The sequence below is a fragment of the Caulobacter sp. DMC95 genome (assembly GCF_056313785.1).
Genome location: NZ_JBQUZP010000001.1, coordinates 708,979 through 824,321, shown reverse-complemented (window position 1 = coordinate 824,321; position 115,343 = coordinate 708,979). Strand labels below are relative to the sequence as shown.

90 protein-coding genes, 2 tRNA genes and 2 pseudogenes (2 of these 94 only partly in view) are annotated in these 115,343 nt (G+C 65.1%); 41 read left to right on the top strand and 53 right to left on the bottom strand.

What is annotated here, in order from left to right; genetic code table 11:
- A protein-coding gene (locus tag ACT53N_RS03895) for an RcnB family protein (RefSeq protein ID WP_476062641.1) crosses the window boundary here: on the bottom strand, positions 1–447 show its 5' portion. 57 nt of this gene lie to the left of the window's left edge; the window shows 447 of its 504 coding nt (coding positions 1–447); the start codon lies at positions 445–447; its stop codon lies off the left edge, out of view.
- A gap of 196 nt (positions 448–643) precedes the next feature.
- Here ACT53N_RS03895 and ACT53N_RS03890 point away from each other — a divergent pair, with 196 nt between their 5' ends.
- Both ACT53N_RS03890 and ACT53N_RS03885 read left to right on the top strand, forming a co-directional pair.
- On the top strand, positions 644–1,369 hold the full coding sequence (locus ACT53N_RS03890; RefSeq protein ID WP_476062640.1) for a glutathione S-transferase N-terminal domain-containing protein: 726 nt from the start codon (positions 644–646) through the stop codon (positions 1,367–1,369).
- Positions 1,370–1,541: 172 nt separating this feature from the next.
- Positions 1,542–1,820, top strand: a complete 279-nt coding sequence (locus ACT53N_RS03885) for an SEL1-like repeat protein (protein WP_310216596.1) — start codon at positions 1,542–1,544, stop codon at positions 1,818–1,820.
- 42 nt (positions 1,821–1,862) lie between these two features.
- Here ACT53N_RS03885 and ACT53N_RS03880 read toward each other — a convergent pair whose 3' ends face one another.
- Positions 1,863–2,603 carry a polysaccharide biosynthesis/export family protein gene (locus tag ACT53N_RS03880; RefSeq protein ID WP_476062639.1) on the bottom strand — a complete coding sequence of 247 codons (741 nt, stop codon included), beginning with the start codon at positions 2,601–2,603 and terminating at the stop codon, positions 1,863–1,865.
- Between the two features lie 84 nt (positions 2,604–2,687).
- On the opposite strand from ACT53N_RS03880, the pseudogene ACT53N_RS03875 reads away from it, so the two are divergent.
- The 3 genes and pseudogenes from ACT53N_RS03875 to ACT53N_RS03865 all read left to right on the top strand — a co-directional run bounded on the left by ACT53N_RS03875 (position 2,688) and on the right by ACT53N_RS03865 (position 6,234).
- Positions 2,688–4,219, top strand: a pseudogene (locus ACT53N_RS03875) (Wzz/FepE/Etk N-terminal domain-containing protein).
- A gap of 48 nt (positions 4,220–4,267) precedes the next feature.
- The gene (locus tag ACT53N_RS03870; protein WP_476062638.1) at positions 4,268–4,969 is read left to right on the top strand and encodes a P-loop NTPase family protein; all 702 of its coding nucleotides are present in this window, start codon (positions 4,268–4,270) and stop codon (positions 4,967–4,969) included.
- Positions 4,966–6,234 (top strand): O-antigen ligase family protein, encoded by a 1,269-nt coding sequence (locus ACT53N_RS03865; RefSeq protein ID WP_476062637.1) that lies wholly within the window; start codon positions 4,966–4,968, stop codon positions 6,232–6,234. The genes ACT53N_RS03870 and ACT53N_RS03865 overlap by 4 nt, the downstream gene beginning before the upstream one ends.
- Here ACT53N_RS03865 and hfsH read toward each other — a convergent pair.
- The 4 genes from hfsH to hfsE are packed head-to-tail and all read right to left on the bottom strand — an operon-like array spanning position 6,231 to position 10,882.
- On the bottom strand, positions 6,231–7,004 hold the full coding sequence (gene hfsH, locus ACT53N_RS03860; protein WP_476062636.1) for an oligosaccharide deacetylase HfsH: 774 nt from the start codon (positions 7,002–7,004) through the stop codon (positions 6,231–6,233). The genes ACT53N_RS03865 and hfsH overlap by 4 nt on opposite strands.
- On the bottom strand, positions 7,004–7,933 hold the full coding sequence (gene hfsG / locus ACT53N_RS03855) for a polysaccharide biosynthesis protein HfsG (RefSeq protein ID WP_476062635.1): 930 nt from the start codon (positions 7,931–7,933) through the stop codon (positions 7,004–7,006). Before hfsG ends, hfsH begins: the two co-directional genes overlap by 1 nt.
- A complete protein-coding gene (hfsF, locus tag ACT53N_RS03850; RefSeq protein WP_476062634.1) occupies positions 7,930–9,372 on the bottom strand; it encodes a polysaccharide biosynthesis protein HfsF in 1,443 nt (480 codons plus the stop codon). The genes hfsG and hfsF overlap by 4 nt, the downstream gene beginning before the upstream one ends.
- Positions 9,373–9,379: 7 nt before the next feature.
- On the bottom strand, positions 9,380–10,882 hold the full coding sequence (gene hfsE / locus ACT53N_RS03845; RefSeq protein ID WP_476062633.1) for a polysaccharide biosynthesis protein HfsE: 1,503 nt from the start codon (positions 10,880–10,882) through the stop codon (positions 9,380–9,382).
- 140 nt (positions 10,883–11,022) lie between these two features.
- Here hfsE and ACT53N_RS03840 point away from each other — a divergent pair.
- Positions 11,023–11,113: transfer RNA gene (locus ACT53N_RS03840), tRNA-Ser, on the top strand.
- 409 nt (positions 11,114–11,522) lie between these two features.
- Here the strand turns inward: ACT53N_RS03840 and ACT53N_RS03835 are convergent.
- Complete coding sequence (locus ACT53N_RS03835) at positions 11,523–13,196, bottom strand: recombinase family protein (protein WP_476062632.1); 1,674 nt, start codon at positions 13,194–13,196, stop codon at positions 11,523–11,525.
- 463 nt (positions 13,197–13,659) lie between these two features.
- Between ACT53N_RS03835 and ACT53N_RS03830 the strand changes: the two genes are divergently transcribed.
- The gene (locus tag ACT53N_RS03830; RefSeq protein ID WP_476062631.1) at positions 13,660–14,988 is read left to right on the top strand and encodes a site-specific DNA-methyltransferase; all 1,329 of its coding nucleotides are present in this window, start codon (positions 13,660–13,662) and stop codon (positions 14,986–14,988) included.
- Complete coding sequence (locus ACT53N_RS03825; RefSeq protein ID WP_476062630.1) at positions 14,985–15,785, top strand: DUF5681 domain-containing protein; 801 nt, start codon at positions 14,985–14,987, stop codon at positions 15,783–15,785. Before ACT53N_RS03830 ends, ACT53N_RS03825 begins: the two co-directional genes overlap by 4 nt.
- A gap of 43 nt (positions 15,786–15,828) precedes the next feature.
- Here ACT53N_RS03825 and ACT53N_RS03820 read toward each other — a convergent pair whose 3' ends face one another.
- Together ACT53N_RS03820 and ACT53N_RS03815 are read right to left on the bottom strand one after the other, a co-directional pair.
- A complete protein-coding gene (locus ACT53N_RS03820) occupies positions 15,829–16,263 on the bottom strand; it encodes a DUF2924 domain-containing protein (RefSeq protein WP_476062629.1) in 435 nt (144 codons plus the stop codon).
- Positions 16,260–16,730 (bottom strand): DUF3489 domain-containing protein, encoded by a 471-nt coding sequence (locus ACT53N_RS03815; RefSeq protein ID WP_476062628.1) that lies wholly within the window; start codon positions 16,728–16,730, stop codon positions 16,260–16,262. Before ACT53N_RS03815 ends, ACT53N_RS03820 begins: the two co-directional genes overlap by 4 nt.
- A gap of 263 nt (positions 16,731–16,993) precedes the next feature.
- Here ACT53N_RS03815 and ACT53N_RS03810 point away from each other — a divergent pair, with 263 nt between their 5' ends.
- The 6 genes from ACT53N_RS03810 (at position 16,994) to ACT53N_RS03785 (ending at position 23,098) form a co-directional block, all read left to right on the top strand.
- Positions 16,994–17,947 carry a tyrosine-type recombinase/integrase gene (locus ACT53N_RS03810; RefSeq protein ID WP_476062627.1) on the top strand — a complete coding sequence of 318 codons (954 nt, stop codon included), beginning with the start codon at positions 16,994–16,996 and terminating at the stop codon, positions 17,945–17,947.
- 196 nt (positions 17,948–18,143) lie between these two features.
- Entirely contained in the window at positions 18,144–18,797 is a 654-nt protein-coding gene (locus tag ACT53N_RS03805) for an exopolysaccharide biosynthesis polyprenyl glycosylphosphotransferase (protein WP_476062626.1), read from the top strand.
- A 40-nt stretch (positions 18,798–18,837) separates the two neighbouring features.
- The gene (gene galE, locus ACT53N_RS03800; RefSeq protein WP_476062625.1) at positions 18,838–19,821 is read left to right on the top strand and encodes a UDP-glucose 4-epimerase GalE; all 984 of its coding nucleotides are present in this window, start codon (positions 18,838–18,840) and stop codon (positions 19,819–19,821) included.
- An 84-nt stretch (positions 19,822–19,905) separates the two neighbouring features.
- Complete coding sequence (locus ACT53N_RS03795) at positions 19,906–21,213, top strand: UDP-glucose dehydrogenase family protein (protein WP_476062624.1); 1,308 nt, start codon at positions 19,906–19,908, stop codon at positions 21,211–21,213.
- A 2-nt stretch (positions 21,214–21,215) separates the two neighbouring features.
- The gene (locus ACT53N_RS03790; RefSeq protein ID WP_476062623.1) at positions 21,216–22,532 is read left to right on the top strand and encodes a WcaI family glycosyltransferase; all 1,317 of its coding nucleotides are present in this window, start codon (positions 21,216–21,218) and stop codon (positions 22,530–22,532) included.
- Positions 22,529–23,098 (top strand): WcaF family extracellular polysaccharide biosynthesis acetyltransferase, encoded by a 570-nt coding sequence (locus ACT53N_RS03785; protein ID WP_476062622.1) that lies wholly within the window; start codon positions 22,529–22,531, stop codon positions 23,096–23,098. Before ACT53N_RS03790 ends, ACT53N_RS03785 begins: the two co-directional genes overlap by 4 nt.
- Here ACT53N_RS03785 and ACT53N_RS03780 read toward each other — a convergent pair.
- Together ACT53N_RS03780 and ACT53N_RS03775 are read right to left on the bottom strand one after the other, a co-directional pair.
- On the bottom strand, positions 23,095–24,180 hold the full coding sequence (locus ACT53N_RS03780) for a glycosyltransferase family 4 protein (protein WP_476062621.1): 1,086 nt from the start codon (positions 24,178–24,180) through the stop codon (positions 23,095–23,097). The two genes, ACT53N_RS03785 and ACT53N_RS03780, sit on opposite strands and share 4 nt — an antisense overlap.
- Before the next feature lie 4 nt (positions 24,181–24,184).
- Entirely contained in the window at positions 24,185–25,120 is a 936-nt protein-coding gene (locus ACT53N_RS03775; RefSeq protein ID WP_476062620.1) for a glycosyltransferase family protein, read from the bottom strand.
- A 412-nt stretch (positions 25,121–25,532) separates the two neighbouring features.
- On the opposite strand from ACT53N_RS03775, the gene ACT53N_RS03770 reads away from it, so the two are divergent.
- The 4 genes from ACT53N_RS03770 to ACT53N_RS03755 all read left to right on the top strand — a co-directional run bounded on the left by ACT53N_RS03770 (position 25,533) and on the right by ACT53N_RS03755 (position 30,493).
- Positions 25,533–26,543 (top strand): hypothetical protein, encoded by a 1,011-nt coding sequence (locus ACT53N_RS03770; RefSeq protein WP_476062619.1) that lies wholly within the window; start codon positions 25,533–25,535, stop codon positions 26,541–26,543.
- Positions 26,540–27,904: a lipopolysaccharide biosynthesis protein gene (locus tag ACT53N_RS03765; protein WP_476062618.1), complete on the top strand. Its 1,365-nt coding sequence runs from the start codon at positions 26,540–26,542 to the stop codon at positions 27,902–27,904. Before ACT53N_RS03770 ends, ACT53N_RS03765 begins: the two co-directional genes overlap by 4 nt.
- A 5-nt stretch (positions 27,905–27,909) precedes the next feature.
- The gene (locus ACT53N_RS03760; protein ID WP_476062677.1) at positions 27,910–29,007 is read left to right on the top strand and encodes a glycosyltransferase family 4 protein; all 1,098 of its coding nucleotides are present in this window, start codon (positions 27,910–27,912) and stop codon (positions 29,005–29,007) included.
- 118 nt (positions 29,008–29,125) lie between these two features.
- Positions 29,126–30,493 carry a hypothetical protein gene (locus tag ACT53N_RS03755; protein WP_476062617.1) on the top strand — a complete coding sequence of 456 codons (1,368 nt, stop codon included), beginning with the start codon at positions 29,126–29,128 and terminating at the stop codon, positions 30,491–30,493.
- A gap of 192 nt (positions 30,494–30,685) precedes the next feature.
- Here ACT53N_RS03755 and ACT53N_RS03750 read toward each other — a convergent pair.
- From ACT53N_RS03750 to ACT53N_RS03735, 4 genes and pseudogenes are all read right to left on the bottom strand, one after another.
- Positions 30,686–30,811: pseudogene (locus tag ACT53N_RS03750) on the bottom strand (integrase core domain-containing protein); the annotation flags it as partial.
- 115 nt (positions 30,812–30,926) lie between these two features.
- Positions 30,927–31,901 carry a GDP-L-fucose synthase gene (fcl, locus tag ACT53N_RS03745; RefSeq protein ID WP_476062616.1) on the bottom strand — a complete coding sequence of 325 codons (975 nt, stop codon included), beginning with the start codon at positions 31,899–31,901 and terminating at the stop codon, positions 30,927–30,929.
- The gene (gmd, locus tag ACT53N_RS03740; RefSeq protein WP_476062615.1) at positions 31,867–32,943 is read right to left on the bottom strand and encodes a GDP-mannose 4,6-dehydratase; all 1,077 of its coding nucleotides are present in this window, start codon (positions 32,941–32,943) and stop codon (positions 31,867–31,869) included. The genes fcl and gmd overlap by 35 nt, the downstream gene beginning before the upstream one ends.
- Positions 32,944–33,236: 293 nt before the next feature.
- The gene (locus ACT53N_RS03735) at positions 33,237–34,352 is read right to left on the bottom strand and encodes a glycosyltransferase (protein ID WP_476062614.1); all 1,116 of its coding nucleotides are present in this window, start codon (positions 34,350–34,352) and stop codon (positions 33,237–33,239) included.
- 311 nt (positions 34,353–34,663) lie between these two features.
- Between ACT53N_RS03735 and ACT53N_RS03730 the strand changes: the two genes are divergently transcribed.
- Complete coding sequence (locus ACT53N_RS03730; protein WP_476062613.1) at positions 34,664–35,761, top strand: helix-turn-helix transcriptional regulator; 1,098 nt, start codon at positions 34,664–34,666, stop codon at positions 35,759–35,761.
- Positions 35,762–35,980: 219 nt separating this feature from the next.
- Here ACT53N_RS03730 and ACT53N_RS03725 read toward each other — a convergent pair whose 3' ends face one another.
- From ACT53N_RS03725 to ACT53N_RS03700, 6 genes are all read right to left on the bottom strand, one after another.
- Positions 35,981–36,685: a response regulator gene (locus ACT53N_RS03725; RefSeq protein ID WP_476062612.1), complete on the bottom strand. Its 705-nt coding sequence runs from the start codon at positions 36,683–36,685 to the stop codon at positions 35,981–35,983.
- 7 nt (positions 36,686–36,692) lie between these two features.
- The gene (locus tag ACT53N_RS03720) at positions 36,693–39,371 is read right to left on the bottom strand and encodes a DUF4118 domain-containing protein (protein WP_476062611.1); all 2,679 of its coding nucleotides are present in this window, start codon (positions 39,369–39,371) and stop codon (positions 36,693–36,695) included.
- Positions 39,371–39,964: a potassium-transporting ATPase subunit KdpC gene (gene kdpC / locus ACT53N_RS03715; RefSeq protein WP_476062610.1), complete on the bottom strand. Its 594-nt coding sequence runs from the start codon at positions 39,962–39,964 to the stop codon at positions 39,371–39,373. Before kdpC ends, ACT53N_RS03720 begins: the two co-directional genes overlap by 1 nt.
- 27 nt (positions 39,965–39,991) lie before the next feature.
- On the bottom strand, positions 39,992–42,052 hold the full coding sequence (gene kdpB / locus ACT53N_RS03710) for a potassium-transporting ATPase subunit KdpB (protein ID WP_476062609.1): 2,061 nt from the start codon (positions 42,050–42,052) through the stop codon (positions 39,992–39,994).
- An 11-nt stretch (positions 42,053–42,063) separates the two neighbouring features.
- Positions 42,064–43,776 (bottom strand): potassium-transporting ATPase subunit KdpA, encoded by a 1,713-nt coding sequence (gene kdpA / locus ACT53N_RS03705; RefSeq protein ID WP_476062608.1) that lies wholly within the window; start codon positions 43,774–43,776, stop codon positions 42,064–42,066.
- A gap of 414 nt (positions 43,777–44,190) precedes the next feature.
- Entirely contained in the window at positions 44,191–45,885 is a 1,695-nt protein-coding gene (locus ACT53N_RS03700) for a bifunctional helix-turn-helix transcriptional regulator/alpha/beta hydrolase (protein ID WP_476062607.1), read from the bottom strand.
- Between the two features lie 211 nt (positions 45,886–46,096).
- On the opposite strand from ACT53N_RS03700, the gene ACT53N_RS03695 reads away from it, so the two are divergent.
- A complete protein-coding gene (locus tag ACT53N_RS03695) occupies positions 46,097–48,409 on the top strand; it encodes an FG-GAP-like repeat-containing protein (RefSeq protein WP_476062606.1) in 2,313 nt (770 codons plus the stop codon).
- Positions 48,410–48,508: 99 nt separating this feature from the next.
- On the opposite strand, the gene ACT53N_RS03690 is transcribed toward ACT53N_RS03695, so the two are convergent.
- The 3 genes from ACT53N_RS03690 to ACT53N_RS03680 all read right to left on the bottom strand — a co-directional run bounded on the left by ACT53N_RS03690 (position 48,509) and on the right by ACT53N_RS03680 (position 52,387).
- Positions 48,509–49,102 carry a hypothetical protein gene (locus tag ACT53N_RS03690; protein ID WP_476062605.1) on the bottom strand — a complete coding sequence of 198 codons (594 nt, stop codon included), beginning with the start codon at positions 49,100–49,102 and terminating at the stop codon, positions 48,509–48,511.
- A 418-nt stretch (positions 49,103–49,520) separates the two neighbouring features.
- Positions 49,521–50,429: a hypothetical protein gene (locus tag ACT53N_RS03685; protein WP_476062604.1), complete on the bottom strand. Its 909-nt coding sequence runs from the start codon at positions 50,427–50,429 to the stop codon at positions 49,521–49,523.
- Complete coding sequence (locus tag ACT53N_RS03680; protein ID WP_476062603.1) at positions 50,426–52,387, bottom strand: hypothetical protein; 1,962 nt, start codon at positions 52,385–52,387, stop codon at positions 50,426–50,428. Before ACT53N_RS03680 ends, ACT53N_RS03685 begins: the two co-directional genes overlap by 4 nt.
- Positions 52,388–52,458: 71 nt before the next feature.
- On the opposite strand from ACT53N_RS03680, the gene ACT53N_RS03675 reads away from it, so the two are divergent.
- The 3 genes from ACT53N_RS03675 to ACT53N_RS03665 are packed head-to-tail and all read left to right on the top strand — an operon-like array spanning position 52,459 to position 54,432.
- Positions 52,459–53,118, top strand: coding sequence for a hypothetical protein (locus ACT53N_RS03675; protein WP_476062602.1), 660 nt, complete (start codon positions 52,459–52,461; stop codon positions 53,116–53,118).
- Positions 53,119–53,141: 23 nt separating this feature from the next.
- Positions 53,142–53,633 (top strand): putative periplasmic lipoprotein, encoded by a 492-nt coding sequence (locus tag ACT53N_RS03670; RefSeq protein ID WP_476062601.1) that lies wholly within the window; start codon positions 53,142–53,144, stop codon positions 53,631–53,633.
- Complete coding sequence (locus ACT53N_RS03665; RefSeq protein WP_476062600.1) at positions 53,623–54,432, top strand: hypothetical protein; 810 nt, start codon at positions 53,623–53,625, stop codon at positions 54,430–54,432. Before ACT53N_RS03670 ends, ACT53N_RS03665 begins: the two co-directional genes overlap by 11 nt.
- 171 nt (positions 54,433–54,603) lie before the next feature.
- Here the strand turns inward: ACT53N_RS03665 and ACT53N_RS03660 are convergent, their stop codons facing one another.
- Complete coding sequence (locus tag ACT53N_RS03660) at positions 54,604–56,442, bottom strand: alpha/beta fold hydrolase (protein ID WP_476062599.1); 1,839 nt, start codon at positions 56,440–56,442, stop codon at positions 54,604–54,606.
- Between the two features lie 185 nt (positions 56,443–56,627).
- Between ACT53N_RS03660 and ACT53N_RS03655 the strand changes: the two genes are divergently transcribed.
- Together ACT53N_RS03655 and ACT53N_RS03650 are read left to right on the top strand one after the other, a co-directional pair.
- Positions 56,628–58,874 (top strand): FG-GAP-like repeat-containing protein, encoded by a 2,247-nt coding sequence (locus tag ACT53N_RS03655; protein WP_476062598.1) that lies wholly within the window; start codon positions 56,628–56,630, stop codon positions 58,872–58,874.
- 142 nt (positions 58,875–59,016) lie between these two features.
- Positions 59,017–61,155: an FG-GAP-like repeat-containing protein gene (locus ACT53N_RS03650; protein WP_476062676.1), complete on the top strand. Its 2,139-nt coding sequence runs from the start codon at positions 59,017–59,019 to the stop codon at positions 61,153–61,155.
- 332 nt (positions 61,156–61,487) lie between these two features.
- Here ACT53N_RS03650 and ACT53N_RS03645 read toward each other — a convergent pair whose 3' ends face one another.
- The 7 genes from ACT53N_RS03645 to ACT53N_RS03615 all read right to left on the bottom strand — a co-directional run bounded on the left by ACT53N_RS03645 (position 61,488) and on the right by ACT53N_RS03615 (position 75,023).
- On the bottom strand, positions 61,488–65,777 hold the full coding sequence (locus ACT53N_RS03645) for a beta strand repeat-containing protein (protein WP_476062597.1): 4,290 nt from the start codon (positions 65,775–65,777) through the stop codon (positions 61,488–61,490).
- Between the two features lie 962 nt (positions 65,778–66,739).
- Positions 66,740–66,813 (bottom strand) — tRNA-Cys (locus tag ACT53N_RS03640).
- Positions 66,814–67,328: 515 nt separating this feature from the next.
- A complete protein-coding gene (locus tag ACT53N_RS03635; protein WP_476062596.1) occupies positions 67,329–68,564 on the bottom strand; it encodes an MFS transporter in 1,236 nt (411 codons plus the stop codon).
- On the bottom strand, positions 68,561–69,484 hold the full coding sequence (locus ACT53N_RS03630) for an ROK family protein (protein ID WP_476062675.1): 924 nt from the start codon (positions 69,482–69,484) through the stop codon (positions 68,561–68,563). Before ACT53N_RS03630 ends, ACT53N_RS03635 begins: the two co-directional genes overlap by 4 nt.
- Complete coding sequence (locus ACT53N_RS03625; protein ID WP_476062595.1) at positions 69,466–71,295, bottom strand: alpha-amylase family glycosyl hydrolase; 1,830 nt, start codon at positions 71,293–71,295, stop codon at positions 69,466–69,468. Before ACT53N_RS03625 ends, ACT53N_RS03630 begins: the two co-directional genes overlap by 19 nt.
- Positions 71,296–71,393: 98 nt before the next feature.
- On the bottom strand, positions 71,394–73,847 hold the full coding sequence (locus tag ACT53N_RS03620) for a TonB-dependent siderophore receptor (protein ID WP_476062594.1): 2,454 nt from the start codon (positions 73,845–73,847) through the stop codon (positions 71,394–71,396).
- A gap of 135 nt (positions 73,848–73,982) precedes the next feature.
- Positions 73,983–75,023 carry a LacI family DNA-binding transcriptional regulator gene (locus ACT53N_RS03615; RefSeq protein ID WP_476062593.1) on the bottom strand — a complete coding sequence of 347 codons (1,041 nt, stop codon included), beginning with the start codon at positions 75,021–75,023 and terminating at the stop codon, positions 73,983–73,985.
- A gap of 130 nt (positions 75,024–75,153) precedes the next feature.
- On the opposite strand from ACT53N_RS03615, the gene ACT53N_RS03610 reads away from it, so the two are divergent.
- The 3 genes from ACT53N_RS03610 (at position 75,154) to ACT53N_RS03600 (ending at position 78,538) form a co-directional block, all read left to right on the top strand.
- The gene (locus ACT53N_RS03610; protein WP_476062592.1) at positions 75,154–77,133 is read left to right on the top strand and encodes a TonB-dependent receptor; all 1,980 of its coding nucleotides are present in this window, start codon (positions 75,154–75,156) and stop codon (positions 77,131–77,133) included.
- A gap of 110 nt (positions 77,134–77,243) precedes the next feature.
- Positions 77,244–77,537 carry a hypothetical protein gene (locus tag ACT53N_RS03605; RefSeq protein ID WP_476062591.1) on the top strand — a complete coding sequence of 98 codons (294 nt, stop codon included), beginning with the start codon at positions 77,244–77,246 and terminating at the stop codon, positions 77,535–77,537.
- Between the two features lie 227 nt (positions 77,538–77,764).
- On the top strand, positions 77,765–78,538 hold the full coding sequence (locus ACT53N_RS03600) for an iron-containing redox enzyme family protein (protein WP_476062590.1): 774 nt from the start codon (positions 77,765–77,767) through the stop codon (positions 78,536–78,538).
- A gap of 12 nt (positions 78,539–78,550) precedes the next feature.
- Here ACT53N_RS03600 and ACT53N_RS03595 read toward each other — a convergent pair whose 3' ends face one another.
- Positions 78,551–78,718 carry a DUF2256 domain-containing protein gene (locus ACT53N_RS03595; RefSeq protein WP_476062589.1) on the bottom strand — a complete coding sequence of 56 codons (168 nt, stop codon included), beginning with the start codon at positions 78,716–78,718 and terminating at the stop codon, positions 78,551–78,553.
- 142 nt (positions 78,719–78,860) lie between these two features.
- On the opposite strand from ACT53N_RS03595, the gene ACT53N_RS03590 reads away from it, so the two are divergent.
- Positions 78,861–79,913, top strand: coding sequence for a DNA topoisomerase IB (locus ACT53N_RS03590; RefSeq protein WP_476062588.1), 1,053 nt, complete (start codon positions 78,861–78,863; stop codon positions 79,911–79,913).
- A gap of 25 nt (positions 79,914–79,938) precedes the next feature.
- Complete coding sequence (ku, locus tag ACT53N_RS03585) at positions 79,939–80,778, top strand: non-homologous end joining protein Ku (RefSeq protein WP_476062587.1); 840 nt, start codon at positions 79,939–79,941, stop codon at positions 80,776–80,778.
- Here the strand turns inward: ku and ligD are convergent.
- Complete coding sequence (gene ligD, locus ACT53N_RS03580) at positions 80,775–83,384, bottom strand: DNA ligase D (RefSeq protein WP_476062586.1); 2,610 nt, start codon at positions 83,382–83,384, stop codon at positions 80,775–80,777. The genes ku and ligD overlap by 4 nt on opposite strands.
- A 5-nt stretch (positions 83,385–83,389) precedes the next feature.
- Positions 83,390–83,659: a hypothetical protein gene (locus ACT53N_RS03575; protein ID WP_476062585.1), complete on the bottom strand. Its 270-nt coding sequence runs from the start codon at positions 83,657–83,659 to the stop codon at positions 83,390–83,392.
- 117 nt (positions 83,660–83,776) lie between these two features.
- Between ACT53N_RS03575 and rfbD the strand changes: the two genes are divergently transcribed.
- Both rfbD and rfbA read left to right on the top strand, forming a co-directional pair.
- Positions 83,777–84,679, top strand: coding sequence for a dTDP-4-dehydrorhamnose reductase (gene rfbD, locus ACT53N_RS03570; RefSeq protein WP_476062584.1), 903 nt, complete (start codon positions 83,777–83,779; stop codon positions 84,677–84,679).
- Positions 84,676–85,545 carry a glucose-1-phosphate thymidylyltransferase RfbA gene (gene rfbA / locus ACT53N_RS03565; protein ID WP_476062583.1) on the top strand — a complete coding sequence of 290 codons (870 nt, stop codon included), beginning with the start codon at positions 84,676–84,678 and terminating at the stop codon, positions 85,543–85,545. The genes rfbD and rfbA overlap by 4 nt, the downstream gene beginning before the upstream one ends.
- A gap of 42 nt (positions 85,546–85,587) precedes the next feature.
- On the opposite strand, the gene ACT53N_RS03560 is transcribed toward rfbA, so the two are convergent.
- From ACT53N_RS03560 to ACT53N_RS03540, 5 genes are all read right to left on the bottom strand, one after another.
- Positions 85,588–87,852 (bottom strand): TonB-dependent receptor domain-containing protein, encoded by a 2,265-nt coding sequence (locus ACT53N_RS03560; protein WP_476062582.1) that lies wholly within the window; start codon positions 87,850–87,852, stop codon positions 85,588–85,590.
- Between the two features lie 67 nt (positions 87,853–87,919).
- A complete protein-coding gene (locus ACT53N_RS03555) occupies positions 87,920–88,444 on the bottom strand; it encodes a DUF6702 family protein (protein WP_476062581.1) in 525 nt (174 codons plus the stop codon).
- Positions 88,441–90,864 (bottom strand): M1 family metallopeptidase, encoded by a 2,424-nt coding sequence (locus ACT53N_RS03550; RefSeq protein WP_476062580.1) that lies wholly within the window; start codon positions 90,862–90,864, stop codon positions 88,441–88,443. Before ACT53N_RS03550 ends, ACT53N_RS03555 begins: the two co-directional genes overlap by 4 nt.
- Before the next feature lie 87 nt (positions 90,865–90,951).
- A complete protein-coding gene (locus ACT53N_RS03545) occupies positions 90,952–92,931 on the bottom strand; it encodes a TonB-dependent receptor (RefSeq protein WP_476062579.1) in 1,980 nt (659 codons plus the stop codon).
- 84 nt (positions 92,932–93,015) lie between these two features.
- Positions 93,016–93,963 carry a UDP-glucuronic acid decarboxylase family protein gene (locus ACT53N_RS03540; protein ID WP_476062578.1) on the bottom strand — a complete coding sequence of 316 codons (948 nt, stop codon included), beginning with the start codon at positions 93,961–93,963 and terminating at the stop codon, positions 93,016–93,018.
- 136 nt (positions 93,964–94,099) lie between these two features.
- Here ACT53N_RS03540 and ACT53N_RS03535 point away from each other — a divergent pair, with 136 nt between their 5' ends.
- From ACT53N_RS03535 to ACT53N_RS03510, 6 genes are all read left to right on the top strand, one after another.
- Entirely contained in the window at positions 94,100–95,086 is a 987-nt protein-coding gene (locus tag ACT53N_RS03535) for an ABC transporter ATP-binding protein (protein WP_476062577.1), read from the top strand.
- A gap of 1 nt (position 95,087) precedes the next feature.
- The gene (locus ACT53N_RS03530; protein WP_476062576.1) at positions 95,088–95,825 is read left to right on the top strand and encodes an ABC transporter permease; all 738 of its coding nucleotides are present in this window, start codon (positions 95,088–95,090) and stop codon (positions 95,823–95,825) included.
- A 32-nt stretch (positions 95,826–95,857) separates the two neighbouring features.
- Positions 95,858–97,006: a sensor histidine kinase gene (locus ACT53N_RS03525; RefSeq protein WP_476062575.1), complete on the top strand. Its 1,149-nt coding sequence runs from the start codon at positions 95,858–95,860 to the stop codon at positions 97,004–97,006.
- Positions 97,003–97,608, top strand: a complete 606-nt coding sequence (locus tag ACT53N_RS03520) for a response regulator transcription factor (protein WP_476062574.1) — start codon at positions 97,003–97,005, stop codon at positions 97,606–97,608. Before ACT53N_RS03525 ends, ACT53N_RS03520 begins: the two co-directional genes overlap by 4 nt.
- Before the next feature lie 9 nt (positions 97,609–97,617).
- A complete protein-coding gene (gene lldD / locus ACT53N_RS03515) occupies positions 97,618–98,769 on the top strand; it encodes an FMN-dependent L-lactate dehydrogenase LldD (protein WP_476062573.1) in 1,152 nt (383 codons plus the stop codon).
- Between the two features lie 225 nt (positions 98,770–98,994).
- A complete protein-coding gene (locus tag ACT53N_RS03510) occupies positions 98,995–99,756 on the top strand; it encodes a phosphocholine cytidylyltransferase family protein (protein ID WP_476062572.1) in 762 nt (253 codons plus the stop codon).
- On the opposite strand, the gene ACT53N_RS03505 is transcribed toward ACT53N_RS03510, so the two are convergent.
- From ACT53N_RS03505 to ACT53N_RS03480, 6 genes are all read right to left on the bottom strand, one after another.
- On the bottom strand, positions 99,753–100,604 hold the full coding sequence (locus tag ACT53N_RS03505; RefSeq protein WP_476062571.1) for an NTP transferase domain-containing protein: 852 nt from the start codon (positions 100,602–100,604) through the stop codon (positions 99,753–99,755). The genes ACT53N_RS03510 and ACT53N_RS03505 overlap by 4 nt on opposite strands.
- Complete coding sequence (gene bcerS / locus ACT53N_RS03500) at positions 100,508–101,662, bottom strand: ceramide synthase (RefSeq protein ID WP_476062570.1); 1,155 nt, start codon at positions 101,660–101,662, stop codon at positions 100,508–100,510. The genes ACT53N_RS03505 and bcerS overlap by 97 nt, the downstream gene beginning before the upstream one ends.
- Positions 101,662–102,723: an LptF/LptG family permease gene (locus ACT53N_RS03495; RefSeq protein WP_476062569.1), complete on the bottom strand. Its 1,062-nt coding sequence runs from the start codon at positions 102,721–102,723 to the stop codon at positions 101,662–101,664. Before ACT53N_RS03495 ends, bcerS begins: the two co-directional genes overlap by 1 nt.
- The gene (locus ACT53N_RS03490; RefSeq protein ID WP_476062568.1) at positions 102,720–103,940 is read right to left on the bottom strand and encodes an LptF/LptG family permease; all 1,221 of its coding nucleotides are present in this window, start codon (positions 103,938–103,940) and stop codon (positions 102,720–102,722) included. Before ACT53N_RS03490 ends, ACT53N_RS03495 begins: the two co-directional genes overlap by 4 nt.
- Positions 103,937–104,374: an HIT family protein gene (locus ACT53N_RS03485; RefSeq protein WP_476062567.1), complete on the bottom strand. Its 438-nt coding sequence runs from the start codon at positions 104,372–104,374 to the stop codon at positions 103,937–103,939. The genes ACT53N_RS03490 and ACT53N_RS03485 overlap by 4 nt, the downstream gene beginning before the upstream one ends.
- 105 nt (positions 104,375–104,479) lie before the next feature.
- The gene (locus tag ACT53N_RS03480; RefSeq protein ID WP_476062566.1) at positions 104,480–105,397 is read right to left on the bottom strand and encodes a metallophosphoesterase family protein; all 918 of its coding nucleotides are present in this window, start codon (positions 105,395–105,397) and stop codon (positions 104,480–104,482) included.
- Between the two features lie 76 nt (positions 105,398–105,473).
- Between ACT53N_RS03480 and ACT53N_RS03475 the strand changes: the two genes are divergently transcribed.
- The 3 genes from ACT53N_RS03475 to ACT53N_RS03465 are packed head-to-tail and all read left to right on the top strand — an operon-like array spanning position 105,474 to position 108,390.
- The gene (locus tag ACT53N_RS03475; protein ID WP_476062565.1) at positions 105,474–106,601 is read left to right on the top strand and encodes a CDP-alcohol phosphatidyltransferase family protein; all 1,128 of its coding nucleotides are present in this window, start codon (positions 105,474–105,476) and stop codon (positions 106,599–106,601) included.
- Complete coding sequence (locus ACT53N_RS03470) at positions 106,520–107,512, top strand: diacylglycerol/lipid kinase family protein (RefSeq protein ID WP_476062564.1); 993 nt, start codon at positions 106,520–106,522, stop codon at positions 107,510–107,512. Before ACT53N_RS03475 ends, ACT53N_RS03470 begins: the two co-directional genes overlap by 82 nt.
- Positions 107,509–108,390 (top strand): hypothetical protein, encoded by an 882-nt coding sequence (locus ACT53N_RS03465; protein WP_476062563.1) that lies wholly within the window; start codon positions 107,509–107,511, stop codon positions 108,388–108,390. Before ACT53N_RS03470 ends, ACT53N_RS03465 begins: the two co-directional genes overlap by 4 nt.
- 65 nt (positions 108,391–108,455) lie before the next feature.
- On the opposite strand, the gene spt is transcribed toward ACT53N_RS03465, so the two are convergent.
- The 7 genes from spt to lptC form a co-directional block, all read right to left on the bottom strand.
- Positions 108,456–109,670, bottom strand: coding sequence for a serine palmitoyltransferase (spt, locus tag ACT53N_RS03460; protein ID WP_476062562.1), 1,215 nt, complete (start codon positions 109,668–109,670; stop codon positions 108,456–108,458).
- A 3-nt stretch (positions 109,671–109,673) separates the two neighbouring features.
- Entirely contained in the window at positions 109,674–109,925 is a 252-nt protein-coding gene (locus ACT53N_RS03455) for an acyl carrier protein (RefSeq protein WP_096051738.1), read from the bottom strand.
- Positions 109,926–110,002: 77 nt separating this feature from the next.
- On the bottom strand, positions 110,003–110,956 hold the full coding sequence (cerR, locus tag ACT53N_RS03450) for a ceramide reductase (RefSeq protein ID WP_476062561.1): 954 nt from the start codon (positions 110,954–110,956) through the stop codon (positions 110,003–110,005).
- Entirely contained in the window at positions 110,946–112,664 is a 1,719-nt protein-coding gene (locus ACT53N_RS03445; RefSeq protein WP_476062560.1) for a fatty acyl-AMP ligase, read from the bottom strand. Before ACT53N_RS03445 ends, cerR begins: the two co-directional genes overlap by 11 nt.
- 4 nt (positions 112,665–112,668) lie before the next feature.
- Entirely contained in the window at positions 112,669–114,000 is a 1,332-nt protein-coding gene (locus ACT53N_RS03440) for a lipopolysaccharide biosynthesis protein (RefSeq protein ID WP_476062559.1), read from the bottom strand.
- Positions 113,997–115,124: a glycerophosphotransferase gene (locus ACT53N_RS03435; RefSeq protein WP_476062558.1), complete on the bottom strand. Its 1,128-nt coding sequence runs from the start codon at positions 115,122–115,124 to the stop codon at positions 113,997–113,999. Before ACT53N_RS03435 ends, ACT53N_RS03440 begins: the two co-directional genes overlap by 4 nt.
- A 1-nt stretch (position 115,125) precedes the next feature.
- Positions 115,126–115,343, bottom strand: partial view of an LPS export ABC transporter periplasmic protein LptC gene (gene lptC, locus ACT53N_RS03430; protein ID WP_476062557.1) — the final stretch only. It continues 415 nt past the right edge of the window; 218 of the gene's 633 nt are visible here — the last part of the coding sequence; its start codon lies off the right edge, out of view; its stop codon occupies positions 115,126–115,128.

Here is a 115,343-nt window from a genome sequence, read left to right as displayed (position 1 = left end):
GTCATTGCCGGTGCGGTACCAATAGTAGCCGCGCGGCGGCGAACGCAGGTTGTAGCGGTAGTAGTCGTTCACGACATAGCCGTGGCCGCGATAGTAGCTCGGCAGATAGGCCCCGCGACGCCAGGCGCTGTAGCCCGGTCGGTAGCCGGGATGGCCGTAGTAGGCGGAGGGCGGCGGGCCATAGTACCAGCGGCTGTTGTAATAGTAGCCGTTATGACGGCCGCGATCCCAGCGATCGCTACGATCCCAGCGATCACCGCGGTTCCAACGGTCGCCGCGATCACGATCCCAACCGCCTCGATCATGATCGCGGCCGCGATCCCAATCACGGTCCCGGTCGCTGTGCTCCCAGCGGCCGCGGTCCTGGGCGGCGGCGTCGGTGGCGGTCAACGCCATCGGGCCGGCCACCGAAGCTGCGGCGGCGATCGTCAGCAGCAGACGCTTCATCTCGTCTTCTCCTCGTGGTCGGGCGAACACCCGGAGGCGCCGCCAAAATCTTCCCTCGACCTTGAACGCACGATGAGCGGCCCTGGCTGAACCCAGCCTGAATGGCGTTGTCAGCGATTTACCGTATCGGCCTCTTGGCGCGCGGCGCTGCGGCGACCATGTTCAGCAGCAACGACGACGAGGGGAGGGAAGGCCGATGAGCCGTCCGATCGAACTGCACTATTGGCCCACGCCCAACGGCTGGAAGATCTCCATCGCGCTGGAGGAGATGGGCCTGCCCTACGAGATGGTTCCGGTGAACATCGGGGTGGGCGAGCAGTTCAAGCCGGAGTTCCTGGCCATCAGCCCCAACAACCGCATGCCAGCGATCGTCGACCATGACGGCCCGGACGGCCAGCCGATCTCGATCTTCGAGTCCGGCGCGATCCTGCAGTATCTGGCGCGCAAGTCCGGCCAGTTCTACGGCGCTAATGAGCGCGAGCGGGTCGATATCGACCAGTGGGTGATGTGGCAGATGGGCGGGCTGGGGCCGATGGCTGGCCAGACGCACCACTTCCGCCAGTACGCTCCCGCGATCATTTCTGACCAGCGCCAGATCGCCTATGGCGTCATCCGGTACACCAATGAGACCCATCGCCTGTACGGCGTGCTCAACAAGCGTCTCGATGGCCGTGATTTCGTCTGCGGCCAATTGTCCATCGCCGACTTCATGATCTGGCCGTGGGTTGTTCCCTGGAAAAATCAGGGCATCATTCTCGAGGAGTTTCCGCATCTGAAGGCGTGGTTCGAGCGCGTTGGCGCCCGCGAGGCTGTCCAGAAGGGCTTCAAGCTGGGTGCGGAACTTCGCTCCGGCGGCCTGCAAGCCTCTGGAAAAGCTGCGGAAGACGCTCGCAGAGTCCTGTTCGGCCAGCGCGCCCGTTAACGCGCTGTATACTGGCCTTTACGCGCAGTAATCACCTCTAATAACTAGTATATTCGACATTATTTTCATGATGTTTGGCCGCTTAACTATATGTTCAGTGGCTGTGGACTTTTCTTCTCTCAGGCTCTGATCCGCCAGAAGGGCGAGGCGAGCTTGAGAGAGGAGATGTGCCATGATGTTGATGAATGAACCGCCGGCCGTCGTTTCCACGCTGCCGCTGCCGACCGCCGCGTCCACCGGCGACGAGCTGTTCCGGATGGGCCTGTTGTACTCGACCGGTCAGGGCGGCGCGCCGCTCGACTACGTGTCGGCCCACATGCTGTTCAATCTCGCCGCCATGCGCGGGTCGATCGAGGCGAAGGTCTATCGCAAGGAACTCTCGCAAGAGATGGCCAGCGAAGAGGTCGCCGAAGCCCAGCGCCAAGCGCGCGAGTGGCTGGCCCACGGCTGAGCCCGGGTCTCCGGGCTCGCTGCGCCTTCGCTCATCCGCCGCCTAGCGGATGTTGCCGTTGATCGCGTAGCTGAAGCTGACCGGCAGCAGGTCGCGGAAGTACTGCTGCATGAACAGGCCCGTCTCTGCTGCGCCGCTGCGCGGCACATAGACGATGTCGAAGCGGCGCAAGGGCACAAGGTCCGCGCCGCCGGGGCTGGTCAGACCCTTCAGCAGGTCGGCCGTCCGCATCATCGCCCGCCCGTCGGGGCCGCGACGAATGATCACGACCTGGTTGCGCTTGGCGCTGGTCTTGAAGCCGCCTGCCTGGATGATGGCGCGCAGGGCGTCGCCATCACCCGCCATGTCGTACACGCCGGGGTTTCCGACTTCGCCGCCGACGAACACCTTCAGCGGCGCCGTCGCCTTCACGGAAATCTGCACCTGCGGTCGCAGTAGGGTGCCGGCATAGGCCTGGCTCAACGAGGCCTGCAGTTCGCTAATCGTGCGGTCGGCGGCCATCACCGGCTGAACAAGGGGCACGGTGATCCGGCCATCCGGCTGTACGGTGGCGCTCTTGTTGAGCTCGGGCGCCGAGGGCACCGTCATTTCGATCTCATCGCCGGGGTAGAAGCGGTAGTCTGGCTCCTGATCGCTCCAGTCCGCATAGCCGATGTTCGAGAACGTCGCCGTCGGGCGGGGCGCTGGCGTGATCGGCTCGGCGTCCAGGTGCCCACAGGCGGTCGTTCCGCCGGCCATCAGGACCACGGCCAAGGCCGTCATGAGGTGCGTGCGGCTCTGCATGCGACAAGTCTTAACAGGAATGGGTAACGAACCCTTAAGACCGCCAGCCCCAGGGTGGAGCCAAGTTAGATCGCCCGGATTCGCATGTCGACGAGCGCCTGGATCAGCGTGCCGCACGACTCCCCGCCGCCCATGGCGGGGGGAGGCGGTGGTGCGCGAGCGCGCTACGCTCCAAGCGACTTTGTCACCCTGCTGTGGCGCGAGCGATTTCTTATGCTCGTGGTGTTCCTGCTGATCGCCGCCATCGGCGTGGGTTTCGCCATGACTCTGAAGAAGAGCTACGAGGCCCAGTCCAGCCTCTTCGTGCGGCTTGGTCAGGAGTATGTCTACGAGCCTCGCGCCGGCGATGCAGGTCGAGGCGCTGTGCCCAATACCGACGAGGTCATCCAGTCAGAAGCCGAGATCCTGGGCAGCGGCGAGCTGCGCGAGCGGGTGATCCGCAAGATCGGCTTTGGGAACATCTTTCCCAAGGTGGCGACCAAGTACGCCGTGGCGACGCCGGAGGAGAAGCGCAAGCTGATCGCTGAGGGCCGCGACTCGATCGCCAAGAGCCTCAAGATCGAGACCGCGCCGGATAACTCGATCATTCGCCTTGCCTACCAGCACCAGGACCCCGAGATGGCGGAAAAGGTGCTCAACACGCTTCTGGAAGAGTATCTGATCTATCGTCGTACGCTGTTGATCGGCGGCGACAGCAACGTGCTGCAACGCCAGCGCGATATCTTCTCTCAGAAGCTGTCTGACGCCGACGCGGCTTATCAATCGTTCCTGATGACGAACGATATCGGCGATTTCACAGCCCAGAAGACCGCGCTGACCCAGCTCCAGGCGCAGGTCGAGCAGCAGAAGTACTCGGTGGACGCCCAGCTCCAGGACCGCATGGGCCGTCTTGCGACGGTCGAAGCCGAACTGGCGCGGACGCCGGCGGAGACGATCCTCTATCGTGACATCGACATGTCGGCCTCGACCAAGCTGGCCCAGCTCAAGTTGGATCGCGAGGGCTTGCTGTCGCGCTACACGCCCAACGCCCAGCCGGTGATCGACATCAACGCCCAGATCGCGCAACTGGAGGCCGGACTGGCCGCTGGTCGCACCGCCGGCGAGGGGGCGCGCCGCAGCGGACCTAATCCGATCTGGCAGACCTTGGCGACCACCCGCAACGATCTGCGGGCCGAGGTGGCGGCCCTGCAGCAGTCTCAAGCGGCTTACGCCCAGCAGGTGACCGATGTGAATTCGCGCCTGCTGCGCCTGGCGCAACTGGAACCGCAGTTCAACGAACTGTCGCGCGACCGCGACGTGCTCTCCTCGAATGTCCGCGACTTCACCGTCAAGGAGCAGCAGGACGAGGCCCAGCGGCAGATGTCGGCTGAAAGCAGCGACAATATCCGCATCGTTCAACGCGCCGTGGCCCCGTCGACGGGTAAGAGCCTTAAGAAGCCGGTACTGGCCTTGGCGATCATGTTTGCCGGCTTCACCGCCCTGTGCGCCGGTCTGGTGCGGATGTTCCTGCGTCCGGGCCTGCAGACCCCGGCTTCGGCCTCGCGCACGCTGGGCATGCCCGTGTTGGCGACGGCGGCCGTCAAGCGGTGAGCGCTTTCGTCGCCTTTCGCTCCTAGGGTTAATGTCGCACCTTGCGAAGTCCTGGCCGCGTAGCGATTCGGTAGATGGTGGATTTGAACGTCGAGATGACGGAGTTGTGGAGCGCGCTGGGCGCGCCCCCTGCTGGCCGTCCGCACGTCGTTCAGTTCGTAGCGGCGCGGCGCGGGGAGGGGACCTCCACCGTCGCTCGTGAGTTCGCCCGCTTCGCCGCCCGTCGCGCTGGGCGCAAGACCTGGCTGGTCGATCTGGATCTCAACGACCCGACCCAGTTTCACGCCCTGGCGGCGGATCCTCAACGCTATGGACCGCTGGGCCCGCCGGTTGCGGCCTCGCCGGACGGATCGGTCTTCTTCACCGTCCAGCCGCCGGCGCCGCGCCCGGAGGGCGGAGTGTGGCCGGACGCCAAGTACTTGATAGGTCATAGCGTGGGCGGTCCACGGCTTTGGGTGGCCCGTTTCAACCGTGAGGCCCTGCGAGGGCGACAGCAGGCGCATGTGATCCCGGCGGCGGACTACTGGCGCGCCCTCCGCCAGCACGCCGAGGTGATCGTCGTGGATTGTCCGTCCGTGGATCGCTCACAGTCGGGCCCGGCGATCGCGCGGCACATGGATCAGACCATTCTCGTCGTCTCCGCAGATCAGCCCGATGTCCGCCAGCCCGCGTTGCTGCGTGACGCGATCACGGCGGCGGGCGGACGGTGTGCGGGCCTGTTCTTCAACAAGGTGTCGCTGCAGCCCCCGGCTTTCCTGAAGGCGATTCTGCCGTGACCTACGCGCCGACGTCGATGGGCTGGAGCGCAGATCGGCCTCACGCGGCGACGCCATCGCTCCTGACCCTGGCGGCGGCGATCGTCATGCTGCTGATCTTCAGCGCCGGCTGGCAGTTGCCGCTGTTTGGCGAGAAGGCCGATGAGTCCGCTTCGGGCCTCCTGCGCGTGGCTTTCCTGCCCGCCTATGGCCTGGCGTTCCTGCTGATCATGGGCCGACCCTGGAACATGGTTCGGGTGAGCGTCCGTCAACCCTTCCTGATCATCCTGATGGGCGTGGTCGCCGCCTCCATCTACTGGTCAATCCAGCCTGACGTCTCGATCCGGCGCGGCTTTGCGGTCGGCTGCACCACCCTGTCGGGCCTGGCCCTGGCCTCCAGGTTCCGCTGGGCAGAGCTAGCGCGCTTGTACGGGATCGTCTTCTGCCTCCTGATTGTGGCGAGCTACGCCGTGAGCCTCGCCATGCCATCGATCGGCGTGATGACCGAGCTCTTTCCCGGCGCTTGGCGCGGCCTTTGGATGGAAAAGAACTCGCTTGGCGGCCTGATGGCGTTCGGCGCGTGTCTGCTTGGCGCGGCGGCCTTGCTCAATCCCGATCGCGCCAAGCTGTTCGTGGTGTTCGTGGGGTTGGCCATCGGGCTGGTGCTGCTCTCGCAATCCAAGACCGCGCTGGCTTCGCTGCTGCTGGGCATGACGGCGCTGGGGTTCGTGTGGATCGTCCAGCGTGGACCCGCCTTCGGCGCCGCCGCGACCTGGGCTGGCGTCACCGGAGCATTGTTGCTGGTCATGTTCGTGCTGCTGGCCTCGGATGTGTTGTTCGAGATCCTTGGCAAGGACGCCACACTGACGGGCCGTACGGAAATCTGGACCGCCGCCATGCGCCAGATCGAGCAACGGCCCTGGCAAGGCTACGGCTACGCCGCCGTCTGGGGGGACAAGTCCGGCTGGGGCCCGCTGGCCTGGATCGTCAATGACGCCAAGTTTGTCCCCCAACACGCGCATAACTCCTGGCTGGAGCAGTGGATCGGCATAGGACTTTTCGGGCTGATCGCCTGGGGGCTGTTCTATCTGCAGACGATGTCGCTGGCGTTGGTCGCGGTCTATCGCGAGCGCGGCGCGATGCTGGCGTTCCCGTTCCTGGTGGTGTTCACCCTGGTCAGCCTCACCGAGAGCATTGCGGTGGTCTACAACGACTTCCGATGGGTGCTGTTTGTCTCGCTGGCCGCCAAGCTGGCCTTCTCGGATAGTGCTCAGGACGAGTTCTAGAGCCCGATCCGTCTAGCGCCCTCGGCCACCGTCACGACGTCGAAACCGTCAGCGCGGGCGCGGTCGATCAGCCGCTCCAAGGCGTCTGTCGTGCATCCCCACTGCGACGGCTGTTCTGCGACGTCATGAGTATAGAGGATCAGCCACGCCTTGCGGTCCTTGGCCTTGTCCAGCCAGGCGTTCGCGACCGCCTCGCCATCCTCGCCCTCGATGCCGACAGCGGGCGTCTGGTTGAGGTCGGCCCCGTTCGTGATCAGGCCATGATGCAGCGCGCGAAGCGTCTTGAACCGACCGCTCAGCGCGGTCTTGGCCGCAGCCGCCACATCACCATAGGGATAGGCGAAGCTGACCGGCTCGCCTGCGCCCCAGGCCGCCAGGCTCTCGGCGTTGCGATCGACATCCTCCAGGGTCGCCGTACGGCTGGACTGGCCGCAGTCGAGGTGGGAGTAGGTGTGGCAGGCGATTTCGTGTCCAGCCTCATGCAGGCGGCGCGCATCCTCGCCGTTCGCGAACCGGCCCATGGGCCCATCCCGACCCGCCAGGCCGGCGGCGAAGTAGTAGGTGCCCCGCAAGCCCCGCGCCTCCAGAACCCTGGCGCCGGCCTCGCAGGCGGTCGCGGGGGCGTCGTCGAAGCTGAACGACACCATCGGCCGCTCCAGAGACACCTTTGCCGGACGGCGGTGAGCCAGTCGGATCAGGCGTCGACGCAGCTTGCCCTTCAGCGTGCGGTCCGGCTCGTAGGCGTCGACCTTCTCGAATTCCACCGGCATCAGACGGCCTCGCTGTAGAGCGCCGCGCGGTAGAGCCGCATGGCCAAGGCGCGGAGAGCGACGGGCGCGGCTTCGGCCAGCGCCAGCTGTTTTAGCAGCGGCCGCCATACGGTGCTGAGCGGAACCGCCTTCAACAGCTTGGCGACCTTGTAGCTGGGATAAGCGCTGACGACATCGCGATGGCTGACCACGACTCGCGCGAAATTGGCGGCGGACTGCTCGTACTTGGCGGCCATCACCGGAGCGGCATCCAGGCCCAGGTGGGTGGCGGTGTTGTCGATGTGCAGGATCGGATGCTGGCGTGCGACGCGCATCGCCCACTCGACATCTTCCCAGCCCCAACCGGAGAACCCTTCGTCGAAGCCGACGCTCTCGAAGACGTCTCTGCGGACCAGCAGGTTGGAGGTGAAGACGTGCTTCTCCGGCGCCTTGGCGCGTTCGGGCGCGGGTGTGCAGTCGCTCTTCAGCGCCATGGCTCGGTGCAGCGCGTGCTCGGGACGTAGGGGCGTCTGATCCAGCGTGAAGCCGCCGAACGCCACGGCTGCACCGGTCTCGGCGACAGCCGACCATCGATCCAGGAAGTCAGGTGTGTCGGGCAGCATGTCGCTGTCGAGGAAAAGAAGATGGTCGCCGCGCGCGTGAGAGGCCAGCCGATTGCGGCCCTTAGCGCGGCCCTCGTTGCGCGATAGGCGCACGAAGCGGGCCGGGGTGCGCATCTTGTCGATCCGGCGAGCGATCCGCTCGGCCAGAGCGTCATCGCCGCCGCCGTCATCCAGAACCACGATCTCGGCCGCAGCAGTGGTCTGGTCGAGGGCCTTGAGGAGTGCGCTGGGGTCGTCGCGGAAGGTCGGGATCAGGACCGACAGGCGCGGCTTGGCCGCCGCCCAGGCGGCGTTCTCGAGCCGCAGCTCGTTGACGGGCGCGTTCATGTGGCTTGCGCCTTTCGACGAAGGAGGACGGTGAGCTTGCCGCGAAGGCCGGCGACGTCGAGGCCAAACACAAGGGCGCCGTACACAGCCGCGCCGACGCTGGCCTTCAGGATGAGCTCAAGCAGGCCGCCCGGGGCGGGGAGAATGGCGACGCACGCCGCCATCGCGAGGCTGGCGCCAGCGGCCTTGGCCAGCACGTCCCACGGGATCGGCAGGGGACAAGCGCGGCGACCCAGCGCCCAGGCCGCTATCGCGCCGACGCCGTAGCTGACCGTCGTGGCGATCAGCGCGCCGTTCAGTCCCAGGCGCGGGATCAGGACGAGGTTCAGGACGACGTTAGCTAGGGCCGGCGCGCTCATGCTGACGATCAGCAACGATGTCCGTCGCGCCAGGGTGAAGGCCTGGAGCAGGTAGTAGGTGGTCACGCCCGACAGCCAGCCGCTGGCGGCGATCCACGGCGTCACATGGCTGGCCTGAGCGCGCATGGCCTCGCCAACCATCATGTCCGCCAGCGGCCTAGCGACCAGCGCAAGGCCCACGGCGGCGGGCAGGGTGAGCAGCACAATGACACCAGCCTGCTCGCGTGCCGCATCTTCCAGGGCCGGCTGCCCGCCGCGCTCCAGCGCCTGGATCAGGGCCGGACCGCCGGCCATGCCCAGCCAGATGAACAACACGTCCAGGGTGCGGCTGCCGAGTGAATAGCCGGCGTGGTAGACGCCTACCGTCGCTTCGTCGAGGAAGGCCGCCAGCAACAGGCGGTCGGTGCTGGCCAGCACGAGGGCCAGGATCAACGACAGCGCCACCGGCGTTCCATAGGCGAAGTAGGTTTGCGCCAGCGCCTTGTCGAAGCGGCCGCCGGTCATGAACTGCAGCTCGCGGGGAAGAACTGCAGCGACGCAAAGCAGCGACACCACGCTGATCCCAAGCAAGGGCGCTGCGCCGCCCAGGCCCGCCAGCGCCAGTCCCAGGCCCAGCGCGAAGCCGCCAGCCGTCTGAACGATCGAGAGCAGCGCTGCGCCCGCGACCTCGCCCGCCGCGCGGCGACGCTCTTGGGCCAGTTTAACCAGGCTGTTGACCAGCACGGCGGCGAAGCCGGCCGCAAGCGCGATCCGCAGGGGCGCGTTCAGCGGCGCGAAGGCCAGCACTGCGCCGCCGATCAAGGGGACGATCAGCGCCGCCCCCAGCCAAAGCCGGTAGAGAGTGGCGAAGTGATCCGCCGTCCGCCCGTCCTCGGCGCGAGTGGCCAGGAACCGCGCCATCGCCGCCTCGGTCCAGGTCAGCAGACCGGTCTGCACCAGGCTGAAGGCCGAGAACGCCAGGGCGTAGACGCCATACTGGGCCGGATCCAACAGACGCGTGAAAAGGACGATGGTGAGCAGGCCCACCACGCCTTGAACGATATTGACCGGCAGATAGCCGAGGACGCCGCGCCAGAACATGCGCGGCCTAGCGCACGGCGGACCGATCCCCCAGCAGGCAGGGGATGGTCATGACAATGATGTAGAGGTCCAGCCAGAACGACTGGCGCTCGATGTATTCGACGTCCAGCGCCACGCGCAGGCGCACGCTCTCGGGCGTGTCGACCGGACCGCGCGAGCCCTTGATGGCAGCCCAGCCGGTGACGCCGGGCTTCATACGATGGCGGTGGGCGTACTGGGCGACCAGCTTGGCCGACTCCACGCCCGCAGTCTTCATGCCGATGGCGTGGGGGCGGGGACCAACGATCGACATCTCGCCGGTCAGCACGTTGAACAGTTGCGGAAGCTCATCAAGGCTAGTCTTGCGGATGAACTTGCCCACGCGAGTGACGCGGTCGTCATCGGCGCTGACCTGGCGAGCCGCGCTGGCGTCGGCCATCTCGTGGCGCATCGAGCGGAACTTCCAGACCAGGATCGCCTCATTGTTGAAGCCGTGGCGGCGCTGGCGGAAGAAGACCGGGCCCGGGCTGTCCAGCTTCACCGCCAGGGCGACCAGCAGCATGATCGGGCCCGCGATCAGCAGCCCTAGGCTGGCGACCACCAGATCCTGAGCGCGTTTGAGCAGGGCACGGCGGGTCGAGGCGGGCGAGCCCGACAGGGGCGCTTCGCTTCCAGCCGCGATACGGGCGAGCGCCGCGTCGTCCTCGGTCGCGCCGCCGACGTCGATGAAGAGATGCAGCGGGTTGGGCAGGACGTCCAGCTTCTCGACCAGTTGGCGCACCCGCGCCTGAGCCGTCGAAGCCACCGCAATCACGACGCGGTCGACATAGGGCATGATGCGATGATCGAGCAGGGCCCCCGTGTCGCCCAGCACGGGCACGCCCATGATGTTCTCGGGCGCGCGGTCCAGGCGGTCGTCGAACACGCCCAACACGTTGACCTCGCCCGTGCGCAGGGCTGCCTCGATCAGACGTTCGGCGTTCTGGGTCGCCCCGACGACGACCACATTCGGGGTCAGTCGCCCTTGAGCGCGACCGCGGGCGATGACCGTCCACCAGCCAACATGCGCGCCGGCGAGGACGGCGGTGGAGGTCAGCAGGGTCCAGACAACCGTCGTTCCCGAGGGCGCGGAGGCCAGGCTCGCGCCCGTGGCGATCAGGAAGCTGACGCCCAGCGCCAACCCAACGCGCGCCATATGGGCGCTCAGGGCCTGCTTGCGCGCAAAGGCGTAGGCGTCGACGAGGCGCAGGCCGATTAGCGCGGTGATGGCCCAGACCCCCGCCACGATCGGCGAGCCCAGACCTGTGACCAAGACCGCGACGCCAGCGGCGACCAGAATGTCGACGCCACGAAAGGCGCGGGCCAGCAGCCGCGTCTCCAGACGCGCGCGTGAGGGTACGAGTTGTCCAGGCCGGAACGGACCTCGCTTGGCCGTGGCCGAGGGATCCCCGCCGCCGCCGGACCGCGTTGTCTGCGTGTCCGTCGCCGGGGCGAAGGCCAGGGTTTCGGCTTTGGAAATCGGTGAAGGCACGGGACGCACGACGCTCGTCGTTGAGAAAACCGCGTTCAGCCTAGCGATCCCGTCTGAGCGTCACGTTAACACCGGAATTTTCCGATATCCGCCGTTGTCATCGCGAAGCGAACAGGCTATCGAACCGCTCCCTCTCAGGAGGAGACGTGGCCGAGAGGCTGAAGGCACCGCTTTGCTAAAGCGGCATACCTCAAAAGGGTATCGAGGGTTCGAATCCCTCCGTCTCCGCCACCCCAATCCACTAAACCGTCTCTAAGCGCTGGATATTCCGCCAAGTGGCCGATTTCGCGCGTCTATTTCCGGCCAAAGAGAACGCGCGGCGTTGCTGGTCGCCGCGCCATTGCGCGATTTTGCGCAACGATCTGGCGCAAGTCTCCGCCCCAGGGCGGCGGGGCGCTGATATTCCCTGATCACGCTGCCAAACAGCGATTTTCGCTAAAGGCAGTGATTGGATTTCCGGAGGAACAGCCATCAAGTAGCTGTTTTCATGAGCATTTCGTGCCGCTGCACGCCCTTTTTCCCTGCGCCAAGAACAGGGTATGTTCTGCGGGGGAACAGGCTAGCTTGCCCGTGGAACAGTTAACCGATCTGCGGCGAACAGGAACGAAGCGAGTTCGCGACATAGAAGCCGCAGTTTTTGCTAAGGTCGCGCTGACGAAGCGTGCTTTTCGACCGAGGCGGCAGGTAGACGATAGATCGCCTCCTGTTCGGCCCAATTGAGTGGTAGGTAGCCTCGCTTGAGGTGTTCAACGGTAAGGTTGGGCGGTACGCGCCCATCCAGAATTGCGCGCTTGAGCGCTGGCGACAGAAACGCGATGCGGATAATGCGTCGCGCGTAGGTCGGCGCGGCCCCTTCCGATTTGAGCAAGCGCTCAAGGCTGCCAGCGCCTTCGGTCAAAAGACAACGTTTCCAGGCTTCGGCGCGGATCAGGGCCTGCAGCAGGGGCGGATCCTGAGCCGGGCGCGCGACGGCGGGCATCCCGTCTGGCCCAAGGGCCAATTTTACCCCGCCGCGTGCCTGGATGGTCGCCGCCAGCACCAGGCGCAGTCTGCCAGCATTGATTTGCAAGGTGTCCGCTGTTGGCAGCGCCAGCCTCGCCCTGCGGATCAGCGCAGATGAGCCGTTGATAGCGAGATCGACAGTAACCTGCTGTTGGGAAACCTCTATTTGCTCGACAAGATCCTTTAGGTCCCGGCCTATCATCAACGTCTGTGTCAGTCGCGCTAGGCGATGGGCGATCAGGTTCTCCAGCGCAGGTGCAGGGACACGGCTTACGGAGCCCGCCTCATTCTTGCGCCCGACCAGGAGCGCCGTTGAGACGAAGTATCGGTAGCCACGACCCCGTCTCCATGTCGTGACCGGTGACATCAGATTGCCGCGGTCATCAATGATGCGACCGACAAACGGTGACGACTGATCCTCAGTCGTCTTCGGCTTTGGAGCGTGAGCCGTTTTGCGCAGCTCGGCCTGAACGGCTTCGAAAAGCGCGCGTTCGACGATCGCCTCATGCTGCGCAGGATAGATCTGACCCTTATAGGCGATCTCGCCCACATAGAGTCGGTTCGATAGCAGGCTAAAAAGCGCGCTGCGCCCGAACGGCTTGCCGCCGAGCTTCAGACCCTTGCGTGTCGTGTGGACCTTGGATCGCATGCCTTCTCGCGCCAAGGCGTCACGCAGCGCGGGGACCGATTGGAGTTCCAGGTAACGGCGGAAGATGCCACGCACCTGCTCTGCCTCCGCCAGATTGATCACCAAGGTCCTGTCCTTGGAGTCGTAGCCGAGGGGGATTGGACCGCCCATCCACATACCCTTGGCTTTCGAGGCGGCGATCTTGTCGCGGATGCGCTCGCCCGTGACCTCGCGTTCGAATTGGGCGAACGACAGCAGCACATTGAGGGTCAGGCGGCCCATGCTGCTCGTCGTATTGAACGCCTGGGTGACCGAGACGAACGAGACGCCTTGCGCATCAAATCGATCGACAATCTTGGCGAAGTCCGACAACGACCGGGTCAGGCGATCGACCTTGTAGACCACAACGGTGTCGATCTTGCCGGCATCGACATCGGCGAGCAGGCGGGCAAGGGCAGGGCGATACGTATTCCCGCCGGAATAGCCGCCGTCGTCATAGACACTTGGCAGGGCGCTCCAGCCTTCGCCAGCTTGACTTAGTACGTAGGCCTCGCAGGCCTCGCGCTGGGCGTGGAGGCTGTTGAAGTTCTGCTCCAGCCCTTCCTCGGAGGACTTCCGCGTGTAGATCGCGCAGCGGACGAGCGGCGTGATGGCGGGGTGGCGCAGGCGTTGGGCTTTCCTCATTCGGTGTAGCGGGCTCGTAGGCCAAGCAGGCGCTGACCGTTCAGGCGAATGCCGTTGAAGCAGCGCGCGTCGGGCGGTTGCTGGTGACTGAGCCTGGCATCCGTCCTCCTTAGGCGCGGCCGCGTTGACATGGGCATCGAAGCTTCCGCCGAGGCAGAGTTCGGCGGAGTAGGGCGTTCGTCACGATCAAGGCCTTGCGGGTATGCTGCTGTAGCGCATGCGAGAGGCGCTAGCAGTCCAGCGACGAAGCATGACCGCGGGCGCGCAGCTGGCGTTCGAAATGTGGCCATAGGCGTTCCAGTCTAGCGGGGCGACATAGCCCCCACCGACCCAAGCCCGGCCTGACCGAGCTTCGATACAGTGGCGCTCGGTTCTGGGCTGAAGTCCAGTCGGTGTGGATTGGAACAAAGTGATAACCTGAACAGAGCTGGAACGCTCTCCGAGAATCCGCTATGGTTGAGTCGTGACAGATCGCGCCCTTCCTCGCTCCCTCGAGGCCCGCCCGCCGTCAAAGCTCCGGCCCTACAGCCGGAACGCTCGGACCCATTCCCGCAAGCAGATCCGCCAGATCGCCGACAGCATTCAGCGGTTCGGGTTCACCAACCCGGTGCTGGTCAGCGATGACGATGAGATCATCGCCGGTCACGGCCGGGTCGAAGCCGCCAAGCTTCTTGGCCTGTCGACCGTGCCGATCCTGCGGCTTTCTCATCTCAGTCCCGAGGAGCGCAGGGCCTATGTCCTCGCTGACAACAAGATCGCTCTGAGCGCGGGCTGGGATCAGGACATCCTCGCGATCGAACTTCAGGCGCTGATCGACCTGGACTTTGACGTCACCCTGACGGGTTTCTCCCTCGCCGAAGTGGATTTTACGCTTGAAGCGGCCCGAGAGCGCGATCCGGAGATGCCCGTCGGGAAGGAAGATAAGATACCGCCCATGGCGGAGGAGGTGGTCACCCGCAAAGGCGATGTCTGGATTCTGGGACGGCACCGGCTGGTTTGCGGGGATGCTCGTGATCCGGAAGACTACGCGCGACTGCTCGGCGATGATCAGGTGGACCTGATCTTCACCGACCCGCCCTACAACGTGCCCATCGACGGCCATGTCTGCGGCTCTGGCCGCATACGACACCGCGAGTTCGCCATGGGTGTCGGCGAGATGAGCCAAGACGCCTTCACCAGCTTCTTGATCGATGCGCTCACCCCCATGGCGGCCCGGTGCCGAGACGGGGCGATCGCCTTCGTGTGCATGGACTGGCGTCACATGACCGAGCTTCTCAACGCGGGAGGTAAAGCCTTCTCAGAGCTGAAAAATCTCTGCGTTTGGAACAAGACCAATGGTGGTATGGGCACATTCTACCGATCAAAGCATGAGCTGGTTTTCGTCTACAAGGTCGGTACGGTGCCCCACACCAACACCTTCGGCCTCGGCGACAGTGGGCGATACCGGACCAATGTCTGGGACTATCCCGGCATCAGCTCGATCAGCCCGAACCGGACTGAAGAACTGGCGATGCACCCCACCGTCAAGCCAACCGCCATGGTGGCCGATGCGATCAAGGACTGCTCCCGACGCGGCGACATCGTTCTGGATGGTTTCGGTGGGTCTGGGACAACTCTGATCGCAGCCGAGGTCTGCGGCAGAGCCGCACGCCTGATCGAGTTCGACCCCCACTACTGCGATGTGATCATCCGCCGGTTCGAGCTGCTGACCGGCAAGCGAGCCGTCCTTGAAGAGGGAAATTGCTTGTTCGATGACGTCCGCGCCGAGCGCCTTGGCGGGTTAGCTGCGTGAGTGAGCCAGGTAAGCCTGAAAGCAAAAGCTCGGCCGTCGTCGGATACAAGCGGCCGCCGTCGGAGCATCAGTTCCGGAAAGGACGTTCCGGGAATCCTAAGGGGCGGCCCAAGAAGAAGCCAGCGTCGAACCGGCCTGCAGATCTTGTGCTCAGCCACTATCTTGGCGACTTGGTTCTGCTGGAGGCCGTGAGGCCCATACAGGTGCGGGAAAACGACCAGGTTGTTGAACTGCCGCTCATCCAGGCCGTCATCCGCAGTCTCGGCGTAGCCGCCGTGAAGGGAAGCCACCGCGCCCAGATTGCGCTCGCCGGTATGGTTAAGGCTGTTCAGGACAAGACACTTGAGGATCGGTTGGCGTTGTTCAAGTCTGCCGTCGCCTACAAGGACTCCTGGGAGGAAGCGTTCCTTGCCTGCGATGCTCGGGGTGAGCCTCGACCTGAACCGGTACCCCATCCGCACGAGGTCCGGGTAAACACCAAGACCCTGGAGGTCACCTACAACGGCCCAGATACACCGGATGAGAAGGCCAAGTGGGACAAATTCCTGGCTCGTCGACAGGAGGCGCTCGATGAGATCGCCGAACTGCGCAAGCTCAAGAAGCGAAAAGCGTGGGCGAACCTTCACGACGCCCTCGACTCCGACATTGCCCATGAGCAGCGGCTCGCGGACATGATCGCAGATATCATCCCGGATGAGAAAACGCGGCGCGAGCCTGACTTTGATTTGCGCGAATGGCGGGAGCGCCGGAAGGAAATCAGAAAAATCCAGGCGAGTTACAAGCGAGGGGGCGACTGAGCACCGAATGCGGTTTCGCGTGTCTTGTCGCCTCGGTGCTTGTTCATCCTGGGCTCAAATCCCGCAAACCGAAGAACCGGGGCCCATTCCAGCGCGTGCCGGTAATTTCGCGAGCAATCTGAGAAAGATTGGCCCAGACCTGCCCGTTGTATCGAAAACCTTGGTCCAGCGCCTCCACCACATAGCGCTGGCCGTCGTAGTCCCGTTGCAGGATCGTGCCGGGCCTGAAGGTCGCCTTTCCGCTTTTGATCCTTTCGCCGCGGAGGTAGCCCTGCACTAGGACGGCCAGTTGCTGTTGCAGCTCGAGGTCACAGCCCAGAGCCTGCTCTTGGAGCTTCTCGGCCAGCAGGCGCCGCAAAAGGTCCGCCGCCCGCAGTTTGGGTGGTTCGCTGGCAAGGTATCGACGCCACGCCTCGCGTAGTGCGTCGATTCTCATGTCGTCGAGCGCCGAGACGGCATCTTGCAATGAGCCGTTCATCGATCGGACGTGGTGACAAGGTGAACATGCATTTTGGCGCGCTGAATCTTGGCGCTGAGCTCTGCTCGCCGGTTCAAGGCGCGCGAGCCGATCATGCCGAGCTCAAGCCGGGTCTGCGGCACCTTGACCCTTAACAGGCGCGTCCGGCCCTCACGCTTAAGGCGCCAGATGTAGCGCCCGCCACGCTTTACCGAAGGCGGCGTGAGCGCCTTGGGTCGGTCACCCTTCAAAGTGACGAGGTACCGGTGAGCACCGTCGACTGTTTCGCGTCGTATCGGGAGGCGAAGCTGTTTTGCGATGACGCCGGCGAGCTTCCCCCGAACAGAATGGGGCCGCCAGCCTGTAATCTCGATGAGTTCTGCGAGCGTGGTGCCGTGAGGCTCCAGGAGGCGGCGAACAATGAGGCCCAGCTTCCCCTTTGGAAACGCGAACTCAAGCTGCGCTGCGTCGTCGAGTTGGATGCCCATTGCCGTCCCTTGTGCCGAGCGGGACGCCAATCGCCGCCGCCACTGCGGCGAGCCCGGGTTTACCGGGCTTGTGAGCATTAACGCTCTGGTCGAACTAGAAGTCGAGCATGCAATTCCGGTGGCGTTTGGTGAGGGACGAGCATGCCGGCATTTACCGGCATCGCCGCAAGGTGATCAGGCAATCTTTCGTCTAAAACAGAATGACTAGCTCGACTTCTGGAGCGACCAGAGCGTTCGTCGCGACACCCTGAGGAGGCATCACGATGATCGCACCACCAGTATCCCAGCCGCTCACACCCCATGAATGCTCACCATCTGGTGCAGCCTTTAACTCGCTGCTCGATGTCAACTTTGAGGTGGTGGAGAACTTCGGCCAGGTCATCGACCTATATCTCGCGTCGATGGAGTACGCCGCGCTTCGACACAGGACACAGCAAGATTACGCAAAAAAGCTCATCGCTATTCGGGCGCGTTTCGGGGCTTGCTCCCTGGCCGAGCTTGATGATCGCCGTTTCACCCGCGCTGTTTTTGCCTGGAGAGACGCCGCGCGCGCCAAGCCCCGGTCTGCAGACTATCGGCTTCAGGTGCTCAAGCTTGTCCTGTCTTGGGCCCGCCGGCGCGGGATGATCGATTTCAATCGCGCCGCAGCGCTGGGCTGCCTTTACCGTTCGCGGCGCCGACACTGCTCATGGTCTGACGAACAGATCGAGGCCTTCAAGGCCATCGCGCCGCCCCACATGAAACTCGCCCTTGTTCTCGCGCTGGAGACAGGGCAGCGTCAGGCAGATCTGCTTTCTCTGGACTGGGCTTCGATCGATAATGGCCTGATCCATATCCTGCAGCGAAAGAGCGGCGTTGAAGTCGCGGTCCCGATCACGGACGATCTCCGCAGCGCGCTAGATGCTTGGGCGTTCAGCCGGGAGGGCACCCTGCTACGCCGATCGGATGGCGCCCCTTGGATCGCGGAGGCGAACGGCTTTCGCAATTCATGGAGAACGGCCTGTCAAAAGGCAGGCGTTGAGGGGGTGACCTTTCATGACCTACGCGGCACGTTCATCACACGTCGCCTGGCGGACGGCTGGTCTGCACTGGAAGTCGCACTTTGTACCGGGCACTCATTTCGTAACCTGGCGATGCTAGATGCTTATGCCGATCGCCAGTCGCTGTCCCTGCGCACAGCTGAACAATTGAGGGCGCGGGTGGCGGGATTTCGGTAGAGGCGGCCGCTATGGTCGACGCAGCAGGGTGCCGTGCAAACCGGCAGGCAATGTTCTCCCTCGACGCAAGTGTCTCCGCGATACCCAAAAAAGCTTGGTAAACGCTCGTGAAGCCGATTGTTCGTCGCCTCGTGATTTAGTAAAGCCTTTCTAAACTATCCGGCGAAGATCCGGGCTATTCACTGGTGGGGACCACGTGCTGATCGCAACGAATCCGTCTGCGGACCAGCGAGCCTGTGTCGTGAAAACGTCACCGGTCGCTAGAGATCCGCTTAAACGAGCCATGGATGTTCTGGCCGCGGGTGGCGCTTTGCTGTTCTTCGCGCCCCTCCTTCTGCTCGTTGCGGTCCTGATCAAGCTGGAGTCGCCGGGCCCGGTGCTGTTCCGTCAGTCGCGGGGTGGGCTGAACGGCAAACCCTTCACGATCTTCAAATTCCGCTCAATGCGGTGCCAGGAGAACGGCTCGAAGGTCGTTCAGGCCAAGCGCGATGACGACCGCATCACGACGGTCGGACGCTTCATTCGCAAGACCAGCATCGACGAGCTTCCTCAGCTGCTGAACGTCATGCGCGGCGACATGTCTATCGTGGGCCCCCGCCCGCACGCCCTGGCGCATGACGAGCAATACGGTGCCCTGATCGCCAACTACCATCTGCGCTTCCGCACCCGCCCTGGCCTGACAGGTCTCGCCCAAATCAAGGGCCTCCGGGGCGGCACCAGCCAGGTCGAGGCGATGGCCGCTCGTATCGACGCGGACAACGAATACATCGAGCGCTGGACCTTGGGTGGCGACGTCAAGATCCTGCTGATGACCGTGCCGCATCTGCTACTGGCCGAGAACGCTTACTAGCGATTGATGGCGGCGGCGCCGCCGTCAGCGGGGGATACTTATGCAGACCGTTCTGGTAGCCGGCGGCGCTGGCTATGTTGGCTCGCACTGTTGCCTAGCCTTGGCACAGGCCGGCTTTCGCCCAGTAGTCTACGACGACCTATCCAACGGTCATCGCGAACATGTGCAGTGGGGACCGCTCGAAGTGGGCGACATCCGTGATGCCTCACGTCTGGACGCGGTGTTCGCCGCCCATGCGCCGGTGGCGGTCCTGCACTTCGCCGCCCGTATCGAGGTGGGCGAGTCCGTCAAGAACCCCGGCGCCTTCTTCGACAACAATGTTGGCGGCACGATCACGCTGATCGAGGCCGCCCGCCGTGCGGGCGTGAACGCCATGGTGTTCTCGTCCACCTGCGCGACCTTCGGCGACCCGGTGACCCTGCCGATGCCCGAGGATCATCCCCAGGCGCCGCTCAATCCTTATGGCCGCAGCAAGCTGATGGTCGAGCAGGCCTTGGCCGACTACGACCGCTATGTCGGCTTCAAGAGCGCCGTGATGCGCTATTTCAATGCCGCCGGCGCCGATCCCGAAGGCCGTATCGGCGAATGGCACGAGCCTGAGACCCATGCCATCCCGCTGGCGCTTCAGGTCGCGTTGGGTCAGCGCTCGCACTTTACGATCTTCGGCGACGACTACGACACGCGGGATGGAACTGCGGTCCGCGACTATATCCACGTCCTAGATCTCGCTGACGCTCACGTCTCGGCCTTGCGTCGCCTTCTCGCGGGCGGATCATCGGAGTCCTACAATCTTGGGACGGGGACCGGCACCACGGTTCGCGAGCTGGTCGATGGCGTTGGTCGCGCGGTTGGTAAAGCGCTGCCGGTCCAGGTGGCGGAGCGACGCGCAGGCGATGCGCCCGTTCTGGTCGGTGACAACGGTAAGGCCCGAGATCAGCTCGGCTGGCGGCCTAGTCGTGATCTTGGCGCTATTCTTTCGAGCGCTTGGCGCTGGCACCAAGCACAGGCCGAGCGAGGCCGCTGATGAGGTGGCGTCGGGAAAATCTGATCAATCTAATTGTTACATTTGCGGCTTAGCCGCAGTGCAGGCGAAAGTCAGGACAGATCGATGCGCGTAGCGATGATTGGAACGGGCTATGTGGGCCTGGTGTCTGGGACGTGCTTCGCCGACTTCGGGCACGTGGTGACGTGCATCGACAAGGATCCGAGCAAGATTGAGCGCCTGGAGAAGGGCGAGATCCCGATCTTCGAGCCGGGCCTGGATGATCTGGTGGCGCGCAATGTCCGCGAAGGCCGCCTGTTCTTCACCCTGGACGGCGCGCAAGCGATCAAGGACGCCGATGCGGTGTTCATCGCCGTGGGCACGCCGACCCGTCGCGGCGATGGCCATGCCGACCTGTCGTATGTCTATGCCGCCGCTGAAGAGATCGCCGGCCTGATCGACGGCTTCACCGTTGTGGTCACCAAGTCGACCGTGCCCGTCGGCACCGGCGACGAGGTTGAGGCGATCATCAAGAAGGTGCGCCCCGACGCCCATTTCGCTGTGGTGTCCAACCCCGAGTTCCTGCGCGAAGGCGCTGCCATCGAGGACTTCAAGCGTCCCGACCGCGTGGTGGTCGGCACCGACGATGAGCGGGCTCAGGCGGTGATGCGCGACCTCTACCGGCCGCTGAGCCTCAACGAGACGCCGATCGTCTTCACCGGCCGCCGGACCAGCGAGCTGATCAAGTACGCCGCCAACGCCTTCCTGGCGATGAAGATCACCTTCATCAACGAGATGGCCGACCTTTGCGAGAAGGTCGGCGCCGACGTGCAATCGGTGGCCAAGGGCATCGGCCTCGACAAGCGGATCGGATCGAAGTTCCTCAACGCCGGCCCCGGCTATGGCGGCAGCTGCTTCCCGAAGGACACCATCGCGCTGGTCAAGACCGCCCAGCAGTACGGCGCGCCGACGCGGCTGATCGAGACCACGGTTGAGGTCAACACGGCTCGCAAGAAGGCCATGGCCACGAAGGTCGCCGACGCCATCGGCTCGACGGACCTCACCGGCAAGACCATCGGCGTGCTGGGCGTAACCTTCAAGCCCAACACCGACGACATGCGCGACGCGCCCAGCCTCGACATCCTGCCGGCCCTGCAGGCCATGGGCGCCAAGGTGCAGGCCTTCGACCCTGAAGGCGCCAAGGAAGCCGCCCACATGCTGGAAGGCGTCGAGTTCAAGGCCGGCGCCTATGAAGCCGCTGAGGGCGCCGACGCCCTGGTCATCCTGACCGAGTGGGACCAGTTCCGGGCTCTGGATCTGGATCGGCTGAAGCTGCTGATGAACGCTCCGGTCGTCGTAGACCTGCGCAACGTCTACAAGCCCGCCGAAATGGTCCGTCACGGGTTCACCTACGCCTCCATCGGGCGCGGCTGAGTATGGGCAAGGCTCCGATCATCACGGAATACGAAACAGCCGCTGAAGGCGCCTTAGTGCGCGGTGAGTCCGCGCAGCGACTTCGAGTTCTGATCGTTGCATTAAACTATGCACCCGAGCTTGTCGGCTGTGCCAAGTACACGACTGAGCTCGCCGAAGAGCTGCTGGGGCGTGGCCACTCTGTTGAGGTTGTGACCGGTCCGCCCTACTATCCTGCATGGGAGATTGGACCAGGATACTCTGGAACGAGATGGTCACATGAGATCATCAATGGGGTAGCTGTTCACCGCACCCCGCTCTATGTTCCGCGCCGACCCAATGGTTTGCGTCGCATAGCCCATTTGGCCTCGTTCGGTCTGAGCGCCGCGCCAGCGGCAATTCTGGCTGCGCGACGTTCTCGTCCAGATCTCGTGTTCGCTGTCGCCCCTACCCTCACGGCTGCGGGTGCCGCCCTAGCCGCTGCGCGGGTGTGTGGAGCGGCAACGTGGTTGCATATCCAGGATTTCGAGGTCGACGCCGCTTTCGATCTGGGCCTACTTAGCAACCGCACCGTCCGAAGTGCTGCTCTCAAGCTGGAGCGCGCTTTGCTGAGCCGCTTTGATCGGATTTCCAGTATTTCACCAGCGATGGTTGATCGGCTGATCGCCAAGGGTGTCCCTAAGAACCGCGCGATCGAGTTCCGAAATTGGGTAGATGTTGACGCTGTTCGCATGCTTCCAAGCTCCAACACCAGCTATCGGCAAGAACTCGGGTTGCCTGCCGATCGGATCGTAGCCCTCTATTCGGGCAATATGGCGGGTAAACAGGGGCTGGAGGCGCTCGCCGATGTCGCCGCGCGGCTGAAGGCCGAAGATGCCCCTGTGTCGATGCTTCTCTGCGGTGACGGGCCTGCACGGAGCGCACTGGAAGTGGCCTGTCGAGGGATGGAGGCAGTCCACTTCCTGCCCTTGCAACCGCTGGAGCGGTTGGAAGAGTTGCTTGCAACCGCCGACATTCATCTTTTGCCGCAAAGGCCAGAGGCGGCGGATCTGGTATTGCCATCGAAGCTGACAGGCATGCTGGCGTCAGGGCGGCCGGTCGTCGCTATGGCCGAACCTGGCTCGGGCCTAGCCCGGGAGGTCGAGGGGTGCGGGTTGGCGGTGTCAGCGACAGGTTCAGCCATGGCTGATGCTCTCCTAGAGCTCTCTGCTGATCCGGCTCGCCGAGCAGCCTTTGGCGCTGCCGGTCGCGCTCGTGCTGAGACGCGCTGGCGCAAGGCGGCGGTGATTGGGAGCTTTGAGGCGGAGATGATAGCGGTGGCGCGGGGGCGTTCAAGGTGAACGAGAAGTCTGTTCAAGATCTGTCGCGTTTTACGATGCCCGAGGGGTTCCGTGGACGCTCCGCAGTGGTCGTCCAAATGTGGTGGTTGGTTCAAGGCACCTTCTTCGCTTGGTCTCCGCAGTTCATGTATGGTTGGAGGCGTTGTCTACTAAGGCTTTTCGGCGCCAAAATCGGAAAGGGAGTTTTGATCCGCCCAAGTGTGAGGATTACCTACCCTTGGAAGTTGACGATCGGCGATCATAGCTGGATCGGTGACTTTGCAGAACTGTACACGCTTGGCCAAATCCATATTGGAAGAGACGCAGTCGTGTCACAGTACGCCTATCTGTGTACGGGTTCGCACGACTTTAGAATGGTAGGATTTGATATATTCGCCAAGACGATCACAGTCGAAGATCAGGCTTGGGTGGCTGCGGGGGCGTTTGTTCATCCGGGAGTAACGATCGGTCGAGGGTCAATAGTCGGTGCTCGCGCGGTCGTAACCGCAGATACTGAAGCTATGGGTATCTATGTCGGCGACCCCGCCCGAAAGCTCAGTGAGCGCAGTCTGAGGGCGGAACGCTAGATTTTGCGGAGCGCGGTGGCGAGTGCTTGATCGGCTTCATCCTTCAAGCTGGCAAAGCGCTGTCTCGCTGCATGACTCAGTCGTGCTCGATCAAAGTTGATAGCGAGCTCCTCGATCCATTGTTGGGCTTTCGCGTCGAAATGGATCTCGTCGAAGACCGCGCCTGGTGATCCCTTGTGATCGCACCCCATGCATCCGCGATCGGTCGTGATAATCGCTGCGCCTCGTGCCATGGCCTCTAGCAAGACTAGAGGTTGGGCTTCATTAGCATAGCTGCTGGGAAACACGAAGATGTCCACCTCGTCGTAGAAGGCGTCTTTCTCAGGCCCATAGACTGGACCAAGCCAGCGAAGCTCATCGGGAAACTCTGCGCTCGTTGCCTCGATCGCGGCCTTGATCTTTGGTTCGTGCACCGGCCCGGCGATCCTGGCTTTTACCGCGAGACCTTGCCTCCGGAGCCGGGCAAATAGATCGAGAAAGCGAAGAGCGCCCTTATCCTCCGTCAGATTGGACAAATGCCCCAGAACGAGCTCGCCGCCCCGTGTAGGGGGCGGGCTCGTCGCATCCGCCATAAAGGCGTTTGAAAGAACGAGAGTCTTGGCGCGGCTGGCCGGCCACTCCGCCGGATATTGTTCCTCTAAGAGTGTCTCCATGCGATCACAAAGCAGAAGGTGCGTCGTACCCTTTGGGGACAACCTGAGGAATCCGGCCATGAGTGCTGAGCGCGCATTGAGGTAGGCGAAGCTGTGGTGATGGGTCCAGCAATTGTAGCCAAGCACACGCGCAGCAGCGGCCAGGACCAGATTGAGCGCCAAGCCGGAGCCGCCGTCGCAGGGCATGTAAAGTGTGCGAGCGCCGCCGATGCGCGCGATCGCCAGTCGTAAAATGGTCGCGATAGTCTTCGCCACGCGACCTGCCGACTTTGACGCTAAAGGCCAGTCGCGCGGCGGGGCGAGATCTGCCGCCGCGAAAAGGAGACCTGCAGCCTCGAGCTCCTGGATCATGCGGGCGTTGACGGCCGAAAGGCCGGTTATTGGTGGTGGAAGTTGCGCCACCGCGAATACATGAGGCTTGGCCGACATGCGCCTAGTCCGCAAACCGAGACATGCCGAGCCGCGCCAGCGCAGCTTTGATCCTAGCATTGCGCATCGCGTTCGTGCGTCGCAGCCCTCTTCGGAAGGCTCTTTCGTCATCAATAGACACGACTAAATGGTTCGGCAGGGTGGGGGGGGCATTGTCGGACCAGAGCAGCGGCGCCGGCCCCGAAACGAATTGCTTCAATGCGCCGATTGAATTGTGCGTACCCGAGGCGTCCATGCCCGTGTTGGTCACCAGCGACCGAGGCGGCATAAGCGTCAGCCCTTCATTTCGGAAGACGCTCCAGGACCATCGAATGCCCCAGCTATCCACTTTTCCGGCCATCTGCTTTTCGAGCATGGCCGAGAACGGATAGACGTCGCCTGCGTCGAAGGTGGACCGGGTGGACGGGTCCTCCCGAACGGCTTCCCAGCCTGTTGCGTTCGCATCAAACTTGGCCCAAGCCCGCTGCCAAGTGGCCCAACCCCAAGTGGTGGCGAAGCGTTGAAAACTTCCCTCGCTGCGCCGCTCAAACTCAGGCACGCGATACTGGTAGGCGCTGATCTGCATCACTCGGGGGTCATCGGCGTAGGCGTCAAGGCCCTGGTTTAGCCAAGTGAGCGTAGTCGGATGTATGACCAGGTCATCTTCAATAACAATCACCCGCCCATAGCGGGCGCAGAGATCGGTGACTTCGGTGATGATGGAGTTGGCTAACCCCCGGTTGGAGGGCTGGCGCACGATGGAGACGTTTGGTCCTGCGAAGCGCGACGCCACCTCCGCCGTCTGGGCGACCGCCGTTTCTGCGCCTGGGCGCGGTCCGTCGATAAAGATGAAGACCGGGGAACTGGCGAACTCCGGGCAAGCCGTGAGTGCGACAAGCGCGCGCTGCAAGTGCTCTGGGCGACGGTACGCGAAAATGGCGACAGGAGTCAGTTGGCCCATAACGCAATTGTTCCGACTGGTGGACTGTGAGGCTCGTTGACTGTCATTGTTTGCTACGGGGAAGTTCAGTCCGTGTAAACACTGAAATCGTCGCTATCAGTCTGATTTTTCATTGTTTTTGAGGCTAAATTTTTTAGATTAATATTGCTGCTTAAAAATATATTCAAATTGAATATAGCCCGTGCGCCGTAATCGTATTCTTTCGAAGCGGCGGCGGGGCGAATGGGGGTATGTTTCCAGCCTGCGCATTTTCGGGTCGAATCCATTTTTCGTCTGTTTTTTTCGCGTGATTGGCGTGCTTGAGCCAACCAATTCGGCTTCTTGAAAGCTGGACGCTTGTCTTGTCTATTCGCCCGCGTTAGCAGGCATGCGAGAAGCGGCATGGGATGCCGCGACGCAATTCGTGTGGGGCATGGCGCGACTTTTGATCGTCGCCGACGGTATGGATGGCCACCGTCGGGAGTACATTGCTCTGTTTCAACAGTTGGCGACCAACGGCGGCGTGGTCTCTGAGACGAAGCCGCTTCGTCTTTCGGCGGTGATGGACTCCGCAGCCCTGTTCTCGCCCATGCTCGAGGAGCACACCGGCAAGTTCATGGCGGTCGCCATTCTGCGCGCCCTGATCGGCCGTCGCAGCTGCGCTCTGATGTTCCGGCCCGGCGAGGCCGTGCGCTCCAAGGCGCCCAAGCATGTCGCCAAGAAGTGGCTGCTTAAGATCGCGCGCGCGCTGCCGGCGATCACGATCGTCACCATTATGCCGTTTGATCTGGATCCTGCCTTCGCCGAGATCGCGGACGACTGGATCCATGACCCACAACTTTGGGACCTCGCGCCCGACCAAGCCTCGGCCGAGACCATGCTAGCGCAGCAGGTCCGCGCCGCCGCCGCAGGACGTCCCGTCGTTGTGGCTCTGGGGGGACAGAGCCGCGATAAGGGCTTCGACTTCCTGGCCGACACCTGGAGAGCCCAGCCCCAGGCGCGGGACGCCTGGCTATTCGTCGCCGCCGGCAAGGTCGCCAAGGGCTCGCGAAAAAGGGCGGACCAATTCGCCGAGCAGGGCGGCCTCCTGGTCGACCGTTTCGTCACCGACGAGGAACTGCGCGACCTCTATGGCGAGGCCTCCGTCATCTGGGCGTGCTACGCGCCGGAGTACGATCAGGCGTCGGGCATCTTCGGGCGCGCGGTGCAGACCGGCAAGCCCGTGGCCGTGCGTCAGGGCGCCTATGTCGAGCGCTTGGCGAAGATCCTCGATCACCCGACCTTGACCGTGCCCTGGGACGACACCGCCGGCGCCGAGGCCGCGCTCCAGTCCGCGCCGCCGCCTGTGGGCAAGCCCGCGGCCAAGGTCAAGGCCATGCGTGAACGGAGCGTCGCGGTGCTGTCGCGGGCGCTGATGCTCCCCCTCGCAGAGGGGGCCTTGTGAGCAGCGCACGTCTCAAGCGCAATGCGGTCTGGAACATTCTGGAGGTCGTGGTCTCCAGTATCGTGCTGTTCATTCTCTACAGGCTGATCCTGCAGCATCTGGGCGTCGCCGCTCTGGGCGTCTGGTCGCTGGTGCTGGCCACGACCTCGCTGGCGCGCGTGGCCGACCTGGGCGCGGCCGGAGGCCTCGGCCGTTATGTCGCGGTTTCGCAAGCAAGGGACGGCTCGGGCGACGAGGCGCTGGTCTATGTCGAGACCGCGCTTCTGACCAATGTGCTGTTCTACCTGGCCCTAGGCCTGCTGCTCTACTGGCCCGCCTGGTGGGGCTTGGGCCTGACGATCAATGGGCCAAGCCTCGAGCAGGCCAGAGCCCTGCTGCCGTTCGCGATCGGCTCGTTCGTGCTGCAGAGCATCGGCAATGTCGTGACCTCGGCCCTGATCGGGTTCCACCGCTCCGACCAGAAGAGCATGCTGATGCTGTTCACGCTGGTGGCGCAGGCCATCGTGGCGCTGGTCACGGTCAAGACGATGGGGCTGCGCGGCGTGGCCCTGGCGCAAAGCGCCCAGTACGTGTTGCTGACCTTCGGCGGATGGTTCCTGGTGGTGAAGGCTGCGGGGGTCTTGGGTTTCGCCTTGCCGTGGCGCATCCGGATGGCGCCCCTGCGCGAACTGATGGGCTTTGGTCTGCGCCTGCAGGCGCTCAACATCGCCAGCTTCCTGTTCGACCCCCTCACCAAGTTCGCCTTCTCGGCGCTGGGCGGCCTGGGGGCTCTGGGCATGTACGAACTGGCCTCGCGAGGGATCCTGCAGGTTCGCCAGCTGGTCGTGGCGCCGGGCCAGAACCTCACGCCGCTGTTCGCCGCGACGCATGAGCGCGAGCCGGCCGAGATGCACCGGCTTTACGAAGGCGCGCTCACCATGATCGGCGCGGCCTCCGGCGTGGCCATGCTGGGCATGGCGGTCGGCTCGCCGATCGTCAGCCTGATCTGGCTGCATCGCATCGATCCGCTGTTTGTCGTCTTCTCGTTCATCCTGGCCGGCGGATGGTTCCTCAACACCCTGTCGACCCCGGGCTTCTTCCTGGGCATGGGCTCGGGGCGGCTGAAGTGGAACATCATCGGCAGCCTGATCAGCACGCTGGGCAGCCCTAGCCTGGCCTGGCTGCTGGCCAAGCCGCTGGGCGGCGTCGGTGTGGCGGCCGGCGCGATGATCGCCATCAGCGCCGGCGGCCTCGTCACCTGGATCATGAACTGCCGTTCGCTGGGCGTGCCGATCGCGCCCTCGCCAGAGGCCTGGGCGCGCCTGTTCGCCCGCATCCCCGTCGCCAGGGGGATCATGACCAAGCTAGGAGCGCGCACGTGAGACTGATGCACCTGATCCATACGCCTCGCCACTCGGGCGCTGAGGTGCTGGTGCGCGACCTGTGCCTGCGTCACGCGGCCGACGGCCATGTCTGCGCCGTGGCCGCCTTCGCGCCGTCGGCCGAGGCGTTCAAGCCGGAGCTGGACAAGCTGACCGCCGCCGACGTGGTGCTCGACATCCCCGAGCAGGCGCTGAGTGGGGCGGCGCGGATCAAGCGCTACGCCGCCGCCATCCGCGCGTTCAAGCCGGACGTCATCTTCGGCCACTCGGCCCTTCCGGCCGTCTACGGCCGCCTGGCCGTTCTGGCGGCGGGCTCCAAGGCCCGCTTCGTCTCGGTCTTGCACAGCGGCACCGACGACTACGGCAGCTGGAAGCTGCGCTGGATCGAGCGGCTGCTGCAGGCGCGCACCGATCAGATCATCTCGGTATCGCAGTCTGCGGCCGACGCCTATCTGCGCCGCCTGAAATCGTCGCCGCCGCTGGAGATCGTCCTGAACGGCGTCGATCTGGACCGCTTCTACGCCGCCCGCGAGCGGCGAGCCGAGATCCGCGCCGCCCTGGGGCTGGCGGATGGGCGGACGCTGTTGCTGCAGGTCGGCCGCGTCTCGCCCGTCAAGCAGCAGCGCTTCACGCTGGACGCCATGCTGCCGGCTCTGCGCGAGGACCCGAACCTCCTGCTGTGGTTCGCCGGCATCGTCGAGGACACCGACTACCACGCCGGCTTCCAGGCCGAGATCGCGGCGGCGGGTCTTGGCGATCGCGTGCGCTTCCTGGGCCCCCGCCTGGACGTGCCGGACCTGCTCAGCGCCTGCGACGTCTATCTGATGCCTTCCCTGTCAGAGGCCCACAGCATCGCCTTCCTGGAGGCAATGGCCAGCGGCCCGCCGATCGTCGCGTCGGATATTGAGAGCTTTCAGTTTGCGAAGGGGATCGAGGGGGTCACGCTGGTTGATCTAGGGGGGCTCTCTGCCCCTGAAGAGTTCCGAAGTGCCGCTCTCCGTCTGCCGCATAGATACCGCCACGCAATGGACTGTTTCGACCTTAATTTGACGGCCAAAACCTACGCTTCTATAGTGTTGAGAATTTTGGATCGTTCTTCTTGATGTCTTGGGTTGTCGTTTTCATGAGAATGCCATAAAATTGATTTTGAACGACGAGTTCTAATGTTCTCATTTAGAATTTCAATTTTCTCTATATGTAATCTGTGCGGTGGAGCCTGCGATGATTGTCTCGCATCAGGGCAATATAGTTCGCCTTTCGGCGTTATCCGTCGGCGTGCTTTTTGCTTTTTTGATTATTTTAACATCAGGTGTATTTGGAGATTATCATCCTGTTGCTAGATTTATTCTAGCTGTTGCACTAGTTCCCTGTTTTGCGACAATTTTTGATATATGTAGTGTTGAAAGAATAGCGTGGTCTAGCTTTTTGGCAAATCTATACATTTTGTTTGGCTTGATTGTGCCGGGCATTTTTCAGTGCGCCTATGGCGAATTTCCATTCTACCGGTCACAGTATCCTGAGTCCGATGTCAATTTGGCTGCTCTAGTAGTTTTAATATTCACCTTTTCTATGAGGTTTGGCAGGATGTCTAGCCGATTCAAATCGGCGGGGCGCTCTGAGGCGTACTCTATAAGTATATCAGCGATATGCTTGGCCGCGTTGGCCCTTTGTGGTATTAGTTTTGTTATGGCGATCGACCTTGGTCTGCAAAATTTTGTGAGAATTCGAGGAGAGGTTGGGGCGATTGTTCTAAATCCGACTACCTTGACTCTGATGCAAACTGCTCGATCATTGTCGTTTATATCCATTGTTATGGCAATTTACTCTTCTATAAAGTCGAGAGGGGTGTTTTTTCCGTATATTGTGTTGATTGTTTCTGCTGTCACGTTCCTGATTGTGAATTATCCGCCTGCTCTACCGAGATACTTCTTGTTGGGGTATGTTATCACTCTTGGTTTGATATTTGTTCGCTCTAGTCATAAGCAGCTCAGCCTCGCGCTCGCGCTGGCGTATCCAATAGCTTTGGCGACACTATTCCCGCTGATTAATCACCTTACCCGCGGGGACGCGCGATTGGCGTTTTCGACATCTTGGAAAAGTTATATGGTCTCCTCTGGGGATCTTGATGGATTTCAATCAACTATAAATGTGGTGCGATGGGTAGATGGCGCTGGTGTTCAGTTTGGCCATCAATTGATATCCGCAGTACTTGCTTTTGTTCCTAGAGGGGTCTGGGAAGGGAAGGCGTTGCCGACTGGTGCTGTTGCTGCGGCGCACAATGGATACAAGTTTGTTAATATTTCCGCCCCGTTGCCTGCCGAGTTTTACTCGGATTTTTCCTGGTTTGGTGTGGGGTTTGGAGGCCTTCTAGTCGGTTATGCTTTGAAGCGCTTAGACGATTTGGCCAATGCTGCATCTCTTTTTTCAGGTCGTTTCTCAACCCAACTCACTGCGGCTCTGGTGGCTGGATTTGCTGCCATTCTTTTCCGGGGATCTCTTATTGCAGTGCTTCCCGCATGTGCTCTGGTCGTGCTCAGTGCGCAAAGCCTGCGTCTAGGTGAGCGACAACGTCGGGAGCGGGCTAAATAGCAGTGATGAAAAGCGCTAGAGCAGTTGGCGATCTAGTTGAATCGTTTTGGATTCCCACGAGAGCTGGCTTCTGATTTAAGCTTTGTGCTGGAGCGGTGGCCAGCACGGATGAGCAAAGTGCTGTCTCTGGATTGACCTTGCCCCCAACCTTGGACCAGGTCGGGCTGGGATGTCTCGCCGGTTAAGCGCCGGGCGGGAGTGAGTCAGCGAACGGAACGGGGTCCCGTTCCGCAGCTCGTCGCGCAGTCGCCCGTTGAAGATCTCGTTGCGCCCATTCTGCTAGGGCTTGCTTGGCGCGATGTAGCGCCAGCCTACGCCGCTGTCGGCGGCCTCGAGCAGCACTGGAACGCCATCGCCAACGCTATCGACGCCTTCACCCCAGTTGAATGCGCCAACTGCTCCGCCGCCGCCGGATATGATGCAGACTGATACTCTAGCGGTTAGCTAGCTCCAAGAACGCTCGATAAGCACCCTCTATCCCCTCCCGAAGCTCAATGCTCGGCGACCACCCCATCCCCCGTAGCTTGTCCGCGCTCATCAGCTTGCGCGGTGTGCCGTCCGGCTTGGTGGTGTCGGTGATGATCTCGCCCTCGAAGCCCACGACCTCGCAGACCAGTTGGGCCAGCTCCAGGATGGTGATGTCCTCGCCTGATCCCACGTTGACGTGCTCGAAGTCCGAATAGGTCTTCATCAGGAACACGCAGGCGTCGGCGCAGTCGTCGGCGTTCAGGAACTCGCGGCGCGGCGTGCCCGTGCCCCAGATCGTGATGCTGTCCGCGCCGGCCAGCTTGGCCTCATGGGCCTTGCGGATCAGGGCCGGCATCACGTGGCTGCTGTTCAGGTCGAAGTTGTCGCCGATGCCATAGAGGTTCGTCGGCATGGCGCTGATGAAGTCGCAGCCGTGCTGCTTGCGATAGGCCTGGGCCAGCTTGATGCCGGCGATCTTGGCGATCGCGTACCACTCGTTGGTCGGCTCCAGAGGGCCGGTGAGTAGGGCGTCTTCCATGATCGGCTGCGGCGCGAACTTGGGATAGATGCACGACGAGCCCAGGAACAGCACCTTGCCGACGCCGCTCCGCCAGGCCGCGTCGACGATGTTCGTCTCGATAACCAGGTTGTTGTAGAGGAAGTCGGCCGGATAGGTGTCGTTGGCCAGGATGCCGCCGACCTTGGCGGCCGCCATGAAGATGGCGTCGGGCTTGTTCTCGGCGATCCAGGCTTCGACGGCGCTCTGGCGCTCCAGGTCGAGCACCTCGCGGCCGGCGGTGAGAATCTCGCAGCCTTCCGAAGCGAGGCGGCGGACGATAGCCGAGCCGACCATCCCGCGATGGCCGGCGACCCAGACCCGCTTGCCTTCGAGCGGGAAGATCACCTCACTCGGCATTGCGGCGCTGCTCCTTGGCGACATTGATCATGTCGGCCGCGACCATCTCGGCGCAGAGCTGCTCCCACTTGGTCTCGTGGACCCAGCCGAGCTTCTCCTTGGCCTTGGTCGGGTCGCCGATCAGCAGCTCGACCTCGGTCGGACGGAAGTAGCGCGGGTCGACCTCGACCAGCACCTTGCCGGTCTGCGCGCACGTGCCCTTTTCGTCGACGCCGGCGCCCGACCAGGTGATCGTGATGCCGACCTCCGAGAAGGCCTTGGTGACGAAGTCGCGGACCAGGGTGGTCTCGCCGGTGGCCAGGACGTAGTCGTCGGCGACTTCCTGCTGCAGCATCAGCCACATGCCGCGCACGTACTCGCGCGCGTGGCCCCAGTCGCGCTTGGCGTCGAGGTTGCCGAGATAGAGCTTGTCCTGGAAGCCTTGCTTGATGGCCGCGACGGCGCGGGTGATCTTGCGGGTGACGAAGGTCTCGCCGCGCAGCGGGCTCTCGTGGTTGAACAGGATGCCGTTGCTGGCGTGGATGCCGTAGGCCTCGCGGTAGTTGACCACGATCCAGTAGCCGTAGAGCTTGGCGGCGGCGTAGGGGCTGCGCGGATAGAACGGCGTCTTCTCGCTCTGCGGCACCTCTTGCACGAGGCCGTATAGCTCCGAGGTCGAGGCCTGGTAGAACTTGGTCTTCTTTTCTAGGCCCAGGATGCGGATGGCCTCCAGCAGGCGCAGGGTGCCCGTGGCGTCGGCGTTGCTGGTGTATTCCGGGGTCTCGAAGCTGACCTGGACGTGGCTTTGGGCCGCCAGGTTGTAGATCTCGTCGGGCTGGGTCTGCTGCACGATCCGGATCAGGTTCGTGCTGTCGGTCATGTCGCCGTAGTGCAGGAAGAAGCGCGGGTTCGGCTCGTGCGGGTCCTGATAGATGTGCTCGATGCGGCCGGTGTTGAACGACGACGAACGCCGCTTCACGCCGTGCACCGTATAGCCCTTGGAGAGCAGCAGCTCCGACAGGTACGCGCCATCTTGCCCGGTCACGCCCGTAATGAGCGCAACCTTACCATTGCTTTCAACCGTCATTAGGTCCCCACCTTATGGAACGCAGCGTTTATTCCGCCTTGCGTATCGCCCTCATAGCGTAAGCAAATGCTCAATGCGATGTCGTTATTGCACCGCAGTGCAACAAACTGACATTCGTCGGCGCGCGAGGCGCGCGCGGACAAGGTTAACGGTCAATTTCTAGACGCTGCGCCCCGTGAGTGCGCTTTTCTCTCATCGCGGCTGAGCCAAAGCTTAGCGCTAGGCGCCAAATCAAACACTTTGAGCGTAAAGCCGAGCGCTGTTGGTTGGATCTAGGCGTCTGAGGGATGCGTCTAGGATGCCAGAAGTTGTCGGACGCCCGAAACAAACCCAGCCACGTCGCCCCGAGGCGCGATCCGGTTGGCGGCTGAGGCTAGGGCGCGCCAGTGATCGTGGTCACGATCTATACGCTGCATCAGGACGGATAGGCCCTCGGCATTATGCGGTTCGAATATGTATCCGTTGACCGCTGTCTCAACCAAATGATCGCGCGCGCCACAGTTGTCGGAAGCCAGAACCGGAACGCCCATGGCCAAGGCTTCAGGGATCACTTGTCCGAATTGCTCTTCGGTGCTCGGCAGGATGAGCGCTAACGTGCTCGCCAAGATCCGAGATATCTCATCAGTCTGAACGAAGCCTCTGAACTCGACATTGCTGTCCACGCCGAGTTCAGCGGCAAGCGCCTTTAATTCGGCTTCCAACGGGCCCGAACCGCAAATCACGAGCCGTCGGTCTCCCCCAGCGCGAACGAAAGCCGCAAAAGCGTTGAGAGCAAGGGAGATGTTCTTCTTTGGCAGAAGCCTTGCCACAATCGTGAAATGGCGATCCGCATGGGCTACGCCGTCTGGTGCAGGCGGCGCCTGCGCGAGGTTGCGGATGCGTTCGATGGAAATCGCGTCGTAGCCAAGGGCGATCTTGCCGGCGGGCACTCCCAGAAAGCGGAGATAGTCGGCAGAGCGTCTACTTGCGGCCAGCGCCCCGTTGTAGGGCGCGAAGAATAGCGACTTGCCGACCTCTCGCCAGAGATCGCGCTCATAGTCGTCGAACTTAGAGTCGTTCATCGTGAAGGTGCGAATGCCAAGGAGCCTGGCGAAGATCGCAGCGACGAAGATTTTGGGGTGCTGATAGTGGCAGAAGAAAACGGCTTCGGGACGGTGCTTGGCGACTGCCGTAATAATCCGCCAGCTCGACCAGTGTGTTTCCTCGCCACGAGCGGACAGTGTAATTTTTTCAAAATATCGTCCAGTCTCACTGACCCAGTCGTACTCTGAACTTTTGTTCAAGATCTCAAGGCCGATGACGCGACGCTCCGGCATGGCTCGCGCCGTTGCATCGCAGCGGTCAGCGTGAAGCGGTCCGAAGTTTTCCCAAAGAAAGATGATGGGACGCTGTCCCAAGCCTTTACTCACCAATGCCCCCCGGCAGTATAGATGATCTGGACTAACTCCAGACCTTTTGCCCCCCCCCCCCGCACGCGACTCTCCGCCGCGTAGTGGGTGTTGACCCTCCTAACCACACCCTTATGGCGCCGCTTCCGGCCCGTCTAGGCTTGGCGATAGGTTGCGACTAAACGCAACTCATGGAGGTGCGCATCCCCCGTTTGGGAGATGCGGAGTCCCCCCCACATGGCGGATGCGAGTGGGAGTGGCTTGGCCCGTGTGTCCACGCTCGCAAAAGTCAGTAATGTACAGCTAGGCGGAATTCTGAACGGGGGCTCAGAATGCGAGTGGATTTAGATGGCATCTATGGTGCGATCGCAGACGATAGCGCCTTCAGAAACCTTTCTACTAGAATTGCAGAAGCTGTCGGAACGCGCTCGGCTATTTTCTTCGAGCTTAATGCCAGGGGCGCGGCTGACTATATGCAAATGTGCTATTGGGGTGATGATTTCGCGAAATACTATGCAGAGAACTTTGCTGCTAACGATCCTTGGACAAAACTTTCCATAGAGGTTGGGCAATTCGGAAAAGCCTTTGCGTTAGACGCGTACATGAGTCCAGAAGCGTTCGCACAAACTGCGATGCGAAATGACTGCTTTCGTCGCTTTGGTGATGACACGGGGCGGAGCCTTGGCGTGTCGCCGCACCCCGGGCGACCGGGCCTGATGGTTGCAGTTCATAGGGCCGAGCGCGACAGAGCTTTCGGCGAAGCGGAAGCGGCGCGTCTTGACGGCGTATATAGCCATCTTGAACGCGCTGTACATCTGCATCGAATGCTTGAACGCGAGCGTCTCCGTGCATCAGCGCTCCAGGATTTGGCCGACCAGTCTGATCAAGGCTTGATCCGCGTAGATCGGGATCTGCGCGTCTTGGGAATGTCGGCTAGCGCAAAGCGGCTCCTAGAACAGCGTGATGGGTTGGCGCTTTACCGAAACCGACTGGTTGCTTCGTCAAGCCTAGAAATCGCCCTACGAGCCGCTGTGGCAGGTGTAATAGATAAGATTGCAAACGTTCGTACGGGCTTTCTTTGCCCCAGGCCATCAGGTTTGAGAGCGTTTCGGCTGGTCGTCCTACCTGCGGGCTTTGACGAGACTTCCGGAGCGATTCTCAAGATTGATGACCCTGAGTCAGCTGCTCCATCCAGCACCATTTCGGCTTTTCAAAGCGCCTATGGCTTGTCGGCTATGGAAAGTGCGCTTGCCGAGGGGCTTTTGGCCGAACAATCCGTCGCCGAGGTAGCGGCCAATCGTAAAGTCAACCGCGAGACAGTGAAGACGCAGTTGAAGTCCCTCTTCAACAAGACCGGCGTTAACCGACAATCTGAGCTGATCAAGCTGCTGGCCACCTTCCCGCGCGTCCGCAACTCACGGCACGAGTAGGGCGGGTATGTCGGCCCTGACCATTCCCAAAGGGCTCCCTCTGTTCAGACCAGACTTGCCGATGGGGGCGCTCTAGCGTGCACGGATGTGCCAACACCACATTGGCGTCGATCTGCGAGCTCTGGGGCTATAGGGCTGGGCTAACTCTTCGGCGCCATACCGGCAGCCGAGAACCTCAAGCCAAAAGGGCGCGGATTCGGCCGCTGGTCGGGGGCAATTTTAGGTCGGGTTGCCGGGACTCAGGAGCCGATAGCCCACGCCGGGCTCTGTCAGGATCAGTGCCGGATGCGCCGGGTCGACCTCAAGCTTTTGCCTAAGCTGCCCGACGAACACCCTCAGGTACTGGGTGTCATGCGCGTGTGCGGGGCCCCAGACGCCGACCAGCAGTTCCCTGTGCGTCAGCACCTTGCCGGGCGAGAGCGCCAGGCGTGAGAGGAGTTCAAACGCCTTGGGCGAAAGCTTGATGGCGGCGCCGGATTTGGTCACCAAACGCCGATCCAGATCGATCACGACCTCACCGAAGGACAGCGGGCCAACCGGTCGCCTCGGCGCCGCCGACGGCCGGAGCGCCACGCGCAGCCGCGCCAGGAGTTCGCCGACGCCGAAGGGCTTTTCGACATAGTCATTGGCGCCCCGATCCAGCGCCTCGATCTTCTCGACTTCACGATCGCGGGCCGAGAGGATCAGGATCGGGCCCTCATAGAAAGCCCGCGCTTTTTCCAGCACCTCCTTGCCGTCCATGTCGGGCAAGCCAAGATCCAGAACCACGGCGTCGGGCGACCACAAGGCGATGCCGCGCAGCCCCTCCTGGCCGCTGTCGGCGCGCAGGGCCTCGTAGCCGGCCGCATCGAGCGCCGGCCCCAGGAAGCGGTGGATCTGCGGTTCATCGTCGATGACGAGGATGCGGTGGCGAAGCGCGCTCATGGGTCCGTCATAGCAGGTGATGCGGCGTCGCGACGGTCTTGGGCATGCTGATCAAGATCCGCGTACCTTGTCCGTCGTGGATGGGGCTGGCGGCGGCGATACGTCCGCCCAGCGCATCGATGAAGCCCTTGGCGATCGAGAGACCCAGGCCCGCCCCTTGGGTGCGATCGCTGGGCTCCTCCATGCGACGGAACTTGTCGAACACACGCTCCAGCTCCGAAGGGGGGATCCCGCGCCCCTCGTCCTCGATGCTGATCACCACGTTGGAGCGGTCCTCATAGGCCGCCATCTCGATACGCGCCTCGGGCGGGCTATAGGCGATGGCGTTCTCCAGCACATTGACGACGACCTGTTCCAGCAAACTCGCGTCCGCCTGGACAAGGGAGAGCTCGCGCGGAAAGTCTCGGGTCAGCGCGCGTCCGCCCAGGCGCCGCGAAACCCGGTCGGCGGCGGCGTTCAACACGTCGCGGACATCGATCCAGTCGGTCCGCAGCCGCAGGGCGCCGCCCTCGATGCGCGTCATGTCGAGCAGGTTGGCGACATAGCGGTTCAGCCGCTCGGCCTCCTCGCGGATGCTGACGACAAGGTCCTCACGTACGGGCTTGGCCAGTTTGTCGCCGTAGTCGATCAGCGTCGTGGAGGCCCCCAGCACCGTGGACAGCGGCGTGCGCAGGTCGTGGCTGACCGAGTTCATCAGGGCGGAGCGGAAGCGATCCGCGCGGCGGAGCGTCTCGGTCTCGACGGCCTCGGCCGCAAGCTGTGAGCGCTCCAGCGCTACGGCGCCCTGTTCCAGCAGCGCCAGAACGAGGCGTTCCTGGTCCGCGCCAAGCGGCGCCGTCCCCGCCGCCAGACCCGCGACGCCTGTGCGCGCCCGCACGCCGTCCAGAGGCCAGAAGGTCCACCGGGCTTGCGGCAAGGTTCCTGTCCCGAAGCCGGCGGCCTCTCCCTTGTCCCAGGCCCAGCGGGCGGCGGCCATCTGCGCGGCGTCCAGGGGCGCGAGCTCAGGTGAGCCATGCGCCAGCGCGATCTCATCCCCCTGCGGCAGCAGCACGACGGCGCGCGCCCCGGCGGCGGCGGAGAGCTGTTCAGCCAGCGCCTTGGCGACGGCGTCACGGCCGCTGGCGGCGGAGAACGTTCGGCTGGCGGCGAGCAAGGTGGTCACGGCCGCGGCGCGGCGCTGCGACCCCAGCGCCTGTTCGCGCACGCGGCCGGCGAGCCCGCCCGACGCCAGGGCCACCGCCCAGAACACCACGAGCGTGATGAAGTCCGTGGGCGAACCGACCACGAAACTGTAGCGGGGTTCGAGGAAGAGATAGTTGTAGACCAGAAACGCCACGGTCGCCGCCGCCAGGGCGGGCCGCAAACCGTGCAGCACGCCCGCCGCCAGCACGGCGGCCAGGAAGATCATCCCAAGGTCGACACGATTGAACGCGACGTCCAGGCCCCAGGCCGCCAGGGTGGCCGCAGCGATGAACAGAGCCCCGACCGCATAGCCGCGCCAACGATCGGGCTGGGGCGGATCAGGCGAGCGCAACACGCGCTCCGGCGCGGCCTCAGTGACGACGTGAACCGCAACGCCGCGCGCTTCTCGCAACAGCGCGCTCGCCAGGGAGCGCCCCAGAAGTTCGCGCCAGCGGCTCTCGATCGACTTGCCGATAACGATCTGGGTGACATTCTGACGGCGCGCATAGGCCATCACCGTATCGACGATGTCGCCGCCGCTGAGGGCGACGGTGGCGCCCCCCAGTTGCTCGGCCAGGCGATAGGCCTCGCGCAGGCGCGCGGCGTCACCGTCTTTCGCCAGCGGGCGGTCGGTCCGCTCGACATGGGTTACGGTCCAGGGAGCGTCCATCATCATGTCCGACAACCGACGGCCGGCCCTCACCAGCGTGGCCGCCATCGCATCGCCGCTGACCAGCACCAGGATCCGCTCACCCGCCGCCCAGGGCCCCTCGACGCCCTTCTCGCGCATCGTGGCGATCAGTTGATCGTCCACCGTCTGGGCCGCCCGCCGCAGGGCCAACTCGCGCAGGGCCGTCAGGTTCTCGATCTTGAAGAAGTTGTCGGCCGCCAGGCGGGCGGTCTCGGGCACATAGACCTTGCCGGCCGCCATTCGCTCGCGCAGTTCGCCGGGCGTGATGTCCACCAGCTCGATGTCGTCGGCGCGCGAAAGCGCGCTGTCGGGCACGGTCTCACGTTGCCGCACGCCGGTGATGCGCTGGACGACGTCGACCAGGCTCTCCAGGTGCTGGACGTTGAGGGTGGTCCAGACGTCGACGCCGGCGGCGAGCAGCTCCTCAACATCCTGCCATCGTTTGGGGTGGCGCGAGCCGATGGCGTTGGAATGGGCGTATTCGTCGACCAGCAGGATCTTGGGCTTGCGCGCCAAGGCCGTGTCGATGTCGAACTCCATCTGGACGCGGCCGCGATGCTCGATCGGCTTGCGCGGCAGCACCTCCATGCCCCGCAGCAAGCTCTCGGTTTCGCGGCGGCCATGGGTCTCCACAACGCCGATCAGGACATCAGCGCCTTCGGCCTTTCGGCGACGGGCGGCGCGCAGCATCTCGTAGGTCTTGCCCACGCCCGGCGCCATGCCCAGAAACACCTTGAGGCGCCCCCGGCGCGCCTTGTTGGCGGCGGCCAGGAGCGCCTCGGGGTCCGGTCTTTTTGGGTCGTCGGCCGGCACTAGCCGCCTTTCTTGCTGACGATGGGCGGGAAGCGGGCGTCGAGCGCCCGGTTGAGGGCCAGGACGTTTACGCGGGGCTGGCCGATGAACCCCAGCAGCGGCGGCTGGATCTGGGTCTCGACCAGCGCGGTCACGTCCTTCTCGGGAACGCCGCGCGCCTTGGCCACGCGGGGCGCCTGGAAGCGGGCGTTGGCCGGCGAGATGTCCGGATCAAGTCCCGAGCCCGAGGTCGTGACCGCGTCGGCTGGGATCGTCACATCCGGGTTTTCCGAACGCAAAGACGCCGCATCAGCCTTCTGCCGGGCGATGAGCGCCGCGTTCAGCGGGCCCATGTTGGAGCCGCTCGACGCGCTGGCGTCGTAGCCCGAGCCCGCAGCCGAGGGGCGACCATGGAAGTAATCGGGCTTTGTGAAGGCCTGACCGATCAGGGCCGAGCCGACGACCTGGCCGCCGGCGTCGCGGACGAGACTACCATTGGCCTGGGTCGGAAAGGCCGCTTGGGCGACGCCGGTGACGGTCAACGGATAGGCCAGGCCGAGCAGGGCCGTGAACAAGCCCATGGACACCAGGGCGGGGCGAAGTTGTGAAAGCATGACGGATGACTCTCCGATGGCTTGTGTTTACGCCAGACCCAGGGCCGAGACCACAAGGTCGATCAGCTTGATGCCGACGAACGGCGCGATCAGACCGCCCAGCCCATAGAGCGTCAGGTTGCGCGACAGCAGCTTGCCGGCGCCGACAGCGCGGTACTTCACGCCGCGCAGGGCCAGCGGGATCAGGGCGACGATGACCAGGGCGTTGAAGATCACCGCCGACAGGATGGCGCTCTGCGGACTGTGAAGCTTCATCACGTTCAAAGCGCCCAGCGCCGGCAGCGAGACCACGAACATCGCCGGGATGATGGCGAAGTACTTGGCCACGTCGTTGGCGATCGAAAAGGTCGTCAGGGCGCCGCGGGTGATCAGCATCTGCTTGCCGACCTCGACGATCTCGATGACCTTGGTCGGGTCGCTGTCGAGGTCGACCATGTTGCCCGCCTCGCGCGCGGCCTGGGCGCCGGTCTGCATGGCGACGCCGACGTCGGCCTGGGCGAGCGCGGGGGCGTCGTTGGCGCCGTCGCCGCACATGGCCACCAGCCGGCCCTTGCCCTGTTCCTCGCGGATCAGTCGCAGCTTGTCCTCGGGCGTGGCCTCGGCGAGGAAGTCGTCGACGCCGGCCTCCGAGGCGATGGCGGCGGCGGTCACAGGATTGTCGCCGGTGATCATCACTGTCCGCAGGCCCATGCGGCGCAGATCAGCGAAACGCTCCTTCACGCCGGGTTTGACGACGTCCTTCAAGTGGATGACGCCTACCAGCACGCCGTTCTCGCTGACGGCCAGCGGTGTGCCGCCCGAGCGGGCGATGCGGTCGACGGCCGCTGTCAGCTCGGCCGGAATGCTCTTAGGCTCCAGCGCCAGCGACCGATAGACGGCGTCCACCGCGCCCTTGCGCCATCTGTGACCCTGATGATCGAGACCCGACTGGCGGGTCTGGGCGGTGAACGGGATCGCGGTCGCGCCTTCCGGCGGCTCGAGCGTCAGGCCAGCGTTGCGCGCCAGCTCGACAATCGAACGACCTTCCGGCGTCTCGTCGGCCAGCGAGGCCATAAGAGCCGCTTTCATCGCCGCATCCGCACGCACGCCCGGGGCGGGGATCACCTCGGTCGCCATGCGGTTGCCGAAGGTGATGGTGCCGGTCTTGTCCAGCAGCAGGGTGTCGACGTCACCGGCCGCCTCGACCGCGCGGCCGGAGGTGGCCAGCACATTGACCTTCAGAAGGCGGTCCATGCCGGCGATGCCAACGGCCGAGAGCAGGCCGCCAATGGTGGTCGGGATCAGGGTGATGAACAGCGCGCCCAGCACAAGAGGATCCAGCGCCACGCCCGAGAACTTGCCCAGACCCAGCAGCGTCACCACGGCGATCAGGAAGATCAGGGTGAGGCCGGCCAGAAGAACCGCCAGGGCGATCTCGTTTGGCGTTTTGCGACGGTCCGCGCCCTCGACCATGGCGATCATCCGGTCGAGGAACGTCGAGCCGGCTTCCGCCGTGACGCGGACCTTGATCCAGTCGGAGACGACCGTGGTGCCGCCGGTCACCGCCGAGCGGTCGCCGCCGCTTTCGCGGATCACCGGCGCGCTCTCGCCGGTGATGGCCGCTTCGTTGACGCTGGCCATGCCCTCGATGATCTCGCCGTCGGTCGGGATCACCTCGCCGGCCTCCACCAGGATCACCTCGCCGACGCCGAGCTTGTGGGCAGGGGTGGGAATCCAGGTTCCAGTCTTGGGGTCGATGATGAGCTTGGCCTTGGTCGTCACGCGGGTGGCGCGCAGGCTGTCGGCGGCCGCCTTGCCGCGGCCCTCGGCGACGCTTTCGGCGAGGTTGGCGAACAGCACCGTCGCCCACAGCCAGACGGCGATCTGGATGGCGAAGCCCGCAGCCTGATGGGTGACCAGGGCCGCAACAGCCGAGACGGTCGACAGCAGGGCCACAAGCCAGGTGGCGAAGATCACCGGATTGCCGGTCAGCTTGCGCGGATCGAGTTTGAGGACGGCGTCTTTGGCGGCGCGGGCCAGAACGGCGCCGGACAGGCCGCCGGCCAGGGCGCGTCGCCCCTCGCCAGCGTGGATATCTACGGATGTCATGGGATCACCACTCAGCGGAGGGCGGCGACCGCGTCGAGCGCCTGGAAGTGCTCGACGATCGGTCCCAGCGCCATCGCGGGGAAGAATTGTAGGCCGCCCAGGATCAGGATCACCCCGATCAGGAGGCCGATGAAAAGACCGCCGTCCGTCGGCAGCGTGCCGGCGGTGGGGGCAAGCTTGGGCTTGGTCACGAGGCTTCCGGCGATGGCCAGCACCGCGACGATCGGCAGGAAGCGGCCCAGGGCCATGGCGATCCCAAGGGTTACATTCCACCAGGGCGCGTTGGCCGTTAGGCCGGCGAAGGCCGAGCCGTTGTTGGCCGTGCCCGAGACGTAGGCGTAGAGAATCTCCGACAGGCCGTGCGGCCCGCTGTGCATCAGGCCCTTCAGCGCTTCGGGCAGGACCGCAGCGATCCCGGAAAAGCCCAGCATCGAGAGCGGGATAATCACCACCGCCAGGATCGAGAACTGAATCTCGCGCGCCTCGATCTTCTTGCCCAGATACTCCGGCGTGCGGCCGACCATCAGGCCGGCGACAAACACCGACAGCAGCGCCATGACGACCATGATCGCGACGCCCGAGCCGATGCCGCCGGGCAAGATCTCGCCCAACTGCATCAGGAACATCGCGATCCCGCCGCCCAGGGGCATCAGGCTGGAGTGCATGCCGTTGACCGAACCGTTGGACGCCCCGGTGGTCATGGCGACCCAGGCGGCTGTGGCCGGCGCGCCGAAGCGGACCTCCTTGCCCTCCATGTTCACCGACGTGTCGATTTTGGCGGCGACCTGGGCCGGCGGACTTTGAGTTTCGGCGGCGTAGACGCCGGCGGCGCCCGCGAACAGCAGCACGAAGGCGGCGATGACCAAGGCGCGGATGTCCCTTTTGGCCAGGACGGTGCGACCGAAGGCGAAGAAGGCCGCCCAGCCCAGGGTGTTGATCGAGACCGCCGTGATCAGGTTGGTCAGCGGCGTCGGGTTCTCAAACGGGTGGGCTGAGTTGGCGTTGAAGATGCCCCCGCCATTGATGCCCAGCATCTTGATCGCTTCTTGGGAGGCCACCGCATAAAGCGAGATCTTCTGCTCGGCGCCTTCCAGTGTGTGGGCGGTGACACTCGCGGCCAGGGTCTGGGGCAGCCCGAGAGCGGCGAGCACGACGGCGACCACAAAGGCCAGGGGCAACAGCAGGTACAGCGTGGTGCGCACCAAATCGGCCCAGAAGTTGCCGACGCCCTCGCCGCGATTGGCGACGAACGCCCGCGCCAGGGCCGCCGCGACGGTCGCGCCGGTCGCGGCCGACACGAAGTTCTGCACCGTCAAAACCAGCATCTGGCTGAGCGTCGACAGGGTGGTCTCGCCCGCATAGCTCTGCCAGTTGGTGTTGGTGACGAAGCTGAAGGCGGTGTTGAACGCCAGGTGGCTCGAAAGACCAGGCAAGCCTTGAGGGTTCAGCGGCAGCACGCCCTGCAGGCGCAGCACCGAATAGACGAAGACAAAGCCGATCAGGTTGAACGCCAGCAGGGCCATAGCGTAGGCGTGCCAGCTCTGGCTCCTGGTCGGATCAACGCCGCAGGCCTTGTAGAATACGCCCTCGACGGGACGCAGGACCGGATCGAGAAAGGTCTTCTCGCCGTTCCAGACGCGCGAAAGAAAAACGCCCAGCGGCCAGCCGATGGCGACCGCTAGGCCGAGGGTCAGGGCGATCTCCGCCCATCCTTGCCATGTCATGGAAGAGGTCCGTCAGAATTTGTCGGGCCGCAGCATCGCTGCGACCATGTAGCCGGCGATCGCGATCGCGCCGGCGCCCCACAGGATGTTCACGAGCATCGTCAGACGCGCCTCAGCGCGGCGACGAATGCGCCAAACAGGGCGAACAGGCCAAGCGCCAGCGCCCCCAAAAGAAGATCAGCCATTGCGGCCTCCTTGGATATCGGAGGCGAAGGACCATGGAGGCGCATAAAGGCGCCATGCGGAAGCCGAGCTTGCGCATAAAGGCGGCGTAAAGGGCCCTGAGCTTTGGTCCGCAGGTCGCAGCCGAAAGCTCGCACCTGGGGGCTCGCCCCTGGCGGCGCGTGGGCGAAGCTTCGGGGAGGGCGGCGGCCAGGCCACGGCTATCGCTGGCCAGGGCGAGGGGAAGATCGGCTAGAGCCGCGAGACGATCTCGTCCGGATGGCTATAGGAGATAAACCGGCCAGCGTGGGGCAAGCGCACGATTTTGGCGTCCGGCAGTGACGCGCGCCAATAGGCTTCGGTTTCGGCGGCGTCGTGCATGAAGTCGGTGGCGCCGATCAACAAGGTGAGATTATCGGTTCCGGCTTCGGGCTCGGGTTGGACGCTCGTGGCCTGGAGGACTTGCTCGCGGACAACACCGTCCAGCCGCCCCTGACGGAACGGCAGGATCTTGCGATAGAAGTCCATCAGCAGCGCGGGGTCTTCCATGGCGCGTCGATCCGCCGGGCTTGAGGCGGTCCATTCACGCATAAAGCCTTCGAGGCGCTCCTGGCTGGCGAGCGCGGTCAAGGCGCGAAAGACCGACGCCACAGCCCATGGACGGCTGGCGAAGGCGCGCTTCAGGCTTGGGATCATGCCTTGTGCGCGAGCGCCATACCTCGAGCCAGGTTCGGGCGCGTCAATGATCACCCGATCAACGAGGTCGGGACGAAGGCGGGCAAGCGCCAGCACGATGGGCACCGGCCCGTGCGCGATCCAGGGCAGGCGCGACCAACCCATGTGGTCGCAAAGCGCGCCCATGTCCTGGGCGCAGACCTCCAGATAGGCTTCATCACGCTGATCGGGGCGGGCGGGATCTGTGTCGCCATAGCCTGGCCGATCCGGCGAGATGGGCCGGTAGCCGGCGTTTTGCAAGGCGCCGACCAGCGCGCGATCAACACCGCGACAGTTCATCGTATTGTGCAGGATGATCACAGGCTGCGCGCTCGGCGGGCCGTAGTCGCTGGCGGCGATGCGCCGGCCATCCGGATCGGTCACCAAGATCGTGCGGCTGAACGGCGGCGGATAGGGATCCGAACGGCTCGGTTCGCCGGTGATCATGGTCAGGCCGCGGAGCTCGGCGAACAGCTTGGCCAAGCCGATGGCGCTGTTGACGCCCGTCGCGGCATAGGCTGTGGCGAGGTCCTTCTTGGCCACCGCCTCGGAGACGCCCATTCGCGCCGCCGCCTCGCTTCGGCTCAAGCCATCGGCGATCAGACCCGCCAGGCGGCGCTGGCGATCGGTCAGGGCGAAGAGCGGTTCGGCCAAGGCGTCGTTTTCGCCGCAACCGTCGACGCCGAGCGACCCGACGCCCGCCCAGGTGATCAGGCGTGGAAGGTTTGGCGCCCAGAGGGTGGCGCGCGCGGCGCTCAAATGATCGCGCGCGGTGTTGAAGCTGACGCCGGTTGCGGCGGCCGCAGCGTTGACGTCGGCGTGCTCATAAAGGGCGATAAGCGTGCGGATCACCGCCGGCGTCAGGCCAAAGGCTTCGCCAAACGCCCGTAGCCGCGCGCGTGCGCCGTCGGGCGAGAGTCGACAGACCGCCACGCCGCGTTGATGGGGCGTGATGGCAGGCGTGCGCCAGGCGCGCGCCTGATCGGCGAGCGCGACGGCGACAGGCTGGTTCACGCCAGCACCGCTCTCGATAAACCCATAGGCCGTCGAAGTCCGCACGCTGAGCGCCAGACGGACGAGCTCGATCCGACTGTCGAGGGCCAAGCGCGACAGGAAGCCTGCAGGGTCCACGAGCACCTGGGCGTCCTGTGACAGAACGCCGACGTCCACGACCGGGGGAGGGGCGTTGAGTGCGGGATCCGCTCTTGGGCGCATGCGTGAACTACGACTCATCGCCGCTTTTTGGATGCATCCCGTAACGCTGACGTGGGCCGCCTAGGCTTGTCCACAGGCTAAACACCACCGGCTGCAACACTTGGTCTAGCGGCTGGCGCGCGCCACCTCGAGCGCGCGCAAACAGAAGGCCCTGATGAACCCTACAAATGGGGATTAGCCGCGCGGGCGGTCTCTCATAGCGTTACAGGCGACTACAGGGGCGCTGCGCATGCCGAGCTATTTCCAGACCGTCAAATTCACCATGCCCATCGTGGCGGGGTTTAACCTCTACTGGGCCGACGACATCGCGGTCGCCGACTTCAGCAACGACGGCAAAGTCGACGTGCTGATCTCCTATCACGCGCTCGACAACGTCACGCTGCCGCTGCGATTGCTCGGCGGCGACGGCTTGGGGGGCTTCACGGACATCACCTCGCAGGTGTTCGGCGCGAGCAAACCCGTCGCGGTCCACGCTAACCAGCTGATCACCGCCGACTTCAACGCCGACGGAAAGCCAGACCTGTTCGTGTTGGACTCAGGTCACGACTTCAGCCCCTATCCGGGGTATCCCGACGGCCTCTATCTGGCAGGCAACGGCGCGCTGACGCGCGCGACGCTGCCCAATCTCTCGGACTTTGGCCATTCGGCGTCGGTGGGCGATATCGATGGGGACGGGGATCCTGACATCTATGTCGGCAACATCCACGGGCAGGCCGATATCGGGCCCTATTTCCTCATCAACGACGGGCGGGCCAACTTCACCGCCGATACGACACGTCTGCCGACCGTCGTCGCCAAGATGCAGGGCGAGGTCTACACCGCTTCGCTCCTCGCCGACTTCAACGGCGACGGCAAGGCGGATCTGTTTCTGGGGTCTATCGGGCTAGACGCTTCCAAGCCCGGCGTCTGGTGGAACGACGGAACCGGTCGCTTCACGACCCGCACCGCCACGCCTGAACTGAACTTGCCTGGCGTCGAGACCTATACGAGCGCCGCCGCGGTTGATCTCAATGGCGATGGCCGTCTGGATATCCTCGCTGGCCTTGGGCTGGAGTCCTACTCAAAGGGCGGGCTTCAGATCCTGATCAATCTGGGCGGCGGCCAGTTCGCCGATGAGACCACGGCGCGGATCGCCTTACCGCCCCAGGTGACGGCGGGCGCCGGCGGCTTCTTCCGCCCGCTGCTCTATGACGTCAATCGCGACGGCTATGTCGATATTGTCCTCAACGGCTTTTCGACCACGCCGATCCTGCTGAACGACGGATCGGGTCGTTTCTTGGCGATGCCTGCGGCTTTGCTTGACCCCCCGACGCCCAATGCCGGCGCCATCACCTACTATCCCTATCCCGACAGCGCGCCGCGACCGCCGCCGGCCGTCTGGGTCGATCACTTTGCGGTCGGCGATTTCAATCGCGACGGCCGCACCGACTTCATCAGCGCGCGCGGGACGACCTACCAGGCGTCCGAGGACTATGTCGTGTTCCTGGGCGTCGATAGTGGCTCGGTTCATACCGGAACGGCCTCGGCCGACGGCCTGATGGGCGACAGCGACGCAGAAACCCTGAACGGTCTGGCGGGAGACGACGTCATCTTTGCGGGCGGCGGCGCTGACACTCTGCTGGGCGGAGATGGCGCTGACCGTCTGGTCGGGGGCGCCGGCGATGACCAGATCGACGGCGGCGCCGGCGAAGACGTCGCCTACTACAGCGGCGCACGGACCGCTTATGTGATCACCGCCACGGCGAACGGCTGGCGCATCAGCGATGGTCGAGGGACCGATGGCGTCGACCTCGTCAAAGACGTCGAAACGCTGCAGTTTGGCCAATCGGCGCTGAGCTTGCCCGGCCATCTCGTAGGCTTGGCGGTCGACAGCCTGCTCCGGGAGAACCCGCTTGCCGAGGTCCGCGCGGCCCAAACGCTGGAGTGGAGCGCGAAAATCGCCAGCGGCGCGCTGACGATGTCCGGCGTGGTCGACGCCGTCGTCCGAGCCGCCGGCGCGTCGACCTCTGTGGCGACGCTCGCCTACCAGTTCTTCACCGGCAAGATCCCGAGCCTGGCCGGGGTGGACTATCTGGTCTCGCCGACCGGACCCAATCCCAACAACCTCAACAGCGCCTACTACCAGACGTTCAATCTGGAGAACCGCTACATCAACTTCGCGGTCAATCTGGGCAAGATCGGCGAGGGAAACGCCAAGTTTACGGCCGACTACGGGTCGCTGTCGCTGTTCGAGGCCACGCGCAAGGCTTATGGCGCGATCTTCGGCGGCGCGCCCAACGACGCCAAGGTCCATGCCCTGATCGATAGCCGCGTCGACTACTTCGCCTACTATGGCGGTGACGGCGCAAACGGCGTCGGGACCAAGGCGGCGATGGTGGGTTGGCTGCTCGCCGAGGCGCAGAAGGCCGATCTTGGCGTCATGGTGCGCTCGAACGACGCATGGCTGACCGACCTCGCCGACGGTACGGCGCCCTTCGCCATCGACCTCCTGGATCCGGCGAAGGGCTACTACAAGACCGACTTCATCTTCGGGGGCAGCTGAGGCAGGCCCAGCGCTCATCGACACGCAGCCAGCCCCGCCAAGCCAGGCTGAAGACCGACCCGGACGGATTGGCCCTAGGCTGCGCGCCGATCTTGAGTCTTAGCCGCAGTAGGCCGCATTAACGTTTGAGCACGGATCGTAAGGCGCCCCGTTTACCGGCGCGGCGGGTGGAACGTTCGACGGCTGGCTGGCGACATACAACGACACCAACACGCTGGGCGCGCTCGATCCGTCTGTTGACGCGGTGATGATGTTGACGCCTTGGGCTTCAAGCCCTGCCTTCACCGAAGGCTGGCTTGCGACCTGAAACGCCATCTGGTCCGACACGTCGCGACCAATGGCGACGGCGACGCCAGAGCTGATCCTGCCGTCCGCCACGGCCTTGTTCAGAGCCTGAACGAGAAGTTCGGGTGTAAAACTAAAAGATAAAAGGCCTCTGGCCACGGTCTCTTTGATCTTCGCGATCTTCTCTGCGGGTGACAGGGATGCAAACCCGGGAGAATCTTGAGCGATCTTCGCTCTAACTCCAATATACAAGGCAAGGTAATTTAGGTCGACCTTCAAGGGTTCTTGAGAAACCCTTAGCTCAGCTGGGTTTGACTTGAAGATCGGCGTCTGCGCGACGCTCGCGCCAGCAGCGGCGGCGATCGCCACGACGGAGGCGGCCACGGATACGATACGGCGAAACGACATCATTCAATCCCAGTCTAGAGAGCCAGTCCGGCACCTCAGGCAAAAATCAATATCTCTATATTCTTTCGCAGTTGCGCAGAATGTTGGAGGGCAATAATTCGAAAATGCCCTCGCTGCAAAAAGTTTCGGCGATTATAGAGAAATATTGGCGTCGTCTTCGCTTTTGGCGCGAGTTTTTAACGCCGATCCGAGCCGCGCTTTGCGAGGTAGGCCGCCACCCAATCTATTGTGCTTGAAAAGTCTCGCCTCGGGCGTCGAGCTCAGCGCCAGCGCCGCTTTGGACATGCGTTTCGTCTCTGAGGTCGCCGTTGACGCAGGTGTTTACATGGCGCGGAGAGGCGGCCGCGACGCGTTACGCCCCCGGAGCGGACGGCCCGCAGGCTAGCGCCATCATGTCTAGATCGTCGAGCCTCACTGCCTACTTGGCGCCCGGTGGTGGAACCGAACTCTCAGCGCACTGGCTGGCGTCGCCGGCCTTGCAGGCCGCAACGCGTGCGCGCCAGGCGGCCATGCTGGCCTCATACTCGGCCTTTTGCGCGGTGAGCTTGGCTTCGTACTCAGCCTTCTGAGCTTTCACCCGCGCATCGTGATCGGCCATCTGTTTGGCGAAGTCATCGGCGGCCTTCTTCTGAGCGGCTTCATAGTCAGCTTGCTTCTGCCGATCACGGGCTTGCGCCGCGTCCAGGGCTTCGCGGACCTTGGCGTTGAGTTGATCAGCCTCCGCTTCGGTCGTTGGGGATGACGCAGCCGCCGCGGCGGTGGGGTCTGGCGCGGCGACCGCCACAAGCGGCGCCTGGGCTGGCGCGCTTGGGGGCGGCGACTTTGCGGTCGTGGGGACGGGTTGCGCCGCCGGTGGAGGGGCGATCTTGGCGACGGATGGGGGCGCGGCGACCGGCGGGCTTTTGGCGGGGAGGGCTGTTTGCGGCGCGCCGACGGGGGCGGCGAGCGACATGGGCGTGTCTGTCAGGCGATAACGACACGTGAAGGCATGGCCTTGTGCGCCCTTGAGGTTGGTCGCAGGGCGTTCTTCGCAGGCGGGCGTCGGTTCAACATAGAGGCTCAGCCCTTCGAGCGTGTCCTGAAGGCTCGTCTGTATCAGGGCGTAGACGCCAGAGGTCTCACCGGCTGCGCCGAAGTTGCGCTCGCCTTGCGGACCGTCCGGAAAAAAGCGCGTCACGCCCAGGTGTCCGGCTTCGATCGTCAGCCAGCGATCGGGCGTCTGGTAGATGCGACGGCTCTCCGCCAAGGCAGAGCCCTGGCTGCTCAGCACAAGCGCCGCGACGATGGGCCAAACGCGCTTGGCGTTGATGAAGCGACGCACGCTCATCGCTTGGCCTGGGCGCTGTTGGGTGCGGACGCGGCGATGTCGGCGGCCGATCGCGTCCGCCCCCAACCCACGCGGCAACGGCCCTCGGCGTCACCCTTCAGTCGTAACGGCACATTGCGCAGGTAGGCGCCGCCTTCGGTCTGGGCCACGGCCGTGAACGCGCTGCGTTCGGCCGAGGTCGCGTAGACGATCTCGCCAGGCAGATTGTCCCAGTAGCGAATGTCGGCGGCGGGCTTGGCGGCGTTGGCGGTCATCGATCCGATCATGCTGAGCGCGGCGATCCCGGCTGAGGCGTAGGCCATGCCTTTGACCCCGCTCATGTTCACGTTGTAGCCCTGCGCCATCAAATTCTGGGCTTGGGACGCCATGGTGCTGGTGGTCTGCAGAGCGATCATAGCCGTCTGCGACATGGTGTTGGAAAACTGCTCTGCGCCAGCCTTGAAGGATGCTTTGCCCGCCAGGATCCCATCGATGGCGCGCCCGCCGCGGGTGCTGGCCTGGAAGAAGACGTTCTCGACCGTGGCGGCCTGCAGGGGCTTGTCGGCAGGTCCCTCGGCCTGGGTGATCGGCGCTTCGATGCGAAGGCCGTAGGGAACCAGCGCCGCCTTGGCGGCGGCTTCCTCTTTGACGGCCAGGGCGCTGGCCTCACGCGCTGCCGCGACACGCCCGGCGCTGGCTTGCGCTTCTGCATCGGCCTGATCGGCGGCGAGGGCCGCCTTGAGGGCGATGGAAAGATAGGCGTTGTCCTCGATGCGCTTGGCGCGGGCGAGGGCCTCCTGAGCCTGGGCTTGCGCCTTCTCGGCGTCGGCCTTGGCCTTCTGCGCGGCCTTCTCGGCGGCCGTCAGTTTGGGCGGCGCGGCGCTCGGAGCTGGCGCGACGTCGGATGAAACCAGCGCAGGCGCAGACGGCGGCGGCGTGTAGACTTCAGCGGGGAGCAGGGCGGCGCGCGCCTCGACGGCCTGGGCGGTGGCCTCAGCCATGGCGCGCGCGGTCTGCGCCTTGGCGATGAGGTCAGCTTGGGCGGCGCTGGCGGCTGTCACAGCCTCCGCCGCGTTCTGGCGCGCGGCCATGGCCTGGCTGGCGGTGCGCAACAACGTCGCCGTAGCGTTCTCGCTCAGAAACGCCATGCGCCCTTCGGGGTAGCTTTGGCCGCGGTAGCGCAGGTTCTCGCTATACTGGCCGTCGGCGTATTTCTGGGGGCCAAGCCCCATGTCCGCGATCAGCAGCGTGCGGTCGCCTGGGCCTGGCGTTTGCAAGCCCTCGCGCAGGGTCTTGGCGTTGGCGTAGAACTCCTCGGCGCGAACGCTGTCGCCCAGGCATTGGGTGGCCCAGCCAGCGAGGACCTCAAACAGCGCATAGTCGGACTTGTAACGCTGGTCCTCCGCGAAGGCGTCCTGGATCTGGCCTTGCAGAAAGCTGGCTCTGGCGTTCTCGTAGTCGCCTTCTCCAAGATAGAGCAGGCCGCGATAGTAGTAGGCCATCGCCCGCTCATAGGCCTCGCCTTTGAAGTCCTTGGTCGACTCGCGAACAAACTTGGAGCGGGCTCGCTCAGCCTTGGGATTGTCCGCGTAGATCGCCTCAATCCGCTCCAGCGCCTGATCGAAAGCGCCTGCGGCTACGGCGTCTTCTCCCTGGTCCATCGCCGCCAGCCCGGCGCGGGTCAGGTTCAGCACGCGGTTGCGCTCGCCTTCGGTGATGACATTGCCAAACAGCGGCCGCAGCGCGGCGGGCTTATCGGCGAGATAGACGTCCAGTTCGCTGGGCTTAGGGGGCTTGCTCCCCGCGTGAGCCGGGAGCGCCAGGGTCGCAGACGAGAGCGCCGCCAAGGCCAGGCCCGCAAGCAGCCTTAGGCGCAGGCGGCCTTTTGCGCGTCGGATATCATTCGCCACAGGTCTCGCCCCAAGCCCGTCGATGATCAGGCCGTTACGCTGAGCAAAGCCGGTCAGGGAGTCAACCAAGCTTGGCCCCCGCGCGAAGGGCGGTTGTCACGCTTCAGAATCTAGCGTTTCGTCAGATTTGGAGGGGCTCCATGCGCAATAGAGACAAGCATTTCGTGATCAGCCGCGCCGTCGCGCTTGCGCTCATGTGCAGCGCGTTCGCCGCTGCGCCCGCGTCGGCTCAGAAAAAGCCGAGCGATTCAGGCCTGGGCGTGCGCGACATCAAGCCTGGTGATCGCGGCGTCGTTTCGGGGCTTGGCATTGGCGGTCGAGACATCGTCATCATGTCTGACGCCATGGCGCGTGACCTGATGTCGGTGCCCAGACTGGCCGCGGCGGCCACTCCGCCTCGGGTGGTGATCGACGATCGCTTCTTTGAGAACACCTCATCGCAGCGGATGAACAAGGCGATGATCACCGATCGTCTGCGCGTCGCGCTCAACAGGTCCTCTGCGGGGCGGATGGTGTTTATCGGCCGCCAGATGCAAAACATGATCGCTGAAGAGCGCGACCTCAAGCGCGACGGGGTGGTCGATTCTGGCACGACGGGCCTGGCCCAGCGTCCGGCCGGCGTCGATTATCGCCTGTCGGGCAAGATCAGCTCGGAAGACGCCACAGACGGGCGCACCGGCGCGGTTCAGCGCTACATGCAGATCCTGTTCGAGATGCATGATCTTGAGACCGGCGAGATCATCTGGAGCAATATGTACGAGTTCGAGCGGGCCGGCGCTGACGACGTGGTCTACCGCTGATGCGCCGCCCGGCCTTTCTTCTGATGAGCCTTGCTCTGGCGATCGCGCCGTGGGGCGCCTTGTCCTTCGATAGGTCGAGCCAGGCGGCGGCGAACGCTCAGGTGCTCAAGCCGCAGAACGTCATCGACTGCAATACGCGCAAGGCCAACAAGGCGCCGCCGGCGGGGTCAGAGATGCTCGCCCCGCTGCGCAAGGGGGCGTTCACCGCGGTGCCGCTCGATGCGGTGCAGTTTATCGACAAGTCGCTGCGCAAGGCCGTCGTGGTGCAAAGCGTGGTCGCCAGGCGCACGCCGACTGACACGGTCGAGGTTGTGGCGCGGCTGGTGAACTGCACCAAAACGCCGTTGCAGCTGCAGGCGCGGGTCAGCTTCCTGACAGACGTGCAGACCCCAAGCGAGCCGACGAGCGCCTGGCGAGAGGTGTTTCTCGATCCCAAAGCCTTTGGCGTCTATTCCGAAAAGTCGATGTCGGTCGAAGCCGCCAGCTACCTGATCGAGGTGCGCCGTGCGGACTAGGTTTGTAGGCGCGCTGGCCCTGGCGGCCCTGGGGCTGGGCGCTGGCTCGGTTCATGCGCAGGCGCCGCCCGTGCAGCGACCCAGTCCGCCCCCGCAATGGCGCGATGGACCAGCGGTTCTAACCGCGCCGCCAGCCACCGATCCCGACGCGGGCACCAAGGCCGCCAGCGCCGCCTTTGGGCGCTGGTATCAGGCGATGGAGCGTCCCAGCCTGCTGGTTTTCTGGAACCGGAAGTATACGGACCAGGTGATGACCGAACGCGGTCTGACCTATCGTGAAACCGAAACGCGCGGGCCTGGATACACAGAGTTCACTGCGGGTGTGGAGCGCGCTCCGGCCTCTGACGCCCGCCACGCCGATATGGATCCAGGACGCTCGGACGCGCTGGAAACAGGATTCGTGAACGCCTTTCTCGAGCAGGGTGTGCGGCTGATTGATCGCGACGCCCTGATCCGCAAGCTGTCGCTGCAAACCGACCGCGCCGAACGGTTCGACATGCAACAGCTCGAGACCAAGGCGCTTGAAAATGGCGCGGCCTATCTGGTTGAGGTCTTGCCGCAACCTGACGCAGCGTCCCCCACGGGGTGGGCCTTTACGGTCCGTCTGAAGCATTTGCCGAGCGCGAGCTTGGTTGGCCAGGTCAGAACCCTGGCGACGCCGCCGGCGGGACCATCGCGCTATGTGGCGACGAGCCAGGGTTACGAGAAGCGGACCGTTGACCGGGTCAGCCTCGCCAACGTGGCCCAGCAGCTCTCCAGCGAAGTGATGAGCAGTTTTGTTCGCTCGCCAAAGCCCTGAGCGCGCCGGATAAAAGCATACGATCCTTGCGGGGGCGACAGCCGAAAGGACGGTTTGAGGTCGAAGGTTGCAAGATGATCGCTTGGGAAAGAGCGCTGGTTTTTGCAGCGTCACCCGTGAAGCCGAACGCCCGGTTCAAAGAGGGGCGGACTGTCCGATGCGCGTTCGGCGTCAACCGTTGCGCAGCGCGTTGAGGACCTCATGTGGGTGGGTCATGGCCAGGAACCGCCCGGCGCCCTCCACATGTCGGAACCGCGCGGCCGGCAAAGCCGCCCGCCAGTATCGCTCAACATGCGTAGGGTCGTGCATGGGGTCCTGTGCTCCGATTAACACGCGCCAGTCCTCCGTGGCGGCGAGCGGCTCGGGCGCCGCGCCCCGGGCGATGGCGATCTGTTCGGCGACATAACCATCGACGCGTCCTGCGCCAAACATCCGAATGGAACGCCAGTAGTCCTCGACAAACCGCGGGTCGAGCATCGCCTGTTCATCAGGCGCGCTTCCGTGAACCGAGTGCCGCATCATGCGCACGGCGCGCTCGCGCGTTAGCCCGCCGCCCAATAGGCGGGCGATATGACCAATGAGCTCTGGGCGCCGGTAATAGGCCTCTTTGAACGCGCCGAACGCGCCGCGCCGACGGTCGTCAGGCTCGGTATGCGGGTCAGGGTTGACCAGGACAACACGACCCAAACGCTCTGGAGCGCGCTGGGCGATGGCGACGACCACCTGCGCTCCACCCCGGGCGACGATGTCGACCCACGGCAGCTTCAAAACGTCGAGGACCGCCAAGACATCATCGACGGCCTCGGCGAACGGATCATGTTCGCCCGGACGACAGCCCAGCTTTGGATCGCTGAGCCCAAAGCCTGGCCTATCGATGGCCAAGGGCCGGTAGCCCGCGTCGCGCAGCGCCGCGACCAAGCGCGTGGGGGCAAACCGTGAGGTCGAGCTGGAGTGGACAACAAGCACGGGCCGCCCGTCGGGATCTCCATAGTCGCTCCAGGCGATGCGACTACCATCGGCGCGCGGCGTAAGCCGCAACGGCTCGGCGCGTGGGTCCAGGGGGCCAAGACCCTCGGGGGCGGCGCCGAGCAGGGCGCCGGCGGCGCTGATCGTGGTGACCGCCTTGGCCAATGCGCTGGCGTTGGCCACCCCCAGGGTCGTGAAAATGTGGTCCAGCTCTTTGCGAACGACCGCCAGCGACAGGTTCAGGGTGCGCGCGACCTCTTCTCGCGCTGCGCCGCCTCCCGCCAGGAAGGCGATCGAGGCCTGTTTGGGCGAAAGACCCCAGACATCGATCAGCAAGGCGGCGTGGTCAGCGCGCGAGGGCAAAACGCCAAAGGCCAGAGAAGATAGCGACGCCACCAGATCGGGCAGCCTGCGCGCGCCCGTCCGCTTGTAGATCTCGGCGAGGCTTTCGCGCGCAGTGGTGTGGGAGACGCCAAGGGTTGCGGCGGCCTCCTTGATCGACCGTGACCGCAGCACCTGCGCGACCAGTCTGGTCTGGGCGGGGGTCAGACCAAAACTGGCGCACGCTTGGGCGATGGGCCCCTCGTGCGTCGCCAGGGTCGTCAGCACCACGACAGCGCCATCGCGGGGCGTAAGATCAAGGTCAGGCGGCAACCGCCACGCCGGGCGCGCCTGATCCAGCGGCGCATAGATGAAGACGGCGGGCGTGGCCTCTTCGCCTGATTCCAAGGTCACGGGCGCCACGACCGGACGGTTCAGTCTTAGCGCTTGCTGCGCCCGTGCGGGGTCGATGTGGACGGCCCCGCGCTCTTTGGCGAACAGCTTTGAGGCGCTGAGCACCGCGCCGTCGCCCCGCAGAAGGGCGGCCGCTACGTTGCGGATGTCCAGGATCGGAGAAAAACGGGCGTCGCCAGGGTCTTGCGCGATCAGGTCCTGCAAGGCCTGGGGGGAGACACGCACCATGTCGATGACACGATCAGCGTCGTCGATGACCGCTTCAATAAAATCGGGAAGACGCGTCGGGTCGCCAGGCTCACGATCCAACAAACCATACCTCAGACTTCACCACCCGCGCGAAGGATGCCGCGCCAAGGCTGGGGAAAAACTTGGCTTGGAAGCGATCAAAGGTCCAGCCGTACCCTACAGGTGGCGATGGCCGCCCTCTCGGGTCGGGCTAGCGTAGCGGGCCACGCCCGTCGTGCTGGCCTGGTTTTTCGTTTGGAGCGGACATGTCCACAAGCTTTCAGGCCCTTTCCTTCTCGCTGAGTCTGCGCGCGGGATTGAGCGCCGCCTTCGTCCATGAGTTTGCGGTCGCGGACTTCACGGGCGACGGCAAGCTGGATATCGCTCTGAGCTATTTCCTGTATCCGCTTGAGGACAGGGCGGTCCCGATCCGGCTGCTGGTGGGCAACGGGTCTGGCGGCTTCACCGACGCGACGACCTCGGTGTTCGGCGCCGAGCCGCCTGTGACCGTGCACGGCCGCGAGATCATCGTCGCCGATTTCAACAAGGACGGCCGCCCGGACGCCTTCTTCGCTGACCATGGCTATGACACCGCGCCCTTTCCGGGCGCCCGCAACGCGCTGATGCTGTCGTCGGGCGCGACCGGGCTGATCAACGCCACCGCGCGGTTGCCGACCCTGACCGACTTCAGCCACTCGGGGGCCGTGGGCGACATCGACGGCGATGGCGATCTGGACCTCTATGTCGGCAACTACAACGGCGGGACCGAGGAGGCGTCCTACTTCCTGATCAATGATGGCGCGGCCAACTTCACGCTCAGTCGCGCCGGCCTGCCAACCGACATCGCGTCCGGCCTCTACAACTCCCCGGCCAGCCTGCTTTTCGACGCAGACGGCGACGGTGACCTCGACCTGCTGCTGACGCCCAACGAGACCCAGACCCAGAGCGCGCGCCTGCTGAAGAACGATGGCAAGGGCGGCTTCACCAGCCTGTCCTCTTTCGTCATGCCCAAAAACGGCGCGATGGAGTCGGTCATCGAGGCCAGGGCCGCCGACCTCAACGGCGACGGAAAGCTGGACCTGGTGCTCACCACCGTCGTCGATCTTTGGAAGCCTGGTGGGACCCAGATCTGGATCAACGATGGTCAGGGCGGGTTCGCCAACGAGACCTCCGCGCGTTTGCCGGTTCAGGTCACCGAGGACTGGTACACGCGCACCCAGGTGGTCGACTTGAACGGCGACGGCTATGTCGACCTGTTGACCTTCAACAGCCACAACCAGGCGGCGTTTTTGAACGATGGCTCGGGCCGCTTCGTCCAGTTGCCGTCGGGCTGGTTAGGCAACAATCAATACGATCGCCTGGTGGCGGCCGACGTCAATGGCGACGGGCGCATGGACGTGGTGGCCTGGCGCGGCGTCTGGGACGGCGCTGAGCAGTTCACTGTCCACCTTGCCGTCGATGCGGGGACGACGGTCAGCGGCGGCGGCGGAGCCGACGCCTTGGTTGGCGATGCTCGGGCCGAGACCCTGAACGGCCTGGCGGGCGCTGACGTGATCTTTGGCGCGGCCGGTGACGATAGGCTGAACGGCGGCGACGGCGCGGATGTCCTGGTCGGCGGGGCCGGTAAGGACGTGATCGACGGCGGGGCCGGCGCCGACGAGGCGCGTTATGGCGGGCGGTCAAGCGACTACGCGATCAGCGTGTCCGCCAATGGCTGGACCGTCACTGACAACCGGGCCCAGTCGCCGGACGGAACCGACACGCTGATCAATGTCGAGACCCTGAACTTCGCTGACAAGAGCATCAGTCTCGGCGACCTGCAGGTGGGGCTCGCAGTCGCGTCGCTGCTGAGAACCAGTCCGACGGCCGGCGTCGGCGCGACCATGATGGCCGACCTGACGGCCAAGATCACGGGCGGCGCGCTGACCACGTCGGCGGCCATCGGCGAGGTGGTCAAGGCCGCCGACCAGACGACCTCGGTCGCAACGCTCAGCTATCTCTTCTTCACGGGCAAGATCCCAAGCCAAGCCGGGGTGGACTATCTGGTCGCGGCGACGGGGCCAAACGGCAACAACCTCAACAGCGCCTATTACCAGACCTTCAATCTGGAAAACCGCTACATCAACTTCGCGGTCAATCTGGGCAAGATCGGCGAGGGCGCGTCCAAGTTCACCGCCGAGTACGGGACGCTGTCGCTGTTCGAGGCCACCCGCAAGGCCTATGGCGCGATCTTCGGCGGTACGCCCAGCGAGGCCAAGGTCCATGCCCTGATCGACAGCCGCGTCGACTATTTCGCCAGCTATGGCGGCGACGGCGCCAACGGGATCGGAACCAAGGCGGCCATGGTCGGCTGGCTGCTGGCCGAAGCGGAGAAGGCAGATCTTGGCGTGATGGCCCGCACCAACGCCGCCTGGCTCACTGACCTGGCTGACGGAAGCGCGCCGTTCGCCATCGACATCCTCGACCCCGCCAAGGGCTACTACAAGGCCGACTTCATTTTCGGGGGCGGGTGAACGTCCCCTTGGGCGTCATGGCGATGAGCCCTCACCGGGGCGACATGATGCTCCCAGCTCTTTGGAAATGTCCTAGGCCTATTGATTGGCAGGACAATATGCGTGGCGATCTCATTATTTCAGGAACGTGAGTGTAGCACTGATGTTGAGTCTTAGTGGGACGAAGAATCCCGGGGCCAATCTCTATTTCAGAATTGGTCAGTTCGGACTTGAAGAGCGGACGATCGATGCGCGGCACGACGTCTACTACTATCCGACTGTGAATGACCGCAAAGAGGCTGGCTATTTTGCCTTTGCGGCCTCGTACAGCGCCGTCGGTGACTTCAACGGCGATGGTCACAACGATCTGGTGCTCGACTGGAGTATCTTTCCCCACACCGCGCCACGCACGAACATGCCGACCCAGCAAACCGTGTATTTCGGCGACGGCGCGGGCGGGCTGCGGCTAGCCACGGCGGCTGAAGTCGAAGCCTTTACGCCGATCCACCTGGGCAATCGCATCGTCGTCGCCGACTTCAACGGCGACGGGATCGACGACATCGCGCGGGCGAGCGAGGGGCTCAACCAACGCGATCCGAGCACGGGTGGTTTTATCACCCGATACGATCCCCTGACGCTCATGCTCTCAGCGCCGGGCGGCAAGCTTGTCAACGCCACCGCCAATATCCAGGGCCAGGAGACAGGTCAGCCCGCAGCCGGCTATGGCGTCGGCCATGATCTGTCCGTCGGTGATTTCGACGGTGACGGCGATAAGGACCTCTTCAGTGGGAAGATCCTCCTGCTCAATGATGGCAAGGGCAAATTCGCCAACGCTTCGGACCTACTCTCGGCGAACTTGAAGCCAAGCCATACCATTCTGACCGCCTCTGCGAGCGCGGACTTCAACAAGGACGGCAAGGACGACCTGTTCGTTGCGTGGCTTGACGGCACGCAGTATCTGGCGCTGTCGAACTGGAACGGCCAGAGCTTTGGCTGGCAGGAAATCCGGCTGCCTGTCGGCTTGTACGGAGCGACAAACACCAAGCCCAACCACGCTCGGGCCGCAGACATCAATGGCGACGGTCTCCCCGACCTGATCATCGGGCAAACGCGTAGTGAACCTTACTACAGCGGAGCCGGCATCCAGGTGCTGATCAACAAGGGCGGCGGTCAGTTCGCTGATGAAAGCGCGTCTCGGATCGACAATTCTTGGCGCGACACGTGGTGGGGCCAAGGGCAAATCGATCTGATGGACGTGGATGCGGACGGCGATGTCGACCTCATCCATGGCACCGATTGGACCTTGCGCACCGATGGCGCGAGCACCGGTGGCTTAGCCGTTGCGCTCAATGACGGGGCTGGAAATTTCCACTGGCTGCCGCAGTCGATCTTCGTTGACGTAAAGCCCTATCAGATCGCCGGGTTCGAAGGACTCGAACAGTACCAACAGCGGCCTCTGCAGCGGCTGTTCCCCATCGACATCAACAAGGACGGCCGGATCGACTTCGTTGGGACGGTGCAGCAGCCCCTAACGGCGTGGCCACAGGTCGAACCGAATGTCTACGCCACCTATACCGTTGTTGGGCAGGCCTCGCTCGGCGGCCCGGAGGCGGCGCTGAAGACGTCGTTTCATAGCATCCTGCGGAAAACCCCGACGGGCGCTGACGCCAGCGCTCTAACCGCCACCGCCGTTAAGGTGCTGGGCGGTCAACTGACCGCCGCCCAGGCCCTGGGCGACATTGTCCAGGCGGCGGGCTCGTCCACCTCGGTGGCGACGCTGGCCTACCAGTTTTTCACAGGCAAGATTCCGAGTCTTGCCGGGGTGGACTATCTGGTCTCGCCGACGGGACCGAACGGCAACAACCTCAACAGCGCCTACTACCAGAGCTTCAATCTGGAGAACCGCTACATCAACTTTGCGGTCAACCTGGGCAAGATCGGTGAGGGTGCGGCCAAGTTCACCGCCGAGTACGGGGCGCTGTCGCTGTTCGAGGCCACTCGCAAGGCCTATGGCGCGATCTTCGGCGGTACGCCCAGCGAGGCCAAGGTCCATGCCCTGATCGACAGCCGCGTCGACTATTTCGCCAGCTATGGCGGCGACGGCGCCAACGGGATCGGAACCAAGGCGGCCATGGTCGGCTGGCTGCTGGCCGAAGCGGAGAAGGCAGATCTTGGCGTGATGGCCCGCACCAACGCCGCCTGGCTCACTGACCTGGCCGACGGAAGCGCGCCGTTCGCCATCGACATCCTCGACCCCGCTAAGGGCTACTATAAGGCCGACTTCATCTTCGGAGGCGGCTGAGCTGGCGCATGTCGATGCGACAGATCAAACCGTGGGTCAAAACACGCCCGGTTTGATCTGGGCTGGCCCGCGCCCCGACCGTGATCCCTCGCCGCAGTAGGCGGCGCAGAGGCCTGCGCCGGTGTCGCGTTCGCGAACCCGGCGATGGTCGGATCTCTGTTGGCCCCTAACCCCGGGGTGACAGAGTCAGCCTTGTCCCTTCACGCCAAATCGCCGCGCTGACCCCGTAAGCGCTAACCAAAGAAAAACCCCCGGCGATCGCTCGCCGGGGGTTTCCCGTGGGTGTGGGTCTACTTTGTCAGCGCTCCGGGGAGCGCTGGGGCCGTCTGGGCTTAGAGAATGCCCAGGCCGGTCACGAAGGCGGCGCTCGTCAGGGTGGTCACGCCCGTGAGGGTGATCACCGTGTCGACGTTACCGTCGTCGTTGAAGTCCATGTACAGCTTGCCGGTCGAGCTATCGAGCACGAAGCCCGTCAGCGTACCGTCGTTGGTCGCGATGTTCTGGATCTGGGTCTGAGCATCCGCCGCATTGGTGGCGATGCCGACCTTGATACCCGTGACGCTGCCGCCGAAGCGGCCCGAGACGTCGATCACGTCGCCCGTACGTTGGACGATGTTGGTGTTGGCGCCCAGCGAAGCGGTGGTTTGAGCCACCGTGTTCGCCGAGAAGTCGGTGATGGTGTCACCAACGGCCAGCAGCGAGTGCGCCGAGTTGCCCAGCTTGTAGCTGTCCTTGCCCGCGCCCAGCGTGATGGTGTCAGCGCCAGCCGACGAGTTGACCACGTCGTTGCCGTCGCCGGCGTTGATCGTGTCCGCACCGCCGGTGCCGGTGACGGTGTCGTCGCCAGCGCCGGTGTTGACCGTCGAAGCCTTAGTGTTGGCCGACAGGTTGATCACGTCGTTACCCATGCCGGTGGTGATCGTCAGGGTCTTCGAGGTGCTGCTGGCGGCCGTGAAGGTCACGGCGGCGGCGGCGGCGGCGCCGGTCGAGCGGGTCGAAACCACGCCCGAGGCGTCCAGCGTCGTCAGGCCGGTCAGGGTCGAGCCGGTGAAGTTAACGCCATGGTTGCCGGTGACCGTCACGGTGGTGGCGGCGGCGGCGACCAGGTTCGGCTTCGAAGCGGCCGACGGATCCGACAGAGTGGTCGTGTCAGCGGTGGTGATGTTGATGGTTTCAACACCGGCCACGACGACCGTGCCGCTGTTCGGGTTCACGACGTTCGACGAGCCGTTGATCTTCAGGTTGACGACGTCGGCGGCGCCGGTGGCGTCAGCCAGGTTGATCGTCAGGGTCGCGGCGTTGCTGTCCGTCATTTCAACCGTGCCGCCAGCGGCCAGGTTGTTGAGGGTCAGGTTGCCGAACGCTTCCGAACCTTGAGCAATGATCAAGCCCGGGTTCGTCGCGGCCACAGCGGCCGAGGTCGAACCCGAGAAGTTCGTCACGTTGGTGCTCGCCGTGCCCGAGACATACTCGGCGAAGGCGTCACCGCCGAAAGCGTTGTTGATGCTGAAGCCCGAGACGAGCGTACCGCCCACAACCGCCGAACCGTAGATGCCGTTGCCCGCAGCGTAGGCGTCCGCGACTTGGGCCGCCGTCAGGTTGCCGCCCGTCGCCGTCACCGAACGACCGCCGACCGTCACCGACTGACCGTCCAGCAGAGCGCCGAAGGTGATCACGCCGTTTTCAGTCACAGCCGCCACGGCGTTGACGCCATCGGTGGTCGAGACCGTCAGGCTGGCGCCCGAGGTGGTGGCGACGCCGATGTTCGACACGTTGCCGAGCGTCGTGCTGGTGAAGGTCACCGACTGACCCGAGGCCGCGCCGGCGGTGTAACCCGACAGGCTGCCCGAAACCACAGCGCCGCCCGAAGTCGTACCGGTGGCGAACGCAGCGGCCACTTGGCTGGCCGTCAGATTGCCCGTAGCGCCTTGGGTGATCGTGCCCAAGGATGCGGTGCCCGCGTTAGCGCCCGTGATGGCGATATCGGTGACGTTCGCATTCTGGGTCGTCGCCGTGTAGGTGACGACCGCGCCCGAGATCGAGGTCGAATAGGCGGCGTTTTGCGAACCGGTGACCACGGCGTTGTTAAACGTCGCGCCAGCCGCAAAAGCGCCCGCGACGTCCGCAGCCGTAGCGCCGCCCGGAGCAACGGTCACCGTAACGCCGTTCACGGTCAGGGTTTGACCCGCCGCCAGCGCCGTGAACGTCACCTGGACCGTCTCGGTCACGCCCGTGCCGGTCACCGTACGACCCGCAACCGTGGTCGATTCACCGCGGAACAGGCCCTGGAACGTCACGGTCGAGACTTCAGCCGTGCCCGTCACCGGCGCCACGCCGTCGACGACCGTGAAGGTCGCAACCGACGGAGCCGAACCCGCAGCGGACGAGACCGTCAGGTTAGCCACGTTGGTGTTGGCGGTGCTCGAGGTGTAGGTGATCACCGAGCCCGACTTGCTCTCGGTGTAACCGGCGATGTCGTAGGCGGCGGCGAAGGCGGTCGCCACGTCAGCCGCGGCCATCGTGACGCCCGAGCTGTTGGTGTAGGTCGCGCCACCGACGGTGACCGACTGACCCGGCTTCAGGTCGACGAACGTGACCGTGGCCACTTCGGTGACGCCGGCGGCGGTGTCGCCACCGCGGGTGACGACATACGAGATGTCATCCAGGTTGGCGAGGTCGACCGTGGCGTTTTCGTCGTCGTTGACGTAGCCGATCGAGACCTTTTCGAAGCCGTCGATGGCGCGCTCGAAGGTCGTGCCGCCCGAAACCGCCGTCGCAACCGCAGCCGAGAACGACAGGGTGTCGACGCCGTCGCCGCCCGAGACGACGTCCTTGACGCCGGTCGACGAGGACGACCAGCTGACCGTCGTGCTGTCGTAGAGGTAGACGAGGTCGTCACCCGCGCCAGCATTGACGGTCAGGGTGTTGCTGCCTGCGCCGCCGATTTCGATGATGTCATCGCCTTCGCCGCTCGAGACCGTGGTCGCGCCCGTGCCCGAGGTGCTGACAAAGACGTAGTCGTCGCCAGCGCCGGTCGTGACCGAGGCCGAGACCGTTTCGTCAGCCGTGGTGGCGACATTGTCGATCACCGTGGCGGTGCTGATCTGGACGTTGTCTGCGCCCGAACCAGTCGTGACCGTGCGAACGTCGCCGTTGGCGTAGAACGCGATGGCGCCGGTGCTCCCCGAGGCGTCGAGCGTACGCAGAACCGTGCCGCCGGTGTTGTTCCAGTTGTTGTCGTAGGCCACGTAAACGTCGACCGACGAGTTGACCGTCAGAGTCGAGACGTTCTTGCCCAGGCCGACATAGAGGTAGGTCTGGTTGGCGCCGTCATCGTTGGTGTCGGCGGTCGAGCCCGTGATCGTCACCGACTTGATGGCGTTCGACGCATCGCCCCAGTCGCCGATGTAGAGGTCGCTGTCGGTGTCGTCGGTGCCGTCGAGGGCCACCGAAACCGAGGTCGCGCCAGCCTTGGCGTAGACATAGAGCTCGTCGCTGGTGTTGCGGAAGCCGGCCGTCTGACCTTCGGCCAGGTTGGTGACGTCCTGCTCGCGACCGATCTGCCACAGCTGCGTCAGAGCGCTGCCGTAGGTCGCGGCGTTGGTCAGGGTCGTGCTCGGGGTCGAGTCCGCGTACAGGTTGACCACTTCGACGTTCTTGATCGTCGCGTTGGTCGGCAGGCTGTTGTTGTTCTTGCCGTTCAGGTACAGGTTCAGCGTGTCAACGCCCGCGCCGCCATCGATGGTGTCGAAGGTGGTCAGGGTGTCGACGGCCGAGTTGGTGCCTTCAGCGAACAGACCCGTGATGGTGTCGTTACCGTCGCCGCCCGTCAGGGTGTCGATGCCGGTGGTCAGCTTCAGAGCCTGCGGCGTGACCGGCGTGGCGTACTTGGTGAACAGGTTGATGCCGGCGGCGTTGTTGGCGGTCAGGTGACCGTCGTCAGCCAGGTCCTTCATCAGGTTGTTCGCGGCGGTCGCGTACGAACCGACGCCAGCGCCGTTGTTGAAGGTGGTGGCGGCGTTCAGGATCGCGCCGACCAGGGCGGCCTTGACGGCCAGGTCGATGTCGGCGGCCGACGGGTTGGCGCCAAGGCCTGCGTTAGCCTTCACGAAGGCGGTGTAGTAGGCGATGGCCGAAGCGCTGGTCAGGAACGACACGGCGTTGGCGACATTGATCCCCGCCGCGGCGGCGGCGGTCGAACCAACGATTTCGTTGTACATCAGGGTGGCGGCGTCGGCGTACGACATAGCGCCGACCTTGGCCGAGAAGGCGGCCTTGGCGGTGGCGTTTTGCATCGCCAGCGACACCGACTGGGCGATGTAGCGGTTTTCGCCGTTGGTGGCGGCTTGCGCGCCCGAGCCGACATAGGCGGCGTTCAGGGCGGCGAGGCCAGCCTCGCTCGGCGCGAAGCCGAGGAAGTATTGGTAGGTCTGGACGCTGACGGCGGTCGTCGTGTCCGAGCCCAGGTCGATCGCGGCCTGCAGAGCGGCGGCGTCGTTGAGAACGGCGGTGGCGTTCTGATTGAAGATACCCTGCAGCGCCGCGGTTTGCGTGGCGGTCGGGGCGGTGCCAGCGTTGGCGTTCGTAAAGTACGACGTCAGCTGGGCAAGCGTGATAGCCATCTGGCTAGTCTCCCAAGATCGATCCCATTTGCGGCAAACTGGCCGCAGCGTTGGTCGATAGTCAAAATTGGACGGCGACACAATGCGCTAAAAGCAGGACGTGTGCTGTTGCAGGCAAAAGGCGCGGATCAGAAGGCTTATGTCTTTGGAAATCGGACTAAAATTCGTACTCGTTTTCGGCGCGTTTTCCTCGGGGCCTCTGGCGTTGAAAATACAACCTGCTTTTGAATTGTACGGATTTAGACGAGTCCATATTCATCTTGCCAAGGAAATATCGCGATTGCTGATCTGCGCAGCTTTGAGCTCCAAGGCGGAACGTTATGCAGGCTGTCTTGGGCGATGATTGCTGGCTATATTTTCACAGATATGATTGTTTGGCTTTTTACTGGCGTATTATGCGTGTATTTTGATGTGTTTTGAACGTTTATACCTCGCTTATGTGCATATTTTTTGAATATGAATGGCGCGATTGTTTTAAAATTCTCGAGTGCTAGACATCGCGATTGCGGGTTGTGAATTTGTCGGTGTGTTTGAATATTTTTTCACGCCGGCCTTCGATTGAATTATCTGAAGTGAATAAATGTCTCGAATTTTAACCCAAAATGGGCGCCGGGTTGCGGTTTTGACTTTGTGTTTTTCGGTTTTGCCTGTGCGTTTTTGCTGCTGTCTTGCGCTGGCTCGCCTCAGAAGCGGGTTAGCTTGATGCGCGCGCTGATGGTCTTGCTGGGGTCCTTGCGGCGTCATGCCGTGCGTTGGGCGCCGCCAAACACGGTCCGGCGATAGCCGCCAGGTTTTGCGTCTGCTCTGACGTCTGACGACCGCTTAGGACTCTATCGGTCTCGCCGCCGTAAAAAGGCGCAGCAGCTCGGCCCGCGCCCCGCTGCCGACCAAGACTCGTTGCGTCGAGCGCGCGCCTGCGCCGTAGCGCAAGGGATGATCTTGAAGCCTTCGGAAGCTGTGGTTGGAGGCCCGGGCCGGAATCGAACCGGCGTGCACGGATTTGCAGTCCGCTGCGTCACCACTCCGCCACCGGGCCATCCGGATCGACGACGCAAATCACGTCGGCGGGGGAGGGGGTTCGATACAGGAGCCTTCTTGGGGCTGCAACTGGCAAATCGCGTGTTGGCTTGTTCGCTTGCCTACCTGCCGCCGCGCCGTGTTTTCGAGGTCCTTCCGGTAGAGTCTCCGTGCCAGTTTAAGCCAAGAGCGCTGGGCGTGTCGCGAAGGTCGGGGAAGGTCGGGGAAGGTCGGGGAAGGTTAGATCGGGGATGCCAGCTTTGCGGCAGTAGAATCGCCGGACGTTGCGAAAGCCGCCGCTACATCGCGGAGCGGCTTTCAATTCGGGATAGAGTTGCAGTTTGACGGGGGCGGCGACGTCCTGGCGGGTCGTGGCCTGCGGCAAGCTGATGATGTCTTCGCCACCCGCCTTCCGCATCATCAAACAGGATGGTTCGCGATCGGCGCGGAGCCGTCTGAGGCCGCTTCCCTCAAACATGGCGGGATTGTCGATAGCGGAGCTCGGCCAAGTTCCTCAAGGCAGCGCGCCACGCATCACGCCTCGGCGTAGTCGAGGCCTTCACGCGCGGCCAGTCGATAGCGGCTGGGATCGAAGACCAGGTTCACGACCGCAAGTCCCGCCAGGAGCGCGGCCAGGCCCGTGGCCAAGGCGAAGCCGTAGGCGGCGTCGCCGAAGCGGTCGCTGATCAGGCCCATCATCCAGGGTGAGATCACCGCGCTAACGCAGGTGAAGAACAGGATCACGCCCGAGACCGAGCCATGCTCGGCCTTGGGGAAGCAGCTGATGCCCTTGGAATTGATCGTCGGATAGAGCACCGACATAAATAGCCCCGAGATCGGCAGGCTGTAGACGGCCACGGCGCGGCCGCCGGCCAAGGCGGCGGCGAAGCATATCAGGATCGCCGCGCTGCAGATCGCCACGACCTGCGTCCAGGCCAGGCGATTCAGGAGCCATGCGCCGAGGAAGCGGCCAGCGGCGCGCAGGACGAAGAACACCGACAGGGCGTAGGCCGCCAAGAACACCGCGGGGCCCTTGTAGTCGGCCAGCAGGGTCGGCATCCAGACATAGATCGCCGTCTCGATCCCGACATAGAGCATGATCGCGAAGCTGAAGGCCAAGGCGTAAGGGTTGCCGAACATGGCCAGTGTCACCCGGGGATCCAGCTTCTGCTGCGCGGCCGGCGGGGTTTTCGGATAGCGAACGTTTAGCGCAGCGATGATCAGCAGCACGCAAAGCCCGCCGGCGATCACATAGAGCCACTTCCACGACGCGCCCTGCGCCAGGAGCGCGGTCACGATGGCCGGTCCGATGATGGCGCCGAGGCCAAAGAAGCCTTCGACCATGTTCATGGTGGCGGTGTGGGCGCGGGTCGAGGACGAGATGTCGCCGATCAGGGCCAGGGCCCCGGTCTTGAAGACCCCGATCGCCAGACCTGACAGGAAGAGCAGGGCGACAAAGAAGCCAAAATCCTTGCCGACCGCGAAGAGGAAGGCTGTGACGGCGAACGCCACAAGCCCCAGGACGATCGTCGCCTTGCGGCCGAGCCGGTCGGCCAGGAAGCCCAGACACACCCCGCCCAGCGCGATGCCGGTCATGCTGGCGTAGTGAAACGATCCGGCCGCAGCCATGCCCAGCTCGAAGGTCTTGATGACATGCGGAATGATCACACCGACCGAGTCGGTGGTCATCGCGAACATCATGAACATCAGATAGGTCAGGATGCGGATCAGGCGCGGATCGCGCGACGCATCCGGGGCGGTCTGGGTCATGGCGTCTGCTCCTGGCGTCGAAGGGCGTGTTGTCGAAGGCCAAGCGCCACCGCGCCGAGCAGGCCCGAGTTTGCGCCAAGGCCCGGGGCTGTGACGAAGGCGTCCATCTGAGTGCGCGTTTCAAGCGGCGCGAGGTAGCCGGCCAGGTGCGTCTGTAGCCGCGTCCGCGTCTGCGTCAGCAACTGGGGATTGCCCCCGACGCCGCCGCCGATGATCACGCGCCGCGGTGAGGCGATCAAGGCGAGGTTGGCGACAAGCTGGGCCAGATAGTCGGCGACAAGCGCCCACACGGGGTCATCGCTCGACAGCGACTCGCCGGGCGCACCGGTTCGCGCAGCTAGGGCTGGCCCGCTGATCAGGCCTTCGAGGCAATCGCCATGGAACGGGCAGGCGCCGGCGAACGAATCCCGGGCCGCGTCCCGCCGGACCAGGATATGGCCGGCCTCGGGATGCAGCAGGCCGTGGGTCGGCGCGCCGTTGGCCACGAGACCCACGCCGACGCCGGTCCCGACCGTGACATAGGCGTAGTCATCCAACCCCTGGGCCGCGCCCCAGAGCCCTTCGGCCAGGGCCGCGCCGTTCACGTCAGTATCGAGGGCCAGCGGTCGATCGAACCGCTTAACAAGGCGTGGGGCCACGTCGGCCTGCGACCAGCCGGGCTTGGGGGTCTTGAGGATGTGACCCCAGTCCGGCGCGGCGGGATCCAGGCGAATGGGACCAAAACTGGCCACGCCGATCGCGTCGAAACGACCCTGCTCGGCGGCGAGGGCGTCCTCGATCCGCGCCAGGGTCTCGGCCGGCGTGGTGGTGGGGATGCGGAGGGGCGGTGACAGGTCATCAGGACCCGATCCGAAGGCGACCATCACCTTGGTGCCGCCCAACTCGATCGCGGCGATCCGGCTCATCGGGCGACCAGCCAGCGGAGGCCGTAGGGCGGCAGGCGGACCCGCCCGCCGGGCGCGGGGCCGTCGTCCAGCACGTCCTCGGCCTCCTGGACGAACGCCGGGGGCAGATCGACCTCTTGAGGCGCGTCGGAGAGGTTCGCGAGACACAGGAACAGCCGTGCGCCCTCGTCACGCACGAAAGCCAGGACCGCCTGCGCCGAGACCGCGATCGGACGGGCTGGGCCGGCTACGCCGAACGCCGCCAGCTCTTGCGCGCGCCGGCTCAGCCTTGCGAAGGCGGCGAACAGCTCGGCCTGCACCGAGCCCGTCTCCTGTCGACGTTCGGCCAGCGACCAGTCCATCTGCGGGCGGTGCAGCCAGCGTCCGTCGCCGGCCCGCAGCGGGTCGTCCTGATAGGCCTCGTCGTTATCGAGCCCGATCTCGTCGCCCATGTAGATCAGCGGCCAGCCGTCCAGCGCGTGGATGATGCCGTACAGGAGGATGAGCCGCCGCGCGCCGAGGCTGCCGCCGTCGAGGTCCAGGGCTAGGCCGGCGAGTGCGGCCGCCATGCCATTGGTCGACGGAACGCCCCCCTCTGCAGTCTGGAAGGCGCGCCCGCGTGAGAAGCTCTCGCCGCAGCCATAGGCGTTCGACCATCGCTGCAGATCGGCAGGCGAGGCGTATCCGGCCAGGGCGTTCCAGATCAGATCATCATGGCAGCGGACATAGTTCAGCCAGGCCCCTTGGGCCGGCTTGCGCGAGGCGACCGCCAGGCAGCGTCGAGCGATGGAAGCATCGCCATCCGCCAGCGCCGCCCAGAGCGCGGTCATGACCACGTTGTTGTACGCGAGGTTGCAGCCCGGCGACGCGCCGCCGAAGAAGGGCAGGACGTCCTCGACGCTTTCGATCGCCTCGGCCAGCAGCACGACGCCCGGCGCTACGATCGACAGGGCCGCGCGCCAGGCCTCGACGATATCGTAGGTCTGCGGAAGGTTGCGGCACGTGGTGCCGGCCTGTTTCCAGAGGAACGGGGCGCTGTCGAGCCGGAACCCTTGGGCGCCCTTGGCCGCCAGGAAGATTAGCACGTCCAGCATCTCGGCGAAGACGGTGGGGTTAGCGTAGTTCAGGTCCCACTGGAACGGATAGAAGGTGGTCCAGACATAGCCGCCCATGTCCGCGTCATAGGTGAAGCTGCCCGGCGCCGTGTCGGGGAACACGTCGATGAGCTCGCGATCGCGGGTGGCCGCGCTCTGGGCGTCCGGTAGCACGATGTAGTAGTCGCGATAGGCGGGATCGCCCGCCCGAGCCTTGACCGCCCAGGCGTGCTCGCGTGCGGTGTGGTTGCAGACGACATCAAGGATCAGCCCCATGTCGCGCTGGCGCAGGTCGCCGGCCAAGGCTTCCAGGTCGTCGATCGTACCCAGGCGCGGATCGACCTTGCGATAGTCGGCGACCGCGAAGCCGCCATCGCTGTCGCCAGGGCGGGGCTCCAGCAGCGGCAAGGGGTGAAGCCAGCGCACGCCCAGCTCGGAGAGGTAGTCCAGCTTGCCGCGAACGCCGTTGAGGTCGCCAGCGAAGCGATCGACGTAAAAGGTGTAGGTGCTCTGACCCGAAGCGTGCAGCCAGGCCGGGTTGACCGCCCGCGCCGCATCGAGCGGCCGCAATGGCTCTGGCCGGGCGTGGGCGGCTTCAAGCAGGCTCTTCTTCAGGCGATCAAGAACCGCAGGGCCGCGCGCATCCTGGCCGTACACTTTCGTAAAGCGGGCTTCGACGATCGGCCACAGCGCCGCGACCCGGGCCTGAACGGCGTCGGTGTGGGAGGTGTGGCTCGAAGCGATGGAAATCATGCCGGGACGCTCGCGAAGGAGTGGCCTCGCCAGGGCGTGGGGCGCGCTCTGGCGAGGCCGAGGCGCCGGCGGGGCAGGAAACCCGCCGGCGATGGGGACTAGAAGCTGTACCGAAGGGTCGCCGTGACGGTGCGGCCGTTGATCGAGCGGGCGCGGATCGCATTGACCGACCCTGCCGTGATCGCGCCTTCTTCGGCCTCGGTCAAACCAACCTTGTTGAAAAGGTTGTTGGCGTTGACCGACAGTGAGAGGGTCTCGGCGAGCTTGTACTCGGCGAAGGCGTTCACCTGGGCGTAGGCCGGGAAGATCAGCTGGTTGTCGTCCTGAGCGTAGGCCTTGGTCGTGCCGATGACGCTGGCGCCGATCGTGGCCTTGTCGCTGATCGTCCAGGTCGGGGCGAACTGATAGACCCACTTGGCCTGGCGGCGCGGGGTGTTGCCGACGACCGCCGGGGTCAGGGCGTCCTTGTCGATCACGGCGTCCGTATAGGTGGCGCCGCCGGTGACAGAGATATCGCCGATCCGGTAGCTGGCCTCCAGTTCGATGCCCTTGGCCTTGTAGGTGCGGTCGAAGAACTTCTGGCTGGTGGCCTCGAAGTTCTGCTCCTGGGTGCGGGCCCAGAAAGCGGTGGCGAACAAGCCAAAGCCGTTGCGGCGGTACTTAACGCCACCCTCGACCTGGTCGACCATGTCGACGGCGTCTTCCTTGGACACCGTGCCGTCGGCCCGGACCTTGCCGAACAGCAGACGGTCGGCGTTGGCGCGACCGCCGCGGCTGACGCGGGCGAAGGCCGCCACGTCGGGGTTGAACTGGTAGTTCGCGCCCAGCGACCAGGAGGTGTAGCCCCAGTCATAGTTGACCGGCGAGGCGTTGGCGTTGTCGATGACCGACACGCTTTGCTCGACGTTCTGGATCACGCCGTCGCCATTGACGTCCCGCGTGGCCTGCTTGGCGCCGGCGTAAAGCCCGCGCGCCTTGCCTTCGTCGCGACGGAGGCTGGCGTCGACGCTCAGCGCGCCGATGCGGCTCGACAGGCTCAGATAGGGCGCGTCGATGTCGTAGGTGACGTCATAGCGGCGGGTGCAGCAGTTGCCCCACAGCGGCACCCCGTAGGCGGCCAGACCCGTCTGGGTCAGCTTGGTTCCGGCGCTGTTGTAGACGTCCAGCAAAGCGGCGTTGTCGCCCTTAACTTCCGAGACGAAGGTGTTCCAAAGCCAGTCCATGGCGATCGTCTGGCGGGACTTGTAGTAGCCCACCGTGAGGTCGATCACCGCACCGCCCGTGTCGAAGCTGCGCGACAGCTTCAGATCGTTCATGGCGTTGCCGAAGTCGTTGATCTCGACGTCGAACATGTGGACCCGCATCGCCAGACCGTTGCCGTTCAGGCTGGCCGGCGAGGTGATCGTCTGGCCGGCGCTGGGGCCGTTGGCGTAGCGCAGGGTCGCGCCGGCGCCGCCGATCGACGTCGCCAAGGCCTGGGCCGACAACACCTCGGCGGGGAAGGGCGCGACGAAGCGGCCCGAGGTCTTGGCGACCTTGAAGCGGTCCTCGATCTTCCAGCCGCCGACGTCGAACTTCGCCTCGGCGCCGAACTGCAGGGTGTCTGGGTGCATGCCGTCGGCGACCTTGCTGATCCGGCGGTTGCCGTCGCCGTCCAGACCGGGGTTGCTGGTCAGGTAGACGGACTGCAGATCGTCGCGACCAATGTTGTAGCCGGGGAACGAGCCGATGTCGGGATCGCTGTTCGAGCCCGTCACGCGGGTCGGCATCGGAAGGTAGCCGACGGCGCGATCGTTCAGGTATTTGACGTTCAGCCGGACGAAGCCGTTCTCGAAGTCCTTGGTCAGGTTGGCCTTGATCTGGCCGCCCTTCTCAGAGGTGTAACCGGACTTCCGAGCGCCTTCACCCTCGCGGTAAAAGCCGCCGACGTGGAAGCGCAGGGTGTCGCTGAGGGGCGCGCCATAGTCGAAATCCAGGCGGGTGTGGTCGTAGCCGAGGCCCTTGGTCAGGGCGATCTCGCCGCCCTCGACCTCACCGGTCTTGCTGATGAAGTTGATCACGCCGCCGGGGGAGTTCGAGGCGAAGGTCGAGGACGAACCGCCCCGTACCGACTCGATGCGCGAGACGCTCTGGTCGGCGCGCAGGAAGATGTCGGCGTTGCCGAACGCGATGTCGCCGAACTCCATGACCGGCAGGCCGTCTTCCTGCAGCTGCAGGAACTTTGCGCCGCCCGAGGCCACGGGCAGGCCGCGCACGGCGATGTTGGCGTTGCCGTCTCCGCCGGTCGCTTCCGACCGCACGCCGGGCAGGCCCCGGAAAATTTCAGCGGTCGAGCGCGGGGCCTGAGCCAGGATCTGGTCGGCCGACAGCGCGCTGACGGAAATGGACGAGTTCATCTTGGTCGCGCCATCGCGCGAGGCGGTGATGACGACCGAGTCGAGCTCCAGGACGTCTTGATCGTTGCTCCTGCTGGCTTGCTGAGCGTGAGCCGCCATCGGCAGCATCGCGAGCACAGCCACGCTCACGAGCAGGCGAGACTTTTGCCGGTTCATATCTTCCTCCTCAGGCGCCCCCGCTTCTTTTGGTGGAGGCTTCGAGCGTGAGATTGGAATGAGCGCAAACGATTGCGAAGATGAAAAATCGAAACGAACTGATATTCGCAATCGATTGCGCTAATTTGGCAACAGTTACGCTTCCGGGACTGAGGTGCCGCGAACGACCAGTTCGGGCGCCATGAAGATCGACTCTGTCGGCGCGCCGGATATCCGGCGGAAAAGAAGATCCACCATGGCGCGCGCGCCCTCGGCCAGATCCTGACGAACCGTTGTGAGAGGCGGGGCGCTATAGCGCGCCAAGCTGATGTCGTCGAAACCGACCACGGCGACATCGGTCGGGACCGATCGGCCCGCAGCGTTCAAGGTGTTGATCGCCGTGACCGCGATCAGGTCGGACGCCGCCAGAACGCCGTCGAAGGCCGCGCCGCTGTCGATCAGCGCGCGCACAGAGGGCTCGGCCGACTCCACCGTGAAGTGGGCCGGAGCGCTCAGTTCTGGCGATGGGCTAAGACCCGCCTCGCTCAGAGCTTGGAGATAGCCTTCTCGCCGCAGTTCAACCTCGGGGGCGCCGGGCGGACCGAGAAAGGCGATCCGTTGTCGCCCCTGGGCGATCAGGTGCTGGGTGGCCAGCCGTGCGCCGGCGACATTGTCTGAGCCCACAGTGCAGTAGCGGCGTCCGGGGGTGTCGCCGCCCCACACGACTAGTGGTCGATAGCTGTCAGCCAGCGCATTCAGCGCGTCATGCTGGTCGCTTTGACCGATGATCAGCAGGCCATCAGAGCGGTGGGACTGCACGATTCGCCGCAACCAATCGGCGCGGGGCGCCACGACCTTGTTGAGCAGCACCTCATAGCCTCGGCCGGTGATCTCATCGGCGAGACGGCCGATCATCTCCAGAAAGAATGGATCGCTGATCAGCTGATCGCGCTCATGACCCAGAGGGACGATCAGGCCGATCGTGTGGGTCTTCTGGAGCCGCAAGCTCCGCGCCGACTGGTTGATCACATAGCCGTGCGTACGGGCGAGCTCACTGATCTGATCGCGCAGCGGCTGGGGTATGGAGGGATTCCCCGCCAGGGCGCGTGAGACCGTCGAGGTCGACACCCCCGCCAGCCTGGCGATATCCGCCATCTTCAGGCGGGCCTGCTGGGGCTCGATAGGGGGGCGACTCATGCCGCCCAGCTTAGTTCAAGCCGTCGCTGCGACAACGGCCGGCTTGGGGGAGGTGGTGACGCCTTGACCCGCTCCCGCGCGTCCTCCAGTCGTAGCCGTCCCCACCTCAAGCGCTCTAGAGAGTAACCCCGTGCCGCTAGACGCCCCGCCAACTCCGGTCCCCGTCGTTGTTGTAGAAGCGCCCCGGTTGCCGCCGCTTGCTGGACAGGAGGCGTTCTCGACCGCGCGCTATGACGCTCAGGCGCTCGGCGCCGCGGCGAGGCTCGACAAGGTGCTGAAGACAACGCCGGGTGTGTCGCTGTTCCGAAGGACGGGCAGCGACGCCGCCAATCCAACGATCCAGGGCCTCTCGCTGCGTGGCGTGGCGCCCTCGGGCGCTGGCCGGGCCTTGGTCACGCTGGATGGCGCGCCGCAGAACGATCCGTTCGGCGGGTGGGTGATCTGGACCGCCTTGCCGGGCGAGGGCCTTTCCGGCGCGGCCATCGTGCGCGGCGCGGGCGCTGGTCCCTACGGCGCAGGCGCGCTGACGGGCGTCGTGGCTCTGCGCGAGCGGGCGGCTGGCGGCGGGCTTTCCAGTCTCACAGCCCAGGTCGGCGTTCGCGACAGCTGGCGTGGCGCCGCGACTTTCGGGATGGATCATCTGTTACTGACCGCCAGCAGCTCGCGCACCGACGGATACTCTCCGGTTCGCGGTGAGCGACGCGGCGCGGCTGATACGCCTACGACCTTGGACGATCGGTCTGTCGCCGTCAGGGTCCAGGGGGAGAGTGACGCCATGCGCTGGGCGATCCGCGCGGGCGTGTTCCAGGAGCGGCGGGACGCGGGCCTTGCGGGAGCGCGTTCGAACGCCACGGGCGGATCCCTGGCCGTCACCGTGGCCAGTGAGACTTGGCGGGTTCAAGCCTGGGCGCGACGTAGCGATCTGGAGAACACCTCCGTCGCCGTTGCGGCCGGCCGGATCTCGACCACGCCCGCCAACGACCAGTTTTCGACTCCGGCCATAGGGTATGGGCTCAACGCCGCCTGGCAGGGGCGAGAGGGTGACTGGAGCTGGGAGCTGGGCGGCGACGTCCGCGCCGCCGAAGGTCGTGTCAATGAACGCTTCCGCTATCAGTCCGGCGCTTTCACCCGACTACGCCAAGCCGGCGGCCGCACGCTGGTGGGCGGCCTTTACGGCGAGGCCGCACTGGCGAGCGAAGACCGCGCATTCATCCTCGGCGCCCGCCTGGATGGCTGGCGTTCCTACGCCGGCGTGCGGCGCGAGCGCGACGCGCTGACCGGATTGGCGACCCTTGATGCGACGATTGCGGACGCTTCGGGCGCTACGCCCACCGCCCGCGCCGGGTTTCGCCAGCGGCTCCAAGGCAAGACTTGGTGGCGCGCGGCGGCCTATGCCGGTTTCCGGCCTCCGACCTTGAACGAACTGCACCGTCCCTTCCGGGTCGGCAATGACGTTACCGAGGCCAATGCGGCGCTGAAGCCGGAAACCCTCTACGGCGCGGAGGCCGGCCTGACGGGCGAGGGCGCCCTGAAATGGAACCTGGCGGTCTTCTACAATCAGGTGCGTGATCCGGTGACGAATGTGACCGTAGGCGTCGGGCCCGGTAGTTTCCCGGTCGCCGGCTTCATCCCGGCGGGCGGGGTGCTACGCCAGCGGCGCAATGTTGGCGAGATCAACGCCTACGGTCTTGAGGGCGATGTCGCGGTTCAACTGTCCCCGGCCTGGACCGCGCGCGCCGCCGCGTCCTGGACCCACGCGCGTGTCGACGGCGCGAACGCTGCGGGGCAGTTGACTGGCAAGCGCCCCGCTCAGGCTCCAGCCTGGGCGGTGACCGCCGGCGCAGGCTGGCGTCCAATCGAGCGGCTGAGCGTCGATATCGACCTGCGGTACGAGGGCATGCGCTATGAAGACGACCTCAACCTGCGCCGCCTGAAGGCTGGCGCGGGGCTGGACGCACGGGTCGGTTGGAGGCTTTCGCCCGCGAGCGAAGTCTACGTCGCCGCCGACAACTTGTTGAACCATCACCTGGCCGTTGGCCAGACGGCGGACGGCGTGACCAGCTTCGCCGCGCCGCGTATGGTGTCCGTAGGTTTCGCCTTGCGCCGATAGGCGATCGCTCCCGTGTCGTTCTCTCGACACAGGAACGACACGCGCAAGCCACCCGTTGTCACCCTGCCAACCGATCCACGGTGCGGCCAATCGAAAAAGGGACGACGACCATGGGTGAGACCCCGAACAATCAAGACCGCATGCCGCAACAGGCGAACGAAGCCCAACGTCAGCAGGCGGGTCAGCAAAATCAGCAGGGCGAGACGCGTCAGCCGCAGCAGCAGCAGGACGACCGTCAGCAGACCCAGCCCGGTCAGCAAAACCAGCAGGCCGACCGCGAGCGCCGCGGCGACCAAGGCGCCGAACGGACCGCCGAAGACAATCTGAACGACGGCGTGGCCGGTGGCGTGGACACTGGATCGATCGAACCCGGTCGCACCGGCGACGGCGGCGCTGAACGCTAAGCGTCGTCAAATCGGGCCGGTCACAGAGGCCGGCCCTTTTCTCCCCAGAGAATCTAGGAGTGCTCACCTTGCACGGCGGCGAACGTCTTTCTCGTTTGGGCGCTTTCAACGCTCAATTTCCTGACGCCGAAGCGTTGCACCGCGCGCTGGCCCACTGGAACCATTCGCGCCTGGCGCCGGCCGCTCCAAGCCACGAATGGCGACGCGATCTGGAGTGCGAGCATCGAATGCGTGAGGCGGAAGGCGCGTTCATCGAGGCGTTTCGCAGTCACATTGCGCCGCTTGTCGAACATGTTCCGACCGACGCTGAGCAGTTTGTGGCGTGGTTCGAGGCCTTGAAAGATCATGGTCCCGGTCAGTGGGATCCGCTGTTCGATTGGCTGGAGAGCCAGGCCTCGCTCGAGGACTTGAAGTGGTTCCTGACGCAGGAGGCCGCCGGAGAAGCGGGTTTTGACGACCTTGTGGCCATGACCCAGGTGAAGGCGCCGGATCGTGCGAAGCTCGAACTGGCGCGTAACTACTGGGACGAAATGGGGCGGGGCAGTTCGCGCGGAATGCACGGACCGATGCTGACGCGAACCACGGCGATGCTGGGCCTCACACCGACGATCGATGCGACCCTCTGGCAATCGCTGTGCCTGGCCAACACCATGACTGCGTTTGCGACCACACGGCGCTACGTCTGGCAGTCGATCGGCGCCTTGGGCGTGGTGGAGCTGACCGCGCCGACGCGCGTGGCGTGCGTCGACGCCGGCTTGAAACGGGTGGGCGTCGCGCCCGAGGCGCGCAAGTACTTCGCGCTGCATGCCCAGCTCGACATCGAGCATTCCAAGGCTTGGAACGCCGAGGCGCTGGTTCCACTCGTGGAGGAAGATTCGTCCCGCGCACGCTTCATCGCAGAGGGCGCGGTGATGCGCCTGATCTGCGGCGAGCAGTGCTTCGACACCTATCGCGCCCATCTCTGGGCTCACACCCACCCGCTGGTCTACGCCGCCGAGTAGCGCTGGCGCTCACTAAGCGGCCGCCGTGCGTCCGCTTCGGAGTAGCGCCTTACAGCGATCGGAGCAGGTCTTCACGTTATCCCAGTCCCGCGCCCACTTGCGGCGCCACGAGAAGGGGCGACCGCAGGCGGCGCAGGTCTTGTTGGGCGTGGTGGCCTTCGGGCGTTTGGCGGCTTTCACAACGGACCCTCTGGGGAGGCGAGGCTTCAAATGAGCTCGTGATACGCGGCCAGTCTGCGACCGGACGTGGAAGCGGGGCGTCTCAAACCTGCGGAACCGTTCCTTGGGGCCTGGCTTCCGCAAGAAAGTGCGGAGCGACGTGATGCCCAAGGACACTGCTTTCGAGAGGTCGGTCGATGCGACCTTGGCCTATGTGAACGACGATGACCCCGGCGTCCGTCGATCGTTGGGCTCCGATGGCTGGCGATACTTCGACTCTCAAGGAAAGCGTCTGGAGGATCCCGATACCTTGGCGCGGATCCAGGCATTGGCGGTTCCGCCGGCCTGGACCGAGGTATGGATCTGCCCGGCTGCGAATGGTCATATCCAGGCGACGGGGCGCGACGCCAGGGGGCGCAAGCAGTATCGCTACCATCAGGCCTGGCGCCGTGATCGGGACGGGATGAAATTCGAGCGCATGATCGCGTTCGGCCGCGCGTTGCCTCGCCTCCGCGCACGGATCGAGAAGGACCTGACGCGGCGTGGACTTTCGCGCGAGAAGGTCATCGCCGCTGTCGTGCGATTGATGGAACTGACTCTAATCCGGGTTGGAAACGAGGCCTATGTCAGGGAAAACAAGAGCTTCGGTCTGACGACCTTGCGGGATCGGCACGCCGCTCTGACAGGCGTGGGCGGCACGTTCGAGTTCAAGGGCAAGAGCGGCAAGACGCATAAAACCGGGTTTCGCGACCGCCGCTTGGCGCGGATCGTGAAGGCCTGCCAGGACATTCCCGGTCAGCGCCTCTTCCAGTATTTCGACGCGGAGGGAGCGCGGCGCTCGGTCGAGTCCGCCGATGTGAACGCCTACATAAGAGAGACGATGGGGCGTGATTTCTCCGCCAAGGACTTTCGCACCTGGGCGGGCACCTTGGGCGCGGCCCGCGCGCTGTGCCAGCGCCCCCGCGCCGCCAGCACGGCCGAAGCCAAGCGGAACGTCGCGGCCTGTGTGAAGGCCGTAGCGGGCGTCCTGGGCAACACCGCCGCTGTGTGCCGCGGCTCCTACATTCATCCCTTGGTGCTGGAGGCCTATGAGCAAGGCGCCTTGCCGCTGAAGCCTGGTCGCTCTGCGCGCGCCTTCGAGCTGGCCGTGATCCGTTTTCTAGAGGCTGCGCAGGCCTCGTGCGACGGGAACGCCGGCCGCAGACTTTCCGTTTGATCCCTATCAGTTGGGAGGAATGCTCATGGCCGCTGGCCGACCCACCTGGCAGGGGCATCTGCGCCTATCGCTCGTGACCTGTCCCGTCGCCCTCTACACCGCAACCGACTCCCAGGGCGATGTGCGCTTCAACATGCTGCACAAAACCACCCACAACCGGATCCGCATGGTCCCGACGGACCCGGACCTGGGGCCGATCGAGCGCGCCGACATCGTCAAGGGCTACGCCTACGAAAAGGACCAGTACGTAGTCATCACTCAGGAGGAGATCGACAGCGTCCGGCTGGAAAGCACTCGAACGATCGACATTGAGCGCTTTGTCTCGGCCGCCGAGATCGACCGCCTCTACTGGGATAATCCTTATTTCCTCGTACCCGACGGCAAGCTGGCCGCCGAGGCCTATGCGGTCGTCCGCGAGGCGATGCGCAAGGAAGGGCAGGTCGCGCTTGGCCGCGTCGTCATGCATCAGCGTGAGCGGCTCCTGGCGATCGAACCCCGCGACAACGGCATGGTGGCCTGGACGCTTCGCACGCACGGGGAGGTGCGCGACGTCGCCGACTATTTCGATGACATTCCCGACCTCAAGGCCGACGCGGCCATGATCCAGATCGCTCAGAAGATCATCGAACAAAAGGAGGGGCCCTTTGACCCCGAGCAGTTCAAGGACCGCTACGAGGACGCGCTGCGCGATCTGATCGCCGAGAAGCGCAAGGGCAAGGGCCGCAAGGTCACTGTAGAGGCCCCGGAAGAGACCAATGTCGTGGATCTGATGGAGGCGCTGCGCCGCAGCTTGGGTGATGCGCCCAAGCCTCGCAAGGCGACGCGTAGCAAGCCCTCCAAGGCCGCCCGCAAGAAGGCCAGCTAGGGTTTCCCCTTTTCCAGTTTGCGGATCGCCTGGACCAGACTGCGCTCGCTATCCGCATACGCGTCCCAAGCGTCCAGATCCTTGAGGAGGTCCGGCGCCGTAGCCAGGTTGAACCGTGACGGATCAAGCCCCTTGCGAACCTGCGTCCAGTTCAAGGGCCAGGACACCGGTGCGCCCGGACGGGCCCGGGGGGACATCGGGGCGACCGCCGTGCTCATCCGGTCATTGCGCAGATAATCAAGGAAGATGCGGCCGCCGCGATCCTTCTTGGCCATTCTGATGAGGTAGCGGTCCGGACTGTCGGCGGCCATGCGGGCGCACACCTCGCGGGCGAAGGCCTTGGCCGCGTCCCAGTCGGCGCCCTCGGCCTTCACAGGCGTGACCACATGGAGGCCCTTGCCGCCCGTCGTCTTGCAGAACGGCGCCAGGCCCAGCGCTTCGAGGCGGTCGCGGATCTCCCGCGCGGCTTCGACGACAACTTCGAAGTCGACATCGGGTGCGGGGTCCAGGTCGAAGACAAGGCGTCCCGGGACTTCCGGCGCATTGGGCGCACAGTTCCAGGGATGCAGCTCAGTCGCCCCCCACTGGGCGGCGGCCACTAGGCTCTCGAGGGTGTTGAAGACGAGGTAGGGCTTGCGATCGCCCTTGACGGTGACGGCGTCGATCAGGGCCGAGACGCCCTTGCCGGCGTGGCGTTGAAAGAAAGTCTCACCACCGATCCCGTCGGGCGTTCGAATGACCGAGCAGGGGCGGCCCCGGATATGGTCGAGCATCCACGCCCCGACGGTCTCGAAGTACTCAGCCAATTGCAGCTTGGTGACGGGGGCGTCGTTGTTGACCTGGGGCCAGAACGCCTTGTGGGGATTGGAGATCGAGACGCCTCGTACCGTCGCCTTGCCGCGTTTTGCGCCTAAGGGGGACGGGGAGGCCAGTTCAGCATGCTCCACCGCCGCGGGCGCCTCGGCCTCGACGGTCTTGGCGGGCTTGTCCTCTCGCAGGCCTTTGAACGACGCCTGTCTCACCGCGCCCTCTCCCGTGAACCCCGCGAATTCTATCTCGGCGACGAGCTCGGGCTCCACCCAATGAACGCCGTCGCCGCCGCGCGGCGCGCTTGGCCCACTGAAGGGCGAGGTTTTTCGCGCCAGCCGCTTGAGGGCGGGGACAAGCTTGGTCACCTTCTCGCGACCAAATCCCGTGCCAACGCGCCCCACATGGGCGAGATAGCCGTCGCGATAGACACCGACGATCAATGAGCGAAACGCCTCGCCCGTCGTGGTCCAGCCGCCGATGACCACCTCGTGGCCCGCCCGGCACTTGGCCTTGGTCCAGGCCGCGCTCTTGCCGGACCGATAGGGAGCGTCCAGCCGCTTGGAGACGACGCCCTCAAGCGACATCCGACAGGCCGACTGCAGCACGGCCTCGCCGCCGCTGGTGAAGTGCTCGACATAACGGATGCGATCGCCCGTCTTCGGCAGAAGCGCCTGGAGGCGTTGCTTGCGGGCCTCGAGGGGCTGGTCGACCAGTGGCGCGTTTGCGGCGTGTAGCAGGTCGAAGGCGAAGAAGATCAGATCGTCGGTGTTCTCTTCGGACAGCGCTGCTTGCAGTCCTGCGAACGAAGGGGAGCCGTCAGAGTCCAGCGCTACGACCTCGCCGTCGATCAGGGCGTCGGGGAGGCTCGTGGCGTCCTGCACAAGGCGCGGAAAGCGATCGCTCCAATCGAGGCCGGTCCGGGTGCGGAGCGCCGCTTCTCCGCCCTGAACGCGAAGCTGCATGCGGTAGCCATCGAACTTGATCTCGTGAGCCCAACCGGCGCCGGTGGGCGGGCGATCAACCAGCTTGCACAGCTGCGGCGGGATGAAGGTCGGCATCGCCGCCGACCCAGGCATGGCCTTCGCTTTGGACTTGGTTCGGACCCGCGCGGCGGCTTTGCTCGGGGCGGACGGGCTGGATGCGGCGGTGTTCCAGACCGCGTCGGCGGGCTGACCGTCCTGGGTCATGAAGGGCTTCGGGGAGGAGCCTTCGCCGGCGGCGATCTGCTCCATCGTACGGCCGGACGCGATCGAGACGGCGGATGTCTCCAGGAAGCTCGTGTCGTCGTCCTTCGCAAAGGCGTCGCGGTGCTTGATCAGCAGCCAGTTCTCGCGCTTGCCGCCGGTCCGGTCGTTCTTGAGGCGAACCAGGACCCAGCCGCCCTTCATCCGCTCGCCGGCGAAGATCAGCTTGATCTCGCCGCGCTTGAGACCCTTCTGGAGGTCGAAGCCGGGTTCCGGCGCCCACCAGCCGCGGTCCCAGAGCATCACCGTGCCGCCGCCGTACTGCCCTTTGGGGATGACGCCCTCGAAGTCGCCATAGGCGAGGGGATGGTCCTCGACCTTGACCGCCAACCGCTTGTCTTGCGGATCGCGCGAGGGGCCGCGGGTGACCGCCCACGACAGAAACACGCCCTCGTGCTCCAGCCGCAGATCGTAATGCAGGCGCGTAGCCGCGTGCTTCTGGATGACGAACCGGGCGCGGGGGGACGCGGCGACGACGGCTTCGTCCGACGGCTCGGCGGTGACTGTAAAGTCACGCTTGGCCCGATAGGCCTCCAGCTTGCGCGCGGCCACGGCCTCTATTCTCCGCCGAAGACGTCGGGGCGCTCATCGTCCACGTCGCGGCCGTCTCCGGGATCGGACTCGCGTTCCAGTGCGACGATCTCCGCATCGTCCAGATCTTCGGCGATCAGGGCGTCGTCGTCATCGGTGTCGCCCTCCGCCTGGGTGACGTCGAGGACGTCGGGCAGTTCCTCGAAGGTGCGCATTTCGCCGTCGCGGCCGACGACATCTTCGTCCAGCGTCTCGGCTCCGTCCTGCTCGTCCCATCCGGTGTTGATATCGGTCATCAGCGTCACTCCTGCTTGTGCGGAGGGAATGGCCGGAGCGCTGGGGTCGTTCCGCGCGATTACGATTGTCGCCGCTGGTCTTGCTGGTCCGGTCGCGGACCGCGTAGGTAAGGACGAATGACTGAAACGACGCATATTCTCGTCACCGGCGGCGCCGGGCAGGTGGGCTTGGAACTGCTGCGCGCCGCATGGCCTGACGGGGTTGTGCTGCATGCGCCGTCCCGGACGGAACTGGATCTCACCGCCGAGTCCTCGATCCGCGCCGCCTTCCACGCCACGCCGTTCGCCGCCGTGATCAATTCCGCCGCCTGGACGGCCGTGGACAAGGCCGAGAGCGAGGTCGCCAATGCTTTCGCCGCCAACGCCCTTGGCCCTGCCCTGCTGGCCGACATCACGCGGGCGCAGGGCGTTCCGCTGATCCAGGTCTCTACTGACTATGTGTTCGACGGCGAAAAGCCGAATCCTTACGCCGAGGACGACTCGGTACGGCCTATCGGCGTCTATGGGGCTTCGAAGCTGGCGGGCGAGATGGCCGTGCGCCTGGGCAATCCGCGGTCGGTCGTGCTCCGCACGGCTTGGGTGCTCAGCGCTCACCGCGCCAACTTCCTGAAGACCATGCTGCGGCTCGCCGCCGATCGGCCGGTCTTGCGCGTCGTTGAAGACCAGTTGGGCTGTCCCACTTCGGCGCGCGATATCGCCGACGCGCTGAAGGTCATCACCCTGCGGATGATCGCCGACCCGCAGGCCCCGACCGGCGTCTATCATTTCGTCAATGGGGGCGAGGCTAGCTGGGCGGATCTTGCGCGGGAAATCTTTCGGCTTAGCGCCTCGCAGGGAGGCGTTCATGCCGAGGTCCAGGGAATCCCGAGCCGTGAATATCCCACGCCGGCTCGTCGGCCGCGAAACTCACGCCTGTTGACCAACCGGATCGGCGCGGACTACGCCATCCACCCCCGGCCTTGGACAGAGGCCGTGGCGGAGATCATTGCGGATTTGCGCGTTCAGGGAGCCCCTGCATGAAGGGCATCATTCTCGCCGGCGGCTCCGGCACCCGGCTGCATCCGATGACCCTGGTCACGTCCAAGCAGTTGATGCCGATCTACGACAAGCCGATGATCTACTATCCGCTGTCGACACTGATGCTGGCGGGGATCCGCGAGATCCTGATCATCTCGACGCCGCGCGATACGCCCAACTTCCAGGCGCTGCTGGGCGACGGTTCGCAATGGGGCCTGGAGATCCAGTACGCTGTGCAGCCCAGCCCCGACGGCCTGGCGCAGGCCTATGTGATCGGCGCGGACTTCGTGGGGCGCGAGCCCTCGGCGCTGATCCTGGGCGACAACATCTATTTCGGCCACGGGATCACCAACCTGTTCACGCGGGCGATGGCGCGTCCAAAAGGGGCGACGGTTTTCGCCTATCACGTCAATGACCCCGAGCGGTACGGTGTGGTCGAGTTCGACAAGCAGATGACCGCGCTCTCGATCGAGGAGAAGCCTAAGGTTCCCAAGTCGAACTGGGCGGTGACGGGCCTCTATTTCTATGATGGCGACGTGGTCGACATCGCCCGTGACCTCAAGCCGTCCCCGCGCGGCGAGCTGGAGATCACCGACGTCAATCGCGCCTATCTGGAGCGCGGCGACTTGTCGGTGGAGCTGATGGGGCGGGGCTATGCCTGGCTCGACACAGGCACGCCCGATAGCCTGCTGGAGGCCGCCGAGTTCGTGCGGGTGCTGGAGAAGCGCCAGGGCTTCAAGATCGCCTGTCCGGAAGAGGTCGCCTACCAGAAGGGCTTCATCGACGCCGCCCAGGTGGAGCGCCTGGCCGACGCCTTGGGCAAGAGCGCCTATGGCGGCTATCTGCGCACCGTGATCGGCGCCCGCTAGATGTGGTGACCGGCGCCCGAAGAGGACGCCGGCCGTAGAGCCTTACATGGGTCCAACGCCGCCCGGCGTGGTCTGGAAGTCGAATGCCGGCTCGCGGGCTCGGCGAGGGTTCGGAACCCCTTGGCCGCCAAAGCCGTAGGTGATCCCGACGAACACCGCGCGTAGGTCGAGCTCCATGTCGCGGCGGTTCTTCAGGGCCGGGGTGTTGATCACCGTCTTGTCGCGGAAGGTCTTCAGACCGTCCTGCACCGTCACCACGCCCGAGAGGCGGTCGTTGAACTTGTGTCGGTAGCCCAGAAGCAGCATGCCGGTCGGCGCCTTGTAGCCCTGCGGGGTCAGGCGCTTGCCCGTGGCGAAGCCGCTGATCTGCAGGAAGTCCTTGGGCGTGGCTTGGATGTTCAGGGCCGCATAGCCCGAGACCGTCCAGGCCGAGCGCTTGTCCGGAAAGCCAAGGTCGGTCGCGCCAATCTCGGTCCAGGCGGTATTGCCGCTGATCGTGTAGGACACCTTGGGCGTCAGCTTGGCGTTGGCCACCAGCTCGAGACCTCCGCTACGGCTCTTGGCGAGGTTGGCCTTGGTGGTCAGCAGCACACCGTCGCCGATGTCGCGCACCACGTCAGTGACCCCGTCGCGCGCCTCGCGCCAGTACAGCGTGCCCAGATAGTAGTTGAACCCCTTGCGCAGCTGATAGGCCACCTCGAAGGCGTCGGTGACCTGGGGTTTCAGGCGCGGGTCGCCCTGCCGATAGCTGTAGGGGTCCTGGTAGATGCGATAGGGGTTCAGGTCCTGGGCGGAAGGCCGCTGAATCCGGCGGCTGTAGCTGGCGTTGACCTGGCGCAGGTCGTCGACCTTGTACTGCAGATGCAGTGAAGGATAAGCGCGTAGATAGTCGTAGCGGTCGGTCAGACGCGAGGTGATCTGGTTGGTGTCGATCGAGACCTCTTCGATGCGCAGGCCCGGCATCACCGTCCAGTCGCCGATCGGACGGCTGTAGGTGGCGTAGACCGCGTTGACCGCTTGATCGAACTGGAAGCGGTTGGTCAGAGACGGATCGACGATCAGCGCGCCCCCTTTCGGACCGCGAGCCCCGTAGTTGTCATAGTCGTTGTCGTTGAGCTGCAGCTCGTAGCCGGCCACCAGCCTAGCGCCGTCGGGGAGGGGGCGCTTGTACTCGGCCTTAAGCCGGGTCTGGACCAGCTCGTCGCTGGTCCGGACGTTCTCCAGGGCGATCGGCGCGATGGGCAGCTGGCTGAAGGTTTCGGCGAGACCGCCCTGGCTGTTGCGCGTGCGCTCGATGCTGGCGTTGAGCGTAAACTCGTGGTCGTCGCCCGACAGCTTGCGGCGAAGGTCGCCGCTGAGACCCGCGACCGAGCGCTTCATCGCGCCGTCGCTCAGGCGCTGGAAGCGCACGTTCGGAACGCCGGCGGGCGTCTTGCCCTCGAACGCCGAACCGGACACGGAGTCGTAGCGCATGTCGTTATAGCGCGCCTCTGCGCTGATGCGCGTGCGCTTGTCGAGATCATAGTCGACGCTGGCGCGGGCGTTATGTGATTGGCCCCGGCTGGTGAAGTTCAGCTTCTGGCGGCTGGTGGCGTAGGCGCCGCTGGCCGGGTCGAAGCGCTCGCGCTCGTCGGTCATCTCGCCCTTGGCCTTGTCGCGTCGCCAGCCGGCGTCGGCCGACAGTGTCAGGCCCTTGGTGTTCTGCGCGATGCTGGCGCTGGCGTTCTTGCGGCCTTCGGTTCCGACGTTGGCGCGCACCGAGCCGGTCACGCCGACGCCGCGCTGCTGCTTGGTGATCAGGTTGATGATCCCGGCCGTGCCTTCGGGGCTGAAGGCGGCCGAGGGGTTGGTCATCACCTCGACCCGCTCGAACTGATTGGCCGGGATCTGCTGCAGGACCTGGCCGCGGTTGTCGCCCTTGAACATGCCCGAGGGCTTGCCGTCGATCATGATGGTGACATTCGGATCGCCGCGCAGGCTGACATTGCCCTGCACATCGACCTGCACCGAGGGCACGTTGCGCAGCATGTCGGCGACCGAGCCCGTGGCGGCCTGCAGGTCCTTGCCCAGGCTATAGCTGCGGCGGTCGATCGAGGTTCGCATGTCCTGTGCGGCCGGCGCGGTGATGGTGACGCCCTGCACGGCGTTGGACGGCTCCTTTTTGGACGCGCTTTGCGGCGCGGCGGTCGGCGCGGTCTGGGCGAAGGCGGCCGTGCTCAGGGCGGCCAGGCCCGTAGCGGCCAGCAGGGCGACGCGGCGGGTCGGGGTGGTCATGGAAAGTCTCCTCTGTTGGCGAGGAAACTGCATCAGAGACTCAGAGCGCTGCAGTGCCGGGCGTCAGGCCGGCGAGGTGACGATTGTCACCTCAGGCCCGCTAGGGGGCTGGGTCTATAGGCTCGAGCGCCTGCGGCGTCGCGGCTTCCGCGCCGGTGAACACCAGAGTCCGCGTTACGCCGGCCCGGCGGATATTCACCTGATTGACCTGATCGCCATAGACATCGGCGAACATGGCGGCGATCACCGCCACTTGGGCTCGGGTCTGGGGCAGGGTGATCTTGCCCGCATACTCAAAGCGGACCTCGTCGGCGCCCAGAGTCATGTCCTTGAGGGTCAACGCCACCGGTTGGTCGGCGACCGCCATCGCAAAGCGCCCGCCCATATAGAGCTTCAGCGCCTCGACCGCCTCGGGATCATCAAGGCTGGTCTGGGCGTCCGGTGCGATCAGGGCCAGCGCCGGTTCCGCGTCGTGGGTCGCGATGCGGTGGCTGACCCGGACCTCGCCCGACCGAACGTCGATATCCACCACGCTCAGCGCGCCGTGGCCGCGGTGCGCGGCCGCCGGGAGCGGGGCGAGCGCGAAGCTCACCGCCGCGAACAGGGCGACCGCGCGCTTGATCACTTGGCCGCGTCGTCCTTCTTCGGCTCTTCCACCGGGAAGGTGCCCAGACCGCCCGGCTCGACCTTCACGTTGGCGTCCTTCATACGGTTGGGCGCTTCCGGGAACTTCGGCAGCTTCAGCGTCATCGGCGTGATCGCGCCTTCATAGACGTTGTTGCCACGGTCGGCGTCGGCGGTTTCCCACAGCGGATCCAGTTCAGCGCCCTTCAGCTCCTTACCGGTCACGTATTGCCACGTCACTTGCTTGGAATTCTTGCGCCAGATCTCCGCCGGGATGCGGACCGTCTCGCTGCTACCGTCTGTGAAGTCCATCTTCAGGATCACCGGCATCACCAGACCGCCGATGTTGCGGAAGCTGAAGCGGTAGAAGTTGTCCTTGAAGTCCTGAGCCGCCAGCTCTTCCGGCGTCATGTCGGCGCGCGCCGTCTTGGCCCGCTTGCGCGCGCTGTCGAAGACGGTGAACTCGTTGGTTTCGTTGTAGAAGTCGCGAACCTTCGGGTCCCGCTCGACCACTGTCGGGCCCTTGTTGTTGGCTGCCGTGCGCGATTCCGGCTCCTTGGCGTCGGCCGCCTTGCGCACGCCGGCTTCCACGTCCGGATCACCGCTGTCCAGACGAGCCTTCACGACCTTATCCAGCGAGATGTCGACGTGGTCGGTCGAGTAGAACCAGCCGCGCCAGAACCAGTCGAGGTCGATGCCCGAGGACTCTTCCATGGTGCGGAAGAAATCGTACGGCGTCGGGCGCTTGAAGCGCCAGAGGTTCGAGTATTCCTTGAACGCGCGGTCGAACAGCTCGCGGCCCATGATCGTTTCGCGCAGGATCACGAGAGCAGTAGCGGGCTTGGTGTAGCCGTTCGGGCCGAACTGGATCACCGAGTCCGACTGGGTCATCAGCGGCACCTGGTCTTGGCTGACCATGTAGTCGACAATGTCCTTGGGCTCGCCGCGGCGCGCCGGGTAGTTCTTGTCCCACTGCATTTCGGCCTGGAACTCGAGGAAGCTGTTGAGGCCCTCGTCCATCCAGGTCCACTGGCGCTCGTCCGAGTTGACGATCATCGGGAAGTAGTTGTGGCCCACCTCGTGGATCACCACGCCGATCAGGCCGTACTTGGCGCGCTCGGTATAGGTCAGGGCGCCGGTCTTCTTGTCCTTCACCGGCCGCGGGCCGTTGAAGCTGATCATCGGGTACTCCATGCCGCCGACCGGACCGTTGACCGACTGGGCCACCGGATAGGGGTAAGCGAAGGTGAAGTCCGAGTAGACCTTCAGCGTGTGGGCGATCGACTTCGTCGAATAGGCGTCCCACAGCGGCCGCGCTTCTTTGGGGAAGAACGACATGGCCATCACGACGGGATACTCGGCCTTGGGATCGTCCTGCTTCACGCCCTGGGCGTCCCAGATGAACTTGCGCGAGCTGGCCCAGCCGAAGTCGCGGACGTTGCTGGCCTGGAAGACCCAGGTCTTTTCCGTCTTGGCCTTGCCCTTCTCGGCTGCGGCGGCCTCTTCAGGCGTGACGACATAGACCGGTTCGCTGGCCGTGCGGGCCTTGGCGAGGCGGTCACGCTGGGCGGCGGTCAGGACCGCGCCAGGGTTTTGAAGCACGCCCGTGGACGACACGACGTGGTCGGACGGCACGGTCAGGGCGACGCGATAGTCGCCGAACTCAAGCGTGAACTCGCCCGCCCCCAGGAAGGCCTTGTTGTGCCAGCCTTCATAGTCCGAATAGACGGCCAGGCGCGGGAACCACTGGGCGGCTTCGTAGATGCAGTTGCCGTCGTCGCCCTTGCCGGTGAAGCACTCATAGCCGCTGCGGCCGCCGATGACCTTGTTTTCCACCAGCGGCAGCGACCATTCGATCGTGAACTTGGTCTCGCCGCCATTGGCGCGCACGGCGGCCGGCAGGTCGATGCGCAGCAGGGTGTCGACCACGGTGAACTTCAGCGGACGGCCCGAAGCGTCCTTCACCGACTTGATCGTGAAGCCGCCTTCCCACTCCTTGAAGCGCTGGATGCGGCGAACCTGACCCAGGCTGATCGAGTCGCCCGAGACCGTTTCGGTCATCTTGCTGATCGAGTCGCGCTTGGCGTCCTGGTCCAGCAGAAGCCAGAGATAGGGCAAGCTGTCGGGCGAGTTGTTGCGATAGGTGACCGTCTCGCGACCCGTCAGGGTCTTGGTGTCCTCGTCCAGGCGCACGGCGACGTCATAGTCGACCTTCTGCTGCCAGTAGCGATAACCCGGCGCGCCCGAGGCGTTGCGATAGTCGGTCGGCGTCGGCCAGTCTTCGCCCTCGAGCTGACGGAACTTGTCGTCGAACGGCGCCTTGGTCTGCTTGATGGCGTCGGCGTGCGCGACAGTGACGGAAAGCGCGGCGGCGATGACGCCGGCCACGGCGTAGCGGATAGAACGCTTGGACAAGTTCAATAGCCCCTCAACTCAGAACCCTGACGAAACCCCGTGCGAACCTTGACCGGCGACGCGGCGAAAATCATCCCATTTTCGCACCGAAGGTCAGAAATTGATTTTGACGCCCGCGCGGATGGCGCGCGGTTCGACCGGATGGAAATGGACGTCCTCGACCCCGTCCGCCGGCTCTCCGGGCAGGCGCGAGGCGTAGAAATAGGCGATGTCGTCGCGGCGGCTGTCTGTGAGATTCAGCACTTCGACCATCAGACTGGCAGGGCCGAAGTCCTGGACAAACAGGGCGTTGACCAGACCGGTGGGGCGCGAGCGCACCGAATTGTCCTCGATCAGCGGCGCGCCGCCCAGGTGGCGATAGGTCAGGGTCACGCTCGAGTTCGGGCCGAACTTCCAGCTCGCGCCGCCAGTGAGCACCGACGCGACAGCGTTTGGGATCCGATCGCCATTGGTGAAGCGTGCACGCGTTCCGGCGTAGGAGGCCGTCAGGTTCAGCTGCGCCGTCGGCCGCCAATCGGCCAGCAGCTCGATCCCCCGGCGACGAGTCGCGCCCGAGGCTTCTGTGAAGCCGGCGTCGCCGACATAGACGAGTTCGGAATCGACATGCAGCGCCCAGGCGGCGGCTGTCAGGGTCAGGTCATTGCGACGCCAGCGCAGGCCCAGCTCCGCGCCATCGGTCGGCGAGAGCAGCGGCGCCCGCTCGGCCGGATCGCCACTGACGGGATCGATCGTGATCACCGTCCCCCGGGCGTCGTTCGAGTGGAAGCCGCGCCCCGCATCCGCATAGAGCTCGAAGGTCTTGGAGATCCGCCAGGCCAGCGCCAGCTTGGGCGAAAGCAGGACGTCGCTGACCGTGCCGGCGTTGCGCGGATCACCCGCCTTGACGTCGGCGCCCATGGCGTCGGCCCGCAAGCCGGCCGTCACGTCGAGCTGACCAAAACGTTTGGAGGCCTCGCCCCAGACGGCGGTTGACCATTCCGTCAGCGCATCCTGGCGCACCGTCTCGCGCCTTTGTCGCGCGATGGATCGATAGAGACCCACCTTGCCGATGTCGTCGACCCGTGCGGTGACGCCCGTGCGTGCGCTCCAGCCTTCACCCAAGCTCCAGCGCTTGGTGATCGCGCCGCCATAGATCCAGCGCTGGTCGACCTGTTCGAACTGGTCGCCGTTCACCGGGTCATCAAGGAAGTAGGTGAAGTTCGAGAAGACATCGAGCTTGTAGCGCTGAACGTAGGCCACCGTATCGAGACCGCGTAGCAGATCCCGTCGCCGAGCCGACAGCATGTAGCGCGAGGTGTCGCCGCCATCGGTGGCGTCAACCGTGTCGAGGCGGCTCAAGCGTCCGGCGTCGACCGCTCGGCGCGGGATCTGGTCTGTGGCGTTCCAGCGCGCATCATAGGCGAGGGCGGTGATCGACCAGCCGCCGACGATCGCGCGGCCCAGTAGATTGATCTTTCTGAGGTCCTCGGACTGGGTCCAGGCCCCGTTGTTCGAGGTGATGTCGGCCGCCACGAGGACGTTGCTGGTCAGGGCCTTGGAGCCCAGCGCGCGGTAGTAGTCGTTCTCCCCAGCCCAGACCTGCAGGCCGTCGCCGTGCAGGTGGTCGGCGGTTTCGAAGGCCACGGCGCCTGCGGTGGCGAAGTCGCCGTTTTCGGCCGAGTAGGGGCCCTTCTTGAAGCTGATGTCGTGCACGAACTCTGGCGTCAGGACGTTCAGGTCCAGATAGCCCTGCCCATGCCCGTGCGAGGGCAGGTTCAGCGGCACGCCGTCCAAGGATGCGGCGAGGTCGGTGCCGTGATCCAGGTTGAAACCGCGCAGGAAATATTGGTTGGCCTTGCCCGCCCCCGAGTGCTGGGTGGCAGCCAGTCCCGGCACCGCCTCGATCAGTTCGCCGGGGCGCAGCAGCGGCCGCGAGGCGAAGTCGGCATAGGCGATGCGGCCTTCGCTAGCCGAGGTGGCGCGGCCCAGGTCATTGGCGCGCTGTCCCCACACCGAGATCGCTTCGACCTCCTGGGCCATCGCCGGCGCAGAAACGGTTGCGAGAAGGAGGGAGAGGAATGCGATGCGGGTCATGTCGCGCTGTTAGGCGAGACCCAACCTGAGGACAAGTTGGCCGCGAAAAATGGGCCGATCAATGATGGCCGTTCACGAATGCGCCTAGGCGGCCTTCAGCAGGCCGTCGAAGTACTCGATCGTCTTCATCAGTCCCACCTTCAGCGGCGCCGTCGGCGTCCAGTCCAGCACCTGCTTGGCCAGGGTGATGTCGGGTTGGCGCTGGCGAGGGTCATCGGAGGGCAGGGGGCGATGAACGATCGTCGACGGGCTGCCGGTCAGTTCCAGCACAAGCACCGCCAACTGCTTCATGGTGAACTCGACCGGATTGCCCAGATTGATCGGGCCGGTCACCTCATCACCGGTGTTCATTAGCCGGATGAGGCCGTCGACGAGGTCGTCGACATAGCAAAATGATCGGGTCTGGTTTCCGTCGCCGTAAAGGGTGATGTCTTCGCCCTTAAGCGCCTGGACGATGAAGTTCGAGACCACGCGCCCGTCGTTGGGATGCATGCGCGGGCCGTAGGTATTGAAGATCCGCGCCACCTTGATGCGCAGCTTGTGCTGGCGCCAGTAGTCGAAGAACAGGGTCTCGGCGCAGCGCTTGCCCTCGTCGTAGCACGAGCGCAGGCCGATCGGATTGACGTTGCCCCAGTAGCTTTCGACCTGCGGGTGGATGGTCGGATCGCCGTAGACCTCGGAGGTCGAGGCCTGCAGGATCTTGGCCTTCACGCGCTTGGCCAGGCCCAGCATGTTGATCGCGCCATGGACGCTGGTCTTGGTCGTCTGGACGGGGTCGAACTGATAGTGCACCGGGCTGGCGGGGCAGGCCAGATTGTAGATCTGATCGACCTCGACATAGAGCGGCATGGTCACGTCGTGACGCAGAAGTTCAAAGCGCGGATTGGCGAGGTTCTGCGCCACGTTCAGGCGCGAGCCGGTGTAGTAGTTGTCGACGCAGAGCACCTCGGCGCCGGACTCCAGCAGGCGGTCGCACAGATGCGAGCCGACGAAGCCCGCGCCGCCCGTGACCAGGATTCTCTGCGTATGCATGGGCCGACCAGCCTCCCTGGGGACTCAGCTCTGACGACCTTTATAGCCGGGCCTCGTGCAGGACCAACACCGCGCCATATGACGCGCCCGGACCGAGGTGACGTTTGTCATATCCCGCGCGTGACGCCCGGCACTGATGCCGAGCCTCGCCCCGAGCGATCTTGGCTCCACAGAGACGGAGCCGATCATGTCACCCCAATCCCCCGAGCCGCCGATTGCGGTTCTCAGCAAGGTTCTCAAACGCCGGGGCGCGACCCTGGCTCTGAATGGCCTGGACCTCGGGATCGGTCCCGGGCAGTGCGTAGCCCTCCTAGGGCCGAACGGCGCGGGCAAGAGCACCACCGTCGCGCTGTTGACCGGCCGCCTACGCCCAGACGCAGGTGAGGCGTTCCTGTTCGGCGGCGATCCCCGGACGCTGGCGAGCCGCGGCCGTATGGGCGTGATGCTGCAGAGCGCCGGTCTGCCCAACACCTTGAGCGTCCGCGAGCAGATCGACCTGTTCCGGGGCTACTATCGCAAGCCGCGCCCGCTGGAGGAGGTGGTTCGTCTGGCTGGCCTGGAAGGGCTGGAAAAGCGCCGCTGCGGCGCGCTGTCGGGCGGTCAGCAACGTCGTGTGCAGTTCGCCATGGCTATCGCCGGGCGTCCCGACTTTCTCGTCCTGGACGAGCCGACGACCGGCATGGATAGCGATGCTCGCCGAGCGCTCTGGAGCGCGGTGCGGGCCGAGATCGCGCGGGGCTGCGCCGTGCTGCTGACCACGCACCATCTGGACGAGGCCGAGGCCCTGGCGGACCGCATCGTGGTCATTGACCACGGCCAGGTGATCGCCGACGGCACGCCCGAAGCCATCAAGTCCCGCGTGTCGGGCGTCGCCATCCGCTGCCGCACCCTTCTGTCGGACGCCGAGCTGGCGTCTCTGGCGCGGGTCACCGGCGTCAGCCGCGACGGTGGCAAGGTCACGCTGCTGACCACCTCCGCCCCCGCCACCCTGCGCGAACTACTCGCGCGGGATGAAACCGTGGATGACCTGACGGTCTCCGGCGCGTCGCTGGAAGACGCTGTCGACCGCCTCGTCCAAGCCGGCCAAGCCGCCGCCCTGCAACATCAAACCAAGGTCGCCTGAGATGCACACCCTGGCTGTCTACATCCGTGAAGCTCGCGCCCAAGTCCTGGCCACCTGGCGCACGCCCCAGTTCATGGTTCCCAGCGTCATCCTGCCCCTGCTGTTCTACGGCGTAATGGGCCTGGGCCTCAGCAAAGGGCGCGAGCCGGTCGCCCGCATGATGTTGGCCAACTACGTGATTTTCGCGGCGATTGCGCCCGCGATGTTCGGCTTCGGCGCCACCGTCGCCGCCGAGCGTGAGGCCAAGCTCGTGGAGCTGAAGCAAATCGCGCCCCTGCCGGCGGGCGGATATCTGGCCGGACGTCTGGCGGCGGCGCTGGCCCTGATCGCCGTGGCGATCGCTTTGCTGGGCGGGCTGGCCTATCTCGGCGGCGTCAAGATGGAGCCCGGCCAGTGGGCCGCGACCCTGGGCCTTGGTCTTGGCTCGACGATCCCGTTCGCCTTGATCGGCCTGAACCTTGGTCTGCGTATGGGCTCACAGGGGGCGACCGCGCTCGCCAACCTGCTGTTCCTCGGCTTCAGCCTGTTCGGCGGCCTTTGGATCCCGCTACAGGCCATGCCTGCCTGGTTCGGCAAGATCGCCGTGTTCACGCCCTCGTATCACTTCGGCCAGCTGTCGCAGATGCTGTCGGGCATGCAGCCCTTCGCCGATGTCGAGCGCCACGTGTCGATCCTCGTCGCCATGAGCCTGGCGGCCCTGATCGGCGCCTGGATGGCTTGGCGCAGGCAGGACGCTTGACCGTGGAGAGGCGCACGCGCGAGATCGCGTCGATGAACACGGCGCTCGAATCCAGCGGCAAGGCAAAGACCGGCGCATCGGGCCGCGATGCGCCGGAGGCGGCTGAGCCGCCGCTGCGGCGCCACTGGAGCATCGTGTTCCTGGTTTATCTGCCGTTCTACTTCATTTCTTGGCTCTATCGCCGGCCGAGCGAGCTCGAGGTGGTCGCCTCGTTGATCGGTCTCGTGGTCTTCCTGGGGTTGTTCGCGAGCATCCATTTCCGGACGGAGCGTCCAGCGCTCTGGCAGGTTTTGGCGGTCTTCGGCGTGGGCCTGGCCCTTTCCCCATTCAAGTCGACCTGGAGCGTCTACACCATCTACGCCATGGCCTATGGCGCCCGTCTCGCCCCCCGCCGCCTGGCGTTGCGCGCCATGATCGGCATGGAGCTGGTCGTGCTGGTGATCGGGGTGGCCTTCCTCCGAGACGCCTGGACGATCTGGGCGACAGGTCTGCTTTTCGGCGCGATCACCGGGTTCGCCACCCTCATGCAGGCCGACATCGAGCGGAAGAATGAGGCCTTGGCGATCGCGCATGAAGAAGTCCGCGCGCTGGCGAGCACCGCCGAGCGCGAGCGAATTTCGCGCGATCTCCATGACCTGCTGGGTCACACCCTGACCCTGGTGGCGGTGAAGGCGGAGCTCGCTGCTCGACTGGTCGGTCGCGACCCTGCGGCGGCGGAGCGTGAGATGCAGGCGGTCGCCGCCGCCGCCCGGGAGGCTCTGTCCGAGGTTCGCACCGCAGTGGTGGGGATGAAGGGCGCCTCGTTGGCTTTTGAACTCGACAAGGCCCGCCAGGCCCTTGCGGCGGCCGGCGTCGAAGCGGACATATCGGCTCTGACGACCGACGGTCATCCGGGACAGGAGGCGGTCCTGGCGATGGCTCTGCGCGAGGCCGTCACCAATGTGATCCGCCACGCCGGCGCCGCGCGCTGCGAGATTAGCCTGGTCCCCAGCGCTTCGGAGCTGATCCTGACCATCGCCGACAACGGCCAGGGCGGGCGCCTCGTCGAGGGCTCGGGCCTTAAGGGCATGCGCTCCCGCCTGGCCGCCATCGGCGGGACGCTGGACGTCAAATCTGACAGGGCCGGTACACGCCTCGTCGCCACCGCGCCGCTGCGCGCCCAAGGGGAGGGCGTGTCTTGATCCGCGTCGTCATCGCCGAAGACCAGAAGATGGTTCTGGGAGCTCTGAGCGCCCTGCTCGAGATGGAGGTCGACATCCAGGTGGTCGGCCGCGCGCCCGACGGCGCCGTGGCCCTGGACCTTGTCCGCGCCGAGAAGCCCGACGTGCTGATCTCCGACATCGAGATGCCCAACCTCACCGGCATCGACGTCGCCGCGCGCCTGAAGGCTGACGGCGCCAGCACCCGGGTGCTGATCGTCACCACCTTCGGGCGGCCCGGCTACCTGCGCCGGGCGATGGAGGCGGGCGTGAAGGGCTATCTGCTGAAAGACGGGCCCAGCAGCGTGCTGGCGGCGGCGGTGCGGACCATCGCCGCAGGGGGGCGCGCCATCGCGCCGGAGCTGTCGGAAGCGGTCTGGGACGCCGAGCCTGATCCCCTGACCGATCGCGAGCGCGAGATCCTGAGGCTGGCCGAGGAGGGCCGCTCCAACAAGGACATCGCCGATGTCCTGGACCTCTCGCCGGGGACGGTCCGCAACTATCTTTCCGAGGCCGCACAGAAGCTGGGCGCGGCGAACCGGGTGGAGGCGGGCCGTATCGCGCGATCGAACGGCTGGCTGTAGCGTATAGGGATGATTATCTCCTCGACCACGGACTTTCGGGAAGCCGCACGGCGCAGGCTGCCCCGGTTCCTGTTCGACTATATCGACGGCGGCGCCTACGCCGAGCGGACGATGGCGCGCAACATTGATGATCTCGCCGACATCGCGCTGCGGCAGCGGGTGCTGAAAGACGTCTCGGTCGTCGATCCCTCGACCACCCTGTTCGGCGTTCGACAGGCCTTGCCGGTCGCTCTGGCTCCAGTCGGGCTGAGCGGCATGTACGCCCGCCGCGGCGAACGCCAGGCGGTGCGGGCGGCGGCGGCGAAGGGTGTGCCGTTCTGCCTTTCCACCGTCTCGGTCTGCGATGTCGACGAGGTGCGCGCGGCCTCGCCGGCGCCGTTCTGGTTCCAACTCTATGTGCTGCGAGACCGCGCCTTCATGCGGGATCTGCTGGGGCGGGCCGCCGCCGCGGGCGCGACGACCCTGGTCTTCACGGTCGACATGCCCGTGCCCGGCGCCCGTTATCGCGACGCCCATTCAGGCATGTCCGGGCCCAACGCCGCCGCGCGGCGGCTTGTCCAGGCGGCGCTGAAGCCGGCCTGGGCCTGGGATGTCGGCGTGATGGGGCGGCCGCATCAACTGGGCAATGTCGCGCCGGCGCTCGGCAAGGCCTCGGGCCTGCAGGACTTCATGGGCTGGCTGGCGGCCAACTTCGATCCGTCGATCCAGTGGTCGGACCTGGAATGGATCCGCGACGCCTGGAAAGGACCTCTCATCATCAAGGGCGTTCTGGATCCCGAGGACGCCAAGGCCGCCGCCGACATCGGGGCTGACGGCGTCGTTGTCTCCAACCACGGCGGGCGTCAGCTGGACGGCGTGCTGTCCAGCGCCCGCGCTCTGCCGGCCATCGTGGAGGCGGTTGGTGACCGGTTGACCGTTCTGGCCGATGGCGGCGTGCGCTCGGGCCTGGACGTCGTGCGGATGCTGGCCCTTGGCGCGCGGGGCGTCCTGATCGGGCGAGCCTACGCCTACGCGCTGGCCGCGCGCGGCGAGGCTGGCGTGGCGCAACTACTGGACCTGATCGACAAGGAGATGCGGGTCGCCATGGCCCTGACCGGCGTGCGCGAAGTGGCCTCGATCAACGCGACCATCCTGGCCGAGCGCATTCCGCGCGCAGGGTGAGCCGAGGGAAAAGCAGCGGCGAGGCGGCTGCCAAGCGTCTTTTTTCATCGAAAGCGGCGCGAGGGGGCTTGCGTCGCGACGTCGCGATCGGTTCTTGGCGGTCCGCGAAGACTTGCCGAGAGGCGGGTTCGTGCTCAGTTATGCGGTCGCGACCGCCGGGGCCGCGGTCCAACGATTCCAAACGGGGCGAAGAAGGCCTCGATTCCAGCGAGATTCTAGAACGTCATGCAGCCGGTTAAGACCCTTATTCTCAGCGCTGGTCAGGGCAAGCGACTGTCGCCTCTGACCGACGACCGGCCCAAGTGCCTGGTCGAGCTGGCCGGTCGCTCCGTGCTCGAGTGGCAGCTGCGCCACCTGCATCAGGCCGGCGTGACCGAAGCGGTGGTCGTAACCGGCTTCCGCAGCGATCTGGTCGAGGCCGAGGTCGCGCGTCTGTCGCTGCCGGGGCTGAGCGTGCGCACGCTCTACAACCCGTTCTACAGCGTGACCGACAATCTCGCGACCTGCTGGCTGGCGCGCGAGGAGATGCGCGACGGTCCGTTCATGATCCTCAACGGCGACACCCTGTTCGAGCCGGCGATCGCCGAGCGCCTGATCAGCGCGCCGGACGCGCCCATCACGGTCACCGTTGACCGCAAGGCGGGCGGCTATGACGCCGACGACATGAAGGTGTTGACAGACGGCGACGCTCTGCGCGCCATCGGCAAGACGATCACCGAGTACGACGCCGAGTCGATCGGCTTCCTGCGCTTCAACGCCGAGGGCTCGGCTCTTTTTGTGAAGACGCTGGAGGCGATCATGCGCACGCCGGAGGGCCTGAAGCGCTGGTACCTGAGCGTGATCAACGAGATCGCCCAGAACCATGACGTGGTGCGCGTGCGGTCGATCGAAGGCCTGGACTGGGCCGAGATGGACTTCCCGGAAGATCTCGTCCGCAATCGCGCCCTGACGTCTCAGTGGGCCGCTAAGGAGGCTGAGGCGGTTTAAGCCTCGCCCACCAGTTCACGAACCAAATCCAGGTCCGACGGCTTGTCGACATCGACGGCCGCCAGACCGTCGTGCGCCCGCACGGCGGCCGCCTTGACGTCGGCCAGGGCGCCCAGCCGCGCCACGGCCTGATCCAGAGTCAAAAGACCGAACGCGTAGCGCAGCAGGAAGCTGGGCCCCAGCATGGCGGCGATCTTCCAGGGCTGCTTGCGGAGGGCCTCGACCTTGCGCCAGAGCGCGACGACGCCCATCGCCCGTTCATCGCGCAACAGGAACAGGTTGCAGCCCGAATAGCGGCCGTCGCGGAACTTCAGATAGGTGCGCTTGGTCTGCGGCGCGGCGGCCTGGACCCGCGCCTCGGGGGCCAAGAGCACCGCGACCTCGGCCCAGTCGGGCGTGTCGGCCAGGAACTGGGTGATCCACTCGGGCTTTAGGAGGGCGTGGTCGACCGTGGTGATCAGCAGCGCAAAGCCCAGCCGCCCGGCGGCCTCGGCGACGCTCTGGCTGGGACCCTCGGCGGTGGGAAGGACCATCGCGCGCGTTCCCGCCAGCGCGGCCTTGATGGCGTCGTCGTTGGCGCTGACGCCGATCTCGGCGGCGCCGGCGGCCTCCACCGCGCCCAGCACCCGCGCCAGCAGGGTCTGGCCCTGCAGCACGATCAGGCCCTTGTGGGCCACGCCTGCGTAGGCCGCCGCAGGATCGACTTCTCCAGGGCGTGAGCCCGCCAGGATCAGGGCCTTGAAAGGCTGGATCACAGGGCCTTCTCGTAGACGCGATAGGTCTTGTAGTGCGTGCCGCCGACATTCTCGGCGATGTGGGTCATGGCCTTGTTGGCCTCCAGAACCCACGAGATTTCATAGCGATTGTAGCCCAGGCTCATCGCCATATCGCGGCTGGCCTTCATCATCCAGAACGGCAGCATGCGGCCGCGCTGGCTGGTCTGGAACTTCTTCTTCACGCCCATCAGCGGGATGCGCGCGGACTTCACACCCTTGACCTTCAGCCGCCACAAGAGCTTGGCCCAGCCGAACGGGAGGAGCTTGCCCTTCAGGTCGGCGATGGCCTCGTTGACGTTGGGCAGGAAGACCACCACGCCGGCGGCCTCGCCGTCGATCTCGGCGAACCACACCAGGCGCTTGTCGATCACCTGCTTCAGGGACTTGGCCAGCTGACGGGTCTCGGCCTCGGTGGTGGGGGTGAAGCCCCAGTTGTCGGACCAGGCGTCGTTGAGGATCTCGGTGAGGGTCTGGACCTCCTGGTCGTACCGGCTCATGTCCAGCTGACGCAGCACTACGCCCGACGGCAGGCCGCGCTTGACCCGACGTTGGGCGATCTCGGGGATGTCGCCGGTCTCATCAGCCTTGTAGGCGAAGAGGTCCTGGGCCTTGGCGTAGCCCTGCTCCTCGACGCGCTGGCCGGCATAGACCGGGTCGTGGCCCATCAGGACCATGGGCGGGGTGTCGAAGCCCCAGACCAGCAGGCCGACCTCTTCGTTGATCGACAGGTTGAAGGGCCCCACCGCGTGGGTGCGGCCGCGCGTGCGTAGCCAATCCTCGGCCGCGCGGAACAGGACGTTGAACACCGCCGGATCGTCCTCAGCGGCGATCATCCCGAAGTGACCGTCGAGCCGACCTTCGACCGGCTGGGGGGTGAGCTGGTCGATCTGGGCGCTGATCCGGCCGACATCACGACCGCCGCGCGTGGCGAGGAAAAGCTGCACCTCTGCATGGTCGAAGAACGGATTGGTCTTCGGAGTCAGCGCGTCCGTCCGCTCCATGAACAGCGGCGTGATCCAGTTCGGATCCTTGGCGTTCAGGCGCGCGGGCAGGGCGATGAAGCGCTTCAGCTCGGCCGGCGTTCGGACCGGAATGACCGACAGGTCGGCGTTGGTGGAGTCGAAAGGCATCAGCCCTCCAGAGCCAAGAAGGTTCGAGCCGCGAGCGCGCCGAAGATCGCCGGCGCGGCCCAGACCGCCAGAAACGGCGACAACGCTCCTGACTCGCCCAAGGCGGTCAGCATGCCGTTGGCGACGAGGAACATCAGGCCGGCGGCGAGGCCTGCTGTAAGCAGCACCGCGCCTTGCCCGCTACGGAAATTGGCCAGGGCGACGGGCGCGCTGAGCAGCAGCATCACCAACGAGACGAAGGGGCTGGCGAAAGCGGCCTGGAAATGGGTGGCGTAGAAGCTTTCCGGACGATCCGAGCCGCCGTTCTCCAGCGCCCGGCGCGCCGAGGCCGCCGTTGGCATGGCGTCGTCGCCGAACAGGCCCTGAACATCTTGCGGGCGCAGGGCGGTCGGCCAGGAGGTCGAGGCTGCGGTGGAGGCTTGCGCCAAATCGCCTGCGAAGCGGGTGGTCTTGGGTTGCTCCAGTGTCCAGGCCTTGCCGTCGAAGCGGGCGGTGGCGGCCTCGACCTTCTCAACCAGGATGCCTTTGGCGTCGCGGCGGAAGATCGTGACTCCCGTGATCGTGCGGCCGTCCGCTGACGCGTTGGCGCCGATGACGAGGTCCGCGCCCGCCCGGAAGGTGCGGGGCGCTGGCTCCTTGCGCTCGGCGACGGGTGTTGTGTTGCGCCACCAATCGGCCAGCGCCGGATCGGCGCGGGGCGCCAGGACCTGACCGCACAGGGCGTCGAGCAGCATGACCGCCACGACCGCCGGGATCGCCATGCCGACGATCCGGTAGCCGGAAATCCCGCTGGCGCGCATGGCGACGATCGCGCTCTCGCGGGCCAGCTGTGAGAAGGCGAACAGGCCACCGGCAAGCACAGCGATCGGGGCCACCTGTTCAAACAGCCGCGGCAGGCGCAGGGCGGCGTAGTAGGCGACCCCGGCCATGCCGAGGCCCCGGTCCAGGATGTCGCTGGTGACGTCCAACAGGTCCAGGATCTGCAGGACCGACATCAGGATCAGCGCCGCGCCAAGAATGCGGGTGGCGACCGTCTTCAGGACGTAGAGCTGCAACTTCATGCGGCTTGTCGCTTTTTAGGCTGGGGCAGCAGGCGCAAGGCGCGCGTGACCAGATTGTTGATGCGCCGCACTAGGCGCGACACGGGCGTGTCGCCGGGGCGAGTCCGGCTGCCGACGAACAGCCACACGCTCAGCGCGGCGAATGCGGCGAAGGGAATCCAGATTGCGGGGAAGGCGGCGGCTTTGCCGGCCTTGGCCATGCCCTGGCCCAGCAGCAGCGAGTGCTGGAACGCCAGCAAGAGCAGCCCCGCCATGATCAGGCCCGGCGCACGGTTGCCTCGCTTTGAGGCTAGGCCGAGCGGGAAGGCCAGAAGCGGCAGGAACGGCAGAAATGCGGCGCGGGCCAGGCGGCCATAGAACTCGCTGAGCAGAGTGCTCTTGGAGACCACGGGGTTTGGCGAACTGGCCTGCTTCCGCAGCTCGCCCATGGTGAGCTCCCGCTCGTCCCCGCCGCGCGCCCGCAGGAGCACGGCCGCCGCTGACAGCGGCGTCTGGGTCGTCAGGCTGGTGAAGGCCAGGTTGCGGTAGGTTCCATTGGCGTCATGGGCGATACGGCGGCCGTCGCGCAGGTCCATCGTGATGGTCTTGCCGTCGGGACCCATCTTCAGGTCGGCGGACGCTGCGGTGATGATCTCTTCCTGGCCCTTGGCGTCCAGGCGGCGGATGAAGACGCGCGTCAGGCGCTGACCGGCGATGTCGGCGCTGTCGGCGGTCAGCAGCGAGCCCTTGTCGTCGATGAAGGCGCCGCCCGCCAAGCGTCCGTTCCAGCCGGCGTTGATCGCCGCGTGCATCACCGCCCGATAGGCGTAGCGGCTGTAGGGCTGCATGTAGCCAAACACGATGATGCTGAAGACGCTGAGGAACAGGCCCACGGCGATGAACGGCGCGGCGATGCGCTCCAGAGACTGGCCGCTGGCCAGCAGGGCGTCGATCTCAGAGCCGTCCGACAGCTTCACGATGACGATGAAGAGGGCGACGAAAAACGCCACCGGCAAGGCCAGGCCCAGGTAGTGCGGCACGAGGTTGGCGGCCAGCTGCGCCACATAGCCAAACCGTGCGCTGCTTTGCGACAGCACATCCAGCAGGCGCAGGATGCGCTCCAGCAGCAGCGCGATGACCGTCACGCCCAGGCACGCGACCAGCGGCCATAACAGCAGACGAAGCAGATACCGGTCGATCAAGCGGGGGCCGCCAGCGGGCAAGATCTTGGCGCTCACGCTGGGTTCCAAGCCTTGGCGAAACGGGCGGCGAGGCGCTCGACGCTGTCCGGCGACAGTTCGACCGCCGTTCCAAGCGCCGGGGCGGCGGGCCAGCCGGCGTCGGGGAAGGAAACGCCTTCGTGTTCCCGAACGCCGGCGTAGCGCGGCAGAACGTGGAAGTGGACGTCCTTGTCGACCATCATCAGCATCAGGTAGTTGATCTTCTCATAGTCGACTTGGCTCTTGAGCAGGCGCTCGATCCCGGCGATCGCGACCTGCAGGTCGGCGAACGCGGCTGGACTCACCTCGGAGAACGCCTGGACCGCTTCCTTGCACACCAGAACCAAGGCGCCAAACGTGGGCTGCTTGGGGCGGACCAGAACGAGCCAGTGATCGGTCTCGGCGACCTTCGAAGCGGGATAGCCGAACGCCAGGGCGGTGGGATTGGTCATAGGAACGCCGAAGCTTCAGGCCATTGTCGCCTGCGCGCCACAATAAGGATGCGCAGGACGACAGGGAAGGGCGATGCGGTCGCAAGCCGGGTTCGCGAGGGTCATTTATGGGGTCTCAGCGCGTCGGGCCAGGTCGCCGAGGGTAAAGCGTCCCAACTCTGAGATTTCAGGACCAGTTTCCGAAAGACCGCGCGCGACCACGCGGACGGCGTGCCCGCCTTCGGCGCGAGGTTGGATCTCGATCTGATGCCAGCGAGCCGGTGCGTGGCGGCTGGGCTTGGCCGAAGCCGAGGGCACGCCCAGCACGGGGATGGCCGCACCGTTTGGACCAGGGAGCGAACCGACCAGCGCCTCGTGGGCGTGGCCGTGCAGGACGAGATCCGCGCCGCGCTTGGCCAGCACCGCCCGTAGAGCTTCCTGGTCCTCTAGGCGTTTGCGTTTCGATACAGCGCCGGGATGTGGCGGGTGGTGTAGAACGACCAGGCGGAACAGGCCCGCGTAGGCCGGGGCAGCCAGCGCGGCGTCCAGGCGCTGGATCTGGTCTTTTCCCAAGCGCCCAGTCGCCAGATGCGCGGCGGTGGGAACCGCCGAGCATAGGTTGAAAATCGCCACCGGACCGCGCACCCGCACTTGCGGAAAGCTGGCCTCGCCCGCGTCGCCCAGCCAAGGGGACCAGATCGCAAAGCGCTCATGGCCGCCTGGGCCCGCCAGGGCGTCGTGGTTCCCTGGGCTTATGGTGTGATCAGCCGCAGCGCCCAGCGTCTCGAGCCATGTGCGCGCTGCAGTGATCTCCACGGGCGAAGCGAAGTTGGTCAGGTCGCCGCTGATGACAACGTGGTCAGGCGCAGCCGCCTTCATGTCCGCCACAATCGCCTCCAGAACCTCGGGGCGATGGACCTTGTGCTTCTTCCGCCAGGCGATGCGGCTGAGAAGGCGCTTTGTGAACGCATCCCGCAGGCCGAACGCACCGGGCGGCGGCGGCAGATGGGGGTCCGACAGGTGAGCGATGCGATAAATGGACAAGACGGGCCGGCGGTTCTGGTCGAAACAGACGAAGCTGCGTATCTATCAGCCTCGGATTTGAGGGGTATAGCCGTCTTTGAGTGGTGAAGTTCAAAATGCGCTGCGCGCGCTGACCGTGGGCCGTAGTGACGGGCGCATCTGGGGCATGAGTTCCGCCGAGCGCCTGTCCCGCATCTACCGTCGCCTCGGCTTGGTCGAGACCTCCGCCGTGGATCTCTCGCACGCCGTCGTGGCGGTCGACGCCGGCTGGGTCTTCGACGAATCGCTGATTAAGGCTCTGGCGGATCGCGAGGGCGCGGTGCTGGTCGATGACGCCGGCAGGGCCGTAGCCGTGCACGCGCCGGCCGACCTCGGCTACGCCGCCAGCGAAGCGCTCGCGGCTGGAAACGATCCCACCGGATTGGACCCCCGCTTCACGCGGCTGACCGCGCTTGAGTTGGGCTCGGCCTACAACATCGCGCTGCGCAAGCGCGAGCCGCCTGTGCTGGAGCGCCTGACCCCCGAAACGGTGCGCGCCGTCGAAAAGCGCTTGTTCCAGGGCTCCTACAAGGGCGTTACGGACTTCGTCACCAAGTACGTCTGGCCGGCGCCGGCGCGGGTGGTCACCCGCTGGTGCGCCCTGGCGAAGATGACGCCCAACCAAGTGACCTTCATCGGCTTCCTCATGGTGCTGGCCGCCACCTGGCTGTTCTGGCACGGCCAGTTCGGCTGGGGTCTGGTCTGCGCCTGGATCATGACGTTCCTGGACACGGTCGACGGAAAACTGGCCCGTGTGACCCTGACCTCGTCCAAGTGGGGCAACGTCTTCGACCACGGTATCGACCTAGTGCATCCGCCCTTTTGGTGGTGGGCCTGGTTTGTCGGCGTCTACGCGGTCGGCCAAGAGATTCCGTACGCGGCCTTGAGCCTCGCCATCGTCGTTGGCGGCTATGTGGCCCAACGGGTGGAGGAGGGGATCTTCCTGGGCCTCTTCAAGCTGGAGATGCACGCCTGGCGGCCCTTCGACAGCTTCTTCCGCCTGATCACGGCGCGTCGCAACCCGAACCTGATCCTGCTGACCGTCTGCGCGATAGCTGGGCGACCGGACATCGGTTTCACGCTCGTGGCGATCTGGACCGCCATATGCTTCGTCGTGCACGCCATCCAGATCCTGCAAGGCCTGAGGGCGCCGAAGGGCTCGATCCAGTCCTGGCTGGCGAAATGACGCGCGTCGGGGTCGTCCGCAATCCCAAGAGCCACGGCAACCGCATCCGGCCGCCGGGTCCGGCCCCGGAGGACGTGCGACTGGTCGAACCGATCGGCCGCGACGCTCTGCGCGAGGCCCTCAACGGCTTCGCGCGTGATGGCCTTGACCTGCTGGTGATCGATGGGGGCGATGGGACGGTCCGAGACGTCATCAGCCTGTTGCCGCATACCTTCGGCGACGCGGCGCCACTGCTGGCGGTGCTGCCTTCCGGCAAGACCAATGTCCTGGCCATAGATCTTGGCACGGCGGAAGGGTGGCGCCTCGAAGACGCGCTCAGCGCAGCACGCCGGGAAAACCCTACGATCAAGTCGCGGCCGCCTCTTCGCATCAGCTGGGCTGACGACAAGCCTTGTCTGCAAGGTTTCTTTTTCGGGATGGGCGCGCCGGTCAAGGCCACCAACCTCGCGCAACGGGTCCACAAGGTGGGCTTTTTCCACAACGTGGCGGTAGCCCTGACCATCGCCACGGCGGCGTTGGGCGCGTTGTTCGGCGGTTCGCGCGACGAATGGCGCGCGGGTGTCTCGGCGCGCCTGGCTCTGGATGGTGAAGCTCAGGCCGAGGGCGATCGTTTCGCCATCATCGCCACGGCGTTGAAGCGCCTGCCGTTCGGGCTCAAGCCGTTCGGAGCGCCGCGCGAAGGGTTGAAGCTTCTCGATGTCGACGCTCCGCCGCGTCGCCTGCACAAGGCTTTGCCGTTGATGTTAAGCGGCAAGGTGGTTCCGGCGCTGGAGGGCCTGGGATATCGCCGTCGCGATCCTCGGACGGTCGACCTGTCGGGCGGGGCGCCCTTTGTCCTGGACGGTGAGGTCTTTGACGGCGGCGACCTGACGATTCAGCTGGGGCCGCCCCTAAGGTTCCTGGTCGGATGAGCCGCCTGCGCGACCTCGTCGCGGCCGAGCTCTCCCAGACGACGCCCGAACCGATCTCCGCCTTTGCGGCGCATCTGGCGAACATGTTTCCCGGCGCGCGCGCGGTGCTGTTCTACGGCTCGATCCTGCGGACCGGCGACCTGTCGGGCGTGCTGGACTACTACGTGCTTACCGAAAGGGTTCCGGCAGGCTGGCGAGGCGTGTTCACGCGGCTGCTCTGGCCGGACGTCAGCTATCACGAGCTGGAGCACGGCGGGGCGACGCTGAGGGCCAAGGTTGCGTCGATGACGCTGGCGCAGTTCCAACGGGCGACTAGCGGCGCGGGCGTCGACACCACCATCTGGGCCCGTTTTGTGCAGCCCAGCGCCTTGATTTGGGCCGACGCCGAGGCGCGTGAGGGGGTGGTGGACGCGATCGCCGACGCTTGCCGGACCGCCGCCGGCTTCGCTCAGGCGATCGGTTCGGCGGACGCTACACCGTTGGCGCTATGGACGGCGCTTTTCCAAGAGACCTACAAGGCCGAGCTGCGTGTCGAGAAGGCAGGCCGCGAGGTGTCGATCCTGACCTACGACCCGGAGCGCTATGACCAGGTCATGGAGGCCGTGTGGACCGATGAAGGGCGGGGCATTTCTGAGGAAGTCCGGTCACGTAGGCTTAAGGCGTGGCGCGTACGTCGGGCCTTCGGGAAGCCCCTGAACGTGGCGCGGCTGGTCAAGGCGGCTTTCACCTTCCAGGGCGCGGCGCGCTATGCGGCCTGGAAGATCCAGCGCCACACCGGCGTTACGGTGCCCTTGACGCCCTGGCGAGAACGGCATCCGATCCTGGCGGCGCCGGCTGTCCTGCTCAAGGTCTGGAAAGAGCGGCGGCGATCCGCCTGAACCTATGCAAACAAAAACGCCCGGGTCGACGACCCGGGCGTTGTTGTTTTGGCGATGAGACGACCTTAAGCGCGTGCGCGCTTCAGCGGCTCGATCACGCCAAGCGCGGCGCCGATTTCGCCGTAGGTCTTGAGCACCGCGTCGATTTGCTCGTCGGTATGAGCAGCGCTGACGCTGGCCCGCAGCAGCGGACGGCTGTCCGGCGTGGCGGGCGGCAGGGCCAAGTTCAGATAGACGCCAGCCTGCAGCAGGCCGTTCCACATGGCGATCGCACGCTCTTGGTCGGGCATGGTTGCGGCCACGATCGGGCTGGCGCTGGGACCCGTCAGGAAGCCCATAGCGGTCAGGCCGTCGTACAGGCGCTTGGCGTTGCGGTTCAGGCGATCGCGCAGCTCGGGCTGTTCGACCATGCGTCGCAGGGCCGTAACCGTGGAGGCGACCACGGCGGGCGGCAGCGAGGCCGTGAACATGTAAGGACGGCAGACGACGCGCATGACGTCGAAGTCGTCGTGGTCCGAGACGCAGAAGCCGCCGATGGCGCCCAGGCTCTTGGAGAAGGTGCCGACGATGAAGTCGACATCTTCCTCAACGCCCGCCGCCTCGGCGAGACCGCGACCCGTGGCGCCCAGCACGCCCATCGAGTGGGCTTCGTCGACCAACAGATAACCGCCCATCTCGCGCTTCACAGCGGCGATTTCCTTCAGCGGCGCGACGTCGCCGATCATCGAATAAATGCCTTCGACGACAATCAGGCGCTCGCCAGGCGCATCGCCCAAGCGGCGCAGGCGCTTGGCCAAGTCCTCAGGGTCATTGTGGCGGAAGCGGATGACCTCGGCATGTCCGAGGCGCGAGCCGTCGTAGATCGAGGCGTGGCTATCCGCGTCGAGGATCAGGTGGTCGCCGCGGCCGACCAGGGTCGACAAGACACCCAGATTGGCCTGGTAGCCGGTCGTGAAGACCATGGCGTGCTTGCGGCCGTAGAACTTGGCGAGCTCCTGCTCGAGTTCGACGTGGGTCTCAAAGCTGCCATTGGCGATGCGGGAACCGGTCGTGCCAGTTCCGCGTTCCTGTACAGCCTTGACCGACGCGGCGATCGCCTGTTCGTCGAAGGTCAGGCCTAGATAGTTGTTCGTGCCCAGCAGGATGGTGGGACGGCCATCGACCACGCCTTCAGTCGGCGAGTGAACGGCGTCAAAGCGCACCTTGAACGGGTTCGCACCCACATCCTGGATAGCCTTGTACGCGTCGCGATAGGCCAGGTGCTTATCAAATAGCCCCATTAGTTAAGCCCTAGTCCGGAGATCGTTGATCAGTTTGGAAAGGTCGCCAGCGGTCTCGACGGACGCCAGGCGATCGAGCGGAATGGAGATGTCGAAGGTGTCTTCGAGCTCCATGATGATGTTCATGAGGGCCAGCGAATCCACGGCGAGGTCACGGCCAATATGCGACTCCGCACGAACCTCTACAGCCCGCCCCAGAACCTTGGTCGCCGCTACCCCGATCTCGCGCAAGCTGAGATCCGTCACCGTTTCCATTCTAAATCAAACCTCCGGGAGCCCCACCCGTGTCACTACTGTAACGGCGAGTCTGTCAGATTTCCGCCATATTTGAACTAGGCGACCAAATTTTTGGGTAGCCACCCCGCCGATCGGTACCATTCGACGGTGTGAGCGAACCCGTCAACAAGACCGAAGACGCTGGGTACTCCCTCCGCCATCGGAGCGCTAGATGGGGTCCAATCGGCGTGAAGCAACTCCCTGGCCTTCCCCGACCCAAAGACGGAAGGTGTCTTTGTCAGACGAGACCAAGCGTCCACAAGGGCTCCGGCGGTCAGAATGCCTGGGTCTGGAAGCCTTACCAGGCGCGGTTTCGCGCCCATCACAAGCCCCGCGCCGCGCATGATTTCCGTCCAAGTGTATCCGTCGCGCCGCACATCGGAGACCTCCACGAGACCCAAAACGGGTGTGCGACAGAACGCAACCAGCTTTGCGGCGGCGTCGTGGACGTGGATCATGGCGATCCGAGAGGCCGGTGAGAGCACCGGCAGGACCGGACTGCGAGCGGCCAACTGAAACAGTCCCAGCGTCTCGATGTCGCCGGGGCCGTAGATCGCGGGTGGCCGAAAAATCAGAGCGCTCGGGTCCACCGCGCGCACCGCCTCTTCGCCCGCACGCTTGCTGGCGGCGTAGTTCGAGAGCGACGGCTCACGCGCCGCGAGGCTCGACACCAGGATGAAGCGGGCGCCGGCGGCCTTGGCCGCCTCGGCGGCGGCGCGAGCGCCGTCCAGGTTCACCCGGTTGAAGCCTTCCAATGTCGTCGCCTTGATGAGGCCTGCGACATGGATGAAGACTTCGGCGTCAGCCGCTAGCCGGTGCAGCGCGCCGGGCGTTCCCAGGTCGCCCGTGACGACCTCGACCTCAATGTCACGCCAGAACGCATGCACCGGGTCTCGGCGCACCAAGACACGAGGCCGCCAGCCGTCCTGAGCGAGCGCGCGCACCAGATGGCGACCCAGGAACCCTGTCGCTCCGGTGACCGCGACGACCCCGCGCGTCTCAGTCGCCATAGGCCCCGGCCAGATAGGCCGCCTTGGCCTTCGAGCGGCTGAGCTTTCCCGACGAGGTCTGGGGCAGGGCGTGCGCCCCAACCAGCTTCACCTTGGTCTCGATCCCGTGGCGGGTGCGCAGAAGGGTCGCCACCGACTCGCGCAAAGCGGCGCGGCTCTCGGCGTCGCCCCCGCGGGCCTGGACCAAGACCACGACCTCGTCTTCCGGCTCCGCCGGGATCGCGAAGGCGCAAACGTCGCCGCTGCGCAGGCCATCGATCTCGTTATCCGCTGTCCATTCAAGGTCTTGCGGCCAGATGTTGCGACCATTGAGGATGATCAGATCCTTGGCGCGACCGGTGATGACGATCTCGCCCTCGATCTTGAAGCCGATGTCGCCGGTATCCAGCCACCCGTCGCCCGAAAGCACCCGGGCGGTTTCTTCCGGATTGGCGAAATAGGCGCTCATGACCGAGGGGCCCTTGGCGAAGATCCGGCCTACGCCACGTTCCGGCAGCACCTGGCCGTCGTCGCCGCGCACTTCGAGGAAGTGGTCGGGGAGGGCGGGGCCGCAGCGCGCAAAGTCGCGAGCGCGTTCGGAGCCTTCCGGCGCGTCGACCGCCAGGGCGTCGCGTTCCAGACGCTCGACGTCCAGCGTCTCGGCGCGGAGACCCTTGCCCAGCGGGGCCATCGAGAGGGCCAGGGTCGCCTCCGCCATGCCGTAGCTCGCGACGAACGCCTTATCCGAGAAGCCGGCGGGGGCGAAGGCTTCGACAAAGGCCTTCAGCGGGGGCATGCGGATCATATCGCCGCCTAGGCCTGCGCTACGCCAGTGCGACAGGCTGTAGTTGTCCAGCGACTGGCCTTGGACGCGACGGGCGCACAACTCGTAGCCGAAGGTCGGGGTGTAGGCGATCGTCGCCTTGTTGCGGCCGATGAGGTCGATCCACAGCAGCGGGCGACGGACGAAAGCGCCAGTCGGCAGCAAGTCGACCGACATCTGGCAGCTGAGCGGGCTCAGCAGGAAGCCGATCAGACCCATGTCGTGGTACAGCGGCAGCCACGAGATGGCGCGGTCCGACGCTTGGACTTGCAGGCCGTCGCGCGTAATCGCCACGCAGTTGGCCATCAGGGCCTTGTGGCGCACCAGAACCCCGGTCGGCGTGCGCGTGCTGCCCGACGAGAACTGTAGGTAGCAGGGGTCTTCCGGAGAGATGGTCGGCAAAGCCGCGCCGGCGTCCTCGGGCAGGTCGGCCAGCACGCCGGCGAACGAGAGACCGGCACGGGAGCCGATCTCGGCGACCCAGTCCTTGAGCCCTGCCGGACCGATCAGGATGTTGGCCTTCGCCGAGCGGGCCAGGTTCGAGATTTGCTCGATATAGGCTTCGCGACCGCCCAGCGGGGTGGGCAGCGCCATGGGCGCGGGCAGCAGGCCGGCGTACTGGCAGGCGAAGAAGGCCCGGACGAAGTCGCCGTCGGTCTCGGCCAGCAAGGCTACGCTATCGCCGACCTTTGCGCCGGTCGCCAGCAGCCGGCGCGCCAGAACGATCGCCTCGTCGCGCAGCTTGGCGTAGGGCAGGGCTTCGACCAGCTCGCCGCGCAGCGAATAAAGGTTGATCCCGGTTTCGCCCGTCGCGGCGAAATCGAGAGCCTGGGTGAGGGTCGGGAAGTCGGCGAACCGGACAGTGCGGTCAGACGCCGTGGGCGTGATCATAACTTGGGCCTTCATCGTCTTATGTCGTGCGCGGCGCGGCGTTTTCCTCGGCCGCGAGTCGGGCGAGCCTGCGGCGCGCCATGAAATACATGCCCGTGGCCATTGCCAAAGCGGACGCAACCAGAGCGGCGCCTGCGCCGGTCAAACCGAAGGTGTTGATCAGCGGAACCAGGGTCGCGAGATAGGCGAGGACAACGGCCAGGCGAACCATCATCGCCGCGCCCGCCGCGCGCATCGAGACAAGCATGGGCTCCAGCGGAAGGGTCATCACGCCGATCGCGGCCGCCGCCACCTGCCAGTTCATCACGCCCGCCGCGGCGCCGAAACCAGGACCCATCACGGTCTCGAGGATCCAGCGGCCCGATAGCAAACTGACCAGCAGCAGCACGCCGGCGGCGGCGCCGCCGATCAGGGCGATCTGCACCGCCAGCTTGGTCATGGCCTGCTGGCCGCCTGACGCCCGCATCTTGGCGAGCTCTGGATAGAGGGCGGGGACCATCAGCCGGGCAGGTTTGGCCATGCCGTCCGCGACCTGCTTGCCAATCCGCCAGAGCGCGGCCTGTGCGGGACCCAGCAGGGCGCCCACGGCCATGGTCAGGACATGAGTGAAGCCGACGTCCAGCGTCCCCGAAAAATTGGTCGCCATGGCGAAGCGCCAAACGCCAGGCATATCCTTGCTGGTCGGGCCGATCAGGGTGAAACCGCTCAACAGGCCCTTGCGGCGCAGGTCCCAGATCGCGATAGCCGCGATGTAGAAGAAGGCGGCGAATGTCCCGGCGGCCCAGGCCAGCAGGAAGTACTGGATCGGCGCCTGTGTCACCGCGCAGATCGCGCAGCCCACGAGCCGAACTAGCGAGCTTATGGCCTGCTCAGCGGCCAGGAACCGGAAGCGGTCGAACAAGCGCAGCAGGCCCACGCCCGTCGCTGAACTCATGACCCCGATAGACAACCCATAAAGCGCGCCATACCCGCTCATGCCCTCCGGCCAACCCAGTTGCCGCCAGAAAAGCCAAGCGCCCAGCATGCCGAGCAGCACCCCGAGCACGGCGCTGATCAGGTCCAGAAGCAGAGTGAAGCGAAGCACCTGCTGGAAACGGCGTTTGTCGTTCTCCAGCAGGGGAGCTGCGCCATAGGTGATCAGGGTCTGCCACGACTGGAAGTGCGCGACCTCGCCCAGGAACTGGGCGAAGGCGTTGATGACGACCAGGACGCCCATCAGCTCTTGGCCCAGGCTGCGGGCGGTCAAGGCGATATAGGCCAAGCCGATGATCGCGTTCACGAGCCGGCCGCTCAGCAACTGGCCGGCGTTGGCGAGGACTCTCTTCAGGGGGCTATGGGCTACCGCAGTCACGCGGATTGCTCCAACTTGTCGATGATCGCCCGCGCGGCCCGTTCCGAGGCGGGGATGTTCTGGATGTCGAAGGTCTCGGCGATACCCTGGACTTGCGCCTGACGATAATCGTCGTGGGTCGCGAAAGCCATGTCGATCGCGTCGCCAAGGCGATCCGCCGCGTCCAGAACCGGACCGTACAGCCAGTGATGGTAGCTTGGATCCCCACGCCAGTCAGCGCCGCTGGCGTTCAGAAAGAGGCAGGGCTTGGGGGTGCGGAGAAACTCGTAAACTTGGCTTGAGACGTCGCCCAGATAGAGGTCGGCCTGCTGGGTGTAGGTCATGTCCGCTGCAGCGGGGCCCCCGAGGTCGATGTGGATTCGCGGATGCTCGGCATAGGCCTTGAAAGCGGCGCGCTCGTCGCTGGAGGCGGTTTCGAACAGGCGGATATGCGGCGCGAAGATCAGATTGTAGCGATGATCCTGAGCGAACGTGTCCAAAACCGTCCGCCCCCAACGTGACCAAGAGCCAAGGTCCGGGTGGAAGTGGGGATTGTAGAGAACGATCGGACGTTGTTCGTCGAAGCGAGGAGCGACACGTGGAGGCAGCGCATCAACGAGGTCGAACTTGGGATAGCCGACCATGGCGCAGGACGCCGGCGTAACCCAGCCTTCTCGCAGCATGCGATCTCGCTGCTTGGGCCCTGCGGCCATGACCAGATCGAACAGTTTCAGGCGGGGTTCGAAGGGGCCTTCTCGATCCCCGGCGCCGTGCTGAGTGTAGACCAGCAGGGGATGGTGGACGCCAAGGCGGCGCAGAAGAGTCGTCGTCCTCTCCGGCGTGATCACCGCATCATACTTCGCCAGACGCCAAGCGTTGGCGATCAGCATGGGCGCTTTGGGCGGGGCGCCGCCGCCGCCCAGGCGTCGCAGCCAGGCGGGCGGGAGCAGCACCAGTTTAATGTCGGCGCCCCCGAGATCCGAAAGCAGACTGGAAACGTAGTCGAGCAGTTCGGGCGTGGTCGCCGCGATCTCCACCTTGATGTGAGACCACAGCCTGGCCATGGCGACGGCCACCGACAGGCTGTGCCAAACCTGGTGGTGCTGCGCGATGTAGAGGAAGCAGACGCGTTTGGCTTTGGCCACGTCAGCGCTGCGGCTCCAGCCGCGTCTTGACGCGGCCCTTCAGCACTACGCGGTCGCCCTTGTCGGTCACCGAGTAGGCGTTGGCCTGCGTGCTGCCTTTAGGTCCGGATCCCGCGATGCCCGCATCGCCACTGACCGCGCCGGTGCGCAGGTCGATCAGCGCCCGAGGCGCGTCGAACTCGTAGCCTTCCGCGCTGGTGATCTTCACCGCATCGGTCA

Coding starts and splice junctions, on each gene's coding strand:
- ACT53N_RS03890 (WP_476062640.1), top strand. CDS start 644: ATGAGCCGTCCGATCGAACTGCACTATTGGCCCACGCCCAACGGCTGG.
- ACT53N_RS03885 (WP_310216596.1), top strand. CDS start 1,542: ATGATGTTGATGAATGAACCGCCGGCCGTCGTTTCCACGCTGCCGCTG.
- ACT53N_RS03880 (WP_476062639.1), bottom strand. CDS start 2,603: ATGCAGAGCCGCACGCACCTCATGACGGCCTTGGCCGTGGTCCTGATG.
- ACT53N_RS03870 (WP_476062638.1), top strand. CDS start 4,268: ATGGTGGATTTGAACGTCGAGATGACGGAGTTGTGGAGCGCGCTGGGC.
- hfsH (WP_476062636.1), bottom strand. CDS start 7,004: ATGCCGGTGGAATTCGAGAAGGTCGACGCCTACGAGCCGGACCGCACG.
- hfsG (WP_476062635.1), bottom strand. CDS start 7,933: ATGAACGCGCCCGTCAACGAGCTGCGGCTCGAGAACGCCGCCTGGGCG.
- hfsF (WP_476062634.1), bottom strand. CDS start 9,372: ATGTTCTGGCGCGGCGTCCTCGGCTATCTGCCGGTCAATATCGTTCAA.
- ACT53N_RS03835 (WP_476062632.1), bottom strand. CDS start 13,196: ATGAGGAAAGCCCAACGCCTGCGCCACCCCGCCATCACGCCGCTCGTC.
- ACT53N_RS03820 (WP_476062629.1), bottom strand. CDS start 16,263: ATGAACGGCTCATTGCAAGATGCCGTCTCGGCGCTCGACGACATGAGA.
- ACT53N_RS03815 (WP_476062628.1), bottom strand. CDS start 16,730: ATGGGCATCCAACTCGACGACGCAGCGCAGCTTGAGTTCGCGTTTCCA.
- ACT53N_RS03810 (WP_476062627.1), top strand. CDS start 16,994: ATGATCGCACCACCAGTATCCCAGCCGCTCACACCCCATGAATGCTCA.
- galE (WP_476062625.1), top strand. CDS start 18,838: ATGCAGACCGTTCTGGTAGCCGGCGGCGCTGGCTATGTTGGCTCGCAC.
- ACT53N_RS03795 (WP_476062624.1), top strand. CDS start 19,906: ATGCGCGTAGCGATGATTGGAACGGGCTATGTGGGCCTGGTGTCTGGG.
- ACT53N_RS03790 (WP_476062623.1), top strand. CDS start 21,216: ATGGGCAAGGCTCCGATCATCACGGAATACGAAACAGCCGCTGAAGGC.
- ACT53N_RS03780 (WP_476062621.1), bottom strand. CDS start 24,180: ATGTCGGCCAAGCCTCATGTATTCGCGGTGGCGCAACTTCCACCACCA.
- ACT53N_RS03775 (WP_476062620.1), bottom strand. CDS start 25,120: ATGGGCCAACTGACTCCTGTCGCCATTTTCGCGTACCGTCGCCCAGAG.
- ACT53N_RS03770 (WP_476062619.1), top strand. CDS start 25,533: ATGGCGCGACTTTTGATCGTCGCCGACGGTATGGATGGCCACCGTCGG.
- ACT53N_RS03760 (WP_476062677.1), top strand. CDS start 27,910: ATGCACCTGATCCATACGCCTCGCCACTCGGGCGCTGAGGTGCTGGTG.
- ACT53N_RS03755 (WP_476062617.1), top strand. CDS start 29,126: ATGATTGTCTCGCATCAGGGCAATATAGTTCGCCTTTCGGCGTTATCC.
- fcl (WP_476062616.1), bottom strand. CDS start 31,901: ATGTCGCCAAGGAGCAGCGCCGCAATGCCGAGTGAGGTGATCTTCCCG.
- gmd (WP_476062615.1), bottom strand. CDS start 32,943: ATGACGGTTGAAAGCAATGGTAAGGTTGCGCTCATTACGGGCGTGACC.
- ACT53N_RS03730 (WP_476062613.1), top strand. CDS start 34,664: ATGCGAGTGGATTTAGATGGCATCTATGGTGCGATCGCAGACGATAGC.
- ACT53N_RS03725 (WP_476062612.1), bottom strand. CDS start 36,685: ATGAGCGCGCTTCGCCACCGCATCCTCGTCATCGACGATGAACCGCAG.
- kdpC (WP_476062610.1), bottom strand. CDS start 39,964: ATGCTTTCACAACTTCGCCCCGCCCTGGTGTCCATGGGCTTGTTCACG.
- kdpB (WP_476062609.1), bottom strand. CDS start 42,052: ATGACATCCGTAGATATCCACGCTGGCGAGGGGCGACGCGCCCTGGCC.
- kdpA (WP_476062608.1), bottom strand. CDS start 43,776: ATGACATGGCAAGGATGGGCGGAGATCGCCCTGACCCTCGGCCTAGCG.
- ACT53N_RS03700 (WP_476062607.1), bottom strand. CDS start 45,885: ATGAGTCGTAGTTCACGCATGCGCCCAAGAGCGGATCCCGCACTCAAC.
- ACT53N_RS03695 (WP_476062606.1), top strand. CDS start 46,097: ATGCCGAGCTATTTCCAGACCGTCAAATTCACCATGCCCATCGTGGCG.
- ACT53N_RS03690 (WP_476062605.1), bottom strand. CDS start 49,102: ATGTCGTTTCGCCGTATCGTATCCGTGGCCGCCTCCGTCGTGGCGATC.
- ACT53N_RS03685 (WP_476062604.1), bottom strand. CDS start 50,429: ATGAGCGTGCGTCGCTTCATCAACGCCAAGCGCGTTTGGCCCATCGTC.
- ACT53N_RS03675 (WP_476062602.1), top strand. CDS start 52,459: ATGCGCAATAGAGACAAGCATTTCGTGATCAGCCGCGCCGTCGCGCTT.
- ACT53N_RS03670 (WP_476062601.1), top strand. CDS start 53,142: ATGAGCCTTGCTCTGGCGATCGCGCCGTGGGGCGCCTTGTCCTTCGAT.
- ACT53N_RS03655 (WP_476062598.1), top strand. CDS start 56,628: ATGTCCACAAGCTTTCAGGCCCTTTCCTTCTCGCTGAGTCTGCGCGCG.
- ACT53N_RS03650 (WP_476062676.1), top strand. CDS start 59,017: ATGTTGAGTCTTAGTGGGACGAAGAATCCCGGGGCCAATCTCTATTTC.
- ACT53N_RS03645 (WP_476062597.1), bottom strand. CDS start 65,777: ATGGCTATCACGCTTGCCCAGCTGACGTCGTACTTTACGAACGCCAAC.
- ACT53N_RS03635 (WP_476062596.1), bottom strand. CDS start 68,564: ATGACCCAGACCGCCCCGGATGCGTCGCGCGATCCGCGCCTGATCCGC.
- ACT53N_RS03625 (WP_476062595.1), bottom strand. CDS start 71,295: ATGATTTCCATCGCTTCGAGCCACACCTCCCACACCGACGCCGTTCAG.
- ACT53N_RS03620 (WP_476062594.1), bottom strand. CDS start 73,847: ATGAACCGGCAAAAGTCTCGCCTGCTCGTGAGCGTGGCTGTGCTCGCG.
- ACT53N_RS03615 (WP_476062593.1), bottom strand. CDS start 75,023: ATGAGTCGCCCCCCTATCGAGCCCCAGCAGGCCCGCCTGAAGATGGCG.
- ACT53N_RS03605 (WP_476062591.1), top strand. CDS start 77,244: ATGGGTGAGACCCCGAACAATCAAGACCGCATGCCGCAACAGGCGAAC.
- ACT53N_RS03600 (WP_476062590.1), top strand. CDS start 77,765: ATGCGTGAGGCGGAAGGCGCGTTCATCGAGGCGTTTCGCAGTCACATT.
- ACT53N_RS03590 (WP_476062588.1), top strand. CDS start 78,861: ATGCCCAAGGACACTGCTTTCGAGAGGTCGGTCGATGCGACCTTGGCC.
- ku (WP_476062587.1), top strand. CDS start 79,939: ATGGCCGCTGGCCGACCCACCTGGCAGGGGCATCTGCGCCTATCGCTC.
- ACT53N_RS03575 (WP_476062585.1), bottom strand. CDS start 83,659: ATGACCGATATCAACACCGGATGGGACGAGCAGGACGGAGCCGAGACG.
- rfbD (WP_476062584.1), top strand. CDS start 83,777: ATGACTGAAACGACGCATATTCTCGTCACCGGCGGCGCCGGGCAGGTG.
- rfbA (WP_476062583.1), top strand. CDS start 84,676: ATGAAGGGCATCATTCTCGCCGGCGGCTCCGGCACCCGGCTGCATCCG.
- ACT53N_RS03560 (WP_476062582.1), bottom strand. CDS start 87,852: ATGCAGTTTCCTCGCCAACAGAGGAGACTTTCCATGACCACCCCGACC.
- ACT53N_RS03545 (WP_476062579.1), bottom strand. CDS start 92,931: ATGACCCGCATCGCATTCCTCTCCCTCCTTCTCGCAACCGTTTCTGCG.
- ACT53N_RS03540 (WP_476062578.1), bottom strand. CDS start 93,963: ATGCATACGCAGAGAATCCTGGTCACGGGCGGCGCGGGCTTCGTCGGC.
- ACT53N_RS03535 (WP_476062577.1), top strand. CDS start 94,100: ATGCCGAGCCTCGCCCCGAGCGATCTTGGCTCCACAGAGACGGAGCCG.
- ACT53N_RS03530 (WP_476062576.1), top strand. CDS start 95,088: ATGCACACCCTGGCTGTCTACATCCGTGAAGCTCGCGCCCAAGTCCTG.
- ACT53N_RS03525 (WP_476062575.1), top strand. CDS start 95,858: ATGAACACGGCGCTCGAATCCAGCGGCAAGGCAAAGACCGGCGCATCG.
- lldD (WP_476062573.1), top strand. CDS start 97,618: ATGATTATCTCCTCGACCACGGACTTTCGGGAAGCCGCACGGCGCAGG.
- ACT53N_RS03510 (WP_476062572.1), top strand. CDS start 98,995: ATGCAGCCGGTTAAGACCCTTATTCTCAGCGCTGGTCAGGGCAAGCGA.
- bcerS (WP_476062570.1), bottom strand. CDS start 101,662: ATGCCTTTCGACTCCACCAACGCCGACCTGTCGGTCATTCCGGTCCGA.
- ACT53N_RS03495 (WP_476062569.1), bottom strand. CDS start 102,723: ATGAAGTTGCAGCTCTACGTCCTGAAGACGGTCGCCACCCGCATTCTT.
- ACT53N_RS03485 (WP_476062567.1), bottom strand. CDS start 104,374: ATGACCAATCCCACCGCCCTGGCGTTCGGCTATCCCGCTTCGAAGGTC.
- ACT53N_RS03470 (WP_476062564.1), top strand. CDS start 106,520: ATGCTTCGTCGTGCACGCCATCCAGATCCTGCAAGGCCTGAGGGCGCC.
- ACT53N_RS03465 (WP_476062563.1), top strand. CDS start 107,509: ATGAGCCGCCTGCGCGACCTCGTCGCGGCCGAGCTCTCCCAGACGACG.
- spt (WP_476062562.1), bottom strand. CDS start 109,670: ATGGGGCTATTTGATAAGCACCTGGCCTATCGCGACGCGTACAAGGCT.
- ACT53N_RS03455 (WP_096051738.1), bottom strand. CDS start 109,925: ATGGAAACGGTGACGGATCTCAGCTTGCGCGAGATCGGGGTAGCGGCG.
- cerR (WP_476062561.1), bottom strand. CDS start 110,956: ATGGCGACTGAGACGCGCGGGGTCGTCGCGGTCACCGGAGCGACAGGG.
- ACT53N_RS03445 (WP_476062560.1), bottom strand. CDS start 112,664: ATGAAGGCCCAAGTTATGATCACGCCCACGGCGTCTGACCGCACTGTC.